Consider the following 115343-nt stretch of genomic DNA (forward strand, 5'->3'; position numbering starts at 1 on the left):
TACGTCGTCGATGATGACGAGGCCGTACGCGACTCGCTGCAATGGCTGCTCGAAGGCAAGGACTACCGGGTCAAGTGCTTCGACTCCGCCGAATCCTTCCTCAGCCGCTATGACCCCCGCGAAGTCGCCTGCCTGATCGCCGACATCCGCATGGAAGGCATGAGCGGCCTGGAGCTGCAAGACCGCCTGATCGAGCGCCACAGCCCCCTGCCCGTGGTCTTCATCACCGGCCACGGCGATGTGCCGATGGCGGTGCAGACCATGAAGAAGGGCGCGATGGACTTCATCGAAAAGCCCTTCAAGGAAGAAGAACTGGTGGCCCTGGTCGAGCGCATGCTGGACCAGGCCCGCAACGCCTTCTCCACCCACCAGGAAGCCGCCAGCCGCGACGCCCTGCTCTCGCGCCTGACCACGCGTGAATCCCAGGTGCTGGAGCGCATCGTTGCCGGCCGCCTGAACAAGCAGATCGCCGACGACCTGGGCATCAGCATCAAGACGGTGGAAGCGCACCGCGCCAACATCATGGAAAAGCTGAACGCCAACACGGTGGCCGATCTGCTCAAGATCGCCCTGGGCGCACCGGCCAAGGCCTGAGCCCCATCTGACCCGACCGAGGCCGCTGCGTGATCAGCGGCCTTTTGCATTTTCAAACCAGATGGCTGGATAGAAGTGAACAGGTGAATTGGTGAACAAGTGAACACGTGGGCACGAGACGGGCGGCCGTCCCTTAACCTGTTCACCCGTTCACTTGTTCACCTCAGATTCACCTCCAGCCGCACCCATCACGAGACGCACACCATGACCGCCCAATTGATCGACGGCAACGCCCTGTCCCAACAAGTCCGCGCCGAAGTGGCGCAACGCGCTGCGGCGCTGACGGCCAAGGGCCTGAAACCGGGCCTGGCCGTGGTGCTGGTGGGCGACAACCCGGCCTCCCAGGTCTATGTGCGCAACAAGGTCAAGGCCTGCGCCGACGCCGGCCTGCACTCGGTGCTGGAAAAGTACGAAGCGACCATGAGCGAAGCCGAACTGCTGGCCCGCGTCGAGGCCCTGAACAAGGACCCCGCCATCCACGGCATCCTGGTGCAGCTGCCCCTGCCCAAGCACATAGCCTCCCACAAGGTCATCGAGGCCATCTCGCCGGCCAAGGACGTGGACGGCTTCGCAATCGAGAGCGCCGGCGCGCTGATGGTCGGCGAGACTGGCTTCAAGGCCTGCACGCCCTACGGCTGCATGAAGATGCTGGAAAGCATCGGCATGAAGGACCTGCGCGGCAAGCATGCCGTGGTGATCGGCCGCTCCAACATCGTCGGCAAGCCCATGGCCATGATGCTGCTGCAGGCCAATGCCACCGTGACGGTCTGCCACAGCGGCACCGCCGATCTGGCCCAGCACACCCGCCAGGCCGACATCGTCGTGGCCGCCGTGGGCAAGCGCGATGTGCTGACCGCCGACATGGTCAAACCGGGCGCCGTGGTCATCGATGTGGGCATGAATCGCAACGATGAAGGCAAGCTCTGCGGCGACGTTGATTTCGCGGGCGTCAAGGACGTGGCCGGCTGGATCACCCCGGTGCCCGGCGGCGTCGGCCCCATGACCATCACCATGCTGCTGGTCAACACGATGGAGTCGGCCGAACGCGCCGCCGCGGCCGCCCAAGCCGAAGGCGCCGTATGAGCAATCCGCTTTTGTCCACCGCCGCCCTGCCGGCCTTCGCCAGCATCCGCCCCGAGCACATCGCCCCGGCGGTCGAGCAGTTGCTGAAAGAGGCCGATGCCGCCCTGGCCCTGGCCACCTCGGAGGCCACGCCGGCCGATTACGAGGCCTTGTCCGCCAGCCTCGGCGTGGCCACCGAGCGCCTGGGTGCGTCCTGGGGCGCGGTCGGCCACCTCAATGCCGTGGCCAACACGCCCGAGCTGCGCGAGGCCTACAACGCCGCCCTGCCCGCCGTCACCGAGTTCTTCACCCGCCAAGGTTCGGACGAGCGGCTCTACGCCAAGTACAAGGCCATCGCCGCCAGCCCGGCCGCGGCCACGCTGAACCCGGCACGCCAGCAGGCACTCAAGCTCTGGCTGCGTGATTTCGTGCTCTCCGGCGCCGAGCTGCAGGGCGAGGCCAAGGCCCGCTTCGCCGCCATCCAGGAACGCAGCGCCGAGCTGGCCCAGACCTTCTCCGAGCATGTGCTGGACGCCACCGACGGTTATGCCTACTACGCCAGCGCGGACGAAATGGCCGGCGTGCCCGCCGACGCGGTGCAGGCTGCGCGCGCCGCCGCCGAGGCCGAGGGCAAGGAAGGCCACAAGCTCACCCTGCATTTCCCCAGTTACTTGCCCGTCATGCAGTACGGCAGCCACCGTGGCCTGCGCCAGCGGCTCTACACCGCCTATGTGACCCGCGCCAGCGAGCTGGGCGACAAGCCCGAGCAGGACAACAGCGCCGTCATGCAAGAGCTCTTGCAACTGCGCCAGGAAGAAGCCGCCCTGCTGGGCTTCGCCAATTTCGCGGAAGCTTCGCTGGCCGCCAAGATGGCCGATTCGCCGCAGCAGGTGCTCGACTTCCTGCGTGACCTGGCCCGCCGCGCCCGCCCCTTTGCCGAGAAGGACCTGGCCGAGCTGCGCGAGTTCGCGGCCCGCGAGCTGGGCCTGGCCGAGCTTCAGGCCTGGGACACGGCCTACGCCTCCGAGAAGCTCAAGGAAGCCCGCTACGCCTTCAGCGACGAAGCCGTGCGCCAGTATTTCCCGGTACCGCGCGTGCTGGCCGGCCTGTTCAGCATCATCGAGCGCCTGTTCCAGGTGACGATCAGCGAGCAGTCCGCCGAGGTCTGGCACGAGTCCGTCAAGTTCTACCGTTTGGAGCGAGATGGCGCCCTGGTCGGGCAGTTCTACCTCGACCTCTACGCCCGCCCCGGCAAGCGCCCCGGCGCCTGGATGGACGAGGTGCGCAGCCGCTGGGCCCGGCCCGAGGGCACGCAGCAGACGCCGGTGGCCCAGCTGGTCTGCAACTTCACGCAGCCTGCGGGTGATCGGCCGGCACTGCTGACGCACGACGACGTCACCACCCTGTTCCACGAATTCGGCCACGGCCTGCACCACCTGCTGACCCAGGTGGACGAGCTGGGCGTCTCCGGCATCTCAGGCGTCGAGTGGGATGCCGTCGAACTGCCCAGTCAGTTCATGGAGAACTTCTGCTGGGAATGGGAGGTGCTGCAGCAGCTGACCGCCCAGGTCGACAGCGGCGAGCCCCTGCCGCGCGAGCTCTTCGACAAGATGCTGGCGGCCAAGAACTTCCAGAGCGGCATGCAGACGCTGCGCCAGATCGAGTTCGCCCTGTTCGACATGCGCCTGCATGGCGAGACGGCCTCCGCCGAGCAAATCCAGACCGTCTTGAACGAGGTGCGCCACGAGGTGGCGGTGATGAAGTCCCCCGACTTCAACCGCAGCCAGCACAGCTTCTCGCACATCTTTGCGGGCGGCTACTCGGCCGGCTACTACAGCTACAAATGGGCGGAACTGCTCAGCGCCGATGCCTGGAGCGCCTTCGAGGTGGAAGGGGTGTTCAACGCCGACACCGGCCGCCGCTACCTGCAGAACATCCTGGAAGTCGGCGGCTCCCGCCCGGCCATGGACAGCTTCAAGGCCTTCCGCGGCCGTGAGCCACAGATCGACGCCTTGTTGCGGCATCAAGGCATGAGCTGATCTTCTGGGGGGCGCAATGCCCCCCAGCCTAGGCCGTCTGGCCTGGTATGTGGATTCAAGTGGGCAGCCATGTGCCTTTCACGCGGAGCGCCGCTCGGCTGAGGGCCGCCCCCCGATTCAGCAGCCCGGGGGTGCCAGTCGCCGGAGCAAAGCCCGCAAACGCGCCACCAACACGCGCTTTTCGAAAGGCTTGGCCAGAGCGTCATCGGCACCTAGCTGCAAGACCGCCATTCTGTCGAAGGCATCGCCCCGCGCGGTCAGCATCAGGATGGCCAAGTCCGGATAAGCCGCCCGCCAGCGCCGGCACAAGTCCGCGCCACGGGCATCGGGCAGCATCACATCCAACAGCACAACCGCAGGCAGGGCCGCCGCAAGGGCCTGCTCGGCCTGCTCAGCATTGAGTGCCGCACGCACCGCCCACCCCTCAGCCTGCAAGAGGCGCAGCAGCATGGCGGAGAGCTCAGCATCGCTGTCGACAAGCAGCAAGGAGGACTTGGGCATCAAACCCGCCTTGGAAAGTTCTGGAAGGCATCGGCCGCGCGCCGAGGTGAACAAGGCCATCGATCGTAAGACGCTGGGCCGCAGTCCCTACATGACTTTCCTGCAGTCGATGCGACATCGCTGTCATGAATCGTCGCGTTATGTCGCACACACCGAGCACGAATCTTCGGAAACTGCGGTGCGCTGTACTGATGCCTGGGTGGCCAGACACAAGCCCTGATTTGGGCGAGCTCTCGGGGCATGACAGCGACCGCATTCCTCCAACGATACAGAGCCCACAGGGAACACCCATGAACACCAGCACCGCCACGGCCAAGCGCCCCACAGTTCGCCGACCCACCAATTCGCTGTCGCGCGCGCCTCGTCCGTCCACGCTGTGCCTGGCCATCGCCACCGCGCTGAGCCTGGGCATCGTCGACACGGCAGAGGCCGCCGTGTGGACCTGGACCGGTGCGACCACCATCCCCGGCGGCCCCACCGCTTTGTGGAGCACGGCCGGCAACTGGAGCGGCGCTTCGGTCGGCGTGCCCAAGGACGGCGACTCCCTGGTCTACAACGGCAACAAGGCGCCGCTGCAGATCGTTGACATTTCCGGCGCTACGGCTCAGGTCCTGCTGCTGAAGGACATTTCCTTCACCGCCGATGCCACCGACTTCATCCTGACACCCAAAGCCTCTTCGCCGACCACCTTGAAGCTGAGCGGCAACGTCAGCAACCTGGGCCAGAAGCAGACCTTCAACGTGGCCGTGGAGGCGATCGGCGGCAGCGCCGAGCAGATTTGGAACGGCGGCAGCAACGGCATGCTGCTCAGCAATGCCTGGCTGTCCGGTAGCAACACCAAGCTGACCTTGAACAACAACGTGGCGATTCAGAAGGGCGGAACGATGGCCTTGGGCAATCTGGCCAATGAGTCACTGAACTTGAACATCAAGGCCGGCAGCAGCGCGACGCTGGACATCTTGGACATCGCGCGGGGCAAGCTCAGCCAAGGGACGCTCTTGGTGGACGGAAACTCGTCCAAACTGAGCACAAGAGACATCAACATCGGCCACAGCGGCACCGGCGTTTTGACGGTTCAAAACAGCGCCCAGGTCAACATCAGCAACGGCGCCAAGCTTGGCACTGCGCCGGACAGCAAGGGCACTCTCCTGGTCAGCGGTCTCGGCTCGCAATTCAACAGCGCAGGTTCGCTCTTCCTGGTTGGCGAGCAGGGCTCTGGCAGCTTGACCATTGAGAACGGTGGTGTGGCCAGCAACGTCAGTTCGGTGATTGCAGACAGGCTCGGCAGTACCGGCAACGTGGTGGTGACCGGCCAAGGATCGCAATGGGTCAATACCGCGAGCCTCTTCGTCGGCCAAAGCGGCCAAGCTTCACTGAGCATTCTGGATTCAGGCAAAGTGACGGCGCAAAACTTGGCGATTGGCGCGCGGGGCGTGCTCACGCTCGATGGCGGCAACTTGCAGATCGCCAACGCCTCCGTGGCCAGCGGTGGCTCCTTCAACTGGATCAAGGGCGTGCTGACTTACACCGACAAGGCCAGCCTGGGCTCGGCCCTGCTGCCCTCCTTCAGCACCCTGTCCAGCGGCAAGACCTTGAGCGTGGCCAATGCGCTGACGATCGGCGGCGCCAGCACCCTGAACCTGAGCGGCGGCAACGCCAGCGCGGGCAGCCTGGTCCTGCAAGGGCAAGCCGAGGTAGGCAGCTTCAGCGAGCTCAGCGTCGGCACGGGCGGGATGAACAGCAGCGGTGTCTTGCAGTTGAGCGGCGGCACGTTCCGAACCGCCGGTGCGGCCGTGAGCTCGGGCATCGTGAATGGCTACGGCGTGATCACCGGCAGCGGCGGTTTCAACAACGCCGGCCTGCTGCGCCAGGGCGAAGGCACGCTGGTCTTGAGCAGCACCGGCCTCAATGAGAACTCGGGCACCTGGGACATGCAGGCCGGCCGTACGCTCAGCCTGCAAGGTGCAGCCCTGAACAACCGCGGCAGCCTGAACCTGAACGGCGGCTTCATTTCGGGCACAGCTTCCGTCGTGAACGCGGCCCAAGGCAGCATCAGCGGCAGCGGTCGCATCAGCGCGGGCTTCAGCAACAACGGCAGCCTGATCGTCGACGCCGGCCGCACCCAGATCGATGCCAACTTCGTCAACCGGGGTCAGGTCTTGCTGAGCAGCAATGCAGCCAACCTGGCGGGTGGCCAGATCGACAACCGCGGCCTGATCCAGGGCTTCGGCAAGATCAACAACAACGTCGCGCAGGCCGACAGCAGCGGCAGCATCGAGGCCCAAGGCGGCACGCTGGCCGTGGCCGGCCAGATCGTCGGTTCCAATCGCGGCATCCTGGCCGCGGGCGACGGCGGCAAGCTGCTGATCAGCCAGGGTCTGGCCAGCAACGCCGGCCAGATCCAGCTGAGCGGCGGCACCTTGGACAACAACGGCCGGGCACTGGTCAACGAAGTCGGTGGCAGCATCAACGGCTTCGGCACCCTGCGCTCGGGCACGCTGAGCAACAAGGGCCAGATCCTGCTGAGCGGCGGCACTTCGGCCGTGCGCGCCGATATCGTGGCCCAGGCCGGCAGCGAGATCGTGCTCTCGGGTCAGAGCAACACCAGCTTCTACGGCAGCGTCGAGGTGATGAGTGATGCGGAGCTGCGTGTCTCAGAAGGTTCGGTCGCCACCTTCGCCGGCCTGGTGAAACAACGCACCGGATCCAATATCAACGGTGACGGCAAGATGTTCTTCGAAGGCGGCCTGAACATCGGCAACTCGCCGGGCTACGGCTACATCCAAGGCTCGGTGGTCTTCGCTTCCAGCAACTTCTACGAAGCGGAAATCGGTGGCACCGCCGCCTGCACGGCACAAAGCTGCGCCTTGGGTTCGCCCCTCTTGGACAGCAGCTTCGACAAGCTGGTGATCGGCGGCAACCTGAGGATGGGCGGCACCTTGACCTTGAAATCCTGGAACGGCTTTGTGGCGCAAGCCGGCCAGAGCTTTGACCTGCTCGACTGGGGCAGCAGCAGCGGCACCTTCAAGACCATCAACGCCTCAGGTTTGAGCCTGGCCGCCGGCACCAAGCTGGACTACAGCCAGCTCTACACCAACGGCACGATCACGGTGACCGCGGTGCCGGAACCAGAGAGCTATGCACTGATGCTGGCCGGGCTGGGCGCCATCGGCTTCATCGCGCGCCGCCGGCGCGCCAAAGCCGGGGCCTGAGCCCGGCGGCCCGGCTGGGCGCCTTGACATCGGCTTGACATCGGCTTCACAAGGGGATTTCTAGACTGCGGCTCACACCCACCGTCTGGAACCCCAACATGAAGCATTTGCTCCGTCACCGCCTCGTCACCGCCCTGCTCGCTGCTGCCAGCTGGAGCTTCAGCATCTCGCCCAGCTCGGCGGCCACGGCTTCCACAGCAAGCCCGGCCAGAGTCCTGATCGTCGTCAGCGGCGAAGGCCGCGAGCAGGGCAAGACCCGCCCCGGCTTTGAGATGGACGAGTTCGCCCAGGCCTGGCTGCTGCTGCGTGCCAACGGCCTCAGCGTCGAGGTCGCCAGCCCCAAGGGCGGCGCCGTCGAGGCCGACCGCTACGACCCGGCAGACGATTACAACAGCCGCCTGGCTGCCGACCCACAGGCCCTGGCCGCCCTGAAGCAAACCCGCAGCACCGCCGAACTGAAGGCCAGCGACTACCGCGCCGTGATGGTCATGGGCGGCAAGGGCGCCATGTTCGACCTGCCCAAAGACCCCGGCCTGCAGACGCTGCTGCGCGAGATGGACGCCCAGGGCGGCGTGATCGCCGCGGTCTGCCATGGCCCGGCCGCTCTGGCCGAGGTGCGGCGCGCCGATGGCCAGCCCCTGGTCGCCGGCCGCCGCCTGACCGGTTTCAGCAACGAGGAAGAAGCGGCCTTCGGGAAGAAGTGGGCAGCTCAGTTCCCCTGGCTGCTGGAAGACAAGCTCAAGGCCCAGGGCGCGCGCTGGGACGAAGCCTCGATGATGATGCCCAAGGTGGTGGTGGACGGCCGACTGATCACCGGCCAGAACCCCTTCTCCACCACCGCCATGACCGAGGCCGTGCTGCGCGCGCTGGGTCAGGAGCCCAAGGCTCGCCTGCCCTTCCGCGATGAAGCCACCATGAGCCTGGCACAGCGCTGGCTGGAGGGCGAACAGGCCGCCGTGCAAGCGCAGCTGGCCGCCGATGCCAAGGCCTACAAAATGGAGCTGATCGCCATGCTGGGCGTCTACCAGTTCAAGAATGCCGGCGATGATGCGAGCCGCCGCCAAGCGCTTTCGCTGATGCGCCTGGCCGAGCCGCACTTCAAGCACGAGCGTCTGAGCCTGACCATCCAGGAAGCGAAACAATCGCTGGCCACCGTCAATCACCACCAACCCTGATCGAGCAGCAAGGCCCCATGACGACGACGCCCAGCCCACCCCTGCGCATCCTCGTGGTCGAAGACCACGCGCCGCTGCGCGCCCAGATCGTCGAGGTGCTACAGGCCGCCGGCTGGCGCGTCGAGGAAGCCAGCGACGGCCGCCTGGGCCTGCAGCTGGCCCTGGAGCAGCCGCCCGACGTGCTGCTGCTGGACCTGGGCCTGCCAGGCCTCGACGGGCTGCAGGTCTGCCAGCGCCTGCGCCAGCAAGCCGATCGCCACATCCCAGTGCTGATGCTGACCGCACGCGACAGCCTGGCCGACAAAGGCCAGGGCTTCGCCGCTGGCGCCGACGACTACCTGCTCAAGCCCTTTGCCGGCGAAGAACTGCTCTGGCGCTGCCAGGCCCTGTCCCGGCGTGGCGAGCTGGGCCGCAGCCCCCTGCTGGAACGCGGCCCGCTGCAGATCGACCGGCGCAGCGCCGAAGTGCGCATCGAGGGTCAGGTCTTGCCGCCCCTGCCACGCCAGGCCTACCGCCTGCTACTGGCCCTGGCCGAGGCGTACCCACGCACGCTCAGCCGCAGCGAGCTGCAGCACACCCTCTGGACCGACGAGCCGCCCGAGTCCGACGCCTTGCGCAGCCATCTCTACACCTTGCGCCAGGCCCTGGGGCCGGCGCAAACCTTGATCAAGACCGTGCACAGCGTGGGTCTGCGCCTGGACCTTCCCGCATGAACCTGAGCATCAACACCAGCGGCTACCGTGCGCGCCTGCGGCAGCGCCTGATGCTGGCCTTCACCGGCTACACCGTGCTGGTCAGCGCCTTGTTCGGCCTCTTTGCCATGGCTTTTGTCTACACCGTCGAAGACCAGTTCTTCGACAGCGCCCTGCGCCAGGAAGCTCAAGCCCAAGACATCAGCCTGCGTGCCGGCAAGGGCTGGCGCGAGCCGGCGCAGGACTTCATCCGCCTGTACCGGCCTGGCCAGGCCCTGCCCGAGGACCTGGCGCAGGCGCGCCTGCGCGAGCCCCGGTCCCGCGAACTGAGCGGCGAGCAAGGCCGCCACTACCACCTCTGGCCCCTGTCCGAAGACCGCGGCCTGCTGGTGGCCGAGGTCAGCGGCCAGCTGATCGTGCGGCCCATGCGCCGGCAGCTGCTGGTCTGGCTGGGTGCCTGGGGCGGCGGCCTGGCCCTGCTGGCCCTGGGCCTGGGCTGGTGGCTGGCGCGCCGCACCAGCGCGCCTCTGGCCCGGCTGGCGCAAGCGGTCGCGCAGAGTCGACCGGAACAATTGCCCACCGATCTGGCGGCGCGTTATGGCGACGATGAGGTGGGCCTGCTGGCAGCCCACCTCGCCCAGCAAAACCAGCGGACGCGGGAGTTCATCGCCCGCGAACAAGCCTTCACCCGCGATGCCAGCCACGAGCTGCGCACACCACTGGCGGTGCTGAGCCTGGCCTGCGAGCGCCTGCAGCGCACGGCCCTACCCGAGCAGCGCGCCAGCCTGGACTCCATGGCCGCAGCGCTGTGGCAACTGCAGCAGACGGTCGAGCTGCTGCTGGCGCTGGCCCGCGAATCCAGCCCGAGCCCGATCTTGGGTCAGGCCCAGCCGCTGGCCCTGCTGCCCCAGATCGAACAGCTGGTGCTGGCCCACGCCCCCTTGCTGGATCAGCAAGGCATCGAGCTGGATCTGCAAGTGCCAGCCGCCCTCACCCGCCCCTGGCCGCCCGCACTGACCCAGCTGCTGCTGGCCAATCTGCTCGGCAACGCCCTGGCGCACCGGCAATCGCCGCTGATCCGCATCAACGCCGATGCGCAGTGCCTGAGCATTGCCAATGCCAGCGTCGCACCTCCCGAGGCCCTGCTCGGCGCCGACGCGGCCGGCCGCCAGCCCGGCGTCAAAGGTGAAGGCAGCGCCGGCCTGGGCCTGGGCTTGTCCATCGTGCGCCGCCTGGCGGAGCGCCATGGCCTGCGGCTGGAGCTGCAGCACGCCTCGGGCTGGACCACGGTCAGCCTGATGGACGCGCCGCCACCCGCGGATGGGGCCGAGACGGGCGCCACTTTCTGAGCCCGCGCCGCTTGACCGCGCCCTGCCCACCATGATCTTTCTCCCGCTTGCCGCCCTGGCCCTGGCCTGCCTGCTGACCCCCAGCTGGCTGCTGCGCCGCGGCCTGCACCCGCTGGCGGCTTGGTTGTTGGCTGCCGGCATGTGGCCGACCAGCGTCCTGGCCCTGGAGCTGCTGCCACGCGCTCCGGGCGGCGGGGACTCGATGCTGATCGTGGCCCTGATCACCGGCAGCTTGCTGGGCCTGGCCCTGGCGGGGCTGGGCACCCTGCTGGCGCTGTGGCGGCGGCGCGGGCACTGAACCCACCCTGCGCCATGTCGCCGAGCGGGGGCACGCTGGCATCAGCGCCGCCCACCGCCGAGTTCACAGATGCTTCACACGCGGCCCCTTAGCCTTGCCGTCCCGGCCCACAGGGGCCATGGCAGCTCACCGCTCATGAAGACACCCATCTGGAAGAAGAAAACTCGCACCAAGATCATGGTTTCCATCCTCGGCCTCATCGCCGCCACGGCCGCGCTGTGGTGGGGCATCTTTGCACTCAAGCCCTATCAAATCTCGCCCGATCAGATGCAGGCGCGCTACCGCTACAGCGCTCCGGCCGCCTTCACGCCGACGCTGAAAGACCTGGGCCGGCACGGCTACGAGGTCCGCTTCAACAGCTTCGACGGCGCCGCCGTCAACGGCCGCCTCCAGTACCCCAGCGACCCGGCTCAGGCCAAGGCGCCGTTCCCGCTGCTGATCGCCATGCATGGGCTGGGGCGCAGCCATATGCGCTGGTGGCAGTCGTCGTACAAGGGCGGCGAAACCTTGGAGCACACCCACCTCGTCACCGAGCAAGCCTTGAAGCAAGGCTATGCCGTGCTGGCCCTGGACGCGCGCCGCCACGGCGAGCGCAAGAACCTCGAGTACAGCGTGCTCGATCTGATGCGCGATATGGACCTGTGGGGCCAGCGCGAACCCTATGAGCAGATGATCATCGACAGCATCAAGGACTACCGCCTGCTGCTGGACTGGCTGCTGCCGCAGCCGCAGATCGACGCCCGCCGCGTGCAGACCACCGGCTACAGCATGGGCGGGCAGATGGCGCTGATCCTGGGCAGCCTGGAGCCGCGCATCACGGCGGTGGCCGCCATCGTGCCGCCGCATTTGGACGACAAAGTGGCCGCCGTGTCGCCGCAGCGCTTCTTTGCCGGCCTCGCGGGCAAGGACAAGCTCTGGCTGCTCAGCGCCGACGACGACGAGTACGCCTCGGCCCAGCAAAACCAAGCCTTGTTTGAGGCCCTGCCAGGCACGGCGAACCGGCATCTGCGTTTCCCCGGCGGCCACCTCTTGCCGGCCAGCTACGCCGAGCAACTGCAGCCCTGGCTGGCACCGATGCCCTGAGCGCCTGGCATACACTGCCCGCCATGGGCATCTTCTGGCGCATCACCTTGGCATGGCTGCTGGCCGTGGCCATGCCGATTCAAGGCATGGCCGCTGTGACCATGCGCTTGTGCATGGCGCTGCCCCAGCCCAGCACGGCGTGCCATGAGCAGGCCTTGGAGCAAGCCGCCGAGCCCACCGCCCCGGCTGCTTTTGAGGAAGCCGCACCAGACCACGCCGGCAGCTGCAGCGCCTGCGCCGCCTGCTGCCATGCGGTCGCGCCGCCGAGCGTGTTGCCCCTGCTGGATCCGGTCGCCGGCGAACTGCCCCAGGCCAGCGCCCTGATCGCCAGCCACGCCCGCGTGCTGCCGGGCGGGCTCGAACGTCCACCGCGAAACCCGCCCCGCTGATCGGCCGGGCCGGCACCGCATGTGCCGGACTCTCAGCCCACTGACCCAGCCCGGCTCCGGGGCGCCCGACGCTTGCGTCGATGCCCGGAGCCTCCCTCCGGTCCTTGCTGATTCACGCGAGAACACCATGAAATTTCCTGCACCGGGCATGGCGCTCCCACGCCACTTGCTGTGCGCCTTGCTGTGCGCGCCATTGGCCTTTGCTCTGGCCCCCACAGCCTCGGCCCAAACGCCACGATCGACCAGCCCCAGCCCAAACACCAGCCTGAGTGCTGACCCGCTGGACCCCAACGTGCCCCTGCCACCACTGCGCTACCGCTCCGCTCTGCAGAGCTACCGCGCCGATCCGGGCACCGAGCTGGGCACCGAGTTGGGCGATTGGAAGGCCAGCAACGAGCGCGTCCAGCGCATCGGCGGCTGGCGGGCCTATGCACGCGAAGCGAACGCAAGCCCGCTGGACGCCAGCCCTGCAAACGCAGCGGCGAGCGTGCCCGCGAGCCAAGCCAAACCCGAACCCGCCCCCAAGGCCGGCGGCCACAGCCACCACCACTGAGCCGTGCCCATGAATCCCTGCCAAACACAAACACACCATCATCTCGGCCGGCGCCGCATCGGCAGCCTGCTGACCCTGGCCGCTGCCATGGCCCTGGCCGGCTGTGCCAGCCTCCAGCCTGAGGCCGCCCTGGCGCCGGTCCAGGAGGCCGCGCGCAAGCATCTCGGCGCCAGCGTCCAGCCCAGCCACAGCGACGAGGACTTGCGCGCCGTGGCCGAACGCGTCGGCGAGCTGCTGGCCGCACCCTTGAGCGCCGACACCGCTGTGCAGATCGCCCTGCTCAACAACCGCGGCTTGCAAGCCAGCTTGGCGGAGCTGGGCATGGCCGAAGCCGAGCGCGTGCAAGCCAGCCGCCTGCCCAACCCCGGCTTCAGCCTGGGCCGGATGCGGCGTGGCGACGAACGCGAGATCGAGCGCGGCGCCTCCTTCGACCTGGGCCATCTGATCGGCCTGCCCTGGGCGCGCGAACTTGAGAACCGGCGCCTGACGGCCCGCCAGCAGCAGCTGACGCTGGAAGTGCTGAACCTGGCCGCTGACACGCGCCGGGCCTATCTCCTCGCCGTGGCGGCCCAGCAAAGCGCGGCCTATGCGCGCGAAGTCCAGGCGGCCGCCGAGGCCGGCGCCGAGCTCGGCCGGCGCATGGCCCAGGCCGGCAATTGGAATGCCTTGCAGCAAGCGCGCGAACATGGCTTCTATGCCGAGGCCGCCTTGCAAACCGCCCGCGCCGAAGCGGCGGGGCTGGCGACTCGCGAACGACTGATTCGCCTGCTCGGCCTCTGGGGTGCGCAGACCGCGCGACTCACCCTGCCCGCGCGCCTGCCCGAGCTGCCGGCCGCCGCCCTCGAGCAGCCCGAGATCGAACAGGCCGGCCTGGCCAGCCGGCTGGATGTGCAGGCGGCCCGCAGCCAGGTCGAGGCCAGCGCGCGCAGCCTGGGGCTGAGCCGGGTCCGCGGTTTCATCAACTTGCTGGAGCTGGGCGCGCAGCGCAACAGTTCCAACGAAGCGCCCGTGCAAACCGGCTACGACATCCGCTTCGAGCTGCCCCTGTTCGACTGGGGCGATGCGCGGGTGGCAAAGGCCGAGGCCGTCTATATGCAGAGCGTGCACCGCGCCGCCCAGACCGCCATCGCCGCCCGTTCGGAGCTGCGCGAAGCCTATCTGGGTTACCGCTCGGCCTACGACATCGCCCGCCACCACCGCGACGAGCTGTTGCCAGCCGCCAAACGCATTTCCGAGCAAAACCTGCTGCGCTACAACGGCATGTTCATCAGCGTGTTCGAGCTGCTGGCGGACACGCGCGCCCAGATCGGCGTCGTGCGCGCCTCCATCGATGCCTTGCGTGATTTCTGGCTGGCCCAGGCCGAGCTCGAGATGGCACGCCTGGGCAAGCCCGCACTTGACAGCGCGGCCGCCGTCAGCAGCGGCGCAGCGCCCACTGGCGCCGCCGCTGCAGCCCACTGATTTCAGGAGTTATCGATCATGCTTTCCCGACGCAATTTCTTCCAGGGCGCCGGCGCCTTGACCGCCGCCGTCTCGGCCAGCGCCGTCAGCCGCGTGGCCATGGCCGGCCTGCCCGAGCCCGTGCTGCAAGGCGCGGCCGACAGCGCGCCGCCCTTGCAACCGAGCACCGGCCGCCCCTACCGGCCGGTGCTGACCCTGAACGGCTGGACCCTGCCCTGGCGCATGAACCAGGGCGTCAAGGAGTTCCACCTGGTGGCCGAGCCGGTGCTGCGCGAACTGGCGCCCGGCATGAAGGCCCACCTCTGGGGCTACAACGGCCAGTCACCGGGGCCGACGATCGAGGTCGTCGAGGGCGACCGGGTGCGCATCTTCGTCACCAACAAACTGCCCGAGCACACCAGCATCCACTGGCATGGCCAGCGCCTGCCCAATGGCATGGACGGCGTGTCCGGCCTGACGCAGAAGTCGATTCAGCCAGGCAAGACCTTTGTCTATGAGTTCGTCGCGCGCCGGCCCGGCAGCTTCATGTACCACCCCCATGCCGACGAAATGACGCAGATGGCCATGGGCATGATGGGCCTCTGGGTCACCCACCCGGCGCCGGCGGCCAAGAAGCAGCAAGGCTTGATCGAACCGGTGGACCGCGACTTCTGTTTCCTGCTCAATGCCTTCGACATCGAGCCCGGCGCGGCCACGCCCAAGATCATGACCATGCTGGACTTCAACCTCTGGTGCTGGAACAGCCGGGTCTTCCCCGGCATCGACACGCTCAATGTGCGCAAGGGCGACCGGGTGCGCATCCGCGTCGGCAACCTGACCATGACCAACCACCCCATCCACCTGCATGGCCATGAGTTCACGGTCACCGGCACCGATGGCGGCCCGGTGCCGAAGACGGCGCGCTGGCCCGAGGTGACCACCGATGTGGCGGTGGGCCAGATGCGCCAGATCGAGTTCATCGCCGACGAGGAAGGCGACTGGGCCTTCCACTGCCACAAGAGCCACCACACCATGAACGCCATGGGCCACGGCCTGCCCACCATGATCGGCGTCGACCACAGCCAGCTGGCCCGCCAGATCACCCGCCTGGTGCCCGACTACATGGTCATGGGCGAGCGCGGCATGGCCGATATGGCCGAAATGACCATGCCCCTGCCCGACAACACCCTGCCCATGATGAGCGGCGACGGCCCCTTCGGCGGCGTCGAGATGGGCGGCATGTTCTCGGTGCTGAAGGTGCGCAAAGACCAGAAAGCTGGCGACTACAGCGACCCGGGCTGGTACCGCCACCCGCCCGGCGAAGTCGCCTTCGAGTGGACCGGCGCCCTGCCCGAGCCGGCCCGCTTCGCGGCCGAAACGGCGCTGCCCCAAAAACAGGCGCAGCAACAGCCCGCCGCCGGCCCGGCCGTCGAGCTGCGGGCGCGCAAGCCCAGCGGCCATTCAGGGCATTGATGCGCAGCCGACGAGCTCCAACCCTTTTCACCCTCTCAATTCGACTCAGCAAGGACATCTCATGAACACATCAACCCGAGCAGGCGGCCAGGCCGCCACCCTCTCGGCCGCACTGCTAGCCGCCGCCGCGCTCCTCTGCATCAGCCTGCCGGCCGCAGCGCAAACGCCGGCCGCCAGCGCGCCTGCACATGGCGCTCACAGCACGCATGCCGCCGGCATGATGGAAGGCCAGGGCGAAGGCGAGGTCCGCAAAATCGACCGCGCCGGCAAGAAGCTGACCCTCAAGCATGGCGAGATCAGCGGCATGGACATGCCGCCCATGACCATGGTGTTCGCGGTCAAGGAGGCGGCAATGCTCGATCGATTCAAGGTCAGTGACCGGGTCCGCTTCAAGGTCCAGCAGTCAGGCTCGACCCTGCTGATCACCGAGCTGGACGCGGCCCGGCCCTGAGGCCGGGCCGACCGGCACGATCAGAAATCGCCGGCGGTCGAGATCACAAAGGTCTCGCGCTTGATGTGGCGGGCCCAGGCGGCATTGACCTGCTCCAGTGTGACGGCGCGGATCTGCGCCTCGCGCTGAGCCACGGCCGGCCAGCCTTCGCCGCGCTCGGCCAAGTGGCTGAGCGTGGCCGTCAGCTGGCCGTCGTCGGCGCGGCCTTGCAGACGCCCTTCCAACACGTCTTTCTTGGCCCGAGCCAGCTCGGCCTCGCTGACGCCGACCGTGGCCATCTTGAGCAGTTCCTCGTCGATCAAGGCCAGCACCTTGTCGCGGTTCTGCGGCGCAAAGCTGCCGCCGATCGACAAAGTGGCGTCATTGCCCCAGCGCGGCACGCCGAGCGATGCGCCGACGCCATAGCTCAGGCCTTCCTGCTGGCGCACGCGGCTGGCCAGGCGGCTTTCCATGCCGCCGGCGCCGAAGATCTGGCTGGCCAGGACCAGGGGAAAGTAGTCGGGGTCCAGCTCATTGAGCGGGAACTCCAGGCGCATGCGGAGGATGGCATTGGCCTTGTCCTTGGCCGGCACATCAAAGCGCGCCGGAGGAATGCTGATGTGCTTCGCTTCATAGCGCACAAAGCGCGGCGCCGCCGGCTTCTTCCAGGCACCGAACAGGGCCTCAACGCGCTCGGCCAGGCCGGCGGGCAGCGGGCCCACGGCACTGACACGTGCTTCATTGGCCGACCAGTAGTCGGCATGGAAGCTGCGCAAATCATCAAGCCGGATGGCCCGCAGCTCGGCCAGGCGCTGCGCGATGCTGAGCTGGTAATCGGGATGGCCCTGGACCACGCCGAGGGCGAAGTTGTAGTGCTCGCGCACCGCCTCCTGGCGCAGGGTCTCGAGCTCCGAGCGCGCGCCCTCGAGGCGAGCGATGCCCCGCTTGACGATGCGATCAAAAGCATCGGCCGGCAGCAGCGGCTGCTGCAGCAGGCTGGCAACGATGTCCAGGGTCTCCAGCAGGCTGTCGGACTCGGCCGTGATGTTGACCACGGCGCCCTGGTCCGCGCCCGAGATCGACAGCCCGGCCTTGAGCCGGATCAGCCGGTCCTGCAGCGCCTGCTTGTCCAGGCTGCGGCTGCCTTCCAGCATCAGCTCGCTGATCAGGCCGGTGCCGCGGCGGGCAAAGGTGGCCTCGCGTTCGCCCCAGCGCAGCTGCAGCTGCAGATGCACGCTGTTGCCGCGCGTGCGCTTGCTCAAGGTGTGCAGCTCGATGCCGCTGGGCAGGGTCTGGCTGCGCGTGCGCTCGGCCAGATGCTCGGGCGTCGGGTCGAAGCGCTCGCCTTCCTCGACCTTGGGCGGACCCTTGAGCTCGGCCAGGCGCTGATCGAGCGGCGGTGCGGCAGGGATCTCCACCCGTGCCACCTCCTTGGCCGGCACATAGCGGCCCAGGGTGCGGTTGGCCGGCTGCAAATAAGCCTTGCGCACCCGCTCGACATCGGCCAGGGTCACGCGCGGCAGGTCTTCCATCAGTTGGAACAAGAGGCGCCAGTCGCCGGCGCCAAGCAAGCCCGAGATCTGCTGGATCAAGGCCTCGGGGTTCTTCATCTGCTGGCGGTAGGAGTTCAGCGCCACCTCGCGCACGCGCTGCAGCTCGCTGTCCTCGAACGGCTTGGCGCTGCGGCCCTCGACCAGGTCGAGCAGCAGTTTTTCAACCTTGTCGAAGTCTTCCTGTTTGGCCGGGATCGCCAGGGCCGAAATGCCGCCCGGCGCCGCATTGCCGAGGCCGAACAGGCCAGCGTTGATGGCCAGCTTGCTCTCGACCAGCTCCTTGTAGAGCTGACCGCTGGGCGGCATGGACATCAAGAGGCTCAGCACCAGCAGCGGCGCCGAGTCGGCATGGGCGATGGCCGGCACATGGTAGTAGGCCAGCAGGGTCGGTTGGCCGCCGACGCGGCGCACCGTCACCGTGCGCTCGCCGTCCTGGGCCGGCTCCTCGGTGTAAAGCACGGGCAAGGCCTGCGTTGGTCGGGCCAGGGGGCCGAACTGAGTGGCGATGCGCTGCAGCACGGCCGCCTTGTCGAAACGCCCGGCCACCAGCACGGTGGCGTTGTCGGGGCGGTAGAAGCGCTTGTAGAAGGCTTGCAGGCGCTCGATCGGCACGTTCTCGATATCGCTCTTGGGGCCGATGGTCGAGTTGCCATAGGGGTGCCAGTCGTAGGCCACCGCCTGCACGCGTTTGAACAGCACCTGCATGGGCTCGGTCTCGCCGCGCTCGAACTCGTTGCGCACCACGCTCATCTCCTTGTCCAGGTCGGACTTGGCGATGAAGCTGTTGACCATGCGGTCGGCCTCCAGGCCCAGCACATAGGCCAGGGTGTCCTCGCTGGCATTGAAGGAGGCGAAGTAGTTGGTGCGATCGGCCGTCGTCGTGCCGTTGAAGCGCACGCCGCGCTCGGCGAAGGCGCCGGGAATGTCGCGGTGCGTGGGCGTGCCCTTGAAGACCAGGTGCTCCAGCAGATGGGCCATGCCGAACTCGCCCTGGCTCTCGTGGCGGCTGCCGACGCGGTAGGTGATGTTGACCGTGGTCGTGCTCTGCGCCTCGTCGGGGAAGAGCAGGATCTGCAGGCCATTGGGCAAGCGGTACTCCTCGATGCCGCCGAGCTCGCGCACGAACTCGGCTTTGGCTGCCACCACAGGAGCTGTCAGCGGCTGGCTCGACTTGGGCTTGGGTGCGGTCTTCGCCGGCCGCGCGCTAGTCGGCGCGGTGGCGGCTTGCACCGGCGCCAGGGCCAAGCTGCAGGCCAGCAGCACGAGGGAGAGTCGAAAGGGAGCGGGCAGAAACATGGTGGGGCGACCGATCAGCCAGGGGCACAAACACACGGAAACACAAAAGACCCGCCGCCAGCGGCGGCGAACTCCGGCATTCTGCGGCAGAGCTCGGCCGAGGCTGGGACAATCGGCCCATGAAAACACCCAAGCGCCTGCAAATCCTGCTCGAAGAAGGCCTGATCGACGGCGTCGCTCGCCAGCTGATGAGCGGCAAAGAGGCGCAGGTCTTCGTCGTACGCTGCGGCGAGGAAACCCGCTGCGCCAAGGTCTACAAGGAAGCGACCCAGCGCAGCTTCCGCCAAGCCGTGGACTACACCGAGAACCGCAAGGTCAAGAACAGCCGCTCGGCCCGGGCCATGGCCAAGGGCAGCCGCTTTGGCCGCGAGCAGCAGGAAGCCGCCTGGCAAAGCGCCGAGGTGGACGCGCTCTACCGCCTGGCCGCCGCCGGCGTGCGCGTGCCCAAGCCCTACAACTTCTTCGAGGGCGTGCTGCTGATGGAGCTGGTGGCTGATGCCAACGGCGACGCGGCCCCGCGCCTCAACGATGTGCAGTTCACGCCGGAAGCGGCGCGGCGCCACCATGCCACCCTGGTGCGCGAGGTGGTGCGCATGCTCTGCGCCGGCATCGTCCACGGCGACCTGTCCGAGTTCAACATCCTGCTGGCCGAGGACGGCCCGGTGATCATCGACCTGCCGCAAGCCGTCGATGCCGCCGGCAACAACCACGCCAAACGCATGCTGCTGCGTGACGTCGAGAATCTGCGTAACTTCTTCGGCCGCTTTGCCCCCGAATTGCTGGCCAGCGACTTCGGCAACGAACTCTGGGCCTTGTTCGAGCGCGGCAATCTGACGCCCGACAGCCCGCTCAGCGGCCGCTTCCAGCAGCAGCACCGGCCGGTCGACCTGCGCGGCGTGCTGCGCGAGATCGACGATGCGCGCGACGAAGACGCCGCTCGGCGCCTGCGCATGCAGCAAGCGCCCTGAAGGCCTATCGAAGCAGGCCCACTGAGCGCGTTTCGCTGCACTTGCTTTTGAAATTTTTGATTCCGGGCGCGTTTTAAGAGACCTCAGCGACACTGCGGCCCTCCCACCCGAACGGCCCCTCGCCCCATGAAGAAGCTCCGCGCCTTGCACTCCGCCCGCCTGCAGCAGCGCTGGCTCGCATTGCCCATGACGGCCCTGCTGGCCCTCACGGGCTGCGTCACCGCGCCGACCCGCATGGCCGCGCCCGGCGATCTGGCCAGCACGGCCGAGGTGCTGGAGGTCAGCGCCCGCGCCAAGGGCACCGGGCTGTTCGCGGCCGAGGACTTCCAGCTTGGGCCCTACCAGGTCAGCCATGTCAAGCGCGGCTGGAGCAGCAGCGAGAGCATGACCCTGGGCCTCTTCAGCAGCAAGACCCACAAACAGGGCTTCCAGTACCGATTCAAGGGTCAGCGCGATTGGGACGGTAGCTGCGAGTACCGCGCCAAGGAGCGGGATTTGAAGATCGGCGTCCTGCTGGAGAGCCGCAAGGCCACGCTGTCCTGCAGCTGCCAGCACGGCGACCAGGATGCGCGCCTGGAGCTCAAGGACGAATGGAAGCCGCTGGAAGGCCGCATGCAGGTCGGCGGCGCCGAGTACCGCATGAGCCAGATCGCCGAGCGCCGCAGCCAGAACGGCATGGTGGTGGAGCAAAGCCTGCGGTCCCCGGCCCTGGGCTACCGGGTCGACAGCCTGCGCGGCGGCAGCCTGGCCGCGGTCGAGGTGCTGCACCCGGGCCGGATCTGGCAGCACCGCCAGCTGCCGGCCGAGCAGCGCGAGCCCATGGCCTGCTTGCTGGCCGGCCTCATGCTCTACGGTCCGCAAGACGGGCACTGACTTCGCCGTCAAACCAGCTGGCAGGCGTTAGCATTTGAGCGTGCAGTGACTCAACTCTGAAGGGGATGCCATGAGCGCGAGCAAACTCAGATCCATGGTGGTGCATGTCAATGACCAGCCTCACTCGGCCCAAGTGATCGCCCTGGCGCAGCGCTTTGCCGCGAACCTGGGCGCCGAACTCTCAGCCGTCCATGCGGTGGCGCCGAGCAACACCGGGGCCTTTATCTCGCCGGAAGGCGCCAGCCTGGCGCTGGACCTGCACGAGGGCAGCGACCACCGCCGTGCGCAGCGCGCGCGAGCGCTGGTCCAGGCGGCCGGTGGCGACATCGGCTTCAGCAGCGAAATGGCGGACTCCGTCGAAGCCATGGTGCAGCGTGCCCGCAATTGCGATCTCGTGGTGATGAGCCAGCAAGACCCGCAAGTGCCCGACGGCTCGGCCGATGGCCTGATCGGCCGCCTGCTGGTGTCGGCCGCCTGCCCCATCCTGTTTGTGCCCTATGTGAACGACACGCCCTTGGAGCGTTGCGGCGAGCGCGTGCTGGTGGCCTGGTGCGACAAGCGCGAGAGCGCACGCGCCTTGCGCGATGCCCTGCCCTTTCTACAGCGCGCCCGCCATGTCGAGCTGGTTCGTTTTGCCGAAAAGGCCGAGCTCGGCCCCGAACCGCTGCTGCGTCCGCAGGCCTATCTGCGCCTGCACGGCATCGAGTGCACGCTGAAGGTGCTGCACCAGCGCGACCCGTCCATGGGCGAGCGCCTGATGTCTTCCTTCATCCCCGATGCTTCCGTGGCCGAAGCCGTGCTGTCGCACGCCGCCGACAGCGACAGCGATCTGATCGTCATGGGCGGCTACGGCCAGACCCGGCTCTGGGAATTGGTCCTGGGCGGCGTCACCCGCTCGATGCTGCAGTCGATGACAGTGCCGGTGCTGATGTCGCACTGAAGCCGGTGACGCTCAGGCTGCGCCGTCTTGATGGCGAGTCAGGCGTGCGGCGGGCCACTGTGCCAGCAGCAGCAAACCCGCCATCAGCCACATCGGCGCGGCCGCCACGCTGGCCGCCGCCAGCAAGCCAAAGCCCACCGGCATGGCCACGGTCGCGCCATTGGTGGCCAGCATGCGCAGGCCCAGGGCCTGGCCGTGGCGCTCATGCGGCGTGACCTGGTGCAGCATGGACAACACCATGGGCTGCACCGAACCCAAGGCCAGGCCCAGCAGGGCCGAGCCCACCATCAGGCCGGCCGTGCCCGGCAGCCAGTAGTAACCGGCCAGCACCACGGTGGCCAGCAGCATGGCGCTGCGCAAGGCCTTGAGCTCATCGAGATGCTGCGAGAAGCGCACGATGGCCAGGCGCACCACGGTGGCCGCCACCGCAAAGCTGCCCAACACCACGCCGATGCTGGAGGCACTCAGGCCGCGCGCATGGCCGACCACGGGCACGACGAAGCTGTGCGCGTCCCAGCAGGCGGCCAGCACCACATTGAGCAGCAGCAGCTGGCGCAAAGCCGGCTGGCGCAGCAGGTCCCAGGCCGGGCGGGCACGTTGGGCCGCGCTCTGCGGTTTGGGCGGGTGGCGCGGCACGCGCCGGGCCATGAGCCAGCACAGCAGGGGCAGCAAGGCCGCCAGGGCAAAGGCCGCGCGGAAGCTGACATGGTCGATCAGCAGGCCCGCCACCACGGGGGCCAGGGCGTTGGACAGCGCCGGGCCCAGAGCCACCCAGCTGAACACGCGCTTGAGCTGCGAGGGGTCGTCGGCCATCAGCCCGGCCTCGCGCTGAATGGCCACGGCCGCCACGCTGAGCGCGCCGCCGCTGAGCAGGCAGCTGAAGGCAATCGTCCAGACGCCCTGCCAGGCCAGGGCCACGCAGGCGCCGAACAAGGCCATGCTGACGCCGATGCCCACCGGGCGGTGGAAACCATAGCGGTCGGCCTGACGCCCGGCCCACAAGGCCAGGGCCATGGGCGCCACGGCGAAGAGGCTGAGCAAGAGGCCCACGGTCCACTCGCCGTAACCTTGATCCAGCACCCAGAGGCTGGCCGCCACACGGGTGCTGGCCATGCAGGCATGCAGGGTGATCAGGGTGGCGATCAGCCAGGGAAAGGCGCGGCGCAGAGCGGCCGCGCTGGCGCGGTGGGCCTGGGTGTCTGGATCGGTGGGGTCAGGTTCGTGGGTCAAAGGAACATGCTTTCGAAGAGTCCCGCCTTCAAACAGCTGAAGGCGGTCGTTCTCCTCCTCCGCGCGGTGCCTCATCGGCACCGTCCCCGCCGCCATGGAGCGGCTCCTCGTCCCCCGGCAGGCTCAGGCGCAGCAACTGCTGGGCGGCATCGTCCGGCAGCGCTTCCACGCTCTTGAGCTTGCGTGTCATCACTCGCGTGCGAGTCTCGGCCGCATCGATGGTCTGGCTGGCTTCATCCAGCTTTTTCTTGGTCTTGGCCAGCACCTCGCCAAACTTGCCGAATTCGGTCTTGACGGCGCCCAGCACCTCCCAGACCTCGGCCGAGCGCTTCTCCAGCGCCAAGGTGCGAAAGCCCATCTGCAGGCTGTTCAGCGTGGCCAGCAGCGTGGTCGGGCCGGCCAGCATGACCTTGTGTTCGCGCTGCAGCGCCTCCATCAGGCCGGGCCGGCGCAAGGCCTCGGCGTAGAGGCCTTCGGTGGGCAGGAACAGGATGCCGAAATCGGTGGTGTGCGGCGGGGCGATGTACTTCTCGCGGATGCTGCGCGCCTCGGCGCGCAGGCGCTGCTCGATGGCCTTGGCGGCGGCCTCGGCGGCGGGCGCGTCGGCGCGGTCCTGGGCATCGAGCAGGCGCTCGTAATCCTCGCGCGGGAATTTGGCGTCGATGGGCAGCCAAAGCGGCTGGCCGTCCTGGCGCTGGCCCGGCAGGCGAATCGCAAACTCCACCCGCTCGGCGCTGCCCGGCAGCGTGGCCACATTGGCCGCGTACTGCTCGGGCGTGAACACCTGCTCCAGCAGGCCGGCCAGCTGCACCTCGCCAAAGATGCCGCGCGTCTTGACATTGCCCAGCACCCGGCTCAGCGAGCCGACATCGCGCGCCAGGCCCTGCATCTCGCCCAGGCCCTGGTGCACCTGCTCCAGGCGCTCGGCCACCTGCTTGAAGCTCTCGCCCAGGCGCTGCTCCAGCGTGGCGTGCAGCTTCTCGTCCACAGTGGCGCGCATTTGTTCGAGCTTTTTCTCGTTGTCCTGCTGGATCAGGCCCAGGCGCTGGTCCACGGTCTGGGCCAGGGCGCGCAGCTGCTGGCCCAGCTGCTCGGCCAGGCGCTGGCCGGCGGCGTCCTGCGCCTCACGGGCCGCAATCGCCTGCAGGCCCAGGGACTGGTTGCTCTGCTGCAAGCCCTGGCTCAGCGCCTGCTGGAAGCGGCCCAGGCTTTGCTGCAGCTCCTGGCGCGTGGCGGCGCTGCTGCGGCTGAGCTCGTCACGCAACTCGCGCTCCAGGCGCTCATTGCCCTGGCTGAGCTGCTGCTGCAGGCGCAGCAGGGTCGGGTCTTGCTCGCCCACCTGGTTGGCCTGCCCCTGACGCCAGAGCAGGAACAGCGCCAGCAGCACCAAGACCAACAAGGACAGCAGCAAGAACTCAACAAGACTCATGGCCGCATTGTCTCAGCCATGGCGGCGGCAGCTGGCGCTACGGGCGGTGGCCGCACATGCGCTCGGGGCCTGTTCACCCGACGGATACCTGATGCGTTGCCTCACAAGTCGCCGTGAACAAGGCGCAAAACGAAGCCGGGGTCAGGTCCCGGCGAGGCTTTGCAACAACGTGCACGGTGACTTGTGAGGCAACCCTTCGGGAGAGGGGCAGAAAAGGCCCCATTCGTCGTTGAACTCCTCGCCCAGGCAGCCAGCCTGGGCTTCGTCGTCCGCCTAGCCTGGGGTCTTTTCTGCCCCTCTCGCACAGGTATCCGTCGGGTGAGCAGGCCCCCGGGTTCTCCGCCCTGGCATGCCGTGGGAGCGGGCAGTTAAGCTGCGCGATCTGATGGAGCCCAGGAGTGCTGGCATGAGCCTTGAATCCCGATCTGAGCGAGCCGGTCGTGCCCGCCGCATGAAGCAGCATCTGCTGGGCCTGCTCCTGCTCGGCAGCAGCGCCTGGGCCGCCGCAGCCGGCGCCCTGAGCCCGCAAGAGCTGCCCCCAGGCCTGCGCGATTGGCTGCCCTGGGCCATGCAAGGCCAGGAGAGCCAGCTCTGCCCGCTGCAGCCGGGCCGCCCCGGCGACGCCGAGCTGCGTAACTGCCTCTGGCCGGCACGGCTGGAGCTGCGCGCAGGGCCCGGCGGCGCCAGCTTCCGGCTGGAGGTGCAGGTCTACGGCGCGGCCAGCCTGCTGCCCCTGCCCGGCGAAGCGGCCGACGATGCGCCAGGCTCGGGCAACAGCAAGCCCAGCCTCTGGCCCCAGGACGTGAAAAGCGCCGGCAAGCCCCTGGCCGTGGTGCTGGCCCAGGGCCGGCCCAGCGTGCGCCTAGAGCCGGGCCGCCATGTCATCGAAGGCCAGATCCCTTGGACCAGCACGCCGCAAGGTCTGCTGCTGCCGCCTAATCTGGGCTTGCTCAATTTCTGGCTCGAGGGCCAGGCGCAAAAGCGCACGCCCGATGCCCAGGGCCGTCTCTGGCTGAAGGCCAGCCGCGAAGACAGCGCCAGCAGCGAAGCCTTGAGCGTGCGCACCGCGCGCCTCATCGACGACCAGGTGCCCATGCGCATCAACACCCACATCGAGCTGGCCGTCTCGGGCCGCGCCCGCGAGCTGGTGCTGCCCCAAGCCCTGCTGCCGGGCCTGGTGGCCGAGGCGCTGAGCAGCGCCCTGCCGGCCCGGCTGCGCGAAGACGGCGCCCTGCTGGTGCAGGCCCGCCCGGGCCGCTGGACCGTGGAGCTGCTGGCCCGCGGCATGGCGCCCACGCAAGCGCTGACCCTTCCCGCCGCCACTGCCAAGCCCGGCGAGAGCCCGCTGGGCGAGGAGGTCTGGGCCTTCTCGGCGCACAACGAGCTGCGCGTCGTCAGCATTGAAGGCGCGCCCGCCGTGGACCCCAAGCAGACCGTCATGCCCGAGGGCTGGCAGAGCTTTCCGTCCTACCGCATGGCGCCGGGCGCCACCTTGCAAATCAAGCAAAGCCGGCGCGGCAACCCCGAGCCGGCGCCCGATCAGCTGCGCCTGGTGCGCCAGCTCTGGCTCGATTTCGACGGTCAGGGCTACACCGCGCAAGACCGCATCGAGGGCGAGCTGAGCCGCTCCACCCGCTTGGAGCTGGCCGCGCCGGGCGCCCTGGGCCGAGCCGAGCTCGATGGCCAGGACCAGCTGATCACGCGGCGGGGGCCGAGCGCCGCTTCGGCACCGTCCCAGCCCGACGGCATCGAGGTGCGCCAAGGCACGGCCAACATCACCGCAGAAAGCCGCTGGGCGACCGGCTCGACGCTGCCGGCCAGCGGCTGGAGCGGTGATTTCCAATCGGCCCGCACGGCCCTGCACCTGCCGCCCGGCTGGCGCCTGCTGCACGCCAGCGGGCCCGACCGGGTGGCCGGCTCCTGGCTGGGCGCCTGGTCGCTCTGGGACTTTTTCTTCGTGCTGCTCAGCGCCCTGGCCGCAGGCCGGCTGCTGGGCTGGCCGCGCGGCCTGCTGCTGGGCGTGGCCCTGGTGTGCAGCTGGCATCTGCGCGATGCGCCGCAGTTCCTGTGGCTGTTCTGGCTGGGCCTGATGGCCATCAATCTCAACCTGGGCGCCATGGCCGAGAAATTCACCCGCCTGGCCCTGCTGCTGCGCCGCGCCGAGCAGGTTTGCATGGTGGCCATCGCCTTGTTGCTGCTGCCCTTTGGCGTGGACCAGCTGCGTTATGCCATGTATCCGGCCTTGGACCAGCCGGCCGTTCAACATGGCCTGCCCCAGGCTGAAACGGCCGTGCCTGCGGCGGCCCCGCCCTTCATCCCGCCCGCTGAAATGGTCGTACCACCGCCCGAGGGCTCCAGCTACAGCCGACTCAAGAATGCCGTCAGCGATGCCGCCCCCGAGCCGCTGAAACAGGCACGACGTTTGGACCAAGCCGATCCCAGCGCCCGTGTGCAGACCGGCCCCGGCCTGCCCAGCTGGCATTGGCAGCAACATGCCCTGATCTGGCAAGGCCCGGTGCAGGCCGATCAAGCGCTGCAGCTCTACCTGCTGCCGCCGACCGGCACGGCGTTGCTGCGCGTGGCCAGCCTGCTCTTGATGCTGGCGGCCCTGCTGGCCCTGGCCAGCGGCCGCACCGGTCAGCCCTGGTGGCCACGACGCGCCAAGGCCGGCGCTGGCACCAGCGCAGCACTGGCCTTGACGCTCGCCCTTGGACTGAGCCTGCCTGCCGATCCGGCCCATGCCGAGAACGAACCGGCCAAGCCCGCGCCTGCGGAGAAAGCCCAGAAGTCCAGCGGCCTGCAGCCGCCGTCCGAGGCCTTGCTGGCCGAGATGCGCCAGCGCCTGCGCCCCGCCCCCGATTGCCTGCCCCGCTGCGCCGAGCTGGCGCGCCTGAACCTGCAAGCCGAAGGCTCGCGCGTGCTCTTGCGCCTGGAAGCCCATGCGCAGGCCGATGTGGCCCTGCCCCTGCCCGGCCAGGCCGGCGCCTGGCAACCGAGCCAGGTGCTGCTGGACGGCCAGCCCGCGCCGCTGCGCCGCGATGCCCAGGGCCAGCTCTGGATCGCCCTGAAAGCCGGCATCAGCCAGATCAGCATGGAAGCCGATCTGGGCGCCACGCCGGTGCAGGAGCTGGACATCAGCCTGCCCCTGCCGGTGCGCGAGCTGAAAAGCCAGCTGCGCGGCTGGCGCCTGCAAGGCCTCAATGCCCAGGGCCTGCCCGGCGCGGCGCTGAGCCTGCTGCGCGAGCAGAGTGCGGGCGAGGACAAGGCCGGCGCCGGCGGGGCCGACGCGCAGAACAACCCGCGCGATGCCCTGCCCGCTTTTGTGCGCATCCAGCGCCAGCTGGAGCTGGGCCTGCGCTGGACCGTGCACACCCGCATTGAGCGCATCGCGCCCAGCCGCGCGCCGCTGCGCGTGCAATGGCAGCTGCTGCCTGGTGAGGCGGTGCAAGACAACAGCGTGCAGATCAGCGAGGGCCTGGCCAGCGTGCAACTGGGCGCGGCCGAGGTGCTGGAGTTCGACAGCGAGCTGCGCCCGCAGGCGAAACTGACGTTGAAGAGCCACCCGGCCACCCAGCAGATCGAGCAGTGGACGCTGGATGCTTCGACGCTCTGGCATGTGGAACACCAGGGCCTGGCCCCGGTGGTGCACCAGCAAGGCGGCCGCTGGCAGCCGCTGTGGCGCCCCTGGCCTAGCGAGCAGCTGACGCTGAATTTGAGCAGACCGGCCGGCGTGGCCGGCCCCACCCTGACTTGGGACCAGGTGCTGACCGAGGTGACGCCCGGCGCGCGCAGCAGCGACTTCAAGCTCAGCGCCACCCTGCGCTCCAGCCTGGGCGGCCAGCAAACCCTGCAGCTGCCCGCCGGCGCGGCCCTGCAAGGCCTGAGCCTGAACGGCGCCGAGCTGCCCCTGCAAGCCAAGAACGGCGCCCTGCAGCTGCCCATCACCCCGGGCGAGCACCGGCTGGAGCTGCGCTGGCGCGCCGACGATGGCGGCATGGGCTGGTGGTTCCGCAGCCCCAGCGTGCAGCTGGGCGCGGCCGGCGTGAATGGCAGCCTGCAGATCCACGTGCCGGGCGACCGCATCGTGCTGGCCCTGGGCGGGCCGCTACTCGGCCCGGCCGTGCTGTTCTGGGGCGCGCTGCTGGCGGTGGCGATTCTGGCCCTGGGCTTGAGCCGCGTGCCGGGCCTGCCGCTCCAGCTCTCGGCCTGGCTGCTGCTGGGCCTGGGCCTGGCGCCGGTGAGCCTGGCCGGCCTGGCCTGGGTGGTGGCGGGCTTTCTGCTGCTCTTGCTGCGCAAGCGCCATGGCCCCGGCCTGGCGCGAGGCCCCTTCATCGGTCTGCAAGTGCTGCTGGGCTTCTGGGCCTTGGGCTTTGTGGCGGTGCTGCTGCAGGCGCTGCAGGTCGGCTTGCTGGGCCTGCCGGATCTGATGATCACCGGCCATGACTCGCACGCCAGCCTGCTCAGCTGGTACGCCGACCGTTTCAGCGCTGGCGCCGGCACCGCGCAAGCCTGGGTGATCAGCGCGCCGCTGTGGCTGTACCGCCTGGCCATGCTGCTCTGGGCCCTGTGGCTGGCCGCCTCCCTGCTGCGCTGGCTGAAATGGGGCTGGGACTGCTTCAGCGAAGGCGGGCTGTGGCGAGAGGCGCCGCCCAAGCCACGCTCGCCGCCGCCTGTGAACTCGCCAGACACTTCAGGAACACCGCAATGATGAAACGTTCCGCAACACTCAGCCTGCAAGTGGCCGCCTTCATCGCCGTCGCAGGCGCGCTGATCCATGGGGCGGCCATCGCCGGCGGGCCGGCCTGGTTCGAGTTCTTCGGCGCGCCGCCGGCGGTGCTGGCCTGGTACCGGCCGAAGCTGATCAACAGCTTTGAGCTGGTGGCGTCAGCGGTCTGGGGGGCTGCCGGGCTGGGTTTTGCGCTGGGCTGGCTGGAGCTGGGCAAGCGGCGCCGTATTGCGCCCCGCTGAGTGCAAAGTACCCGCGCCTTGCTGCGACACTCCGGGCCCATGAGCCCCCGCCAACGCCGCGTCCTTCAAGCCCTTTTGTACGAAGCCATTGCCGTGGCCATGGTGGGGCCGACCGTGGCCTGGATGTTCGCCACCTCCCTGCAGTCCTCGGCCCTGCTGGCCCTGGCCATGTCCAGCATCGCCCTGGCCTGGAACTATGTCTTCAACGCCTTGTTCGAGCGCTGGGAGGCGCGTCAAGCGGTCAAGGGCCGGTCCTTGGGCCGGCGCCTGCTGCACGGCATCGGCTTCGAAGGCGGGCTGGTGCTGTTCCTCGTGCCGCTGATGGCCTGGTGGCTGGACATCAGCCTGCTCGAAGCCCTGATCGCCGACCTCGCCATCCTGGCGTTTTTCTTCGTCTACGCCATCGCATTCACCTGGGCGTTTGACCGGGTGTTTGGTTTGCCGGATTCGGCGCGGACCTGAAGGGGCTAGCCATGGAAGACAAGCTTGCACAACGCCTTGTCCAGTACTGCAAGATTACCGGCGATGCTACCGACATGGAGGATCTCACCGTCGCATGGTGCATCAACCACGGCGACGTCGATATCGTCCTCGTAGACGTCCAACCCGACGAACAAGATGCTAAGTTTTCTTAGGGGTCGATTCCTCCCAAACTCTCAACGCCCATGCATTTCGTCTGCAGGCGGCACTGGTGTAGCTCTACAGACCTTGTGCCTGCAACCTACGGCATCGCAAGAGTCGGGCCGCCCGGCGTCACAAAGCCATCTTTTCTAGACAGCACAAACAAACCCATGGATATTCTCCAGCGCTTTACTCAACGGGTGTGTACCGATTGGCTAACCACATACTGCTCGGACCGCAAGCGCAACTACGACGCAGCGGGCTTCAACAAGGCCTCGATCAGGGTCGCTGAGGCGGACGCCAAAGATTGCATGCTGGCCATCGACTATGGAGTCGTCTGCGACACCCATGGAGGCCGATACCGCGCAAACATGAGCACAGCTCAGGAAGTTCTATTCTGGGAGGGTCACAAGACCAAGTCGCCCAGACCGATCACCCTGTGGCTTGAACCTGTAATCACCTTCGCAGCACTGGCCCGCCTACACCTTGTGCACGGGTGGCCAAAGGAGCAGTTGGGCATGCAGCCCAAAGGTTGGGCTTTTGATTTGGCTGCCCACGAAGCAACCGGCGATAGCCCCCCCCGAATCCTTGGCGAGGTGAAGAAGTCCGGAGAGGAGCTGAGGCGCCTCAGGGCCGACCTACTGAAACTATCCACTGGTGAGCCGGCAGAGACAGTCTCGATCAATTCAGCAAAAAAGTGGAAGGCGCTGCTGGCGACGAAACCGGCCATAGTTTGGCTGTTGGCTCCCAATGAGGAGTCATATGTCTACGCGCCGTCATACTCTAGCGACGGCTGTGAGCTGCGAGAAGTCGAGTACTCGGCGCTTGCCCACAGTGCGGCCTAGCCCGTTTCTCAACTGGACTCCCTACGGCAATCGCCGCAAGCCGAGACTGAGGCACATGGTGCATCACCACAGCCCAAGCTTACGGCGCCTTCCTGCTAGAGCCGGTGAACTGGTACGTTGAGATGGCTTCTCTCTGTCAAGAGGCAAGGCCACTTCGACCAACATGCGCCGAGCCGCGCTGTTACCGGCCTTGGTGATGGCTCCTTGCCGGCATTTGGGGCCGGAGGAATACTCGGTCGGCACCAAGCCCAGATAGGCCATCAGTTGGCGCGGGGACTCAAAGCGCAGAAAGTCCTGCAGCTCGGCCACCAGGGTCATCGCGGCGATCAACTGCACGCCCCGCATCGCCTGCAGGGCCTGCATGGTGGGCATCAAACCCAAATCCGGGAAGGCATCGCGCAGGGCCTGCTCCAGACGGGCAATACGAGCGCCGGCCTCGGTGATGGAATGCAGGTATTCCTAGAAGGCGATCTGCTGGGCCGCGTAGGCCAGCTTGACCTTGGCCAGCCAGCTCAATTGAGCGGCCGTCCAAGAGGACTTGCCGGTGTACGGAATGCCATTGCGCAGCGGCAAGGCCTTCAGGCGGTGGCGGCGGCCGTTGCGCTGCTCGCGCACAGCGTCCTCGCGGGTGCGCACCAGGTCGCGTATAGCCTCGTCCACCCCGTCGGGCACACGCACGACCGAGAGGTCACCCGAGCGGGCCAACTTGGCCAGCAGCATCGCGTCGCGGCGGTCGGTCTTGATGCGGTCACCGCTGGGGCACGCAATCAACGAAGGGGCAACCACCTCGCAGTGCAGTCCTTGGGCTGTGAGGTGGCGCCAGATGACAAAGCCGCAAGGGCCGGCCTCGTAGACGATGTGCAGGGGCTGGCCGCGGTTGACGAGTTTGCGCTGCGCCTTGTCCGGCGCGGAGAGGTCGCCGCCAATGCTGCCGATGTGGCGGTTCTCGCCGTCGCGCGGCGCATCCGCCACGGCGATGTCGATACTGTCCTTGTGGACGTCCAATCCGACGAACAAGATGCTAGATTTGCTCATGGCCCGACTCCTCACTAACTTGCAACGCCCCGGCAGCCCGTCCGCCGGGTGCATTGGTGTAGCTCTACAGGCCTTGTGCCTGCAACCTACGGCATCGCAGGAGTCGGGCCGCCCGAGTTCGCGAAGCCATCTTGTCCAGGCGTCACAAATGAACCTCCCGCATACTGCTCACCATGCCGATTGAGTTCTATGTATCGGGCGATCAAACGAGGGTGCGCCAATCATTCCCGTCGCCAACGGTCTACCTTGACCACTGGGCGATACGGCTCTTCTCCGATGAGCGCCAACTTCAGGACAGGTTGGTAGCCGCATTGCTTAGGCAGGGCGGCACGCTGCTACTCTCGAACTTCACCTTCGCAGAGTTCGCGCGGAACGACGATCGCCGCCACACGGTAGCAGCAGAAGAGTTCATCGAACGGCTCCTGCCAAACATCTTCCTGACAGACTTCGCGTTCGACAAGCTGCAAGAACAAGAACAGCTGGAACAGGATAACGCTCGGCGCTTCTGGCCGCCGGCTGACTTGCCACAGTTGAAGTTGTTCGCAGAGCGAGCCCAAGACGAACCGCATGGATTCACGATGCGAGGCTTCATTGCCATGGCTCGCGACAACTATTCGCTGCTGGAGATCGTCACGCGAGAAACGCTTGATCTCATTCGCACCGGGTTTGAAGTACAACGAGCCGACGCCGAGTACGTTCGAGCGCTCCGCAACATGCGGCCAACCACCAAGCGCACGCGCATGACCGTCATCATGTCGGAACTGATGCGAGAGTTCATTCTTGACCCGACTTTGCCGCTCGTTGACAACGACGTCATGGACATGATTCACGCGGCGGTACCGGTGAACTGCTGCGACTTCGTTCTACTTGATGGAGCCTGGTCAGACCGAGTCGCCAAGATGAAGCAGCGCATCAAGAACGCAGGAACAAGGATGCCTGTCGCACGCTGCTACTCCCGTCGAAGCAATGGGATTCAGCAGTTCTTGGAAGCGCTCGACAGCTTCCCAGTGAGCGCCGAGCAGTGAGGCATAACCTTTATATCGATGGAACCTTCACTGGCCTGGCGCTTGGGCCGTGAGGCTTCCCTGACTATCGTCCGACTCGCGGCCCAAGCGCCCGGCCGGCAGCGTCAGCTCAGCTCAGCTCCAACGTCGTACCTCAGAACCTCGATCAAACACCATGCACCAAAAGTTTTCACTGCTTCTCTGCGCCTCAACGATTGCGCTCTCAGCGTGCACTACAACGAGCGAGATCATGAACCAACGCTTAGCAGCCATCCCAGAGCCCGAGCGTGCGTACGTCATTGGCACCTACGCTGTCGATTGCACGCCGCGTGAATCCAAGTGCTCCCACGCTTTCAACTCGATCTCTACGTACTACAGGAACATTGCCGACAAGGAAGTTCGCGGTCGCTTGAACTGGACCACCGGATCGATGTTTGGCACAGACACTGCGCACGACTACATCTGGCCCGACCGACAGGAGAAGGGGCTTCACTTTTGCATTGCTCTGCCCGCAGGACGGTATGAGGTTTACACCTACGACTTCTACAACTTTGCCGGTGGAGGTAGCGGCTATTCCATTCGCGAAGAAGGGCAGTTCAAACTGCCATTCACGCTTGCAGCGGGAGAGGTCGTCAACATCGGCAAGCTGCACATCACCACGAGCACCGGCAGGAACTTCTTTGGCATGACACTACCCGCTCCCGGAGTGCTCTTGCTTTCCAAGAGCACGCCTGAGGCGTCTGCGGAGGCACTAGGCAAGTGCCCACCAAGCACTCGGTCGCGTGCAGTCCGGGATGCATCTTTGGGTTCGACTGACTTCACACCGACTCCGTTTGTGCGAGTGCCAGCGGGTCGTCCGCAGTCGCCGTGAGTTCTAACTCCAAGGTGGAACAGCTTGAGTTCGCTTGCTCTCCGCGACCACCTCTTCTCGACGCTACATCTCGCTGTGCTGAAGCCGAGCGGCTACAAGAAGAAGGGACATTGGAAAATTTAGGCCCACGGAGGCTTGGTTCATGCGTTCAGTTTGCAAGCCAGCCAGCCAGCCAGCTGCTGCAGCTGCGCCGCCACCAGAGCGCCCGCCTGCAAGTTCAGCGCGGCCAGCTCTGGCTGACCCAGGATGGCCGGCTCGAAGACCGGCACCTGCAGGGCGGCGAAAACACCCTGCTGTAAGGCCCGGGCCGCTTTCACTTGGGCGCACCGGGGGCCGGAGGGCTGCCGCATCCGGTTGCAGCGCAGCTCGCGCTGAGGCGGGATGCGTCAGCTGCCAAAGCCATGGCTCTGGCGCGCAAGGCAGATCAATGTCTCGGAGGGGCTGACGCTACAGGGGCTGCGCCAGCCGTGGAGGCGATCCGGCTTCAATGACCGGCTCTACCAAAAGAAGCCCGTCGGTCTTTGATCGTCAGGGGCAGCAATGCCCTTGCCGGACATTCCTGTAGCGTCAAGCGGCACGGGCCAGCACCACAGAGGCAGGGTCACAAGCTCTCAACGCCCCCAAGACTTGGTGTGCGCCATCAGCAGATGAGGCGAAAAGTGCTTTTTTGGGCCCGCTAACTGAGCGATTCCTGCTCAAGAGGCCTTCTTAAGATTGTGAGCGAATCCGCCTCCTGCACCGTGCAGCCCGACGCCCACCACTGTGCAGGCATCAGGGCAGACCCGGTGCCAGGCAACCGCCCTCAGCTGCCGTCCTCTGCCATGACTCCACGTATCGCTTCCTCTGCCGCCAAACTCGTCACGAACGCGCACGCGTCTCACGCGGCTTTTGCCAATCGCCCCTTGCGTCGGCTGATGCTGGCGCGAGGCTGGGGCATTCTGTGCCTGTGCGCACCGACTGCAGCCTGGCCACAGGCGGTCACTACCGGCCCCAGCTACCACTTCGCCGATGCGCGCAGTGGCGCCAATGGCACCGCGGGCAAGGATGCGGTCGGCGGTGGCTCTTGCGTCAGTGGCCCCGTGCCGGGTACGGCGGGTGGTGTCGGGCCCTCGATTGACGAGACAGTCAATTTGAGCCTGATGTCCTTGGTTTACCCGGGCACGCTCATCGGCGTGAGCAGCAGCGGCGGCTATGGCGGTAAAGGCGGCAATGGGGACCCTTCCGGCCAATGCGGCAAGGGTGACTTTAACGGTCAGCCTGGTGGTGCAGGCGGCTCTGTGACCGTGTTCGTGAAGCCCGGTGCCAACCCGGCAGAAGCCATCTACAGCGTCGCAAGCACCGGCGTGGTGGCGGTCAGCCATGGTGGATCGGGCGGCAATGGTGGCGACAACACCCGCGGCAAAGACGACTACAAGGGCGGCGATGGCGGGGCAGGCGGTGCTGGCGGCAATGTCCGGCTGGAGAACGCGCTGTCCATGCAGGTCAGCGGTGGGCTCGGTGCGCTGGGGCTGGTGGCACAAAGCGGTGGCGGCGCCGGTGGCACCGGCGGTGATGCCGCCAACAAAGCCAACGCGGGCAGTGGCAAGAGTGGTGGGGCCGGTGGAAGCGTGGTGCTGCGCAACACCGGCAAGATCCTGACCGACGGCGGTAACGCGATGTCTGCACAGAGCATTGGCGGCTTTGGCGGTGACGGTGGTGAGAACACCAAAAGCCACAGCGGCAGTGGCGGCACGGGCGGCAATGGCGGCACCCTGGCCGTGGACAACACGGGGGCGCTGCAGGTCGGATCGGGGTCCCGCGTGGGTTGCAACGACAGTGTCACCACGAACTGCAATCCCGCGGGCGGATTCGGCCTCGCAGCGCAGTCGGTCGGCGGCGGCGGCGGCCATGCCGGCGCCAGTGCAGGGCTTCACATCCTGGGTGCCGATGGTGGGGCAGCCGGGCATGCGGGCGCCGTGGTGGTGAACAACACCGGATCGGTTTCTGTGTTCAGTCCCGCGAGCACCGCCTTGTTCGCCCAGGCCATTGGCGGTGGCGGCGGCTCGGGCGGCATGGCCATTTCCAGCGGCAGCAAGACCACGGCCGTCGGCGGCGCCGGCGGCGCGGGCGGTGACGGTGGCGCCGTGACCGTCATCAACTGGAACAGCCTGTGCACCGGCGTCGCCTGCAACGGCCAGGACCGCTGGGCGGCCGATGACTCGACCGCAGGTGGTGCGATCGCGCTGGTGGCCCAGAGCATCGGCGGCGGTGGCGGCGTGGGCGGCTTTGCCAAAGCCAAAGGCAAGGCCACGACCATTTTCGGCAACGCCTCGGCCATGGCCGTTGGCGGAACCGGCGGCAGTGGCGGCGTTGGCGCGCAGGTGCTGGTGACCCACGTCGGTCACCTCGGAACCGCCGAGATCAGTTCCCCGGCCTTGCTGGCCCAGAGCATTGGCGGCGGCGGGGGCAGTGCTGGCGGGGCCCTTGCGTATGCGACGGCCCTGGCCGGCGACAGTGCCGCCGTGTCTCATGGGGGTGCCGGCGGAGGCGGTGGCAACGGCGGCAACGTGCTGGTGAACTGCAACAGTTACAGCGCCCTCTCCTCCAGCTTCAGCCCCTGCGCCGGAACCCCTGTACTGACCGCGGTCCGAACGGACTTCCGCATCACCACCACCGGCCTCGCCTCGCCTGGCATCGTGGCCCAGAGCATTGGCGGCGGCGGGGGCGCTGGCGGCTACGCCATGTCGCTGTCCGGCAGCCTGATCGGCTCGCAGTCGCTTGGGTTTGGCGGCAGCGGCGGCGCGGCAGGCACCGGGGGTCAGGTCTTTGCCAGCAGCAACGGACAGAGCATCAGCACCTCCGGGGCGCAATCACCTGGGCTGCTGGCGCAGAGCATCGGCGGCGGTGGCGGCTCCGGCGGCAGCACCATGGACATGAGCCTGGCCTACACCGGCAGCTCCGCCTCTTTGGGTGTGGGCGGCAAAGCGGGCAGTGGTCAATCTGCCGGTGCTGTGGCGGTCCACAACCCCGGTGGCCTGATCAACACCAGCGGCGAAGGATCACAAGGTCTGGTAGCACAGAGCATTGGTGGCGGCGGCGGCAATGGGGGATCGGCCATCACATTGGCGGTCTCCGGACGCTATGCCGGCTCCCTGGCGGTCGGCGGCAATGGTGCCACCGGTGGAACCGGCGGCAACGTGACCCTCGTCAATGAGGACAGCAGCAGCAATCCGACTTACGGACGCGGCGCGATCACCACCCAGGGCAGCGGTGCGAGCGCCCTGGTGGCCCAGAGCATTGGCGGCGGTGGCGGCCATGGCGGCTACTCGGTGGCACTGTCCGGCGCGGAGTTCGTGGCCGGCGCGGTCAGCGTGGGCGGCAGCGGCGGCTCGGGCAACCATGCAGGAACGGTCAACGTCACCAACAAGGGGGCGCTGACCACCCAGGGCGGAGGTGCCCCGGTGCTGCTGGCCCAGAGCATTGGCGGCGGCGGCGGCTCGGGTGGCCATGCCATCGCCGGCACCGTGGCGGGTATGGGCAGCATCAGCATCGGCGCGGGGGGCAGCGGCGGCTCGGGGGCGGCGGCCTCCTCGGTGCAGGTGAACAGCACCGGTGCGATCGCGGCTCAATCCAGCCAGGTCGGGCATGCCCCGGGCATCCTGGCGCAGAGCATCGGCGGCGGCGGTGGCCAAGGCGGCTTCAGCGCCGCAGGTGCGCTGTCCTTTCAAGGCAGTGTCGCGCTGGCCGTGGGCGGTGGCGGTGGCAATGCCGGCAGCGCCGGCACGGTCAGCATCGACCATGGCGCGAGCCTGCTCACCCGCGGTGCCTTTTCTCCTGGCATTCAAGGCCAGAGCCTCGGCGGCAATGGCGGCAATGGGGGGCACACCCTGGCCGGTGCCTTGGCCGGCGGGCTGAGCCTGGCCGCCAACCTGGGTGGCGGCGGTGGCAAGGGTGGCACCGGTGGGGATGTCTGGCTGCATGTCCATGGCCCCGAGCAGCGGCTGGTCACCGAGGGCGACCAATCGCCTGGCGTGCTGGGGCAAAGCCTGGGCGGTTCGGGCGGAACAGGCGGCTGGGCCGCCAGTGCTTCGGTCAGCATGGCGGCAGCGCCCTCCGTCTCCCTGGGTGGCGCGGGTGGCGCCGGTGGCAGGGCCGGTCTGGTGGCCATGACGGCCCGCCTACCCGTGCAAACCAGCGGACACATGGCCCCAGGCCTGGCGGCTCAAAGCATCGGTGGCAACGGTGGCAGCGGCGGCTTCAGCGCCGCAGGTTCGGCCACCACCATCGTGGCGATGGCAACCAGCATCGGCGGCACGGGCGGCACGGGCGGACAAGGGGGTACGGTCAACATCAAGGCCGATGCGCCGGTGCTCACCAGCGGCCAGCAGTCATTCGGCCTGCTGGCGCAGAGCATTGGGGGGAACGGCGGCAATGGCGGCTCGGCCCTGTCGGCCAGCGCATCGACGGGCAACCCGTCCATGGCGGTTTCCGTCGGTGCGGCGGGGGCGGCAGGTGCCACGGGAGGCAGTGGCCAGAACGCCGGCAACGTCGCCGTGGTGGGGCGCAGCACCGTCATCACCCAGGGTCAAGGGGCGGTGGGCGTGGTGGCTCAGAGCATCGGCGGTGGTGGCGGCCAGGGTGGAGCCACCGCCGCGATCGCGGCCTCAGCCTCTGGGGGCGACCCCAACAACAAGAGCATGGCCGCCGCTGTGACGGTGGGCGGCAAGGGAGCTGCCGGAGGCGCCGGAGCCGAGGCCGCAGTGCGCTTGCTGGATGCCGTGCAAACGGGCGTGCCCAGCCGCAACAGCGCTTCGGGCGCGGCCGGCCAAGGCGACCGTGCAGCGGGTGTGCTGGTGCAGAGCATCGGCGGCAGCGGCGGCCAGGGGGGCGCGGCCAGCTCGCACGCCATCGCCGGCTCCGCAGCAGCGGCTGTGGCGATTGGCGGTGGCGGCGGCAGCGGCAGCAACGCGGGCAATGCGCTGCTGAACTTCGATGCACAAACCTATCTGGCCAGCAACGCCGACCTGCTCAAGGCTTACGGCAACAACCCAGCGGCTGCACTCAAGCACTACATCGACTGGGGCTTCGGCGAGGGCCGTCCCACGCAGAGCTTCAATGCGGCGCAGTACATGGCGAACTACAGCGACCTGCAAGCCTCGTTCAACGGCGACCTGGCGGCAGCCACCAATCATTACGTGAGCACCGGCGTCAGCGAGGGCCGCAGCGCGAGCGCGCCCGCCGGCAGCACCCCGGTCGCACTCGCGCTGACCGACAGCGCGAATGCCTTCGTGGACCCGCTGATCTACATCGCGTCCCACCCCGACTTGATCCGTGCCCTGGGCAACGATCCGCTCGCCGGGCTGCGGCATTACCGGGACTGGGGGTATGGGGAAGGTCGCGTGACCAGCAGCTTCAATCCGGCCCAGTACCTGGCCAACTATGCCGACCTGCGGGCCAGCTTTGGTGACGACACCCGCGCCGCCACGGTGCATTGGATCACCACCGGTCAGGCCGAGGGGCGCTCTGCCAGCGCAGCGGCGGGCAGCACCCCGGTCAACAAAGTGACCTTGCCCAGCGTCAGCACCTTCGGTCAGCAGGCCCCCGCCATGGTGGCTCAAAGCATCGGCGGCGGCGGCGGTCAGGGCGGTGCCGCTTCTGCCAGCGCCGTCAGCAACCAGCACGCGGCCTCGGTGGCCGTCGGCGGCTTTGGCGCCGGCGGCGGCGATGCCGGCATGGTGGTGGTGACCCCCACTGGCGCCCTCAACACAACGGGCGCGCAGTCGCCTGGGGTGCTGGCACAGAGCATTGGCGGCGGCGGTGGTCATGGCGGCTCGGCATCGGCCTCCGCAGACGGCTCACAGGGCGCGGTGGAGGCGGCCGGTGTCGCGGCGTACACCGGGCTGGTGGGCTCGACCGTGGGCAATGCCACGGTGGCCGTGGCGCAGAAGTTCAGCCAAGACAACGGCGCCCCGAGCAGCTCGAGCGCCAAGAACGACAACGGCGTGGGGGCCTCCCTCAGCATCGGCGGCGCCGGTGGCCTGGGCGGCAAAGGCAGCGCCGTGGCGGTGGACAGCAGCGCGCTGGTGAGCACCTTGGGCGATCTGTCGGCCGGTCTGTATGCGCAGAGCGTGGGCGGCGGTGGCGGTCACGGCGGCAGCAGCACCAGCAATGCCAAGGGCGGCAACAGTGCAGTCGCCGTCAGCCTCGGAGGCAGCGGCGGCACCGGCGGCGACGCGGGCTCGGTGCAGGTGCGCAACAGCGGCCGCATCGGCACGGCCGGAACCCAGTCCCTGGGCGTCTTTGCTCAAAGCGTGGGCGGCGGCGGCGGTGACGGCGGCTCGGTCAGCGCCACCTCACAGGCCGGCGGCAAGGCCGCCGCCTCCTTGGGTCTGGGCGGCAGCGGCGGCGGCGGTGGCAGTGGCAGCAGCGTCAATTTGATCAACACCGGCAGCGTCAGCACCTGGCAGGGTAACGCCGGTGGGCTGTTCGCCCAGAGCGTGGGCGGGGGCGGTGGCAATGGGGGGGCGGCCAGCACGGCCGCCAGCGTGACACCGGCCGCAGACGATGGCAAAACCAGTGCCAGCACCGGCACGGCCAGTTCATCGCCCAACAACCAGAGCAACTCGGCCAGCGCGGGCAGCGTGTCCGGCAGCACCCCCACCAAGGGAGGCGCCGCAGGGGCCAGCACCGGCTACGCAGCCAGCCTCGCCCTCGGGGGAGCGGGTGGCAAGGCAGGTCATGGTGGCTCGGTAGTGGTGCAGCACAGCGGCAGCGTGAGCACAGGCCTCGCGGTGGAAGACGGTGTGGTTCACAGCATCGCCCACGCCCCGGCCCTGCTGGCCCAGAGTGTGGGCGGCGGCGGTGGCCAAGGGGGAAGCAGCAGCAGCAATGCCGATGCGGCCAAGAGCAGCGTGGCCATCTCGCTGGGTGGCTTGGGCGCTGGCGGTGGAGACGGCGGCACGGTGGTGGTGCATGCCAGCGCCGGCAACCTCAGCACGCGGGGCGCCTTGTCGTCCGGGCTGATCGCGCAAAGCCTGGGCGGCGGTGGCGGCAACGGGGGCTCGTCCACCTCCACGGCCAGCCAAGGCAGTTCGGCCTCGGTGGCCATGGGGCTGGGGGGCACCGCGGGTGGCGGCGGCCACGGCGGAGCGGTGACGGTATGTGGCACACGCCAGTCCGATGGGAGCTGCGGCACTGCGCTGGGCAGCAGCATCAGCACCCGGGGGGTGCAGTCGCATGGCGTGTTCGCCCAGAGTGTGGGCGGCGGCGGTGGCAGCGGCGGAGCCGTCAGCGCGGCAGCCACGGCGGGTGACGCCAGTGGCAGTGACAACAGCGCCAGCACGGGCAATGGCAGCAGTTCGGCTTCTGCCTCCAGCGGTGTGGCGGTGGCAGCCGCATTGGGCGGCAGCGGTGGCAGCGGCGGCTACGGGGGTGATGTCCGACTCTCCATCGCTGCATCGATCAGCACCCTCGGGCCGCGCTCGTCCGCTTTGTTCGCACAAAGTGTCGGCGGGGGTGGCGGTGAGGCCGGCAGCAGCAGCACCAACGCCAGCAGCGGCGCCCATGCGGTGAGCCTGGCGCTGGGCGCCAGCGGTGGCAGCGGCGGTCGGGGCGGCAATGTATCGGTGGACCTGGCCAGCAGCGCCCAGCTGCAAACCAGTGGCCTGATGTCTCAGGGCTTGATGGCTCAGAGCGTGGGCGGCGGCGGCGGCGTGGCAGGTAGCACCAGCGCCACCAGCGCCGATGCCGGCAACAGCAACACCAGCCTGGCCTTGGGCGGCAAGGCGGGGAGCGGCCAAGATGGCGGCATCGTCAAGGTCAACAGCGGTGGCAGCATCAGCACCAGCGGTTGGGGCGCGGATGGCCTGGTGGCGCAAAGCGTTGGGGGTGGCGGTGGTACCGGAGGCGCTGCGTCGAGCAGCGCATCGACAGGAACAGCCTCGGCATCCCTCGCCCTGGGTGGCCAGGGCGGCGCATCCGGCAAAGGTGGCGATGTCGCGGTCGCGCTGTTCTCTGGCAGCGTGAAGACCGAGGCCGAAGCAGCCCGCGCCCTCTTGGTGCAAAGCATTGGCGGCGGCGGTGGCAGCGGCGGCAGCGCCAGCAGCAGCACGAGTGGCGACAGCACGAAGTTCGTCAGCCTCGCGCTGGGTGGCCAAAGCGGCAGCAGTGGCGGCGGCCAGGGCGGCACGGTCAGCGTCAGCGCCACCGGCACCGGCACGACGACACTGGCCACCCGGGGGCATTTCGCCACCGCGGTGATGGCCCAGAGCATCGGCGGCGGCGGCGGCGTTGGCGGCAGCAGCCAAAGCAGCAACACCACCAACGGCAGCAGCTACAGCCTGGGGCTCAACCTGGGGGGCGCTGGCGGCACCGGCGGCAACGGTGGTGCGCTGACGCTGGATATGCGTCAGATCAATTCCAGCGTCAGCACGCAGGGCTTGGCCGCCTTCGGGGTCATGGCACAGAGCATTGGTGGCGGCGGCGGTGTCGGGGGGGCGGCCGCCTGGCAACAGTCCGGCAGCTTGGGCAGCGTCTCGATCAGCAGCCAGCTGGGCGGCAGCGGCGGTGACGGGGGCGATGGCGGCAGCACCTGGCTGATGTCAGACCAGACAGTGAGCACCGCAGGACACCTTGCCGTGGGCCTGCTGGCCCAGAGCGTGGGCGGCGGCGGCGGCGTGGGTGCAGCGGCCACCTCGTCCAGCGAGGGCAGCGCCTTCAGCGGCAGCGTGAACCTGGGCGGCAGCGGCGGCAAAGGCGGCGCGGGCGGCACGGTGGAGCTGGTGCTGGGTCAGCGCGTCAGCACCTCCGGCAACCTGGCGCATGCGGCGGTGGCGCAGAGCATCGGCGGCGGTGGCGGTCTCAACCTCAGCCGGGCCAGCGGCACCGTCCTGGGGAACAGTCAGGCCAAGGCGGGCGCTCGCGTGCTGCTGTCCAGCAGCGCTGCGGTGGAGACCGGCGGCACGGGGGCCGCGGGCCTGGTGGCCCAGAGCATCGGCGGCGGCGGCGGCATGTCGACCTCCTTCGGGTCGGCCACCCTGGGTGGCGCGCCGGGCTTTGCCAACGGCGGCGTGGTGCGGCTGTGCAATGGGCTGGACAGCACCGGCCAGTGCAGCGGCGATGTGGCGCTCTTGGGCAGCATCCGCACCCGTGGCGCACTCGGCCACGGCCTGGTGGCCCAGAGCATTGGCGGAGGCGGCGGGCTGGTGCTCAGCCCGGAGAACCCGCTGCAGACCACCTTGCGCGGCAGCGGTGCCATCGGCAGCGACGTGACCGTCTGGACCGCCCAGGCCATCAGCACACAAGGCCATGGGGCCGCCGGCCTGGTGGCACAGAGCATCGGGGCGGGCGGCGGCCTGGTCGGGGACCACTACTGGGTCACCGGCAGCGTCACCCACAAGCTGACCGCGGCCAGCAGCACGAACCTGTCCACCGGTGCGGCCGTCAGCGTGGATGCATCCAAAGGCTCGCAGGCCTGGAGCACCAGCGGCATGAACGCGCCCGTACTCGTGGCGCAAAGCATTGGCGGTGGGGGCGGCTACTTTGCCCACACCAACCTGACTCAGGCCAGCCGGGTGGACCTGAGCTTCCAGCTCGGCGGCACCGATGGCAGCAGTGACGGCGGCACCGCCCGGGTGAATCTGGGCTCGCGAGCCATCAGCACCGGCGACGCAGGCAGCCTGGGTGTGCTGGCGCAAAGCGTGGCGGGCGGCGGCGGTGTGTTTTCCTGGGTGGCGCCGACCGTGGCGGCGCCCGGCAGTGCGGCCAGCACCAACGCCACCCTGAGCGGCCAACTGGGACAGACCGGCAGTGGCAGCCGCGCCTTCGATGCCAGCGTCAGCGGCAGCCCGTCGATCAGCACCAGCGGCCTGCACTCGGCCGGGCTGGTGGTGCAAAGCGTCTCCAATGGCGGCGGCGTGGCCCTGGCGGCGGGACGTTTGGGCCAGGGCTTCAGCGGCACCATGAACCTGGGCTCGACGGCCACTGGCAAGAACGATTGGAAGTTCAGCGGCCTCGTGACGGCCCAACTGGACGGCGGCAGCATCAGCACCCGGGGCGATATGGCGCCGGCCCTGGTGGCCCAGACGGTCAGCGGCGGTGGCGGTTTGAGCCTGGCGCTGGCCAGCGACGCCAAGCTGGGCGGCCGGCCCGGCAGCCCCGCCTACCCGGGCGAGGATCAGCGGTCCAAGCCGGCCGTGCTCGTGAACAACCGCGCAGCCATCAGCACCACAGGGGCCGGCTCGATCGGCATCGTCGCGCAGAGCGTGGGCAATGGCGGCGGCCTGGCCTATGCCTACAACAGCGCCACACTCGGCGCGGGCGGCAGCGGCGGCCATGGCGGCACGGTGGAGGTCAACAGCTACGCCCCCATCCGCACCTCGGGTGTGAACGCCTACGGCATCCTGGCCCAGAGCGTGGGAGGCGGTGGCGGCGCCGTGATCGGCGTGGGCAATGCCCTGAACGTGACCTACAACAAGGGCAGTGGAGACGCCGGGGCCGTGACCGTCAATGTGTTTGCGGACATCAGCACCAGCGGAAATGGCGCTCACGCCATCGTGGCGCAGTCGATCGCCGGCGGCGGCGGCATCGTCGCCAGCGGAACTCAGACCACCACCTACAAAGGCGGTTCCGGCAAGAGCGGCGATGTGAAGGTGAACTACGCCGCCGGTGTGAAGGTGACGGCCTCAGGCCGAGACGCACACGCCTTATGGGGCTCATCCTCGACCGACCCGGTTGTCGAGGTCGGCGAGGGTGCAAGCTTGGTGGGTGGCAGCGGAGTCGCCGCCATGTACTTCGAAGGCCCCATCAACGAGCTGCACAACCGGGGGCACGTGGGCAGCGCCGACGGGCACGCCGGTCGCGCAGTGCAGACCACCGGAGGCGACATCGCCATCCACAACCATGGTGAGCTGCTGGGTGACCTGCACCTGACCGAGGGCGCGCGCAACGAGGTGCACAACCACAGCGGCGGCAAGATGCTGCACGGTGGCACGCTCAACCTCGGTGGCAGTGGCACGCTGCACAACCAGGGCACGATCATGCACGGCGGCGAGACCGGTGCTGCCACGCGCATCGACGGTCATCTGATTCAAGGGGAAGGCGGCACGCTGGCGCTGCGCATGGACCATGCCAGCGGGGTGGCCGATCAGTTGCACGTCACAGGCAACGCCACCCTCAAGGGCCGCCTGCAACCGGTCCTGCAGACCGCTCACGTGATCACGCCGGGCACGCACTCGCTGGGCACCATCTTCAGCGCGGGCGGGGGCCTGGACGCCAGTGCCTTGTCCGTGGCCGACACGGCCATTCTGGACTTCCGCCTGCACCCCCAGGATGGCAAGCTGGGGTTCAGCGTGCATGCCGACTTCAGCCCCGAGGGCATGAACGAGGACGTGCAGCGCCTGGGCGACCTGCTGGCCTCCGCCCAGTCGGAGTCACGCGACAACTACCGCGAGCTGACCGCCCGCCTGGTGACCCTCTCAAGCCCTGAGGCGCTGCACCAGGTGTACTGGGACCTCAGCGGCGCCGGTGCCACCACGGTGGCGACGGTAGGCACTCGGCTGAGCACCCTGTTCGGGCGCCTGCTGACGGACCGCCTGGGCGCCCTGCCCGCCGCACCTTCATCGAGTCAGCTGACACGGCATGCCTGGGTCCAGGCCCTGGGTGAACGCCACAGCGCCAGCTACGACGGCGCAGGCAGCTCGGATGTCAAGGCCCAGTTGGGCGGTCTGGCCTTCGGGCTTGAAACTTCGCTCGACGCCAACACGATGGTGGGCGCCGCGCTCTCGAGCAACCGCTCCAGCCTGGAGATGTCCCACGGCTACCAAGCGCGCGGGCCTGGCGTTCAGCTGGGCGCCTATGCGGTGCGCCAGGCGGACAGCCGCTGGGGCCAGGTGTACCTGACGGGCTCGCTGACGCATTCACGCCAAACGCTGGATACCGAGCGTCGCTTTGAACTGACAAGCGCCTACCACCAGGCCCAGATGCGCACCGAGGCCTGGGGTGCGCGGATCGAGACGGGCCTGCGCATCAACCCGCCAGGATGGCGCATCGCCCCCTTTGCAGCCTTGCAACTGCAGCACTTCACGATCCAGGCGCATGACGAGGAGGCCTCGGCCCAGCCCCACCTGGCACTGAGCTACCAACGCAGCGCATTCACCCAAGTGCGCAGTGAGCTGGGCGCCGCGGTAGAGGGGCGCATGATGCTGCGAAGCGGCGCCTCGCTCCAGCTGAAGGGACGCCTGGGTTGGGCCCACGAGGCCTGGAGCGAGCACCGCATGGTTGCCGCATTCAAGACCCTCAACGGACGCCCTTTCAGCGTCAGTGGCTTGATGCCCACACCCGATCTGGCCATCCTGTCCGGCCAGGCCGAACTGCGCTTGAGCCCCTCACTGGCTGTGGAGTTCAACCTGCAAGCGGAGTACGGTCGAGACACCCGCACGCAGGCGGGCGGTGTCGCGCTGCGCTACAGCTGGTAAGGAAAAGCCCCTGCGTGCCAAGGCCGCGCAGGGGCCCGCAGCAGGGGCTGGGCGGCCTGAATCGGGCAGGCCGCGTCAAAGCGCCACGCCCTGAGGGCGGCGCCGACTCAGGCTTGGATGCCGAGCAAGGCGCCCGATGCACTCACTGGGGTCCGCAACATACGGAGATTCGCCGCAAAGGGTTTCGCCCCCTGCCCGCGCTCAACCAGGTCTTGGAGTTCGGTATTGCTCGGGACAGCCAGCTGACGCAGTTGGATCTTCACGCCCCCGGTTTCAAGGGTCTGACTTTCAACCTGGTAGCGTCGGAAATCACCAGCCCCCTGATTGGCCGTGTTTCTAGCTGCAGCGCGCAGCCTTTCATAAGCGACAGAGATGCCGGACAAGGCGGTGGACCGGCTGATACCCGTTCTCGGCCTAACGCCAGCATCAAGTGACAGCTCCGAGCACATTGGAGCCGGTCATTCTTGGCACCCGGATGACCGAAGCCACCGAAACCGGTAGGCCGCTCAGCACCACGAAGTCCAATGCATGCAAGCGATCCAACTCAAGGGCGGCACATGGGATGCCAAGGTGCTGGCCTGCCTGGACTCGACGTACGAAAGGAAGGCCGTCTGCACCGGCTGTCGGCACGCGCCAAAGGCGCTCATGAGAGGACACCAAGCACGGCGCGCAACTTGCGAAGCTCAACACGCTTTGATGCCCTAGGGCATGGGCGGCCGGGTGCGAGTGCTAGCCCGGATATTTCACGGGGGACGCGGGAATTGCGTGCGTCCAGGCCGCGGCCAGTGGCGCCGAGACGGCCGCAGCCGATGCCCAGTGGCATCGGCGAGGAGTTGAGGCGTCAGGGGCAAGGTCTGGGCCGCGCAAGCCCGCGTAGGCCCAGTGTCCAAAATGGATCGAAGGTCGAAGCGAGAGACCATCGTGCTCATCGGTTCTGCGGACCGGCCTGGGCCGACCTCGTGAAACATCCGGGCTAGGGGTTGGTCGAATGCTCTGAGCACCCGATGATGGCCCAGCACTGCGAGACCGGCCTGGGCCAGCTCTGCAGCCCACTGCCCCCCATCACCCGGAGCCCCACCGCCATGACACTTGCCATCACCGCTGAACACCTGGCCCAGATCGCTGGACGCAAGACGGCCCTGATGCCGGCCCTGGCCGAGTGGATGAATACCTTGTGCCCGCAGTACCAGATCGACACGGCCCAGGAGTTCGCGCATTTCCTGGCCCAGGCCTGCCACGAGACGGATCACTTCAAGACTCTGCGCGAGTACGCCTCGGGCAAGGCCTACGAGGGCCGCGCCGACCTGGGCAACACGCAGGCCGGCGACGGCGAGCGCTTCCGCGGCCGCGGCATCTTCCAGACCACGGGCCGGGCCAACTACCTGCAGCTCGGCATCAAAAAAGGCTCGCGCGACCTGTTCATCAACAAGCCCGAGCTTCTGGAAGAGCCCGAGATGGCAGTTTGGAGCGCCTGCGAATACTGGCTGACCCGCAACCTCAACGACGCCGCCAACCACCCCGACAGCGACCGCCTGAAAAAGAAGTACCGCGGTAGCGTGCTGGATTTGTCACCCGTCGAGTTCATCAGTTACACGGTCAACGGCGGCAACCGCGGCTTGGAGGACCGCAAGGCGTTTTATGCCAAAGCCTTGGGCATCCTGGGCCAGGCCGAGCTCGCCAGCCTTGGCCGCGCCATGCCGGCCGCTGCGCTGGCACCGAAGAAGAAAGACAAGAAGGCCAGCGTGGCCAAGCCTGCCAAGCCCGCGAAAGCCCCCAAAGCTGCCAAGCCCAGCAAAGAAGCCAAGCCCGCCAAAGCCGAAAAGAAGCCCGCGGCCAAACCCAAGGCTGCTGTACGGACAGCGAAGCGCAAGCACTGAATCAGGAGCCCGCCCCATGAGCAACATGAGCAACATGAACCGCGTCACCGGCATCGGTGGCATCTTCATCAAGTCCGCCCAGCCCGAACTCATGCGCGCCTGGTACCAGCGCCACTTGGGCATCCCCATCGAAGCCTGGGGCGGCAGCGCTTTTCGCTGGCGCGGCGAGCACAACCCCGAAGGCCAGGGCAGCACGGTCTGGAGCATCTTCGAAGCCAGCAGCCGCTACTTCGACCCCAGCACGGCCCCCTTCATGGTGAACTACCGCGTGGCCGATCTGCACGCCCTGCTGGCTCTACTGCGCGCCGAGGGCTGCCAGGTCGACGACAAGGTGGACGAATCCGAGTACGGCAAATTCGGCTGGGTCATGGACCCCGACGGCAACCGCATCGAACTCTGGCAGCCGCCCGCGGGGCAGTGAGCGCAAGCGCCCGGGCCGGGCGCCGCGTTCAGTGCTTCTTCAAGGCTTCGTCGGTGCGGCCGGCGCTTCGAGCTTGCGCGCCGGGCTGACGGTGACGTCGCCGGTCACGGCGCGCTCCGACGAGCGCTGCACGACATTGCTCAGGGCTTGGGACAGGAAGCCCGAATCGAACATGCGACCGATGTTGATCGCGGTCGAGTTCGGGTCGTGGTAGCGCACGCTGTCGCGACGCACCTCGCGCTTCTTCACCGTCAGGGTGCGCGCATCCAGTGTCACCGTCTGGAAGTACATGAAGACCGCGACAAACATCGAGCTGGAGCCCTTTTCGCCGGTCTTCGGGTCGATGGTCTGGTAGTCCCCATCGGCTTGGCCCTCGGCCTGCAGATTCAAATCACCATTGCCCGAGGACTCCAGGCCGGTGTAGCGCTCGCGTGCCAGAGGCTGGATATAGATGCCGATGCCCGCCAGGCGTTCCCCCATGCCTTTGACGCTGGACATATGCCATTTTGGCAAGACGGCCACGATCTCATCCCACTGGCTGCGCTCGGGCGCGGCGCGCAGGTGCTCGATCAGCAGTGACTCCAAGCGCTCCTCGCGCTGGACGTAACGCTTCTCATCGACGTAGGCCATGGCCTGGTCAGGCGGCAGCCAGTCCAGCAGCACACGGCGGGTTTGCGGCTCGCTCTGTTTGAAACCCTCGTCAATGCCCTCCAGCACCAGCCGGTTCAGCACCACGGGGTCCAGGCGCACTTCCTTGCGCGTGTAGGGCGCCAGGTGGGTGCCTGTCTGTTCGCGCTGTCGCACGATGGTGATGCGGTCGCCAATGGCCGCGATCACGGCCACGGTACGCGGCGCCGGGCTCACGCCCTCGGCCGTTTCGGCCCTGGCCGCGCCGCCCAGGCAAGACAACAGAATCCAGGCGGCAGACCAAGCCGGCCAGGCTGAGCCCGCCCTGTTTTCTGCACGGGCAAGCCGGGCGATTCGATCGGTTTTTTTGTTTTTCCGAAGCATATGACCCTCCTCTTTTTTGTGTCACCGCACATCACTGCATGCGGCCGGGGGGCGATTCTGCCTTGATTTCAAGCGAAGTTTGGCTCACTTTCAGACACGCGGGCGCGCCGCGCAGCAGGCGGGTTAGGGATTGAGCAGTGTCGGCATCGGAGACCCGCTGAAAGCCGCGCGCAAATTGGCTTCTGCAAGTTCGCACATCGCACGACGCGTCGGCAGCGAAGCACTGGCAATGTGCGGCGTGAGCACGACCTTGCTGCAGGCCAGCAGTTCCGGGTGCACCTGCGGCTCGCCCTCGAAGACATCGAGGCCGGCCGCCGCCAGGCGCCCTTGCTGCAGGGCGCGTGCCAAGGCCACATCGTCCACCACGCCACCGCGCGCGATATTGGTCAGCGTGGCGCTGGGCTTCATCAGGGCCAGGTCTTGCTCTGCCACCAGATGGTGGGAGGCCGGCGTGTAGGGCACGACAATGACGAGGTGGTCCGCCTCGCGCAGCAGCGCCTCCTTGCTGACCCAGCGCGCGCCGATCGGCGCCTCCTGCTCGGGCGCGAGCCGGCTGCGCTTGTGATAAATCACCTTCATGCCGAAGCCCAGGGCGCCGCGCCGGGCGATGGCCTGGCCGATGCGGCCCATGCCCAAGATGGCCAAGGTGCTGCCGTGGATGTCAGCGCCGGCAAACAAGTCCACGCGCCACTGCTTCCAGTCGCCGCGGCGCAGGTAATGCTCGCTCTCGCTGATGCGCCGGGCGGCGGCCATCATCAGAGCGAAGCCGAAATCGGCCGTGGTTTCGGTCAGCACATCGGGCGCATTGCTGACGCGCACGCCGCGCGCGCTGCAGGCGGCCAGGTCCACATTGTTGTAGCCCACCGTCATCAGGCTGATGACGCGCAACTCGGGGCAGGCATCGAGCAGTTCGGCGGTGATCTGTTCGGTGCCCGAGGCAAACAGGCCGGCCTTGCCTTGCAGGCGCTGGCGCAGCGCCTCGGGACTCAGAGGCTGGTCGTCGTCGGCATAGTCGAGCTCAAAAGCCTCGGCCATGCGCGCGGCAATGTCCGGAAAAATCCGCCGGGCCAGCAGCACGCGCGGTTTCGAAGTCATGGGGGTCGGCATGCGGCGCGCTCCTCAGAACCAGATCAGGCTCATCACGACAAACAAGGGGATCAAGACCGCGCCCGACCAGGCCATATAGCCAAAGAAGCTGGGCATGGCAATGCCGCGCTCCTCAGCGATGGCCTTGACCATGAAGTTGGGCGCATTGCCGATGTAGCTGTTGGCACCCATGAAAACCGAGCCGGCCGAGATGGCCACCAGCGTGGGGGCCAATTGGGTCATCAGCTGCGCCGCATCGCCGCCGGCCAGATTGAAGAACACCAGATAGGTCGGCGCGTTGTCCAGGAAGGAAGACAGAATGCCGCTGAACCAAAAATAGGCCCAGGGCATGGGCTGGCCATCGGGCGCGGTGACGGCGAGGGTGACGGCGGCAAACGCCCCTTGCTCCCCGGCCTTGAGCATGGCCAGCACCGGCGCCATGGTCACGAAGATGGCGGCAAAGAGCTTGGCCACCTCCAGCATGGGCGCCCAGCTGAACTGGTTGCGCGCGCGCACATCACGGGGCGTCAGCACGACCGAGGCCAAGGTCACCAGGACCAGGGCGCCATCGCGCAGCAGGGCCGGCATGCTCAGGCTCACGCCGGCGAGCTGCCAGCCTGGGTGCGCCGGCTTCCACAGCCCGCTCATCAGCACCAGGCCCACCACCACGCCGAGCAAGGCAAAGTTCAGGCTGCCCTCGATGCCGAAGCGGTGGTCGTCCGGCGTGGGATCGCGCGGCAGCACGCCTTCGCGGCGGTAGAAATGGCGGTCCAGCAGGTAGAAGATGGCCAGCAGGCTGCCCACCATGAACAGCGTGTGCGGTGCCAGATGCTGCAGGGTCCAGAAAAAGCTCACGCCTTGCAGAAAGCCCAGGAACAGCGGCGGGTCGCCCAGCGGCGTCAGCGCGCCACCGGCATTGCTGACGATGAAGATGAAGAACACCAGCACATGGACGTTGTGACGGCGGTTGTCGTTGGCGCGGATCAGCGGCCGCACCATCAGCATGGACGCCCCCGTCGTGCCCATCACGCTGGCCAGGGCCGCGCCGACCGCCAGCAAGCCGACATTGAGCCCCGGGCTGCCGTGCAGATTGCCGCGAATGAAGATGCCGCCCGCGGTGGTGAACAGCGCTGTCAGCAGGATCACGAAAGGCAGGTACTCGGCCACGGCGGTGTGCAGCAGCACGCCGCCTGTCGTACCGGCGCCTTCGCGAACCAACAAGGGCAACAGCAGGGCCAGGGCCCAGCCCGCGCTGATCTTGCCGAAATGACGGTGCCAGATCGCTGGCGCCAGCAAGGGCATCAAGGCGATGGACAGCAGCAGACCCGCAAACGGCAGGCCCCAGAGCGCGCCGAAACGGCTGCCGTCCAGATCGGCCGCCAGGGCCGGGCCTGCGGCGCCCGCCAACAACAGCGCCGTGACCCGGCTGACCCAGGTGCGCAAGACCTGGCCCCTCATGCGCCCGCCGCACTCAATCACGGTAGAAGCGGGCGAATTCGGCAACTGGCGCGCGCTCGGTCAGCAGGCTGTTTTCCACCGCGGCGGGGTCGGCGTGACCCAAGGCCATGCCGCAGACCACCATCTGGCCGGGGGCCAGCTGCAGTTCCTCGGAAATCAGGTGGTGGAACTGGGTGAAGGCTGCCTGCGGGCAGGTGTGCAGACCGCGGCCGCGCGCCGCGATCATCACGTTCTCCAGGAACATGCCGTAGTCCAGCCAGCTGCCTTGCTGCATCAAGCGATCGATGGTGAAGATCAGGCCCACGGGCGCATCGAAGAACTGGAAGTTGCGCGCATGTTGGGCCTGCATGCGGGCCTTGTCGGTCTTGGCGATGTCGAGCAGGCCGTACAGATCCCAACCGACCTTGCGGCGGCGGTCGATGTAGGGCGAGACCCACTCAGTCGGGTAGTAGGCGTACTCCTCCGTGTGCTTCGCCAGCTCGACCGGGTCAAGGTAGGCCGCCTGGATGCGGTCCACCAGGCGCTGCCGCGCCGCACCGGTCAGCACATGGACCTGCCAGGGCTGGGTGTTGGTGCCCGAAGGCGCCCGGGACGCCACGTTCAGGATCTCCTCGATCTGGCTCTCCGGCACCTCGGTGGGCAAGAACGCGCGCATGGAACGGCGGGTCACGATGGCGGTGTCTACGGCCGCGGTGTCGGCGGGCGTGACAGGCTGGAACAGATTCGGTGTCGTCATGGCGGGGGCAAAGCGTCCTGGTAGGCGATGCCGAGCTGGGCATCATTGGGGAAATTCAACCACAAAGCGGCGGCCTGCCCGGGAACGCGTGGTCAGCGCCGGCATCGCGATCTGGAGGCAAACCGTCCAAGCCAAGCTGGCGTCACACAAAAGCCCGCGAGCCAGGCATGCGCCACCCCGCCCAGGCCCTGACCGCCTCGTTGAGGGTGTTCACCTGCACCGCGACCGTGCTGGCGATGTCGTGGCCGTAGCCGCCGGCCATGCTCAGGGCGACGGGAATGCCACGCTCGCGCAGCGCCGCGAGCACACGGCGGTCGCGCTCCGCCAGGCCGGCGCTCGTCAGCTTGAGCCGACCCAACCGGTCGCCCTCGTGCGGGTCGGCGCCAGCCAGATAGAAGGCCAGGCCGGGCTGGGTTCGGGCGGCCGTGTGGCGGGCCCAGATCTCCTCCAACGCGCGGTCCAGCGCCTCCAGATAGGGCGCGTCGCTGCAGCCGTCGGGCAGTTCCACATCGAGGTCGCTGCGCTCCTTGCGGGCCGGGAAATTCTTGGCACCGTGCATGGAGAAGGTGAACACGCTGTCGTCGCCTTCAAAGATGGCGGCCGTGCCATTGCCTTGGTGCACATCGAGGTCGATGACGAGCACGGGCAGCGTTTCTGTATGACCCAGCTGCTGCCACTCCCGCTGCATCAGGCGGGCGGCCACCGCCACATCGTTGAACACGCAATAGCCCGAGCCACGGTCGGCAAACGCGTGGTGGGTGCCGCCGGCCATATTGGCGGCCACGCCCTCGGCCAGGGCGGCGCGGGCGGCGGCGATGCTGGCGCCGACCGAGTGCAGCGAGCGCGTCGCCATCGAGGGCGACCAGGGGAAACCGATCTCGCGCTGCTGGGTCGGGCTGAGTTCGCCGCGCATCACCGCGTCGATATAGCCCGGCGTGTGCACCAAGGCCAACTCGGCCGCGCTCGCAGCCGGCGCGGCGGCCATCTGCAGCAAGCCAGGGTCGGCCTCGAAATGCTCGCGCAGCAGGCGGTACTTGCTGGCCGGAAAACTATGGCCCGGCGGCAGGGCCAGGCTGTGGGCGTCGGAATGGAAGGCCTGCATGGGGCGAGAGGGTAGCCGCTGCGGCTTTCCCGCTGCTGTCATGGGGCTGTCACCGCCAGGCGCCAAGCTCGGGCTGAAGGCAGGAATTTTGGGCGGCACCCCTAGTTTGTTGCACTGCAGCAAATAACGCTTGCAATGCCGCTCGACATCCCTATACTTCGTTTTGTTGCAGTGCAACATTAAACGCTGTCGAACGATTTCATCCATCGAATCAACGGGGGTCACCCCCCACAAGGAGTGCTCCATGCTGACTACAGAACAAATCATCGCCGCCCACAAAGCCAATGTCGAAACCCTGTTCGGTCTGACCAACAAGGCTTTCGAAGGCGTGGAAAAGCTGGTCGAGCTGAACATGCAAGTGGCCAAGACCGCCCTGGGCGAAGTGGTGGAATCCACCCAAGCCGCCCTGTCGGTGAAGGACGCTCAAGAACTGCTGGCCCTGCAAAGCGCCCTGCTGCAGCCGAGCGCCGAGAAAGCCGCTTCCTACAGCCGTCACCTGTACGACATCGCCACCAGCACCAATGCCGAAGTGGCCAAGGTCGCTGAAGCCCAGATGGCCGACATCCAGTCGAAGTTCTCGGCCGTGGTCGAGAACGCTGCCAAGAACGCACCGGCCGGCACCGAGAACGCCGTCGCTCTGGTGAAGAGCGCTGTGGCCGCCGCAAACAACGCTTTTGAGACCGTGCAAAAGGCTGCCAAGCAAGCCACCGAAGTGGCCGAAGCCAACTTCGAAGCCGCCACCAACAGCGCCGTCAAGGCCAGCCAGACCGCCACCCGCGCTTCCAAGCGCGCTGCTGCCTGAGCGACATCAGTTGTCTCCTCGGCACCGCTGAGGACGGCTGCGGTCGTCTTCAAACGTGCCCTTCAAGCCCAGCATCCGCTGGGCTTTTTTTCGTCTGGCTGCAGAGTTAGGGGCCGGCACAAAGCAGCCTTCTTGTTCTTCCTCGTGAGGCCCTGCAGTTCAGGCCGCCGCCGGGCTCATGGTTCCGGGGTCGGCCCTGGCGGGCCGACTGCCTTGCGCTGCTCGCGCCTCGGGGCTGGCGCATAACTCTCTTCACTCACTGCGTTCGTTTCGTTCAGACAGACGCGCCAAGTCAGAGCTTGAAGCGCGCGGGTACGCGCGCGCCCCAAGGCGCTGCGCTGCTCAGCCCTTCACAAATCGCCCAGCGGCGCCCCGAACTGCAGGGCGCTTGCATCGCGATCGATCTGCCCCTCGACGGTGGAACACGCCACATTCGGAGGTGGCTCGGACTGACGACGGGCGATTTGTGCGCGGCCGAGAGCGCAGCGGAGCGGCTCAGGCGCGCGCCGAAGCTTGCTTCAAGCGCGCTTCAAGCACTGACTCGGCGCCACTGTTTGACCACAGTGAGCGCAGCGAACGGAGGGAGTTTGGCGCCGCTGAGCCGCGCAGTGAGCACCGAGGGGAGTCGGCTCGCAGAGCCGACCCGGGCACCATGAGCACGGCGGCGGGCCGAGCCACCGCAGCGAGGCAAACCAGGCCATCAAACTTCCGCTCTGTGCCGAGTCCGGTCAAAAAACAATGGCTGTCCTAGCCGAATCCTCAGCCCTGCCCCGCCAACACCCCCGGTTGGTCGAGTTGATCGGCCACCAGTTCCAGGCGCAGCAGCGGGTTGTCCAGCTGCATCAGGCGCTGGCGTTCCTCGGGAGGCAGGGGCAGCAGCTCGCACCAGCGGTTGGCCAGCCAGCCGCTGTCGTCCCAGCGATAGGGCGGCTGCACCGGCACATCCACAGCCGCAGCCCCCTGCTCCAGGCTGTGCAGCAGGCTTTGCAACAAGGCGGCCGTGGGCTTGAGGTCGGGCGGCACGGCCACGGCGGCATCGTCGGCCAAGGTCTCGATCTGACCGACCCAGAGCCCGCCGGGCAAGCAGTCGCTGCTGAGCAGACGAAAGCGCTGAGTGCCGCGGCAGCGGATGCGCAGGAGCCCAGCCTGCGCGGTCTCGCAATGCTCGATCTGCGCCAAGGTGCCCACGCTCTGGAAACGTTCTTGCACAAAGGCTTCACCGCGCGCCGGGTCGCGCCGCCGCACCTCACCACCTTCCAGCAAGCTCAGCACACCAAAAGGCCGGCCTTCGCGCCAGCAGCGCTGCACCATGTCGAGGTAGCGCGGCTCGAAGATCTGCAGCTGCAAATAGCCCTCGGGGAAGAGCACGGACTGCAGCGGAAACAAAGGCGTGGCAGATTCGTTGATCACGGGCAGTGCACCTTGGGCCAGGACGCGGCGCCGCCGGCAGCCGCGCCGGTGGCAAGGCCCCAAGCCTAGCCCAGACCGGCAGCAAATCCGGCCGCAGAGGCCTAACGCGATTTTTCAGCGATGCGTGCGCGCAACTGCGGCAGCGCCGCCTGAGCGGCCTCGCGACCCGCCTGGATGGAGCGACGGCGCGCGCTGAAATCGGCACTGCCGACGCCGTCCAGCTTGGGGCGAATCAGCACATCGGCCTCACGCAGCTCAAAGTTGTTGATGCTGCGGCCCATGATGGAGAAGGTCTGCATCAGCATGGGAATGGCGCCCGTGCCCGGCTTTTCCTCCGGCGGCGAGGAGATGTCGACCGCAATCACCAGTTCGGCGCCCATCTGGCGCGCATAGCGCACCGGCACCGGCGCGACCAAGCCGCCATCCACATAGTCGCGGCTGCCAATGCGCACCGGCTGGAACACCGCCGGAACCGAGCTGGACGCGCGCACCGCCACCCCGGTGTCACCACGGCGGAACAAAGAGCCCGAGCCGTCGGACAGGTCGGTGGCGACCACGCCCAGCGGCATGCGCATCTGCTCGATGTTCTTGCCGCCGGTTTTCTCACGCACATATTTGGCCAAGGCCTCGCCGCGAATCAGGCCGCGGGTCGGAAAGGCCCAATCGGTGATGGCGCCCTCGTCCATGTTCTCGGCCAGCGTAGCCAACTCGCGCCCGCCCATGCCCGAGGCATACAAGGCCGCCACCAAGCTGCCGGCCGAGGTGCCGGCCACCAGGTCGACCTTGATGCCCTGCTCTTCCAGCACCTGGATCACGCCGATATGGGCAAAGCCACGCGCCGCCCCGCCGCCCAGGGCCAGACCGACCTTGGGCAGCACCGGCGGGGCCTTGACGACCGGCACGGGCGGTGGCGCCACCGGGTCGGCCGGGGCAGGCGAACTGGGTGAGCTCGGAGGTACAGCGGGGCCGCTGCCGATCAGCGGCAGCTGGGAACAGGCGGCCAGGGCCAAGGCCAGGACGCCCATGGTCAGTCGTGGGAGGTAGGACTTCGCTGCCGAAGCAAGCGGGGCGGAAAACTGGAGCGCGGTCAGAGGCATGGCGCGGATTCTAGGGATACCCTGCAAAACCCCGAATCGGACAGCGCCAGCGGCCGGCCACAATCGCGGCGCCCTCACCGTTTGGCCTCTGCACGGTCATCTGCCATGTCCCTTCCGACCTCCGCCCCGCGCACCTGGCGCCTGATCGTTCGCCGCAGCCTGATCGGCCTGCTCCTGCTGGCCCTGCTCCTGGCCATGACGCTCTGGGCCTTGTTGCGCGCCAGCCTGCCGCAGCTGGACGGCCGCATCGAGCTGCCGGGCTTGAGCGCCCCTCTGAGCCTGGCTCGCGACAGCCTGGGAACGGCCGTGCTGCAGGGCGAGAACCGCCTCGATCTGGCGCGCGGTCTCGGCTTTGTCCATGCGCAGGAACGTTTTTTCGAGATGGACCTGAGCCGCCGTTCGGCCGCCGGTGAGCTGGCTGCCTTGTTCGGGCCGCAGGCCGTGGAACGCGACCAGGAGCGCCGCCTGCATCGCCTGCGCGCGCGCTTGAGTGAACGCCTGGCCGGCATGAGCGACGCCGACCGCGCGCTGCTGCAAGCCTATGCCGGCGGCGTCAACGCCGGCCTGGCGGCCCTGCGTGTGCGACCCTGGCAGTACCTGCTGCTGCGCGCCCAGCCCCAGGACTGGCAGCCAGTGGATTCGCTGCTGGTGATCGGCGAAATGTTCACCATGCTGCAAAGCGGCGGCATCCAAGGCGGCTTCGAGCGCGCCCTGCTGCGAGAGAAAGCAGGAGACACCTTGTTCGACTGGCTGACGCCGCGCGGTGGCGCCTGGGATGCGGCCCTGGACGGCAGCCAGCTGGCGCCGCTGGCCCTGCCCGGCCCGGAGCTGCTCAATCTACAGAAAGCCGCCCATCAGCCCGAAGCCGTGGCGGGCCTGCGACCCCGTGCACCGGAGGACGAGGCCGTGCTGGGCAGCAACAACTGGGCCGTGGCCGGCAGCCGCACCGCCGACGGCCGCGCCATCCTGGCCGACGATATGCACTTGGGCCTGGGCGTGCCCAGCATCTGGTACCGCGCCCAATTGCAGATCGGCCGGGGCGACGGCGCCCTGCGCGCCGCGGGTCTGAGCCTGCCCGGCGCGCCCAGCCTGGTCGTGGGCAGCAACGGCCATGTCGCCTGGGGCTTCACCAATGCCTATGGCCAGTGGTTCGACTGGATCCGGCTGCCGGCCGAGCTGCCTGAAGGGCGGCTGCGCGTCTTCGAGGAAAGCATCGCCGTCAAGGGCGGCGCGGCGCGAACGCTGCGCGTGCAGGAAGTGGACGGCGCGCCCATCATGAAAACCGTTCAGGGCCAACGTTATGCCCTGCGCTGGGTGGCGCACCAGGGCGAGGCCTACAACCTCGGCGTCGACGCCTTCATCCAGGCACGATCACTGGATCAACTGCTGAGCCAGGCGCGCACGGCCGGCTTGCCGCAGCAGAACATGCTGATGGCTGACAGCAAAGGCCAGATCGCCTGGACGGTGGCCGGCCGCCTCTGGAGCGAGTCCGGGCTGGGCAGTCGCTATGCACGTTTCCAAAGCTTGGACACGCCGGCGCGCGGCTGGCTGGCACCGGCCGACTACCCCCTGATCCAGAACCCCAAAGACGGCCAGCTCTGGACCGCCAACAACCGCCAGAGCGCCGGCGCCTGGGGCGAGCTGATCGGTGACGGCGGCTTTGACCTCGGCGCGCGTGCGCGCCAGGTGCGCGAACGCCTGAGCGAGCGGCCGCAGCATGACGAGGCCAGCCTGGGCGCCATCCATCTGGACCACGAGGCGCGCTTCATCAAGACCTGGGCCCGGCGCATCGAGGCCGGCGCTGCCGGCCATGCACCCCATGCCGAGGTGCTGCGCCTGCTGCAGCAATGGAACGGCCAGGCCGCCGCCGACCAGGTCGGCTACCGCCTGGCCCGCAGCGTGCGCCTGCACACGCTGGACGCGCTCTGGCTGGCCTGGACCCGGCCGCTGCTGGGGGCGGAGATGCAGGGCGACGAGAAGACCCGCATGTCCTGGAAGAAGAACTTCGAATACAGCGCGGTGCAGGCCCTGGAGCTCAAGCCCGCCCATCTGCTGCCGCCCGGCTTCAGCAGCTGGCAGGCTTTCGAGCGCAGCCAGGTCGATGCAGCCGTGGCCGAGCTGAGCGAAGGCGGCAAGCTGCCGCTGGCCCAAGCCACCTGGGGCCGGGCCAACCCGAGCCGCATCCAGCATGTGCTGTCGCGCGCGATTCCGGCTCTGGGGCCCTGGCTGGACATGCCGCAAGAGCCCATGGACGGCGACGCCAATTTGCCCCAGGTCATGCAGCAGCGCCACGGCCAGTCGCAGCGTCTGGTCGTATCGCCCGGCCATGAAGACCAGGGCCTTTTGAGCATGCCCGGCGGCCAGAGCGGCCACCCGCTCTCGCCCTATTACGGTGCCGGGCACGCCGACTTCATGCGCGCACGTCCGACGCCCTTGCTGGCCGGCCCAGCGCAGCACCAGCTGGAGGCACGGCCCGCCGCTCGACCCTGAAGGGGGCAAGAACAGGCAAGGCGGTCTCAGCCGCTCTCCGGCCCAAGCTCGCTGTGCGCGTATGGCAGGTGCAGGCCGGCAGCCACAAAAGCGGCAAAGGCTTCGGCCGAAAGCGGCCGGCTGAACAGATAGCCCTGCACCTCGGTGCAGCCCTGGCTGCGCAGGAACTGAAGCTGGTCCAGGGTTTCAACGCCCTCGGCAATCGTGCGCATGCCGAGGCTGTGGGCCATGCTGATGATGGCGCTGACGATGGCGCGGTCCTCGGGGTCGTCGCCGAGGTCGCGCACAAAGCTCTGGTCGACCTTGAGCTTGTAGACCCGGAACTTCTTCAGATAGCTGAGCGAAGAGTAGCCGGTGCCGAAATCGTCGATGGACAGGCGGATGCCACGTTGGTGCAGCTCGCTCATCACCGCAATGGCGCCCAGCGGGTCGCGCATGGCCACGCCCTCGGTCAGCTCCAGCTCGAGCAGCTCGGGCGGCAATTGGACCTGCTCCAGGATGCGCCCGGTCAGCTCCGGCAAGTCGTTATGCCTGAACTGCACCGAGGAGATGTTGACCGACATCACCAGCGGCTCCATGCCGGCATCCAGCCATCGTTTGAGCTGGGCCAGAGCGGTGCGCAGCACCCATTCACCGATGGGGACGATCAAGCCGCTGGCTTCCGCCACTGGAATGAACTCGGCCGGTGAGACCGAACCGAGCTCCGGGTGCTGCCAGCGCAGCAAAGCCTCGGCGCCGATGACCCGGCCGGTCAGCAGCGAGACCTGAGGCTGGTAGACCAGACTCAGCTGTTCGCGCTCCAGGGCTCGGCGCAGCGAATTCTCCAGCTGCAGCACACGCAGCGATTCGGCCTGCATCTGGGCGGTGAAAAAGCGGTAGCTGTTGCGGCCGTCCTGCTTGGCGCGGTACATGGCGATGTCCGCGCATTTGCACAAGGCATCGAAGCTGTCGCCATCGGCCGGGTATATGGCAATGCCGATCGAGGGCGTGACATTGAGCTCGTTCTGCTCAATCTGGAAGGGCTCACCGGCCAGCTCCATGACCTTCTCGGCGACATGGCCGGCCCCGGCCGCATCGGTGCCTGGCAGCACCAGCACGAACTCGTCGCCGCCCAGTCGCGAGACCGTGTCTTGCTCGCGCACAGCGGTCTTGAGGCGGCGCGCCAAGATCTTCAACAGCTCATCGCCAAAGCGGTGGCCCAGGGAATCGTTGACGTTCTTGAAATGGTCCAGGTCGAGAAACACCAGGGCCAGGCTCTCGCCGTGGCGGCGGGCGATCTCGAGCGCCTGGTGGCAGCGTTCGGCCAGCATCACGCGGTTGGGCAGGCCGGTCAGCGCGTCGAAATGGGCCAGGCGCTGGATGTGCGCTTCTGCGCGCTGCTGCTCCAGCACCTTCTGCTCCATGGCCAGCACGGTCTGCTGCAGCTGGCGGGTGCGCTTCTTGATCAGATGCTCGAGTTCGTCCTTGGCCTGGACCAGGGCGCTTTCGGCGTTCTTGCGAGCGCTGATGTCCATGGTGATCCAGATCGAGCCGCGCGAGAGGTCCGTGACATCGATGGCCTTGCTGCGCACCTCGCAGTGCACCGGCGTGCCGTCCTTCTTGCGTAGCAGCAGTTCGCCTTCGAAGGCAAGGCCCTGCTTGAAGGGTTCGTAACAACGCTGGCCGGCGGCCTCCCAGTCGGCATCGGTGAGGTACCACTGGCGCGAGGAGCTGCCGTCCAGCTCGCCATGGGCGTAGCCGAACAGTTGCTCGAAGCTGCGGTTGCAGCGCGTCACGCGGCGCTCGCGCAGGAAGACGATGCCGACCATGGAATGGTCGAGGATCAGGTGCTGCTCGGCAGTGACGGCGGCCAGGGCGTCCTGGGCCAACTTCTGCTCGGTGATGTCGTCGACGATCCAGATCGAGCCCTGGCTGGGGTCCTCCGGCTCGATCAGGCGCCCGGTCATGCTGCTCCAAAACAGCTCGCCGCTGCGCCGCCGCATCTGCCGCTCGGTCTTGTAGCGCTGGCCGCTGGCCAGCACCGGGTAGGCTTCCGCGCCCAACTGCTTGAAGGCGGCCTCGTCAGGGTAGATCTCTATGCTGCTGCGACCGATCGGCACCTGCGAATCGGCATAGCCGAAGATCTCGGCGTAGCGGGCGTTGCAGCGCATGATGACGCGCTGCTTGACGAAGACGATGCCCACGCCGGCATGGGCCAGGATGATGTCGCGCTCGCGCAGTGCCAGCTCGAGCTGGGTGTCGACGTCGGCAATCGGCGCTGGGACTGAGGGCAGGTCTTCGTTCATCGTGGGGCTGTGCGAGCAGGGCGATCCTGGATCAGCGCTCGACTCGCGGGTCGGGAACTGTCCCCTGCGGCTGCCGACTCCGGCCACATCGGGACAGCTGCCAATGTACATGGCCGGCGCGCCATCACGCCGCTTTGTAGGTCTGCAAATGGATGCTTGTTTCGGTGGCACCGATGCCCTTGATCAGGCGCACCCGCTCCAGCACATCGGCCAGCTCGGCCAGAGTGGCCGCGCGCAACTCGGCCAGCAGATCCCAGCGGCCGTTGGTGTCGAACAGGCCCGACACGCCCGGCTCGCCCAGCAAGATGCTGATCACCTCGCGGGTCTTGTTGCCTTCCACAGCGATGCTCATCCAGGCGCAGATCTCATTGGGTGTGACATCGGGCCGCAGGCGCACCGTGTAGCCGACGATGACACCGGCGTCTTCTAGCTTGGCGATGCGGTTGGTGACGGTGCCGCGCGAGACCTTGAGCTTGGCCGCCAGGGTGGCCACGGTGGCACGAGCGTCCAGGCGCAGCAGGGCCATCAGTTGTTGGTCGAGGGTGTCCATGGGGGGGAGGTGAATCGTGAATCGTGAATCGTGAATCGTGAATTGTGGGTCGTGGGTCGTGGGTCGTGAATGGTCGATTCGGAAGCACTCAGCCGGTTTTCACCATTCACGATTCGCCATTCACGATTCACTCCTTCGATCTCATCAAACTGCCATTTCGCCAATCGACTCTACCAAAATGGCAAATCCCCATCACTAATTGATCATTTCTTGCTCTTCTCGCTAGCAGCGAGCTTGGGAAGAATCCATGGCAACAGAACAACGGAGACTTCCCATGACCACTTTGCTGAACACGCAAGACGTCGCCCGAATGGCCCAGACCCTCGGCATGGCCGAGTTTTTCAAGCGCATGGTCGGCTATCTCGAAGCGGACTACCTGCGCTGGAACGAGTTCGACAAATGCGCCCGCGTGGCCAGCCATTCCGAGGACGGCGTGATCGAGCTGATGCCCATCGCCGACGCCAGCCTCTACAGCTTCAAGTACGTCAACGGCCACCCCAAGAACACCCGCGCCGGCCTGCCCACCGTCATGGCCGTGGGTCTGCTGGCGGAGGTGGCCACCGGCCGGCCCGAGCTGCTCAGCGAATTGACGCTGACCACCGCCATCCGCACCGCCGCCACCTCGGTGATGGCGGCCAAGCAACTGGCGCGCAAGAACGCCCGCAGCATGGCCTTGATCGGCAATGGCGCGCAAAGCGAGTTCCAGGCCCTGGCCTTCCACCACCTGCTGGGCATCAGCGAGATCCGCCTCTACGACATCGACCCGGCCGCCACCGCCAAGCTGCAGCGCCACCTGAGCGCCCTGACCGGCCTGCGCCTGATCGCGTGCAAGAGCACGGCCGAGGCCGTGCGCGGCGCCGACATCGTCACCACCGTGACCGCCGACAAGACCAACGCCACCATCCTGACGCCCGAGATGATCGAGCCGGGCATGCACATCAACGGCGTCGGCGGTGACTGCCCCGGCAAGACCGAAATGCACCGCGGCGTGCTGGAAGCCTCCAAGGTCTTCGTCGAGTTCGAGCCGCAATCGCGCATCGAAGGCGATCTGCAGCAGATGCCGGCCGAGTTCCCGGTGACCGAGTTCTGGCGCGTGCTCAAGGGCCTGAGCGCCGGCCGCGACAGCGAAGCGCAGATCACCTTCTTCGACTCCGTCGGCTTTGCCCTGGAGGACTTCTCGGCCCTGCGCCTGCTGCGCGATCTGGCCCGCGAGCTGGGCCTGGGCCAAGACGTCAGCCTGATCCCGCAGATGGCCGACCCCAAGGACTTGTTTGGCCAGTTGGGTCTCGCGACGGCGGCGGCTCCGGTGGCGGTGCAAGCGGCCGCTTGACCCCGCGTTTCAGGGCAGGCCGAGCTTGAACCAGGCCTCGCTGTCCGGCAAGTGCAGCCGGGCGCCGGCTTCCGGCTCGCTGCGCAGGCGCTGAATCTCCGCCTCCAGACGCTGGCGATCGGCCGCTGCCAGGGCCGCCAAAATCATGGGCGCCAAACCCTGAGTTTGGGTCGCGGCTTCCAGGCTGGCCTGCTGGCGCGCCAGCTGCCGGGCGCGGAGCTGCCGCCCAGCCTGCTCCGCCGCCTGGGCCTGGCCCAGGCCACGGCAGACCCGCTCGAGCATCCGGTAAGCCGGCAAGGCGACGACATCGCGCACGCGCAGATTCGCCGGCTCGAACAAGGCGTTCAGCAGCTGCAAAGCCTGATCCAGATCACCGCGGGCCTCGGCCATCAAAGCCAACTCCAGCTGCACTGGCCGGCGCACGGCATGCCAGCCCTGAGCGCCGCCTTCGGCCACGCAGTCTTCAAACATGGCCTGGGCCTCAGCCAAGCGCTGGCTGCGGCGCCAGCAGCGTGCTTGATTGGCCTGCCACATGCAGACCATATAGCGCCCCGGCACCTGCGGCAGCCACTGCTCGGCCCGCGCCGGCAGTCCACGCGCGCGTGCCAAGACCGCATCGGCCAGCTCACTCAAGCCCATGTCCTGGTAGGCGTCATGCAGCGTGCACAGCAGATGCATGGCATTGGACGTGCGGCGCAGCTGCTCGAGCGGCGGGCTGCTTTCGTCGCTGTGATCCAGGGCTTCGAACATGAAACGCTCGGCGGCGACGCCGTCACCCATGCTCAGGTAGGCCATGGCCACCCGTTCCAGGGCCTGCGCCGCCGTCATGCGCTGGCCCAGGGCCAGGGCGTCCTGCACTGCCACATGGGCGGCGCGCAAGGCCTGCTCGGGCATGGCCAGATTGGCGTGAGCGAAGGACATCTTGATCATCAGCTCGGCACGCTCGGCCGAGGCTTGGTCCACCGACAGCAGATCGAGCATGGCAGCGCTGTCCTGCAGCAGCTCGCTGAAACGGTCCAGCCGGGTCAGGCAGTCACCGCGCAGCTGGTAGATGCGGCGCGCCAACGGCCGCAAGCTGGCCGAGCCAGCGGCTTCGAGCACATCCAGCAAGCCGCGCGTGCGGCTGAGCACAGCCTCATAGGCTTCGGCCGCCAACAAGGCCTCGGCCTCATTCAAACTCGCTTCGATCGCCGCAGGCGATCCCAACTCTGATCTCAATGCCATGGCAGGCCCCAAATCTCGTGGTCCTACACCCTGCCCTGCTTCTTATGGCTGGGCAGTTTAGGTGCCACAGCGGCTACTGGACATGGGGGCAAACCGGGGCTGACAGCGGCGACTCAGTCCGGCAGGGCGCGCAAGGCAGCCAGCACCGCGCCGTCCAGCGCCGGTAAGGCCTGCGCCAGCGCGGCCAGCTGGGCTGCGTCGGCCTGTCGCTGGGCGGCCGCCCAGATCGGCGCCGGGAAATGGCTGTCCCAGTCGAAACGAGCGATCACATGCCAGTGAAGATGCGGCACCACATTGCCCAGCGTGGCCAGGTTGACCTTGCGCGGCTGCAGCTGCTCGCGCAAGGCACGCTCGACCGCGATGACAGCGTCCATACAGGCCGTGCGCTCAGCGGCTTCAAGATCACTGAACTCGGCCACATGCGCCTGCCAGATCACGCGGTAAAAGGCCGGAAAGGCCTCATCCAAAACCCGCACCACGCGGTAGCGCGAGCGCTGCAGCAGCAGCTGAACGCCCGCTTCGGGCGGCGCATGAACAGGGTCACGGCACAAAGGGCAATCACTGAGACAAAGCGACATAAGAGCGAGCCCGGGCTGACTAAGATGCGCCGACTGTAGCAATGCCTGCGAGGAGCACGCCCGATGACACCACACCTACAAAATTCGTTGCCGGCTCGGCGGAACTGGCTGCGGCGCCTGGGCCTGCTCGGTCTGCTGAGCCTGGCCGCTAGTGCCCAGGCAGAGAACGGCAACGCGGCGACCTGGCCGAGCCGCTCAATCAAGTGGATCGTGGCCTACCCGGCCGGCGGTGGCTCCGATTTTCTGGCCCGGCAACTGGCGCCGCAGCTGAGCAAGCAGCTCGGCCAGCAGATCCTGATCGACAACCGCCCCGGTGCCGGCGGTGGCATCGGCACCGACGCCGCCGCCAAATCAGCCCCCGATGGCTACACCTGGCTCAGCGGCGACAACGGCGCCATGGTGTTCAACAGCGCCATGTACAAAAAGCTGCCCTATGCCACCAGCGACTTCCAAGCCGTGGGTCTGATGGCTCGCTTCCCCTTGCTGCTGGTGGTGAACCCGCAGGCTGGCTTCAGCAGCGTCGGCCAATGGCTGTCGGATGTGAAGAAAAACCCTGGCAAGTTCAGCTATGCCTCACCCGGTGTGGGCAGCCCGCACCACCTGGCCATGGAATTGTTGAAGGAACGCAGCGGCAGCTTCATCGTCCACGTGCCCTACCGCGGCACCGTCAACGCAGTGCAAGACCTGCTGGCCGGTGTCGTGCCCATGGCCATCCTCGACACCGCCGCCAGCCTGCCGCAGATCCGCGCCGGCAAGCTGCGCGCCCTGGCCGTGCTGAGCAGCAAACGCGTGGCCCAGCTGCCCGATGTGCCGACTTTCGAGGAGCTGGGGCTCAAGGGTGTCGATGTGTCGGCGTGGCAAGGCATGTTCCTGCCCCGGGGCACGCCCGAGGCAGTGAACCAGAAGCTCAGCGCCGAATTGCAAAAGGCCTTGTTGCTGCCCGAGCTGAAGGCCAGGTTGGAAGAGTTTGGCCTGGAAGTCACGCCCGGAGACGCCGCCGGCCTGAGCCGCTTTGTGCAGCAAGAAACCGAGACCTGGCACCGGCTGATCCGCGAGCGCAAGCTGGCGGCGGAGTGAGGTGAGGTAAGCCAGTGAACAAGTGAACAGGTGAGCGGCGCTGCGCGCCTGGTGAACCATTCACCATTCACCATTCACCCATTCACCTGCTCCACCCTCAAACCAACACGCGCTCAATCCCGCCGTTATTGGCCTTGGCCACATATTCCGGCAACCAGTTCTCGCCCAGGATCTGACGCGCCATCTCGACGACGATGTAGTCGGCCTCCAGCAAGCCGTTCTGCAGGTCGCCACCGTAGCGCGACAGCCCTTGCAGGCAGCTCGGGCAGCTGGTCAGGATTTTGAGGTTCTCGGCCGCCGCGACCTTGCCGCTCTCGCGCAGCTGGATCTCGGTCTTGCGCAGCTCTTCTTCCTTGCGGAAGCGGATCTGGGTCGAGATGTCCGGCCGGGTCACGCCCAGGGTGCCGCTCTCGCCGCAGCAGCGCTTGCTCTCCACCACGTTGTCACCGACCAGGGCCTTGACCGTCTTCATCGGCTCCTGCAGCTTCATGGGTGTGTGGCAGGGGTCGTGGTAGAGATAACTCTTGTCGCTGCCGAGCGTGATGCCTTTTTCCAGCAGGTACTCGTGGATGTCGATGATGCGGCAGCCGGGGAAGATCTCCTCGAACTTGTAGCCCTGCAGCTGGTCATAGCAGGTGCCGCAGCTGACCACCACGGTCTTGATGTCCAGGTAGTTCAGGGTGTTGGCGACGCGGTGGAAGAGCACCCGGTTGTCGGTGATCATCTTCTCGGCCTTGTCGAACTGGCCCGAGCCGCGCTGCGGATAACCGCAGCACAGATAACCCGGAGGCAGCACGGTCTGCACGCCGGCATGCCAGAGCATGGCCTGCGTGGCCAGGCCGACCTGGCTGAACAGACGCTCGGAGCCGCAGCCGGGGAAATAGAACACGGCTTCCGTCTCGGCCGTGGTGACGGCCGAGTTGCGGATGATGGGCACGTAGTCCTTGTCCTCGATGTCCAGGAGCGCCCGCGCCGTCTTCTTGGGCAGGCCACCGGGCAGCTTTTTGTTGATGAAGTGGATGACCTGTTCCTTGATCGGCGCCGGGCCCAAGGTGGCGCGCGGCGCTGCGGTCTGCTTCTTGGCAAAGGTCTTCAGCACATCGTGCGCCAGACGCTGGGCCTTGAAGCCCACGCCCACCATGGCGGCCCGGGCCATCTTGATGGTCTCGGGGTTGGTGGCATTGAGCATGAACATGGCCGCGGCATTGCCGGGGCGGAAGCTCTTCTGACCCATCTTGCGCAAGAGGTTGCGCATATTCATGGTCACATCGCCGAAGTCGATCTTGACCGGGCAGGGGTTGGCGCATTTGTGGCAGACCGTGCAGTGGTCGGCCACATCCTCGAACTCTTCCCAATGCTTGATCGAGATGCCGCGGCGGGTCTGCTCTTCGTACAGAAAAGCCTCGACCAGCAGCGAGGTGGCCAGGATCTTGTTGCGCGGCGAATAGAGCAGATTGGCGCGCGGCACATGGGTGGCGCAGACCGGCTTGCATTTGCCGCAGCGCAGGCAGTCCTTGATCGAGTCGCTGATGGCGCCGATATCGCTCTGCTGCATGATCAGCGACTCATGCCCCATCAGGCCGAAGCTGGGGGTGTAGGCATTGGTCAGGTCGGCAAAGGTGCCATGGGTGGAGGCATTCGGACGCAGCAGCTTGCCCTTGTTGAAGCGGCCTTCCGGGTCGACGCGCAGCTTGTAGTCGGCGAAATCGGCCAGTTCCTCATCGCTGAGGAACTCCAGCTTGGTGATGCCGATGCCGTGCTCGCCCGAGATCACGCCGTCCAGACTGCGCGCCAGCTTCATGATGCGGCCCACCGCCTCATGCGCCGTCTGCAGCATCTCGTAGTTGTCGGAGTTGACGGGGATGTTGGTGTGCACATTGCCGTCGCCGGCATGCATGTGCAGAGCCACCCAGACCCGCCCGCGCAGCACCTCCTGGTGGATGCGCTTGCACTCCTCCAGAATCTGCGCGAAAGCCGCGCCGCTGAAAATGGTTTGCAGGGGCTTGAAGATCTGCGTCTTCCAGGACGCACGCAGGCTGTGGTCTTGCAGCTGGTCAAAGTAACTGCCTGCCTCCTCGGGCCTCGCAAGATCCAGCTCATCCTTCCACAGCTGCCACTGCGCGCCCACCTCGGCTAGCAGGGACAGGGCCTGCTGAACGCGGTCGCCGAGCAGCTCGGCGCTGGGGATTTCGCCGGCATCATCGCTCTTGCCCAGGGGCAGCTTGCTGCTACTGAACAGCTGCTGCAGCGCGCCGACCAGGGCCAGCTTGTTGCGCAGCGAGAGCTCGATATTGATGCGCTCGATGCCCAGGGTGTACTCACCCATGCGCGGCAGCGGGATCACCACGTCCTCGTTCACCTTGAAGGCATTGGTGTGCTTGGAGATGGCGGCCGTGCGCTTGCGGTCCAGCCAGAATTTCTTGCGCGCATCGGCGCTGATGGCGACAAAGCCCTCGCCGTTGCGGCTGTTGGCCAGGCGCACGACTTCCGAGGTGGCGCGGGCCACGGCGTCGGCATCCTCGCCGACGATGTCGCCGACCAGCACCATCTTGGGCAAGCCGTTGGACGAGGCTCCGGCCGCGTGGGCGCGCTTGCTCTTGGTCGAGTAGCCAACGGCCTTGAGGTAGCGGTCGTCCAGATGCTCCAGGCCGGCGAGGATGGCGCCACCCGGGCGGGCCGCCTCGGCGAACATGAAGTCGCGGATCTCGACGATGGAGGGCACGCAGTCCTTGGGGTTGCCGAAGAACTCCAGGCAGACCGTACGCACATGGGCCGGCATCTTGTGCACCACCCAGCGGGCGCTGGTGATCAGGCCGTCGCAGCCCTCTTTCTGGATGCCGGGCAGGCCGGCCAGGAATTTGTCGGTGACGTCCTTGCCCAGGCCTTCTTTGCGGAAGGTGCGGCCCGGGATGTCGAGCCGCTCGGTGCGCTCCAGCTTCTTGCCGGTCGCGTCGAAGTAGCGCAGCTCGAAACTGGCCGTCTCCACATCATGGATCTTGCCCATATTGTGGTTGAGGCGGCTCACCTCCAGCCACTTGGCTTCGGGCGTGACCATGCGCCAGCTGGCCAGATTGTCGAGCGCCGTACCCCAGAGCACGGCCTTCTTGCCGCCGGCATTCATGGCCACATTGCCGCCGACGCAGGAAGCCTCGGCGCTGGTCGGGTCCACGGCGAAGACAAAGCCATGCTGCTCGGCCAGGTCGGCGACGCGCTGCGTCACCACGCCGGCCTCGCTCCAGATGGTGGCCACCTCGCGGTCCATGCCGGGCAAGGTCATCATCTCGACGCCGCGCAGGCCTTCGAGCTTTTCGGTGTTGATGACCGCGCTGTTCCAGACCAGGGGCACGGCGCCGCCGGTGTAGCCGGTACCGCCGCCGCGCGGAATGATGGTCAGGCCCAGCTCCACACAACCCTTGACCAGCTGGGCCATCTCGGCCTCGCTGTCCGGGGTCAGCACAACGAAGGGGTACTCGACACGCCAGTCGGTCGCGTCGGTGACATGGGAGACGCGCGACAGGCCGTCGAACTTGATGTTGTCGCGCGCCGTGGTCTTGCCCAGCAGCCGGGTCGTGCGGCGGCGCAACTCGGCCACCACCTCGAACTGGCCGGCGAACTGCCGCACCGCCGCCTGGGCCGCGGCCAGCAGCTGGCCGACATCGGCATCGCGCTGCGGGTCGGTTCCGGGGTCGCGGCGGCGCTCCACTTCACCCAGGCGGTGCTGCAAGGCCTCGATCAACTGGCCGCGTCGTTTCGGGTTGTCCAGCAGGTCGTCTTGCAGATAGGGGTTGCGCTGCACCACCCAGATGTCGCCGAGCACCTCGTAAAGCATGCGGGCCGAGCGGCCGGTGCGGCGCTCCTCGCGCAGCTTGTCCAGCAAGGCCCAGGCCGGCTCGCCGAGCAGGCGGATGACGATTTCCCGGTCGGAGAAAGAGGTGTAGTTGTAGGGGATCTCGCGCAGGCGGGGAGATGCTGCATGCGCTGTCTCAGCAGCGGCAGCATTCAAGGCGGGATCTTGGAGCATCAGCGGATGCGGTGCATTCATGGCGGCCAGGTGCGGGCAACACACCCATGGTTGGCTGCGGCCTGGCCCCTCGGGCTCTGGCGCCCGAAAAGCCCAGCCGCAAGGCTGGGAAATTGGCTGGAACGAACGGACCCAGGGCAGCAACGGGCTTGTGGCCCAGGCCTGTCATGGCCGGCCCTGCGCCACACCGGCAACCGCCGGCGGATCGCGCGGCCGGGCCTTGCGCGCTCGGGCCGTGATCGTACCGCAGCGCAGCATTTGCCCTGGCCTCTGGCGCCGATTGGCCTTGCATCTGGAGCGCCCTCTCCAGGGCTAATATGGCGCCGCCCTAGACCGACGCTGCAGCCATGAACACTTCGTCCAATACACCCTGGCCCCTGCCTTTCTGGATCGCCCACCGCGGCGCCGGCAAGCTGGCGCCCGAGAACACCCTGGCCGCCTTCCGCCTCGGCGCCGCCCATGGCTACCGGGCCTTTGAATGCGATGTGAAGCTGAGCCAGGACGGCGTTCCCTTCCTGCTGCACGACAGCAGCCTGCGCCGCACCAGCACGGGCTCCGGCCTGGCCAGCGCGCAGAGCTGGTCGGACCTGAGCCGCCTGGACGCCGGCAGCTGGCACAGCCGCGCTTACGCGGGCGAGCCTCTGGCCAGCCTGGAGGCCGTGGCCCGTTTCGTCCAGGCCAACCGCTTCGGCCTCAATCTGGAACTCAAACCGACGCCGGGTCAGGAGCGCCTGACCGGCCAGGTCGTCGGCCGCGAAGTGCTGCGGCTTTGGCACGGTGTGGAGGCGCACTTGCCCCTGTTCAGCTCTTTCGAGCCCGTCGCCCTGGAAGGCGCTCGCGAGACGGCCCCCGGCGTGCCGCGCGGCCTCTTGCTCGACAGCCCGCGCGAAAGCTGGCTTGCCGAGGCACAAAGCCTGGGCTGCGTGGCCGTCATCACGAACTATCGCTTGATGGACGCGACCCGCGTGCAAGCCATCCACGCGGCCGGCATGAAAGCCCTGATCTACACCGCCAACGATGAATCGGTCGTGGCCTGGCTGCGGGCCAATGGCGTGGACGGCATCATCACCGACGCGGTCGACCGCTTCGCGCCCGGCGACTGAGCAAGCCAAGGCGCCTCAGTCGGGCTTCCAGCGCCGAAATCCCCGCTGCACGGCAGGCCTCACACGCAGGAATCCCAGGTAAGCCCATTCCATCAGGCGCGCCACACCGGGCAGGCGCCCCAGCCAGGCCAGCCAGCGCCAGCCGGGCAACTTCGCCCACAGAGCCAAGAAGGCCTCGGCGCCGCTGAGCAAGCGCCCGTCGGGCAGCTGGACATGGAAGCGCGCCAGCAACTCGGCCTGGGTGCGCCCCGCCGGCAAGGCCAGGCTCGGGTCACTGACATCGGCAAAGCAGACCGGCTGGCCCTCGGCCTGGCCGCGGTAGAGCGCGATCTCGCGCCGGCACAGCGGGCAAGCACCGTCGAAGAGCACGGTCAGCGATTCGCTGGGCTGTTCACAGGGTTGCGGTTTCATCGCGGCAGCCTCGATAACAAATCGTCGGCCTTGGCCAGGCCGCGCGTGCTGCGCGTCCACCAGGCAGAGAAGGAAGCGCAGCCCGGCGACACCTCGGGGAACAGGGTCGGCTCGGGCAGGCACTCGGCCCAGCGTGACAGCCAGGCTTGCAGATGCGGCTCGGCGCGGCAGCGCACCCGATGCGCGCCGGCCAAGGCTTGGCCCACGGCCGCCGCATCGCCCCACCACATCACCGCACCGAGCTCGGCCATGCGCGCCGCGACAAAGCGCCAGCGCCGCTCGCTCCAGGGCCAGGCTTGGTGGAAGTCCTGCAGCCAGAGGCCGATCACCAAGGTGTCCGGCGGCAGATCGGCCGGCAGCTCGCCCAGGCTCCAGGGATGGACCAACCAGACCTCGCGGTTTTGCACCACGCTCGCATCGGGCGCACTCACCTGCACGCCCAGTGGCGGCGCCGCGAGCAGGGCCGGAGCCTCGGTCGCATCGGGCCTCGCTGCAGACACCGGATGCGGGGCCGGCTGCGGCTGCCGCGCCAGCTGATCCAGGGCCTCGTAGCTGACATCGATCACCGTGCCCGGGCTGTACCAGGCCGGCGGGGCATAACGCGCCACATTGTCGGCGTTGAACAGATAGGGCTTGCGGCTGCCGGTGCCGGCAACCCATTGCCAGCTCAGGTGGTTGCTCGCCAGATCGCCGTCGAGCAGATGGCCGTAGAGCCAGTCGGCGGCGGGGCGCCAGTGGATCTTGCGCACATGGACCAGATAGCTGGCCAGCCACATGCGCGCATGGTTGTGCAGCATGCCTGACTGATACAGCGTGCGCACGGCCTGGTCGATCACCGGCACGCCCGTGCAAGCCTGGCGCACATCGTCCGGCAGCTCGCGGGCATAGGCCGCATCGGGCAGCGGGCCTTCGTGCAGGGAGTCAAAAATGGCTTCGCCGCGGTGCTGCCAGACATGGCGGAAATAGGCGCGCCAGCCCAGCTCGAACACCAGCTTGTGCTGCACCTCGAGCGCATGGCGCTGCTGCACGCCCGCCAAGACCTCAGTCAAGCTGACAAAGCCATGGGTGATGTAAGGCGACAAGCCCGTGACCGCGCCGTCGAGAGCATTGCGGCTGCGCGCATAGGCTGCCGGATCAACCGCCGCGATGCGCGCCTGCGCGGCTGCCAGGCTGGGCTCGAAAGCTTGCGCTGCGGCCGGCTCGCCCCCGTAAGCCTGGGAAGGCCGGTGCCAGCTATTGCCTATCGTGTACTCGCTCATGCCCGTCCTTGCCGCTGTCGCCTGTGTCCTTGCTGATGATCAATACAACAGCGTCGCAGCATAGGGTCGGGCACGGAGCACCGCTTGGACAGGGCTATTGCGAATCGAATGCTCGGGTGTACTGCATGCCCGGTCGGCCCGGCAGCCGTGGCGTGAAGCCGCCCTTTTCGTAAAAGCCCTGCTTGCCCTCCGCACAGAAGAGCTGGATGTCGCGGACGCCCTGTTGCAGGCAATGCTGAACCAAGCGATCGAGCAGCTGCGCACCCAAGCCACGCCCCTGCCAGACAGGCAGCACGATCATCTCGGTGATAAAGGCATGCAAGACACCATCGGAAATCACCCGACCGAAGCCCACCAGCTCCTCACCGGCGTATGCCGCGCATTGTGCCCAGGAAGCCGCCAAGGCGCGCGCATAGAACTCGGGCTCACGCTGCACGCCACCGGCCCAGCCGGTGCTGTCGTAGAGGCGCTGAAATTCTGTGGCATCCGGTGCCTCCTGAGTGAATCGAATCTGCATCAGGCTCTCCCTAAAATCCCTCATAAACAAAACGCTTTCCCTGCCCACGCCTCGCACCGACCGGTCCGAGAATTCCAACGCTGTGCAATCCGCCGCGCTCTGCGCGCATGACCCTCAATGAAAACGAAAGCACCCCTGTATCGCAAGGTCAACACCACCGCGCGCGGCGTGCATCATCGTTTCGGCAGCGACTTTCGCCACTCACGACTACAAGTCAACAAGGGCGACCTTGCAACAGAGGCCGTGCCGATGACGCAAGGCGTTCGCAGGGGCCTGGACTACACGCCTTTGTTTCGCTTTCTGCTCTCACGCGTCGGGCAAGCGTGGGACACCGTATTCAGCGAGGCTGTCGCCAGGCTGGATCGCAAAGAGCCGATTTTCTGGATGGTGTCCCTTCGTCGCTCTGACGCTCAAGACTGCATACGAACCGGAGAGGCCAGCTACTTCAGCGGCCTTTGGGTGGACGACGCAGGCGTGCTTCAGTTGGTCAACCCTTCCATGAATGCCAGCAGCCTTGCTCCCTTTTGCGCTTGCTGCACCCACACCTTCAACGGTCACCCGTTTACCCAGCGCTTCGATCTGGAGCAGCGGCCTGATCGATCCTTGACTCGGCAACTTTGAAGCAGAAGCGGCTTGAGCTGCGCGAGCTGTGAATACCCTGAATCCGAGGGGTAGTGGCTATTCGGCCCAACTACGGAATCCTCGCATACACACAGGTATTCCTCGGCTCCCCCTGCGGCGACAGGCTGTCGCAGCGCAAGATGCCTTCGAGCTCGAAGCCGCAGCGTTCGGCCACGGCGCGGCTGGCGCGGTTGGTCTCGTCCATGCGGATCTCCAGGCGGCGGGCGCGCAGTTGCTCGAAAGCCATGCGGCTCAGGGCCGCCACGGCCTCACTCATGAAGCCCTGGCCCTGAGCGCTGGCGCGCAGCCAGTAGCCGATCTCGAAGCGCCGCACGGTCCAGTCCATGCGGTGCAGGCCGGTGCCGCCGAGCAGGCGGCGGCCTTCGGGCGCGCGGTCGTAGATCTGGTAGCAGAGGTCACGGCGAGCGATGAAGTCGGCCTGCTGGCGGCGTGCCACCGCTTCGGATTCTTCAAAGCTGGGCACCTGCTGAGCCCAGGGCATCCAGGGGCTGAGCAGGCCGATGGACTCGGCCACGGCCACGCTCAGCGCCGGGCCGATGCCGGGCCGCGGCGCGGCCAGCAGCAGCCGCTCGGTGATGATCGTCTCGGGCACCTCGATCAGGATGGGGTCGGGCACGCTGGGGTCAGGTCTTGCTTCGCTCATTTATTGGGCCCCAAATCCAACGCTAGGCCGCTGGCACCGGCCACGCCTTGCGGGTTCGCGTCCTCCAGGTCCGCAACCTTGGGCAACTCACGCACCTCGCGGATGGTGGGGTGGCGCCATGCAATCAGGCTCAGGCAGAGCGCGCCAACGCCTGCGAACAGCAGCGAGGAGCGCAGGCCCACATGCTCACCGAGCCAGCCGCCCAACAAGGCGCCGGGGCCAGCCGGGATCAGGATCAACCAGCGCATGGTGCTGGTCATGCGGCCCAACATGGGCGCCGGTGTGACGGCCTGACGCAGGGACAGGAAGTTGATGAAGATCAGCACCGCGCCGACGCCGAACATGAAGAGCATGAAGGCAAAGGCCGCCACGCCCCAGGCATTGGCCGGCATCAGACCCAGCAGCAACCAGCCCAGGCCCGAGCTGGCAATGCCCAGCACCAGACAGGGGCCCGGACCGACCCGCGCGCTGATGCGATGGCCGAACACACTGGCCAGCACCGTGCCAGCGCCCAGGGCCACGTAGCTCAGGCCCACCTCTTGCGCGCTCAGGCCCAGGCTGCGGGTGGCAAACAAGATCTGCACCACCTGGGCGGCGTTGTAGCAAAGCTGCCAGCTGCCCACGGTGCAGGCCAGGCTGACCAGCAAGGCCCGCTCGCGCACGAACTGCACGCCGGCCTTGAGGTCGCGCCAGAAGTCGGCTTCGCCGGCCGGGGCCAACTGTTCCTGCACCTTGATGCCACGCAGAATAAGGGCCGAGAACAGTACCAGCACGGCATCCACCGCCAAGGCCATGGGCGCACCCAGCAGCTTGATCAGCACACCGGCCACACCAGGCCCGGCCACTTCGGCGCCGCTGGAGGCGAGCGCGTTCTTGGCATGGGCCTCGACCAGGCGGTCGCGGCTGACCACCTGGGTCAGCACAATTTGTGCCGCACTGCCGGCGATGGTGTAGACCGTGCCGAGCACAAAGCCCACCACATACAGCCAGTTCATGGTCAGCCAGCCCATCCAGGCCGCCAGCGGCACGGTGGCCACGGCCAGCCCCAGAAAAGCCTCGCCCACGATGTAGACCGGCAGCTTGCGCACGCGGTCCAGCCAGACGCCGCCGGGCAGGGAGAACAGCACAAAGGGCGCGATCTCCATCGCGGTCAGCAAGCCCATCTGTGTGGGGCTGGCATCGAGCAGCACGGCCGCCGTCAGCGGCAGGGCCAGCATCGTGATCTGCCCGCCCAGGGAGCTGATCAGGATGGAGGTCCAGAGCCGGCGGTAGATCGCGTCACGCAGCAGGTCGCCGGGTGGCAGGGTCAGCAGCCGGCGCATTCGCTCGAACAACAAGCCCGGCCAGAGGCCCGGGCGCGACAAGGACGCAAAAAAGCGGGAAGCCATGAGAACAACACTCCGAAACGGTTCCCGGTGTGCTGGCTCCCGCGCGCAGGGCGGGGTCAGGGGCAACACCAGGGCACTCCGCCAAGGTGGCGAAACGCGGGAAACAAACGAGAGAAGACGGAACAGGGTGAGCTTGAAGCGAAGAAGCAGGCCGGCAGATCAAAGGCACGGCGGCTCACCGAGAGGGAGGAGAAAACCGAGGCAGCGCCGCGTCAATGCGGGCAGTCGGCGGCAGCCTGGGGCCAGGCTGCGACTCTCACGCAGGCGAGCGCCGCACGGGATGTGCGTCGTCGGGTGCGGTCAAGGAGCTTGGTCATGGTCTGATCTGAATCAAGAGCGGCCATGCTAACAGCGGCCCACGACGCGGGGCAAGTGCGAGTGGTCACGCCCCCGCACATCGGGGGCGCTGCGCGAGCTTCTACCCCTAGGTCGACGGCAGGTCGCGGGCCGGACGTCACAGCGCACCCAAAGCCCACAGCCCATGCGCAAGATCGGAGTCAAGCGGTGCTTCGGGAGAGATCAGGGCAGTGCCTCACGCGAACCAGAGCTTGCCGGGCAAGCTCAGCAGCAGCAGGCAAGACCTGACACGGGCCTCAGAAACCGACCGCGGCGCCGTCGCGACGCGGGTCACTGGCGGCCACGTACCCTTCCACCGCCGGGTCGCCCAGGCGCCAGATGAACTGGCCAGCGCCGAAGTCTTGGTAGCTGTCGTGGATGTCACCAATCTCATGGCCCAGCTCGCGCAGGCCGGCCACCGTGGCCGGCGGCATGTGCGGCTCGACATTGAGCGACAGGCCTTCGTTGAAGCGCCAGCGCGGCGCGTCGCAGGCGGTCTGCGGCTGCTGGCCGTAGTCCAGCATGCGCACCAGAGTCTGCATATGGCCTTGCGGCTGCATATTGCCGCCCATCACGCCGTAGCTCATGACGGGCCGACCATTCTTAGTCAGGAAGGCGGGAATGATGGTGTGGAAGGGGCGCTTGCCCGGGGCCACGACGTTCGGATGACCCGCTTCCAGCGTGAAGCAGTGGCCCCGGTTCTGCAAGGAAACACCGTAACCGGGCAGCACGAGGCCGGAGCCAAAGCCCATGTAATTGCTCTGGATGAAGCTGACCATCATGCCGCTCTCGTCGGCCGCGGTCAGGTAGATGGTGCCACCCTTGACCGGGTTGCCGCACTGGAAATCCTGGGCCCGGCTCGGGTCGATCAAGGCCGCGCGGCCGGCCAGGTACTGCTCGTCCAGCAGCTCGGCCGTGCTCACATCCATGCTGCGCGGGTCAGCGACATAACGGTACACATCGGCGAAGGCCAGCTTCATCGCCTCGATCTGCAGATGCTGGCCGGCCACGCTGTCGACCGCATGGCGGCGCAGATCGCGGTGCTTGAGGATGCCCAAGGCGATCAGGGCCGCGATGCCCTGGCCATTGGGCGGGATCTCGTGCAGCTCGTGGCCGGCATAGCTTTGCGAAATCGGCGTGACCCACTCGGGCTGGTAGGCCGCAAAGTCAGCCGCGGTGATGGCACCGCCGGTGCTGCGCGCAAAGGCCTCGACGGCCGCCGCCACCTCGCCGCGATAAAAAGCCTCGCCCTTGCTCTCGGCAATCAGGCGCAGGGTGCGCGCTGCGGCCGGGAACTTGAACAGCTCGCCCACCTGGGGCGCGCGGCCGCGCGGCAAGAAAGCTTCGGCGAAGCCGGGCTGGCTGGTCAGATCGGCCAACTCCGCGGCCATGGCCCATTTGCTCTGGACGACCACCGGCACGGCATAGCCACGTTCGGCGATCTCAATGGCCGGTGCCATCAGATCAGCAAAAGGCAGCTTGCCAAAGCGCTCGCTCAAAGCCACCCAGCCGGCCACCGCGCCCGGCACGGTCACGCCGCCCCAGCCGCGCTTGGGCGGGGTCTTGGCATCCGCGCCATAGGTCTTGAAGAAATGTTCAGGCGTCCAGGCCTGGGGCGCCGTGCCCGAGGCATTGAGGCCGTGCAGCTGCTGGCCGTCCCAGAGGATGCAAAACGCGTCCGAGCCCAGGCCGTTGCTGCAGGGCTCGACCAGGGTCATGCAGGCGGCCGTGGCAATCGCCGCATCGACGGCATTGCCGCCCTGGGCCAAGATGCGCAAGCCCGCTTGCGCAGCCAGCGGGTGCGAGGTGGACACGATATTGCGCGCGAACAGCGGGCTGCGTGTGCTCGGGTAAGGGTTCTGCCAGTCGAATGCCTGCATCGCGAAGTCTCCTGTGTGGGCCGGATTGTGGCCCGCCCAGGCGACTCAAAGCATGGGGACTTCCACACTCAGGCCGATGAAGTCCACTGCCTGATTGGGCTTGCGGATGTCGGCATTGCTGACGTGGCGGTAGTCCAAGCTCAAGCGCCAGCGCGCATCGGCGCTGCGCAGACCCAGGCCCATGACGTCGAAGAACTGGAAGTTCGTGCTCTTCTGGCGTTCGCCGATGCGGCTGTGGCTGATGAAGCCGGCGCCGATGCCCAGTTCCAGATCGAGGCGCAAGCCCGCCGCCGGCGAGCCCAGGTTCCAGCGCAGGGCCGGGATGAAGGCCGCATCGACCAGGCGCCGCGGCTCGCCCTGGAGGGCCTGCCAGGCGCCCAGCTGCAGGCGCGGCGCCAGCTGCAGGGCCAGGGCCTGCGAGCGCCAGGCCGTGCATTCGCCCAGGCGCCAGCCCAGGCTGGCGGCGCGCAGCTCGCGGTCCTTGGAGGCTTCGAAACGCAGGCCGCTCGGGCCCTGATTCGTGCACAAGGCCGAATCGATAGTCGCGCCTTGCCAGGCCAGCCAGGCCCAGCTCATCAGGCTGCCGCCCACGGCCATGGACTTGAGTGCGGCTTTCTCTTCGGCCTGGGCCAAGCCGTGGGCGCTACTGAGCAGCAGGGCCATGCTGGCTACCAGGCATTTCGAAACTCGTGTCATACCGCTTTCTTCTTCAAACTCTGAATCCAGGCCCGGGGCCCAGGCGCACGCACGCGCCGCAGGCCGCCCAGCAGCCAAAGCTGGCGGATCAGCAAAGCCGAGCCCCAGACCAGCAGGCCGGCGAACAGCACATCGCTGAGGAAATGGCCGCCTTGCAAGATGCGCCCGAGACCTATCAAAAGCCCCAGGCCCAGGGCCGCCCGGCCCCACCAGCGCCGCCGTGCCGGCGCCGCGAACAAGGCCGGCGCCAGCAGGGCAAAGCCCGAGGCGGCATGGCCGCTGACGAAGGAATAGCGCTTGCGTTCGGGGTTCAGGCCGGCCGGCGCCAAGGGCGGGCTGTAGGCCTCGCTGCCGCCGAACTCCAGCACTTGCACCGGCCGGGGCCGCGACCAGAACTGCTTGACCGGCCCATGCACCAGGGCGCCCACCACCAGCACCAGCAGCAGCAGGCTGACCCACAAGCGCCGCCACACCGGCCGCGACAAGCGCCAGCGCCCAGCCAGCAAGCGCAGCAAAAGGTAGAGCGCCAAGCCACGTGTCAGCCAGGGCACGGCTTCGTACAAGGCCCGCACCCAGGCTCTGTCCGCATGGATGAACTGGCCGGCGTACAGGGCGCGGCTGAGGTTCAGGTCCAGCGTGGGCCAGGCCGCGAACAGCGCCAGGCACAGAGCCAGACACAGGGCAAACGCCCGCATCTCACGATGACGCGCCCGGGGGCTGTTCCAGACATGCTTCATGGTCGCTCGCCTTTGTCCATCCACTGCAGCAACACATAGCCCGGGCCAGGGCGCAGGATCTCGTAGGCCGCGCTCGGCGGCGCACTCTTGAGCTCATCGGCGCGGGTGAACACCCAGTCCCCAGCCCGCGGCTCGGGCAGGCCCGGCGTGGGCTGCTGGCGGTAAAAGCCAAAGCTCGGTGTCTGGCTGCGCCAGAGCCAAACATGGCCGGGCAATGAAGGATCTCGCTGCGCCGCCTGCAGGGCGGCTGCCCGCACCGGTCCCTGCAAGACCTGACCCCACCAGGGCACCACCACCGTCACCAGCAGGCCACCCGAGAGCAGCGCCGTGCCGAGGGCCGCCTGCGGCAAGCTCAGGCGCGGCCACAGCCAAATCAAGATCAGCATCGCCAGCAGCAGCCCCAGCAGCCCCGATGCGTAGCTGGGCAAAGCCGGCGCGGCGCTGATCAACTCGGCGTACAAGCCCGTCTTCCCCGCCGTCAGCCGCCCCGAGGCCGCGGCCGCCATCAGCCCGCCGAGCAGTACGGCCAAAACTGCAGCCGATAGGGCCAAGGCCCAGCGCCAGGCGCGGCTCAGCGGCGAACTCAGGGACATCGCCCCAAGCAGCAGCCAGGGTGTCAGGCCGTACAAAACATAGTGCGGCAGCTTGGTGCCCGAAAGCGAAAAGAACACCAGCACAAAGCCGGCCCAGCAGATCAAAAAGCTCGGCAAGGGCTGCTGCCAATGCCGGCGGATCTGCAGCAAGACCGCAGCCAGCAGCGGCGTCCAGGGCAGGCTCAGCAAGGGCAGCATCAGCAGGTAGTACAGCGGCCCGCCGCCATGGCCCTCCAGCGGCGAGCTGAAGCGCTGCAGGTTGTGCTGCAACAAAAAGCCATCGATGAAGGCCCAGCCGTGGCGCTGCAAGGCATAGGCATACCAGGGCGCCCAGGCGAGAAAGAACAGCGCCAGCGCGCCGGGCTCGGCCAGGGTCCGCCAAGCCGCGCGCGGCAGCGCACGCAGGCCCTGCTGGCGCCACAGCCAGAGCAGCAAGGTTGCAAAAGGAATCAGCACCGCCACCGGCCCCTTGGTCAGCACACCGAGCCCCGCCCACAAGGCGGCACGTCGCAAGGCCCAGGGCCGGCCGGCCGAGGACTCCAGATGCCGCCAGAGGTCCAGCAAGGTCAGCACCAGCAGCAGATTGAGCAAGGCATCGGCCGTGGCCGCGCGGCCGATCAAGAGCACGCCCAAGCTGCTGCCCAGGGCCGTGGCCGCGAACATCGCCGTCGCGTCGCCAAAGCGCGGCCGGGCAAATCCCGCCAGGGCCAGCACCCAGCCCAGGCCGCACAGGGCCGATGGCAAGCGCGCCGCGAATTCATTGACGCCGAACAAGGCCAGGCTGCTGGCTTGCAGCCAGTAGACGCCGATCGGTTTGTCAAAACGATCGCGGCCGTTGAGCGTGGTGTGCAGCCAATCGCCGCTGACCAGCATCTCGCGCGAGGCCTCGGCAAACGCGCCCTCGTCCACATCGAACAGCGGCGCCGCGCCCAGACGCAGCAGAAACAGCGCCGCCATGGCCAAGGCCCAGAGACCCCAGGCCAGCGGGCTGAAGCGCTGTGGAGCGAGTGCCGTCATGGCGCGGCCTGGCTCCAGCCGCGTTCGGGCGTGGGGTCGGCGTCCGCCGTGTGCAAGGCGCGTTGGTAGGGGCGCACCTGGCGGCCCTCGAAATACACCCGCATCAAGAGCTCGGCCAGCACGCCGGTGGTCAGGAATTGCAGGCCGCCCAGGATCGAGAAAAAGCCCAGCAGCAAGAGCGGTCGGCCGCCGATCGACTCACCCAGCAGCTTGAGCACGCCCAGATAACTGAGCAGGGCCATGCCCACCATCATCACGCCCAGGCCCAGCACGCCGAAGAAATGCCCGGGCCGGGTACCGAATCGCAGAAAGAAGAACACGGCCAGCAGATCAACCACCACACGCAGCGAGCGCGAGATGCCGTATTTGGACTGGCCACGCAGGCGCGCATGGTGTTGCACCGGCTCCTCGGCCATGCGCTCGGGCGCGGTCACCGTGGCCAGCCAGGCCGGGATGAAGCGGTGCATCTCGCCGTACAGGCGCACCTGCTTGAGCACCGGCGCGCGGAAGGCCTTGAGGCTGCAGCCCAGATCCTGGAACTGCAGGCCGGTGATCTTGCGGATCAGGCGGTTGGCCAGCAGCGAGGGAATCTTGCGCAGCCACAGGCCGTCTTGACGCTGCTGGCGCCAGCCGGCCACCAGGTCCAGCTCTTCGCGCAGCAGGCGCTCGACCAGGCGAGGGATATCGCGCGGGTCGTTTTGCAAGTCACCGTCCATGGTGACGATGACATCGCCACGCGCCGCATCGATGCCGGCCTGCATGGCCGCGGTCTGGCGGAAATTGCGCGCCAGGCGGATGACGCGGATGTGCGGGCCCACGCGGCGGGCATGCTGGCTCAGCAGGGCTGCCGTGCCATCGCGGCTGCCATCGTCCACCACCAGCAGCTCCCAAGGCTGGCCATAGTCCGCCAGTGCGGCCTGCACCGCGTCGATCAAGGGCGCGGCGTTCTCGCGCTCGTTGTACATGGGCACGACCACGCTGAGCCGATGCGCCGGCAGTGGCTCAAGAGCCAGGACCGGCTTGCTGAGCGCAGCCGCCAACGCGGGCTCGACGGCCGGCGCTGCGCCCAGCGGCGGATCAAGAACCAGGGAAGAAGGTGGATTCATCGTCATGCGACTCGCAAAGTGGCGGCCGACGCGGGCGCCGGCAGTCCGTAGAAAAGCAGGACCAGCAGGCCGGCGGCCGTGCTGAGCAAGAGAGCCAAGCCGTGGACCGCCAGGGCGGCGGCCAGGATCAGCGGCAAGGCCAACTCGGAGCCCAGCCAGGCAGCGACGCCGGCCACGCCCGCCTCATAACTGCCCAGACCGGCGGTGGCCTGAATCGGCCACATACCGCCCATCTCACCGCCAATCGCGGCCATCAGCCCCTGCAGCGCCGAGCTGTCCAGCAAGGCCATCAGCAGGCCGCCCAGCGCCGCCAGCTTGAGCCACCAGTTGGCCAGGCTGAGCAGGGCTATCGGCCGCTGGGCGCCCTGCGACGGTGCCTGGGCCAGCGCGCCCCGCAGGCGCTGCCAGCGGCCGGAGGGCGCAGCGCCGGGCCGAAGTGCCAGGCGCCCGAGCATTGCGCGCAACAGCACGGTGCCCGCCAGAAAGATCAAGGCACTGATCAACAAGGCCAGGGCCGCGCCCTGCCCCAGCCACCAGGCCAGCAGCGCGGCCAGGCTCAAGCTGGCCAGCACCAACAGATCCTGCAGGCGCAGCCAGACCAGGCTGGCCAGGGCCTCGCCGGCCGAGGCGCCGTACTGACGCTGGGCCAGCCAGAGGTAACCCAACTCACCGCTGCGCAGCGGCGCCCAGTTCAAGGCCAGGGTGTGCAGCAGCAGCAGGCGCAGGCTGGCGCCGTAGCTCAAGGATGCCGTGGGCAAGCCACTCTGCGCGCGCCGCGCGCGCCATTCCAGCTGGACCCGCCAGCCGCGCAGGCCCAGGCTGAGCAAGAGGGCCAGTGCGGCCAACAACCAATCGGCGGCCGAAACGCGGGCCAGGGTGGCGCGCCATTGCTGCAGATCGACCTGCGGCGCCGCCCAGGCCAGCAGCAGCAAAAGCAGCACCAGGCCCAGCAGCATGCGCAGCAAGGCTGCGGGACGCGCCAGCTGGCCATGACGCCAAAGCTGCCAGCCGGCGGCGGCGATCAGGCACAAGCCCATCAGCCATTGCCCGGCTTCGGCCAGAGGGTAGCCCCAGGGCGTCAGCGCCAGCACACAGCCGCTCAGCAAGCCCACAGCTGCACGCCCGCGCACGCCCCGCGCGCCTTGCATCCAACGCGGCTCACGCGGCACGACATGCAGCGCCAGCAGGCCCACCACCAAGCCCAGCGCCCACCCGGCCAGCACATCGCTGGGCCAATGCGCGCCGACGCCGACGCGCGCCAGGCCGACCGACACTGCAGCCCAGATCAGCAAGACCTGGCCCCAGCGCGGCGGGCGGGCCAGCGCCCAAATCAGCAAGACCAAGGTCGCCGCAGTGGCCGAGTGGCCCGAAGGCATGGCGTTGAAGTAGAGCGGATCTCCGGTGACCCACAACTCGCCTGCGTCCAAGACCGAGGGCGGGCGCGGCGCATTGATCCATTTCTTCAGGACCTGGGCCAGCACGCCACCGAGCAGCAGGGCGAACAAGCTGGCAGGCCAGAGGCGCTCGGCCAGGGCCGGCTTCTGCACCGACACCAAACCCAGGGCCGCCCAGCCGAGGCCGGCGACGCTGAGCAAGGACCAGAGCGTGGGCGAGAACTGCGCCAGCGTGGGCTGCAGCTGGGCCAGCCACAAGGGCTCGCGGCCGGAGCCGCGCACAGCCAGGGCCAGCACCAGCAGCAAGGTGGCCAGGCACAGGAAGCCCAGCTGCGTCGCTCGCGAGAGGGGCGCATCAGGCGGGCGGCTCTCGCAGGCGATGGGAATGGCAGGGCTCATGAGCTGGCCATGCTAGGCAGCCCATATGACGCGCTCTTGTCAGTGATTCGACGGAATCAAGACAATCAGGCGACCGCAGCCCCGCCTGTTCAACGGTTCAAAAGCCGCAAACGCGGCCGCCCCGCCCCATCAAGGCAGCAACAACTCCGGCCGCACCGTCATGCGGCGCAGCGGCTGGCTGGAGCCGTCCATCTTGAAGGGCGCGCCGCCGCAGCGGGCGGCGCAAGCGGGTTGGGCCAGGGCCTCGTCAAACACCTCGCGGGCGCAGTCCAGGCAGCTGCCGCAAGCGGCGGCCACCCGGGTTTCGTCCTGCAACACGTCGAAGTTGCGCACGCCATCGGCCACCTGGCGGCGGATGTCGCGGTCGGAAACACGGTGGCAGAGGCAGACGATCATGGCGCGTGGCGTTGGCCTGGGTCGAGCAGGCCGGGCGTTCAGGGACACCACCACTCTATCGCAAATGCGAACACTTCTCAATCGTCATCGCAAGCACCCCCAGATTTCAGGGGCTTGCTTCACGCTGGCTTTGAAACGGCCGCCCCTCCCGGGGCAGCCGGCCTCCAGTTGGCGGGAACTCAGGACAGTTGCGACTGCAGCCAGTTTTGTTCGCCGAGTTGCGCGACCAGACCGATCTGGGTTTCCAGATGGTCGATGTGCTCTTCGGTGTCTTCGAGGATGCTGACCAGCACCTCGCGCGAGACGTAGTCGCGGATGCTTTCGCAATACGCAATCGCCTCCTTCAGCAGCGGGTGCGAGCCGACCTCGATCTTCAGGTCGCAGTGCAGCACCTCGACCGCGTTCTCGCCGATGTAGAGCTTGCCCAGGTCTTGCAGATTGGGCAGACCTTCCAGCATCAGGATGCGGTCAATCAGCTTGTCGGCGTGCTTCATCTCTTCGATGGACTCGTCATGCTCATGCTTGGCCAGGCGCTCCAGGCCCCAGTTCTTGAGCATGCGGTAGTGCAGGAAATACTGGTTGATGGCGGTCAGCTCGTTCTTGAGCTGGGCGTTCAGGTAGTCGATGACCTTGGCATCACCCTTCATGGTGGCTTCCTTTCAAGCTGGTGGATGGAGCGCGTGTGCGGCGAACGCAAACGAGCCATTGTGATGGTGGCCGGGCCGCGCCGAAGCAAAGCCGCGCGCGCCCGGTCGAAACGGCTTGCATTCTCATCTTCAACCCTCGCACTTCGCCCTTTGCCCTTCGCGACCCAGCGGCGTCCTGGCCGAAATTGATTGCAATTACGAATCGTTCTCATTTAAGATGGCAAGCATGTCATCCTCTTCCATCCGTCCCGCCAGCTTGCTGGCAGCCAGCCTGACGCTGGAGGCCGACGCCTCAGCCGTCTCGGCGACCGCCCGCCTCGCGACAGGAGCTGCCTCGCCCGCGCCACCGCGCCCGGGGCACGCGCCGCGCCGCCTCAGCAGCGAGACCTTGCTGGCCGACCGCCGCGAGGTCGAAATTGAACACGCCGGCCAGGTCTACCGCCTGCGCCTGACCTCGCTGGGCAAGTTGATCTTGACCAAATAGGGCCAGCCAGCCCCACCCCACGCCTTCACCGCCCTCCTCACCGTTTCCTCTTTTTCGCACCAGCCAGCCTCGCCCCGCGCCAGCCCGTGCCAGTCCCTTCTCATGACAAGGACTCACGACCATGCTGCGCACGCACGCTGCCGCTTTTTCGCGCCCAATCTTTTCTGACGCTCACGTAATTCATTACCCGAGCATCTTGCACCTGCGCCCCGTCGCACTCGCAGCGGCCCTGATCGCCGCACCAGCGTTCGCGAGCGCGCAAGTCACCGGCAAGGCGGCGGAGGCCGCCGCGGTGACGGCCTTGCCCGAGATCACCATCAGCGCCACCCGCACCGAGCGGGCCAGTGACAAGGTGCCCAACACCGTCACCGTGATCGACCGCGCCGCCTTGCTCAAGCGTGAGGCGCGCAATCTCAAGGATCTGCTCGATGGCGAAGTCGATCTGGCCGTGCGCAGCGCCGCCACCCGCTTCAGCGCCGCTGGCAGCTCGCTCGGCCGCGCCGGCAACGAGGGCCTGAACATCCGCGGCTTGGAGGGCAACCAGGTGCTGATGATGGTGGACGGTATCCGCCTGCCCCAGGCCTTCAGCTTCGGCGCCTTCGCCAGCGGCCGCGCCGACCAGGTGGACCTCGATGCCCTGAGCCGCGCCGAGGTGCTGCGCGGCCCGGCCTCGGCCCAGTTCGGCAGCGACGGCCTGGCCGGCGCCCTGAGCCTGAGCAGCCTCTCGCCCGAAGACCTGCTCAAGGACGGCAAGACCCAGGCCGGCCTGCTGCGCAGCAGTCTGGCCACGGTGGACCGTTCACAGCGCCTCAGCGGCGCCTATGCATTCCAACAAGGCGAATGGCAGCACCTGCTGCAGCTGAGCCTGGCGCGCGGCCATGAAACCCAGAACCGCGGCGAGCGCAAGGATCTCAACAGCCAACGCACCGCGGCCAACCCGGCCGAGTTCCACAGCGAGAACCTGCTGGCCAAGACCGCCCTGCGCCTGAGCCCCAGCCAGCGCCTGCAAGCGACGCTGGAGCTGCGCCAACGCAAGCAAGATACCGAAGTGCTGTCGGGCCGCGCCCCCGTGGTCAACGACAAGACGCCCACGGCCGTGATCGACCTCGACGCCCAGGACCGCCTGAACCGCCGCCGCGTCTCGCTGGAACACCGCTACGAAGACCTGAACGGCGAGTGGCTGCAGGCCTTGAACAGCCAGATTTATGTGCAGCACAGCGAGACTCGCCAGCGCAGCGTGGAAGACCGCCACCAGTCGCCCGACCGCATCCGCGAAGGTTTCTACCGCGAGGAACTGATCGGTTTCAGCAGCCAGGCGCAGACCCAGCTCAGCGGCCAACGGCTGAGCTACGGCATCGACCTCAGCCGCAACCGCATCAGCGGCCTGCGCGACGGCACCGTGCCGCCGGCCGGAGAGAGCTTCCCGAGCAAGCCCTTCCCCGACACCGACGCCAGCCAGGTCGGCGCCTTTGTGCAAAGCGAGATCGAGACCGGCAGCCTGAGCCTGATTCCCGGTCTGCGCTACGAGCGCTACCGCCTCAGCCCCAAGAGCAGCGGCTACAGCGGCACCGTGGTCAGCCTCAGCGACCAGGCACTGACACCGCGCCTGGGCGTGGTCTGGCGCGCCAGCGAGACGGTCCAGCCTTATGCGCAGTGGGCGCTGGGCTTTCGCGCACCCACGGCTGATCAGGTCAACAACGGCTTTGCCAACCCCGTACATGGCTACATCAGCATCGGCAACCCCGACTTGAAGGCGGAGCGCGCGCAAAGCCTGGAGCTGGGCCTGCGCGGGCGTGTGGCCGAACAGCTGCGCTGGCAGCTGAGCGCCTACCGCAACCGCTACCGCGATTTCATCAGCCAGCAGATGGTGCGCGGCAGTGGCAAGCCGAACGATCCCCTGGTCTACCAATCGATCAACCTGAACCAGGCGCGCATCCACGGCGTCGAAACGCGCTTGTTCTGGCAGGCCCAGCCGGGTCTGGAGCTGAGCGCCGCCCTGGCGCACAGCCGCGGCCACAGCGAGCTCAAGGGTGAGCGCAGCCCGCTCGACACCGTGCAGCCCGACCGCGCCCAGCTGGGCGCGCGCTGGGAGCGCGGCGACTGGAGCTGGAGCGCCAACTGGCAGCTGGCCGCCGCCAAGCGCGCCCAGGACAGCAGCGTCGCCAGCCAGTTCCTCACGCCCCGCTACCAGGTCCTGGACCTGGGCCTGGGCTGGCGTGTCCAGCCCGGCTGGCGCCTGCAGGCCCAGCTGAACAACGTGGGCAACAGCCGCTACTGGCGCTGGGCCGATGTGCGCGGCCTGGCCGCCAACAACACCGAGCTGGACGCCTACACCGCGCCCGGCCGCCAGCTGCAGGTCTCGCTGGCCGCCGAGTTCTGAGCCCGCGCCCTTTTCCACACCCAACACCCGGAGAGTTTCACCATGCAAGCCAGCTTCAGCCGCCTGCGCCAGGCCTTTGGCCACGCCCGCCTCAGCCCCTCCGCCGGCCAGCCTGCCCGCCACCGCGACATCGCCCACAAGCTGCAGATCAGCGAAGGCGAGCTGGTCGCCGCCCATCTCGGTGCCTTCACCGCCGAGGAGTCCCCGCTGCGAGCCCAGCGCTTGCAGCCGCTCTGGCCCGAGCTGATCGAAGCCTGCGAGGCCCTGGGCGAGCTGATGGCGCTGACCCGCAACGAGTCCTGCGTGCACGAGAAAACCGGGCCCTACCGCAGCGCCAGCGCGCAAGGCGGCGTTGGCCTGGTGCTGGGCGGGGCCGTCGATCTGCGCCTGTTCTACCGCGCCTGGGCCCATGGTTTTGCGCTCAGCGAGCGCCTGGCCGATGGCGCCGAGCAGCGCAGCCTGCAGTTCTTCGACGCCAGCGGGCAGGCCATCCACAAAATCTTCTTGCGCCCGGAGAGCAATCAAGCGGCCTACCAGGCCCTGCTGCAGCGCTTCGCGCACGAAGACCAGGCGCCCGGCATCCAGGTCGAAGCCGCATTTGCCGAGCCCGAAGAGAAGCCCGATGCAGAAGTCGACCTGGCCGGCTTCCACGCCGCCTGGGCTTCGCTGCGCGACACCCATGACTTCTTCGCCCTGCTGCGCCGCTTCGGCCTCAGCCGCACCCAAGCCCTGCGCCTGGCCGAGCCGCAATTTGCCCAAGCCCTGCCCCTGGCCGCGGCCCAGGAGCTGCTGAGCCGGGCGGCGCAAGAGGCCGTGCCGCTCATGGTGTTCACCGGCAATGCCGGCGCCATCCAGATCCACAGCGGCCCCATCCAGCGCGTGGCTGTGATGGGGCCCTGGCTCAATGTGCTGGACCCCGGCTTCAATCTGCACCTGCGCGAGGACCACATCGCCCAGGCCTGGCTGGTGCGCAAGCCGACGGTGGACGGCCTGGTCTGCTCGCTCGAGCTGTTCGACGCCCAGGGCCGCAACATCGCCATGATGTTTGGCGAGCGCAAGCCCGGCCAGGCCGAGCGTTGCGACTGGCGCACCCTGCTGGAAAGCCTGGCCGACCGCCAGACCGCCTCGCTGGAGGCCTGCCCGTGAAGCGCCGCCAGTTCAGCGCCGGGGCAGGCCTGGGCCTGGGCCTGCTGATGGCCGCCGGCGCCTCGCCATTGCAGGCAGCCACCAGCGCAGCGCCCAGCCCGCAGCGCCTGATCAGCATCGGCGGCGCGCTGACCGAGCTGGTCTATGCCCTGGGCGCGGAAGCCAGCCTGGTCGGCGTGGACAGCACCTCGCTCCACCCGCCGCAAGCCCAGCGCCTGCCCAATGTCGGCTACGCCCGCACGCTGGCCACCGAGGGCCTGCTGGCCCTGCAGGCCCAGCTGATCATCGCCACCGAAGACGCCGGCCCGCCGGCCGTGCTGCGCCAGCTGGAAGCGGCCGGCGTGCCGCTGCAGGTGCTGCGCGCCGAGCACCGCTTCGAAGGCCTGATCAACCGCACCCGCCGCCTCGGCGAGCTGCTGAACCGCCGCGCCGAAGCCACCGCCCTGTGCGAACGCCTGGAGCGCGACTGGCAGGCCAGCTTGCAGCAGGTTGCTCTGCGTAGCGCAGCGCCGCGCGGCGGCCGGCTTGCGCCGCGCGTGCTCTTCATCCTCTCGCATGGCATGGGCCAGGTGCGCATCGCCGGCCAGGACACGGCTGCCGATGCCATGCTCCGTTATGCCGGCGCACGCAATGCCTTGCAGGGCGTGAGCGGCTACAAGCCCCTGACGCCTGAAGCGGTGATCGCCGCCGCCCCTGAGCACATCCTCCTGACCGAGCAAGGCCTGGCTGCGGCCGGCGGCCTGGAATCTCTGCTCAAACTGCCCGGCTTGGCGCAAACCCCGGCCGGCCAGCATCGCCGCGTGCTCGCGCTGGATGCCCTGGAACTGCTGGGCTTTGGCCCGCGCCTGCCCCAGGCCCTGACACGACTGGCGCAAGGCCTGTACCCCGAGCCCGGCCGCGCTGGAGCCGGCGCATGAATCCCTCGCTGAGCACGCCCGCCCAGCAAGGGCCGCAGCGGCCACAGCTCTCGGCCACCGGGCTGCTAGGCCTGGCCCTGCTGCTGGGCAGCGCCCTGGCTCTGCATCTGGGCGCGGTGCAGATCGCGCCGGGCGACTGGCTGCTCTGGCCCGCTGGCGAAGCGCCGCTGAGCGGCGGCGCCCATGTGCTGTGGCATCTGCGCCTGCCGCGTGTGGGTTTGAGCCTCGCGGTCGGCGCGGCCCTGGGCCTGGCCGGCTGCCTGAGCCAGGCTTTGTTTCGCAACCCCATGGCCGACCCCGGCCTGCTGGGCATCAGCGCCGGTGCAGCCGCCGCGGTGGCCCTGTGCCTGACCCTGTTTGCCGGCCTGCAGTTCCAGCTGCCCCCGGCCTGGCGGATCTGGCTGCTGCCGGTGGCCGGCTTTGCCGGAGCGCTGGGCGTGTGCTGGGCGCTGGAGCGCCTGGCGCGCTGGCTGGCGCCGGGCTCGGTGTCGGCCCTGCTGCTCTGCGGCCTGGCGGTGCAGGCCCTGGCCTTCGCCCTGGTGGGCTTGTGCAGCCATCTGGCCACCGATGAGCAGCTGCGCGCCCTGAGCTTCTGGAGCCTGGGCTCGCTGGCCGGCGCCAACGGCTGGCTGCTGCTGATGATGAGCGCGGCCCTGCTGGCCGTGGCGCTGCAGGCCCGGCGCTGGGCCCAGCCCTTGAATGCCCTGGCCCTGGGGCGTGAGCAGGCCGCCCATGTCGGCGTCGATGTGCAGGGCCTGCGGCGGCGCAGCGTGCTGGGCATTGCCCTGCTCTCGGCCCTGGCCGTTTCGGCCTGCGGCAGCATCGGCTTCATCGGCCTGATGGCGCCGCATCTGGCGCGCCAGTTGGTCGGGCCCGATCTGCGCCGCCTCATGCCCTGCGCCATATTGAGCGGCGCCCTCTTGCTGCTGCTGGCCGACACCCTGGCGCGCACCCTGGCCGTGCCGGCCGAGATCCCGGTCGGCATCTTCAGTGCCCTGCTCGGTGCGCCCTGCTTCCTCTGGCTGCTGCGCCAGTCCCTGCGTCACGGAGCTGTCGCATGAGCCGCCTGCTGCAAATGGACCAGCTGGGCCTGCGCCTGGGCTCAGGGCCGGGTGCGCCCGAACTGGGCCCCTTCAACCTGACCCTGCAGGCGGGCGAGCGCGTGGCCATCCTCGGCCCCAGCGGCGCTGGCAAATCCAGCCTGCTGCGCCTGATGGCCGGCGAGCTGCGCCCGCAGCGCGGCCAGTTGCGCCTGGACGGCCGGCCACTGCAGGACTGGCCGGCTGCGGAGCTGGCCCTGCGGCGCGCGGTGCTGCCGCAGCAACACGCTGTGGCCTTTGGCCTGCCGGTGGAGCTGGTGGTGTCGCTGGGCCGGGTGGCGCAAGCCACGCGCGACGGCGACCCGCAGCAAGCGCAGATCGTCGCCGCTGCGCTGCAGCAGGCCCAGGCCGGGCACCTGGCCGGCCGGCGCTTCGACAGCCTCTCGGGCGGCGAGCAGGCGCGGGTGCAGATGGCACGCGTGTTCGCCCAGGCCTGGGATTGCGAGGCTGGCCTGCTGCTGGTGGACGAGCCCCTGGCCGCCCTGGACCCGGGCCTGGCCCTGGAGCTGATGGAACGCTGGCGCCGCTTTGCCGCCGCACGCGGCCATGCCTTGGTGGCGGTGCTGCACGACCTGAACCTGGCGATGCAGAACTTCGAGCGCCTCTGGCTGCTGCAAGCCGGGCGCCTGCTGGCCGACTGCGGCGCCGTGCCCGCCGCCCTGCCCTTGCTGGAGCAGCTCTACGGCGTGCGCCTGCGCCTGCTGCACGATGGCGAGGGCTCGGCCCTGGTGGCCAGCCTGGCGCCGGTGGCTGCGCCGCGGCGCGTGGCCTGAACCTTCAACGGCCAGCGCCTGGAGCTCAACTCGATGAACAAGCCGCCCGCCCTCGCCACACCGCGCCGCCCGGCTGTTCTGGGCCTGGTGCTGACGGCCCATCTGAGCGGTGTGCTGGGCCTGGCCTGGGCCTTGCACGGGCGGCCGGCCAGCCCGCCTGCAGCGCAGCCGATGACGGTCACCGTGTCGCTGCTGCCGCAGAGGATTCCGCATGGGCAGGATTCGGGTTCGGCTCCCCGTCCTGAGCGGGCCCCAAGGCCTTCCCTGGCTGCCGCCCCGAGCTTGCCCGTGTTGCAGGCGATGCCTCAGGCCCCCTCTCTCGTCAGTGCCCCTGTGACGCTCGAAGCCGAAGCCAGCAAGGCCCGTGCAGACCTGCCTCTGCTGGCCGCAACGGCCCTGCCACCAGCGGCCGGCGCTGTCAGCGCCCAGCAGATGACCACACACCCGGCCGACACCAGCCGCCACGCGCAGCTGCCGGCCGAGCATGGCGATTGCGCCGCGCGCCAGGCGGCCCGGCTCTACCCGGCGGCGCTGCGCGAGCGTGGCATTGAAGGCCAGGTGCTGCTGCGCGTACAGGTGGCCGAAGACGGCCGGGCCGCCGAGGTGCGCGTGCAACGCGGCAGCGGCTGGCGCTTGCTGGACCAGGCCGCCCAAGCCCTGGCCCTGGCCTGCCGCTATGTGCCGGCCCAGGCGCGCACCCAGGAGCAGTTGCAGGCGCTGAGCAGTTGGGTGGAAGTGCCGGTGCGTTTTGCCTTGCAGCGCGGCAGCTCTGCGACACCCGAATCGCCGCATTGAGCCCAGTCTCAGCTCAGCACGGTCGTTTCACAGCCACTTCTTTCTTCGTTTTTCCATCGCCCCCTCGACTTGCCCCTCGCCCACAAGGAGACCCGCATGTGTGACAGCCCCAATGTCTTCACCGCCCTGATCGACGGCGAAGCCCCAACCCGTGCGCCCGGCCAGCCCTTGCTCGGCGGCCTGGGGCCCAAGCCCGCCCTGGATCCAGAGGCCGAGGCAGGCGCCCGCCTGGGTTCGCGCCGGCGCCGGCTCTGGGAGCTGCCCAGCCAGGCATTGTGCCCGGTGATCGGCGTCTGCCTGCCCATGCCCTTGCTGCGGCGCCGCCTGGGTCGCATGTCCGGCATCAACCCGCGGGCGAACGACTACGAGCTGCACTGCCTGGCCATCGACGCCTGCGGCCAGCGCAGCGAGGCGGCCGAGCTGCTGCAGCGCGAGCTGGACCAGCGCTTCATCCGCACCTTACGCCTGGCTGCGGCCTGCAAGACCACCCTGGCCCTGGCCGACTGGTGGGCCGCGGCCGCCCAGGGCCAGCCCCTGCGCGAGGGCGAGCCTCCGCTCGACGTGGCCGCCTGCTTCTGGGCCACCCTGACCCACGCGCGCTGCGAGCACAGCCTGCAGGAACAGGTGCTGCGCGACATCCACATGCTGCAGCACCAAGTGGGCGCCGCCAACCGCGCCGATCTGGGCCGGCTGGAAGCCCTGGCCGACGAGAATGCCGTGCTGACCGGCGAACTGGCGCGCGTGCAGCAGCGCAGCCAGCGGGTGCTGCAGGAGCGCGCTGCGGCGCAGGAGCGCCAGGCGGCCGAGCTGGTGCAGCTGCGCGCGCAGCTGCTGGGCCGCGACACCTTGCTGGCCAGCCTGCGCGAGGACATGCAAGCCCTGGAAGCCGCCGCCCCGGGTCTGCGCCACCGCCAGGAACAGGCCGAGCAGATCCGCCATCAACTCAGCCGCATTCAGGACCTGGAACGCGCCCTGCTGCGCGCCCGCCAGGACGCCGCCCTGGCCGAGCAGCGCCAGCGCGAAAGCCAGGCAGAGCTGCAGCGCCTGCAGACGATCGCACCGGCCGAGCCGGTGGCCAGCGCTGGGCCCGAGGCCGCGCCTGACCTGGCCGAGCGCGCCGTGCTCTGCGTCGGCGGCCGGCCCAGCGTGGTGCCCATCTATCGTCAGCTGATCGAGGGCACGGGCGGCCGCTTTCTGCACCATGACGGCGGCGAAGAAGACGCCGTCGCCATGCTCGACGCCAGCCTGGCTGCCGCTGACTTGGTGATCTGCCAGACCGGCTGCATCAGCCATGACGCCTACTGGCGGGTCAAAGATCACTGCAAACGCCACGGCAAACGCTGCGTGTTCGTGGACAAGCCGAGCGCCAGCAGCTTGCGCCGGGCCTTGGGCTCCCTCGACGGAGAAACGAGCGCCCCGTAATGGCGAGCCCGCGGAGGGCAGCGAGGCCCGCGCCGCATCAAGTGCGGGCGATCCGTGCAAAGCGCACAAACCAATGAGATACCACTTGAGTAAGGGGATACCCGCAGGCCGGTGCGCTACCTAGAATTTATTCAAGCTGAAAAGGGAGTTCATTCAGCTGCACCCCGCACACACGACAAGGGATTCAAGTGAAGCAAACGACGACGATCAAGCTCAAGACTGGCATCCAACTGGTTTCGGCAGCCCTGGCGCTGCTGGGTGCCGGCGCAGCGCAGGCCGTGCCCACCATCGATTTCGGTGCCGCCAAGGGCTTCAGCGCCTTTATCCTCGGCAATGTCGACCAGGCCAATGACATCGAGGGCCGCATGGCCGTCGGCGGCAATTTGAAGGCCTCCGGCCTGTCGATCAACTACCGCACACCGTCCACGGTCAGCGGCCCGGCCCTGGTGGTCGGCGGCGATGTGAAACTCACCGGCGGTCGCATCTACAGCAATGCTCCGGCCGGCGTCGACTCGACCAAGGGCTCGCATCTGCCTTACTGGGACCAAAGCCTGAGCCAGTACGGCAATGGCTACGGCGTCTTCGGTGGCAAAAAGACCGGCTCGGCCGCCGACCTGGATCTGCGCAAGCAGAGCGGCGTGATCGACTTCAATGCCGCGGGCAGCACCCTGCGCAACACGGCCAGCCAGTTGGGCAGCCTCAGCGCCACCGGTCAGACCCGGATCAGCAGCTACAGCCAAGGCGGCAAACAGGTCGTCAGCGGCATCAGCTTCATCGGCACCGGCGCCGAATTCGAGGTCTTCAACGTCAACACCGCCACTTTCCGAAACCTGAGCCTGAGCGGCGTGAAGGCCGGCGCCACCGTGCTGATCAACTACACCGGCAGCGACGCCGTGCTGTTCGCTGGCGGCCAGCTGACACAGAACGTGGCCATCGGAGGCCGCGATCCCTGGGGCAACCCGGCCACCCAACTGGACGCACTGAACGCCAACGTGCTGTTCAACTTCAGCCAAGCCACCGACCTGACTGTGGGCAGCTTCGTGGGCGGCAGCATTCTGGCGCCCAATGCCCTCGTTTACGGCGGCGAGCAACGCACCGGTGGCGGCCATCTGGAAGGTCAGCTGATCGCGCTGGGCCTGAAGAGCAATTTGGAAATCGGCTACTCGCCGCTGGTGTCGGCCGTGCCGGAGCCCGGCAGCTATGCCATGCTGCTGGCCGGCCTCGGCGTGATCGGTTTTATCGCCCGGCGCCGCAAGGCCGCTTGATCCTCAAGCCCGGCCTGCGATGCAAACGACAAGAGCTCCTTCGGGAGCTCTTTTTTTGTGCTGTGCGCCGCATGCTTGGTCATGGGCTGAGTCGCTGCCGGAGCCCGAGTGACCCATGGTTTTCAGATCACAAGAGCCCAGAACCTAGGCGGATCGACAATCCGGGCCGAGATGGTTCGGTTCCAGGACACAGGCGACGGGTCCAGACGAAAAAAAGCCGGTCTACAGACCGGCCTTGATGCTGCGAAGCGCTGGAAGCGCTGCAACTTGGGCTCAGCGCTGGCGACGCCGCGCCACGAAACCCACCACGCCAAGACCGGCCATCAAAAGGGCCAGGCTGCCTGGCTCAGGAACGGCGGACACGGTCAGCAAGTCCTGGTAGGTGCCATTGCTGAGCTTGGTGATGGTGTACAGGTCCGGGCCCGCATAGCCCAGGGCAGCTTGCAGATAGCCATTGACGCTGGCCACGAAGTCGCTGTTGTCGGCACCGGTGCCGTTGCTCAGGGCCTTGACGAAAAAGGCACCTTGGCCGTTCGCCACATTGAGCGCGTTGCCAGCGCTTTCATGGGTGATTTCCCAAACGGCGGTCTGGAAGGCGGCTTGCTGCGAGCTGCTCAAAGAGCTGCTGAAGCTGGTCGCAAACAATCCTTGCAGCAGCTTGGTTTCGGCGCTGCTGAAGCTGCCTTCGGTGTAGGTCTGAAAACCACGGCGGCTGCTGGCGTGATCCTGAGCCAGCTCCACGCAGTAGGCGTAGAAGCTGGCGCCTGCCGCGTTCTCGAAGCGCAGGGCACCAGTGCCATAGTCATTGGAACCACGCTGCACGCCGAGGCTGTCGATGTACGAAGTGCTCAGGGCGAGATCGCCATTGTTGCCGACGAACTTGACGCTCTGTGTTGCTGCGGTCGCGCCACCGACCACCAGGGTCAGGGCGAGGGCGCTGAGGACTTTGTTGAAAGCGAACATGATGGTCTGTCTTTCTCGTTCAATTCATTCAAGATCGTTGCCGGGTAACAGGGCTCAAGCCTTCTGACGGCGGCGCTTCAAGCCGGCCATGGCGGCTAGCGCGACCAGGCTCAAGGCCAGGGTCTGCGGCTCGGGCACGCTGTTGCCGGTCTGCAAACGGCCGGAATAGGCCGCGCCATGCTTGCCGCCGAGCACATCGCCGCTGACGCGCAATTCCCAGGTGCCGGCACTCAGCAAGACCGGAGCCAGGCTCCATTGCTCTGCGCCGTAGTCGGCTTGGGACCAGTCCACAGCCAGCTGCTCCGTGAAGCTGCGGCGGGTGCTCATATCGGCCTGGCCTTTTGCATCGAGCTTGACCAGGAACACATCGGCCACATCCACGGCCATGGTCGCCTGGGTCAGCAGATTGCCGCTGACCAGACGGTCCGAGCTCAGTGTCAGGGTGCGGAATGCGTCGGAAAAAGCCTCACCGCCCTGCGTGCGGATGGCAGCGTTGGCGAACTCGCCACCCGCACCCAGGCTCAACTGGGTCACCGGCCCGGCGTGCACCTGGGACGCCAGGCTCAACAAACCAGCGGCCAGGGAAACCAACGCTACAGCTGCTTTTTTTGTACGCATCACATTCACCCTCGATTCGAAACTTTTTTGCCTTGCAGAACCGGCTGAGCCAGTCCAATCAAGAACCACTTCAATCTAGGGCTAGATGCTAGGGGATAGGTCCGCAGGAGTCGCCCCCCCGACTCGGGGCCGCCGATGCGGGCTCGTGTGAAAAGCACGGGAAAAGCGGGGTTTTAGAAGTCTCGCTCTAGGCGGAGCCAGACCAAGCCCACGCAAGCGAAAAAAAACGCCCTGCGAGCAGGGCGTTTTTTGCAGAAGCAGATCGGCTCACACGGCGCCGGATTCAGCTCAACTTGCCGTGGCAAGACTTGAACTTCTTGCCGCTTCCGCAAGGGCATGGATCGTTGCGGCCAACATGGCCATACTTGGACACATCGAAGCCATCAGCCGGATCTTGCGACACCGAACCATCCTCGTTGGGATGGGTGTAGGTGACGTTGCTGACTTGTTCGGCGCGCGCCTCCAGAGCCTGGGCAGCCCGGTCGGCCTCTTCCTGGGATTGGATGCGCACATTGAGCAAGGTGCGCGTGACTTCCATCTTCACCACATCGAGCAACTGGGAGAACAGCTCGAAGGCTTCGCGCTTGTACTCCTGCTTGGGGTTCTTCTGGGCATAACCGCGCAGATGGATGCCCTGGCGCAGATAGTCCAAGGAAGCCAGATGCTCACGCCAGTGTTGGTCAATGCTTTGCAGCAGGACCATGCGCATGAAGGGCGTCAGCTGGTCGATGCCGACACGCTCGATCTTTTCGTTGAAGGACACATCGCCGGCCTTGACCACAGCTTCGACGATTTCCTCGTCGGTGATGGCGTCGCTCTTCTCGACCAGGGTCTTGAGGGCCATGTCGAGCTGCCATTCGTCGCGCAGGACGCGCTCCAGACCGGCCAGATCCCATTGCTCTTCCAGGCTTTCGGCCGGGACGAAGGTGCGCACCACATCGGTCAGGCTGCTGGCGCGCAAATTGGCGATCTGGGCGACCAGGCTTTCGGCTTCGAGGATGTCGTTGCGCTGCTGGTAGATGACCTTGCGCTGGTCGTTCGAGACATCGTCGTACTCGAGCAATTGCTTGCGGATGTCGAAGTTACGGCCTTCGACCTTGCGCTGGGCGCTTTCGATCGAACGGGTGACGATACCGGCCTCGATCGCCTCGCCCTCGGGCATCTTCAGGCGGTCCATGATGGCGCGCACGCGGTCGCCCGCGAAGATGCGCATCAGCTGGTCGTCCAGCGAGAGGTAGAAGCGCGAACTGCCCGGGTCACCCTGGCGGCCCGAACGGCCACGCAGCTGGTTGTCGATGCGGCGGCTCTCGTGACGCTCGGTGGCGATGATGCGCAGGCCACCCTGTGCCTTGACGGCCTCGTGCAGGCCGGCCCACTCGCTCTTGAGCTTTTCGATGCGCTCGGCCTTGACCGAATCCGGCAATGCAGCGTCGGCCTCGATCACCTTGACCTGGTTCTCGACGTTGCCGCCCAACACGATGTCGGTACCACGCCCCGCCATATTGGTGGCGATGGTGATCACGCCGGGGCGGCCGGCCTGGGCCACGATCTCGGCTTCCTTGGCGTGCTGCTTGGCGTTCAGCACCTGATGCGGCAGCTTTTCCTTGTTCAGCAGGGCCGAGATCAGCTCGGAGTTCTCGATCGAGGTGGTGCCCACCAGCACCGGCTGGCCGCGCTCGTGGCAGTCGCGGATGTCGCGCACCACGGCTTCGAATTTTTCCTTGTTGGTCTTGTAGACCAGGTCCAGCTCGTCACGGCGTTGCGTCGGGCGGTTGGGCGGGATCACCACGGTTTCCAGGCCGTAGATTTCCTGGAATTCGTAGGCTTCGGTGTCGGCCGTGCCGGTCATGCCGCCCAGCTTGCCGTACATGCGGAAGTAGTTCTGGAAGGTGATCGAGGCCAGAGTCTGGTTCTCGCTCTGGACGGCCACGCCTTCCTTGGCTTCCACGGCCTGGTGCAGGCCATCGCTCCAGCGGCGGCCAGTCATCAGGCGGCCGGTGAATTCGTCAACGATGGTGACTTCACCGTTCTGCACCACATAGTGCTGGTCACGGTGATAGATGTGATGGGCCCGCAGGGCCGCATACATATGGTGCATCAGCGAGATGTTGGCCGCGTCGTACAGGCTGGCGCCTTCCGGCAGAAGGCCAGTCTCGGCCAGCAGCCGCTCGGCGTTGTCATGGCCGTCTTCGGTCAGGTAGATCTGGTGCGACTTTTCGTCCACGGTGAAGTCACCGGGCTCGATCACGCCCTCACCCGTGCGCGGGTCGAGTTCACCGATCTGTTTCTTCAGCTGCGGGGCCACCTTGTTGATGGCCAGATACACGTCGGTCTGGTCATCGGCCTGACCGGAAATGATCAAAGGCGTGCGCGCCTCGTCGATCAGGATCGAGTCCACTTCGTCGACGATGGCGAAGGCCAGCGGGCGTTGCACGCGGTCAGCCACATCGTGGACCATGTTGTCGCGCAGATAGTCGAAGCCGTACTCGTTATTGGTACCGTAGGTCACATCCGCGGCATAGGCGGCCTGCTTCTGCTCACGCTGCATATTCGGCAGATTGATGCCGACCGTCAGGCCCAGGAAGTTATAGAGCTGCGCCATCCATTCGGCATCGCGCTTGGCCAGGTAATCATTGACCGTCACCAGGTGCACGCCCTTGCCGGTCAAGGCATTCAGGTAGACAGGCAGCGTGCCCATCAAGGTCTTGCCTTCGCCGGTGCGCATTTCAGCGACCTTGCCGGCGTGCAGCACCATGCCGCCGATCAGCTGCACGTCAAAGTGACGCATCTTCAGGGCACGCTTGCTGCCCTCACGAACCACGGCAAAAGCCTCCGGCAGCAGTGCATCCAGGGACTCGCCCTTCGCCACACGCGCCTTGAACTCGCTGGTCTTGGCTCGCAAGGCCTCGTCATCGAGGGCTTCGAACTGGGGCTCCAGCGCATTGATCTGCTGGACAACGCGGCGGTAGCCCTTGAGCAAGCGCTCATTGCGGCTACCGAAAATCTGGGTGAGAAGCTTGGGCAACATGCAGCGTGATGGTTTGTTCGTTGAACGGGAGCTCGCCAGGGCGGGCTCCTCGGAGCGGCTGTCGCTGCCGGCGTGCATCGTGAAATTCGCGCCGCGAGACTGTGCCAGATTTGGTCTTCTTGCTGTTCGTTTAGAGCAATGCCCGGTCCATATGGGGCGCGGCGGCGGGCTTGCAAGCACGCCAACGCGCAAATCCCCTGAAAGTCCAGGCACAAAAGCTCTTCAGTTTAGCATTCGCCACCCCGGCTTCTGATTCGAGGTACCCCGGGGCAAGCCCGCGACAACGGGGCCGCCACTACACTGGCCCCATGCGCCCGCTCTATCGTCCTCGCCCAGCCAGTCACTACCGCAGCAGCGGCAGTGGCAGCAGCACTTGTCAGGTACCCGAACCTCAGTCGATCGCCCGTGCGCTGGCTGGACACGAAGGCCTGGCGCGGCTGGGGCGCCTGCTGCATGAGTCGAACCGGCGCATGGCGGTGGTCCTACCCGCCCTGCCCGGCACCCTGAGTCGCTTTGTCCGGGCCGGCCCAGTGGACGAGGACGGCTGGAGCTTGTTGGCCGCCAACGCAGCGGTAGCGGCCAAACTCCGCCATCTTCAACCGCACTTGGAAGCGATGCTGGCTGAACAAGGCATCCACCCACACCAGGTGCGCATCAAAGTGCAGCAGCAAGGCTGACGGCCGGGCCGAAAACGGCGATGGCAAGCAGCCCGAATTGACTGAGAGAGAACGGCAGGCGAAAAAAAACGAGCCAGCTTGCGCTGACTCGTTTTCGTATTTTCCTGGTGCCGGCTATCGGATTCGAACTGATGACCTACCGCTTACAAGGCGGTTGCTCTACCAACTGAGCTAAGCCGGCACTAGCCCGCCAGTATAGCCAACTTTCCTAGTGATCGACCAAATTTTTACTTGATTCGCGTCAAGGTAGGCCGACCGCTGGGCCCCGGACCTTCCGGCTCATCATCGCCACCCTCGCCGTCGGCCACACCGGAGTCCGAAGTAGCGGGAGCCGGAACCGACGCAAGTGCCGGCACGGTGGGCGCCTCAACCGGCTGCGCCGGTTCGGCGGGGGCCGAAGCTGCAGCCTCAGCGCCAGGCACGGCTGCCAAGCGCAAACCGCGTGGCGGTTTGGCAGCAGCGGCGCCAGCATTGGGCTCAGGCGTCGAGACCGCTGCGGGCGTGGCCACTTCGGGAGCCGGGAAAGCCATGCCCTGACCGTTCTCACGGGCATAAATGGCCACCACATGATCGACCGGCACGATGATCTCGCGCGCCGTCCCGCCGAATCGAGCCTTGAACTGGATGGTCTCGTTGCCGAGGTCCAGGCTGCTGGTCGCATCAAAGCCAACGTTCAGCACGATCTCGTTGTTGCTGACGTACTCCATCGGCACCTGCACCATGCGGTCGACGTGAACCGCGATGTAAGGCGTGAAGCCGTTGTCGGTGCACCAGTCGTGCAGGGCGCGAATCAGGTAGGGACGGGTCGAGCTGCTGCCCGGGCCACCCTTGTCGGTGCTTTGATCCATGTCGAACTCTTGTGCTCGCTTCGCTGCGTTCAGCGCTTACTTGCGCATCACCTTTTCAGACGGCGTCAGCGCTTCGATGTAAGCCGGGCGCGAGAAGATGCGCTCGGCGTACTTCAGCAGCGGCAAGGCATTCTTCGACATGTCAATGCCGTAGTAGTCGAGGCGCCAGAGCAGGGGCGCGATGGCCACGTCGAGCATGGAGAAGTCATCGCCCAACATGTACTTGTTCTTCAGGAAGATAGGCGCCAGCTGAGTCAGGCGATCACGGATTTGCGCCCGGGCCTTTTCCAGCTGCTTGTCCGTGGCCTTGACGGCTTGGCTGCGACCTTCCAGCACATTCACATGAGCGAACAGCTCCTTCTCGAAATTCAGCAGGAACAGGCGCACGCGGGCACGGGCAACCGGGTCACCGGGCATCAGCTGCGGGTGCGGGAAGCGCTCGTCGATGTACTCGTTGATGATGTGCGATTCGTACAGGATCAGGTCGCGCTCGACCAAGATGGGCACTTCGTTGTACGGGTTCATCAGCGCGATGTCTTCGGGCTTGGCGAACAAGTCCACATCACGGATCTCGAAGTCCATGCCCTTCTCGAACAGCACGAAGCGGCAGCGATGCGAGTAGGGGCAGGTGGTTCCAGAATAAAGCACCATCATGGCGGCAGGCTCCGAGAGGTCAGGTGAAAAGGCTGCGGATCACATCGAGTCTTGCAGTGAGCCGCACAAAAGACAAACGCAGCGGGCGCTCCGGACGAGCCACCCACTGCGTGTTGGACCCGGCCGCCACTCGCGCAGCCGCCAGGACCGGGACGAAAAACGTTACTTCACGTCTTTCCAGTACGAGGCATTCAGGCGCCAGGCGAACACTGTGAATACCGACAGGAACAAGAGCACCAGCACACCCAGACGGAAGCGCTGGGCTTGTGCCGGCTCGCCCATCCATTGCAGGTAGGCGACCAGATCGCCGACGGCGCTGTCATAGGCACGTGCATCCAACGTTCCGGGGGTCAGTTGCTCGAAACCCTTGAAGACGTGAACGGTCTTGCTGGCGTCATGCGGGTCGGCTTCTTCAGCGAACTTGGCGCCGCGCTGGCCTTGCAGTTCCCACAGCGCATGCGGCATGGCCACGCTCGGGAAGGCCAGATTGTTCCAACCCGTGGCCTTGCTTTCGTCGCGATAGTAGGTGCGCAGATAGGTGTACAGATAGTCGGCACCCGAACCCTTGGCACCGTCAGCGCGCGAACGCGCGATCACGGTCAAGTCGGGCGGCGTGGCACCAAACCAATCCTTGGCCTGCTTGGCATCCATCGAGACCTTCATGGTCTCGCCCACCTTCTCGCCAGCGAAGAGCAAATTGCTCTTGATCTGGGCTTCTGTCAGGCCGAGATCGCGCAGGCGGTTGTAGCGATTGAAAGCTGCCGAATGGCAGTTCAAGCAGTAGTTGACGAACAACTTGGCGCCGTTTTGCAACGAGGCCATATCGGTCATCTTTTCCTTGGGGAACTTGTCCCACTCGATGCCGCCTGCGGCCGCATGAGCGCCGGAGACCAGACCCATGCCCAGAGACAGGGTGGTCAGCAGCGTAGCGATGAGCTTCTTCATTCTCTTGACTCCGATGCTTGTGTTCAGTGGGCGTGGAAGGTCACGCGGTCAGGCACGGGCTTGGGCGTACCGAGCTTGCTCCACCAGGGCATCAGCAAGAAGAAGCCGAAGTAGAAGATGGTGCCAATCTGAGCGATCAGGGTGCCGATGTCGGTCGGCGGCTGGATACCCAAATAACCCAGCACCAGGAAGAACACCACGAACGCGGCGTACACATGCTTGTGCCAGTCCGGGCGATAGCGGATCGACTTGACCGGGCTGTGATCCAGCCAGGGCAAGAAGAACAGAATCACCACCGCGCCACCCATCACCACCACGCCCCAGAACTTGGCGTCGAAGATCTTGAGCAGGAAACAGGCCGCAGCAGCGATCACCAGCACGGCCAACTTGGCCTTGCTGCTGAAGCTGCCCTTGATCACGGCCAGCAAGGCGCTCAGACCAATGATGCCCACCAGCACGTTGACCATGGTGTCGGTCGTGGCGCGCAGCATCGAATAGAAGGGCGTGAAATACCAGACCGGGGCAATGTGCGCAGGCGTCTTCAGCGGATCGGCCGGGATGAAGTTGTTGTACTCCAGGAAGTAGCCACCCAACTCTGGCGCGAAGAAGATGATGCTGGTGAAGACCATCAAGAACAGGCTCAGCGCATAGATGTCATGCACCGTGTAGTACGGGTGGAAGGGCACGCCATCCAGCGGGTGACCCTTGGCATCCTTCGGCGCCTTGGGGCCCTTGATTTCGACGCCATCAGGGTTGTTGGAACCCACTTCATGCAGCGCAATGATGTGCGCCACAACCAGACCCAACAACACCAGCGGCACGGCAATGACGTGGAAGCTGAAGAAGCGGTTCAGCGTGGCGTCGCCCACCACGAAGTCGCCACGGATCAGCAGCGCCAGGTCCTCACCCACGAAAGGCACGGCCGCGAACAGGTTCACGATCACCTGCGCGCCCCAGTAGGACATCTGGCCCCAGGGCAGCAGATAGCCCATGAAAGCCTCGGCCATCAGGCAGAGGAAGATGCCGCAACCGAAGATCCAGACCAGTTCGCGCGGCTTGCGATACGAACCGTAGATCAAGCCACGGAACATGTGCAGGTAGACCACGACGAAGAAGGCGGATGCGCCCGTCGAGTGCATGTAGCGGATCAGCCAACCCCAGGGCACATCACGCATGATGTACTCGACCGAGGCGAAGGCCAGGGCGGCATCGGGCTTGTAGTGCATCACCAGGAAAATGCCGGTGACGATCTGGATCACCAGCACCACCAGTGCCAGCGAACCGAAGATGTACCACCAGTTGAAGTTCTTCGGAGCGTAGTACTCCGAGAGATGCTCTTTGTAGAGCTTGCTCGCGGGGAAACGGTTGTCCACCCACGTCAGCAGTTTTTCGCCGGCGCCAGCGCCAGCGGGAGCTTCTTTGAATTCAGCAGCCATGTTGACCTCTGTCCTTTAGCCTTGTGCGACCTGATGCCGGAGCATCAGGCCTTCTTGTCTTCGCCAATCAAGATCTTGGCGTCGGACAGGTACATGTGAGGGGGCACTTCGAGGTTGTCGGGCGCCGGCTTGTTCTTGAACACGCGGCCAGCCAGGTCGAAGGTCGAGCCGTGGCAGGGGCAGAGGAAACCGCCATGCCAGTCGTCCGGCAGCGAGGGCTGCGGGCCGGCCTGGAACTTGTCGCTGGGCGAGCAGCCCAGGTGCGAGCAGATGCCCACACCGACGAAGAACTCGGGTTTGATCGAACGGTGGCCGTTCTTTGCGTAATCCGGTGTCGGATACGCCTTGCGATCCGAATTCGGGTCGGCCAACTGGCCTTCGGTGCCGTTCAGCGCAGCCAATTGCTCGGGCGTGCGACGGACGATCCACACGGGCTTGCCGCGCCATTCGACGGTCATTTTTTCACCCGGCTTCAAGCCGCTGATATCGGCTTCCACGGCCGCACCGGCGGCCTTGGCGCGCTCGGACGGAGTGAAAGTACTGACGAAAGGTACGGCGGTGGCAACGCCGCCAACGGCGCCGGCGCAACTTGTGGCGATGAGCCAGGTGCGCTTGCCGTGGTCCACTTGCTGGTCACTCATGAGGATCCTCAAACGAGACTTCTGATCGGGGGCAACCCGGGATTCTAACGGACGCTATCAGCTCTCACTATCGGCAAGCGCGCCCGAAACTGTTTTCCGCGCCACAGTATCAGCGTTTTACCGGTTTTCGTCCGCGGCTGAGTCGACAATCATGGCCGTTGCGCGCCGATCTGGCGTTCAGTTTGTTTTTTGTCAACACAGCAAGCGGCCCGGTGCCGCTGAAGGAGAGATATCGATGAGTTTTTTCTCAGAGTTCAGGGAATTCGCGGTCAAAGGCAATGTGGTTGATCTGGCCGTGGGCGTCATCATCGGCGGCGCATTTGGCAAGATCGTTGACTCCGTGGTCAAGGACTTGATCATGCCCATCGTCGGCAAGGTGATCGGCGGCCTGGACTTCTCCAACTATTTCGTGATCCTGGGCAGTGTGCCGGCCGATTTCAAGGGCGCGCAAACTTATGAGGCGCTGACCAAGGCCGGCGTGCCTCTGTTCGCCTACGGCAGCTTCCTGACCGTGTTGCTGAATTTCGTCATCCTGGCCTTCATCATTTTCCTGATGATCAAGCAGATCAATCGCCTGAAGCGCGCCGATGCGCCAGCAGCTGCCCCGGCCGAAGCACCCGTCACGCCCGAAGACATCGTGCTCTTGCGCGAAATCCGGGACTCACTCAAGCGCTGAGCCCGTGCACCCCTGAGGCCTGGCCTCAGCCCCTGACGCCCGGACCGCCTGTAAGCAAAAGTTTCACAGGCACCGGGCGTTAGCTATTTGGCAGCCACGGACTCAGGTCGGCGCCCAACTACACGGCGATTGGCCGCTTATGGCGCGATACTGAGTTCATTCTTTGTGGCACGCTGGCGTCACCCTCCTCCACTCCACCTTCATGAATTCGCCCGATCTCGGACTCAACCCTCATTTGGAGGCTGCACTCCAGCGCATACGGACCGCCGCCGAACAGGCTTCGGAACGCTGCGCGGAGGGTCTGGGCCTGGCGGCGCTGTCGGCCGGTCAGGCCAAGCGGCGCGATCTCTTGTTGGCCACCCAGTTCCTGTTCCGCAAACAGCAGGCCATGTTCAGCCAACGCTTCACTCAGGACTTGCGTCAGCAGCTGAATCAGGAGCAAGCACCCAAGGCCGAAGTGGCGGGCGCCGGCAAAAAGGACTGGACTGAGTTGGCCCTGCTGGACGACGACGCCGTGGACGCTATGGTGGTCGGCGATCGCATTGGCCTGGCGATCGGCCATCAGAGTGAATGGGAGCTGCGCGAGGTCGAGTCCTATGTCGCCAGCCTGCGCGCCGGTGACCGCAACCCGCTGCGGCCTGAGTTGGTGGCCCGTGCGTTGCTCAGCGCCGTGCAAGCGGTCTGCGAGGAGCCCGACAGCCGCCAGATTCTGATCGACGAGATGACCCGCTCAATGACGCAGGAAATGCGCGCCTGCTACGCCGATATCGCCGAGCTGTTCCGCAGCCGCGGCCTGCGACCCCAGGACTTGCGCGTTCGCGGCAGCGAAGCGGCAGGCAGCCACAGCACCCGCAACCAGGCGCTGTCGGGGCATTCGGTCCACGGCGAGCTGGATTCCGGCTCGGGCGGCCCTCGCTCGCAGTCGGGGGTCGCCTACGCAGGCCATCATGGCGCTGGCGGCAGCACCAGCGGCTGGCAGCAGCCGCAAGGACAGGCGCCGGGCGGCCGCGGCATGTCGGGCGGTGGCGGCGGCATGGGCGCGGTCGATGGCCAGCTCATGGATTTGCTGCGCCGCCTGGCACAAGCGCCAGTTGCGGCCGGCTCGATGGGCCCCATGGGCCCGGGCGGCTCTACCTTTGCCGCTGGCGCAAGCAGTTCTGGCTTTGGTGGCAGCGGTATCAGCGCCGCCGGCGGCTCAAGCTGGAGCGAAGACTTCGGCAGCTCCGCCTGGCAGGGCGTGCAAGCACCCAATCTGATCCAGATTCACCGCGACGAATTGCGCCAGGCGGCCACCGGGCGCCTGGACCACATGGTCATCGACGTGGTCAGCAGCCTGTTCGACCAAGTGCTGTCCGACCCCAAAGTGCCGCCGCAGATGGCGCGCCTGCTGGCCCGGCTGCAATTGCCGGTCCTGCGCGCGGCCCTCGGGGACTCGACCTTCTTTTCCTCGCGCCGCCACCCCGTGCGCCGCTTCGTCAATCGCATGGCCTCGCTGGCCTGCGCCTTCGACGACTTCAGCGAAGCGCCGGGCAGCGACTTCCTGACCCATGTCCGGGAGTTGGTGCAGGAAGTGGCCAGCGGTGATTTCGACCGCATGGATGTCTATGAGAGCAAGCTCGACACCCTCGAACGCTTCATCCAGGAACAGGTCACCGGCAGCCTGAAGGCGCAAGGAGACGCCGGCCAAGTCGGCGATCTGGCCGATCTGCTGGACCGCAAGGAAGTCGATCTGCGTCTGCAGCAGCGCTACACCCAGCAGTTGCAGACAGCCTTGGCGGCCGTACCCATGCAGGACTTCCTGCGTGACTTCCTGGCCCAGGTCTGGAGCCAGGCCATCGTGTTGGCCGCACGCGACCCGCGCGGCGCGGCGGACCGCAATCAGCGCTTCCGCCAGCTCGGCCGCGATCTGGTGATGAGCGTGCAGCCCAAGGGCGGCACCGCGCAGCGGCAGGCTTTTCTGGGTCAGCTGCCGACGCTGATGCGCACCCTCGGTGAAGGCCTGGACCTGATCGCCTGGCCGGAAGCGGCGCGCAAGGATTTCTTCGGCGCCTTGCTGCCCGCGCACGCCGAGTCCTTGAAAGGCGTGCCGGCCACCGCCCTTGAAACCAATTTGCTACTCAAGCAACTGGACAGCGTGTTTGGCTGCGCCCCGCCGGAAGAACAAGACTTGCCGGCCTCGCAAGCCCCAGTCACCGTGCCACAAGACCTGGACATGGGCAGCCGTCTGAGCGCGCAAGAGGCCAAGAGCCTGGGCCTGGTCAGCGAAAGCGGGGTCGACTGGGACGGCACGGTGGACATCGTGCTGGGCGAAGAAGCCGAAGCCCCCTTGCAGGCCGTGGACATCAGCATTGACGGCCTGCCGGCCGCCACCGAGGCACCCGAACCCAGCCAGGGAGAGCTGCTGATCGACCATCTGCAACTCGGTTTCGCCTACCAAATGCACAGCGGCGACAGCTGGCACAAGGTGCGCCTAGCCCATATCAGCGCCGGCCGCAGCTTTTTCATCTTCACCCAAGGCGCCAAGCATCAGGAGACGGTCACCATGACCGCCCGCATGCTCAAGCGCCTGTGCGAAGCCAAACGCCTGCGCGCTTACGAGCACGCCTACCTGATGGAACGAGCTATCTCGCGCGCCCGCAAGCAGCTCGCCGCCATCGGCAGCAAGAGCTAGGCGCGACCGATCAGCCGGCGCGCCATGCGAATGGCCGCGGCCATGCTGGCGGGGTCGGCCCGTCCCGTGCCAGCGAGGTCAAAGGCCGTGCCGTGATCGGGGCTGGTGCGCACAAAGGGCAGGCCCAAGGTGACGTTGACGCCCTGCTCCACACCCAAGTACTTGACCGGGATCAGGCCATGGTCGTGGGTCATGGCCACCACCACATCGAATTCGCCTGCATGCTCTGGCGCTTGGCGAGCCCGCATGAAGACGGTGTCCGGCGCATGGGGGCCGCTGACCTCCATGCCCTCGCCGCGCGCCTGGGCAATGGCCGGCGCAATGTGCAAGATTTCTTCGTCGCCGAACAAGCCACCCTCACCGGCGTGCGGATTCAGACCCGCCACGGCAATGCGCGGCCGGGCAATCCCGACACGCTGCAAGGCCGCTTGCGTGATACGCAAAGTCTCCAGCACGCGAACGGTGTTGATCTGTTCGATCGCTTGGCGCAGCGAACAATGGATGGTCACCAGCACCGTGCGCAGCTCCTCATTGGCCAGCATCATGCGCACCGGCGGCAGGGGCGCGCCAGGCGGCACCGAGCGCGCCTGCAAAAGCTCGGTGTGGCCAGGAAAGTCGACCCCGGCCGCATGCAAAGCCTCTTTGTGAATCGGCGCCGTCACCAGACCCGAAGCTTGTTTCGCCTGGATCTCGAGCACGGAGGCCTCGATGCACAAGGCCGCGGCCGCGCCCGCCCGGGCTGATATTCGGCCCAGGGGCTCTGCGGCCAAATCAACGGGCAGGCCCGCAGGCTGCCAGACCGGCAAGGCATTCGGCGGCCGCTGCACAAACTCCTGCAAGCTGCCGAGCACTGCCACCGGCAGCGACAAGCCCATGAAAACCAAAGCCCGCCTCAGCACGGACACATCGCCGACCAGGCACAAGTCGCTGAATCCAGACTCAGACAGATCCGCTGCCCAGGCGGCCACCGCGACCTCGGGGCCGATGCCGCAGACGTCACCCATGCTCAGCAGCAGCGGCAAGCCGACTTGAGGATGGGCGCCGAAGTTTTGGGCCGTATTCATGCGGGATTCGGCAGATCAATGAACTGCTGACTCACACCAAACTGATCCACCAGATGCCGCCCCAGGGCCTGGACGCCATAACGTTCTGTCGCATGGTGCCCAGCGGCGATGAAGGCCACACCGGTCTCGGCGGCCAGATGAGCCTGCGGCTCGGAAATCTCGCCGGTCACAAAGACATCGACACCGGCTGCGATGGCGGCTTCGAAATAGCCTTGAGCTCCGCCGGTGCACCAGGCCACGCGCCGCAGCTCGCGGCCATCGCCGGGCGCCAAGACTGGAGTGCGCCCCAGCCCCTGCTCGATCGTGAAGCCCAATTGCTGCAAGGACTGAGGCTGCGGGAGCTGGCCGACAAAACCCAGGTCTTGCTCACCAAAACGGCCGTCTGCCTGCCATCCCAGCACGCGACCGAGCTGCGCGTTGTTGCCATGCTCGGCATGCGCATCGAGCGGCAAGTGATACGCCAACAGGCTGACATCGGCGGCCAGCAGGCGTGCCAGACGCTGCTTCATCCAGCCGGTGATGCGGCCGTCCTGGCCTCGCCAGAACAGACCATGATGCACCAAGATGGCATCGGCGCCGGCTTCAATCGCCGCCTCGATCAAGGCCAGGCTGGCGGTCACGCCGCAGACCAGGTGGCGAACCTCGGCGCGGCCCTCGACCTGCAAACCGTTCGGCCCATAATCCTTGAAACGATCGACATTCAGCTCCATATGCAGATGTCGTTCGAGGCTGTGTCTTGATGTCATCGGTGGGCCGCCTGGGTCAGAGGAGTTGTTTACGTGCGCAGACTTTGGTTGATTTTCGCTCAGGCCACCACGGTGGTGCTGGCCCTGCTGTTTGTCGTCAGCACGCTGAAACCGCAGTGGCTGGCCGGCCCAACTGGCAGCAGCCGTAACAGCGGCAATAGCTCCAGCCTGCCGCTGTTCAACATCGCCGAACCTCGCCCTCCCGCCAGCGCAGCCAGCGGCGCCGCGCTGGGCACAGCACGCAGCGGCTATGCCCTGGCCGCGCGCCGTGCCGCACCGGCCGTGGTCAGCATCACCGCCAGCAAAGCACCCAGCCGAGCCAATGAGAACGCTGACCCCTGGTTCCGTTTTCACTTCGGCCCGCGTGGCCGCGGTCAACCGGGCCAACAGTCTGAGCGGCCTCAGACCGGACTGGGCTCGGGCGTGATCGTCTCTGCCGACGGCTACTTGCTGACCAACAACCATGTGATCGACGGCGCCTCGGACATCGAAGTCATGCTCAGCGATGGCCGCCAAGCCCGCGCGACCCTGGTCGGCAGCGACCCGGAAAGTGATGTGGCCGTGCTCAAGATCGCACTCGAGCGCCTGCCTGTGATTCAGCTCGGCAATGCCGAAGACCTGCAGGTCGGCGATGTGGTGCTGGCCATTGGCAACCCCTTCAATGTCGGCCAGACGGTCACGTCCGGCATCGTCAGCGCCCTGGGGCGCAATCAGCTGGGCATCAATACCTTCGAGAATTTCATCCAGACCGATGCCGCCATCAACCCTGGCAATTCGGGTGGTGCCCTGGTGGACGCCGAAGGCAATCTGGTCGGCATCAACACCGCCATCTTCTCGCGCAGCGGCGGCAGTCTGGGCATTGGCTTTGCCATTCCGGTCAGCACGGCGCGCCAGGTGATGGAATCATTGATACGCGACGGCCAGGTGGCACGCGGCTGGATCGGCGTGCAGACCCGTGAACTGACGCCTGAGTTCGCCGAAGCCTTCAAAGTCACGGTCAAGCAAGGGGTGCTGATCAGCGGCGTGGTGGCTGATGCTCCCGCGGCCAAGGCCGGTCTCAAGCCGGGCGATGTACTGACCCGCGTCGGCGACACGCCTGTGACCTCCCCCGCCCAGTTGCTCACTGCCGTCTCGGCGCTCAAGCCCAAGACTGGCACCCAAGTCACCGTGCATCGCGCGGGTCAGCAACTGGACATCGCCATCACCGTGGCACAACGCCCGAAGCCACAGGCAGAGCGCGAGTAAGGAAGCAAAGAGACTTAGGCTGCTCACGGCACGTAGCTGCCTTCTTGTTCTCCCTCGTGAGGCCCTGCAGTTCGGGCCGCCGCCGGGCTCATGGTTCCGGGGTCGGCCCTGTTGGGCCGACTGCCTTGCGCTGCTCGCGCCTCGGGGCTGGCGCATAACTCACTTCACTCACTACGCTCGTTCCGTTCAGACAGACGCGCCAAGTCAGAGCTTGAGGCGCGCGAGTACGCGCGCGCCCCAAGCCGCTGCGCTGCTCAGCCCTTCACAAATCGCCCGACGGCGGCCCGACCTGCAGGGCGCTTGCATCGCGATCGATGTGCCCCTCGACAGTGGGCAACGTCGCACTCGGAGGTGGCTCGGACCGACGACGGGCGATTTGTGCGCGGCCGAGAGCGCAGCGGAGCGGATCAGGCGCGCGCCGAAGCTTGCTTCAAGCGCGCTTCAAGCACTGACTCGGCGCCACTGTTTGACCACAGTGAGCGCAGCGAACGGAGGGAGTTTGGCGCCGCTGAGCCGCGCAGTGAGCAGCGAGGGCAGTCGGCTCGCAGAGCCGACCCGGGCACCATGAGCACGGCGGCGGGCCGAGCCACCGCAGCGCGGCAAACCCGGCCATCAAACCTCCGCTATGTGCCGATCGCAGCCGCCACCCCTGTTCCGAGCCAGCAAAAAAAAGGCGCCCCAACCGGGCGCCTGATCTGGCCAGAACTGCAAGCACTCACTCTGGGCTGTCCGGTGCTTTGGAGTAGCGGATGAAATAGCCGGCCGCAAACAGGCCCACCTCGTAGAGGATGCACATGGGAATCGCCAGCGCCAGCTGCGACACCACATCGGGCGGCGTGATGACCGCTGCAATGACAAAGGCCAGGACGATGAAGTACTGGCGGAAATCACGCAGCTTCTGCACCGACACCAGGCCCATGCGCGCCAACACCACCACCACCACCGGCACCTCAAAGGCCGCGCCGAAGGCGATGAACATGGACATCACAAAGCTCAGATACGCCTCGATATCGGGCGAGGCCGTGATGCTCTTGGGTGCGAAGCTCTGGATGAACTTGAACACCTGGCCAAATACAAAGAAATAGCAAAACGCCACGCCGATCAGGAAGAGCAAGGTGCTCGAGAACACCAAAGGCAGGACCAAGCGCTTCTCGTGCGAATACAGGCCCGGCGCGACGAAGGCCCAAACCTGATAGAGCACCACAGGCAGCGCCACCAGGAAAGCCGCCAGCAAAGTGATCTTCAACGGCACCAGAAAAGGCGAGATCACATTGGTCGCGATCAAGGTCGTGCCCACGGGCAATTGCGCGACCAGCGGCGCGGCCAGCCAATCGTAGAGCGCCGCCGGGCCTGGGTAGAAGGCCAGCACACCAAACACCAGCAGCACGGCCAAGCTGGCGCGCACCAGGCGGTCACGCAGCTCGATCAGGTGGGAGACAAAGGGCTGCTCGGTGCCCGCGAGTTCGTCCTCGGGCTTGTGGGAATCGGTCATGGAAATCGGCGTGCAGAGCTGGGGCGGAAGCGCGCCACGCGGGCGGCACCGGATTGGGCATGACGACGCACACCTTGGCGCTGCTTGTACCACTGCGGCGTGGCGCCACGCTTGACCCGCCAGTTCTTCTTGGGATGGCTGTAGCTGGGCGGCTCGACAGGGTCGGAGCTCAGACTCTGGCTGCGACCGCTGACATCGGCCCAAGTCTGGTCAAAGGCCTGAGTGGCGGAATGGATCTCCTGCTGCACGCTGTCTTGGACATCGCGGGCAGCCGTCTCCATCTCCGTCTTCATCTTCTTGAGCTCTTCCAGCTCCATGGAGCGGCTGACTTCCGCCTTGACATCGGACACATAGCGTTGTGCCTTGCCCAGCAGATGGCCGATGGTGCGAGCCACACGCGGCAGACGCTCAGGGCCGATGACGATCAGGGCCACGCCACCGATCAAAGCCAGCTTGTCAAATCCGAAATCGATCATGCGAAGGTCAGGCGCTCAGCCGGCCGGCGAAGAGACAACAAGGCGCGGGCGCTCAAGAACGGGTCTTGGCTTCGACGTCGACGGTGTTGGCATCCTGCGCCTTGGCGCTGTTGCTGACCTGCTGGGCCGGCGTGGCTGCGGTATCGCTGCTGGAACCGTCCTTCATGCCGTCCTTGAAACCCTTGACGGCCGAGCCGAGGTCAGAGCCGACGTTCTTCAGCTTCTTGGTGCCGAAAACCACGATGACGATCAACAGCACGATCAGCCAGTGCCAAATACTGAAGGAACCCATTATTTCTCTCCTGCGATGGAAGCGACCATTCTAGTTGGCGCGCATGACAGTTCTGCGAGCGCGGACTTGAGCGACCTCAACCCTTGGCCCAGGGACGGGGCCCGCCCATGACATGCATATGCAGGTGGTAGACCTCTTGCCCGCCATCAGGGCCGGTATTGATGACAGTTCGGAAGCCATTTGTGACACCCAACTCGCGCATCAATTTCGGCGCCAAAACTGTCATACGGCCCAACACCTCGGCATGAGCCTCGGTGGCCTCGGCCAGAGAGGACAGATGCAGTTTCGGGATCAGCAGGATGTGCACCGGCGCCCAAGGGTTGATGTCATGAAAGGCCAGGATGTGCTCATCCTCATAGACCTTGCGGCTGGGAATCTGGCCCGCGGCGATCTTGCAGAACAGGCAATTGGGATCGTGTGACATGAGCGTAAGGATATTCAAGAAGCGAGCAAAACGGGTTCGATCAGGCCATGGCCCGGCCGGCATTCATGGCC

The 115343-nt window shown here is 67.0% G+C and carries 94 protein-coding genes, 1 tRNA gene and 1 pseudogene (2 of these 96 running past the window's edge); 47 read left to right on the top strand and 49 right to left on the bottom strand.

Annotated elements, in window-relative coordinates; all coding sequences use genetic code 11:
- The 3 genes from ACQY39_RS21770 to ACQY39_RS21780 all read left to right on the top strand — a co-directional run.
- Positions 1-594 carry the 3' portion of a response regulator transcription factor gene (locus tag ACQY39_RS21770; protein ID WP_263518486.1) on the top strand. The gene continues 30 nt to the left of window position 1, outside the view, so only the last 594 of its 624 coding nucleotides appear in the window; the start codon falls outside the window, past its left edge; the stop codon is at positions 592-594.
- A 204-nt stretch (positions 595-798) separates the two neighbouring features.
- Positions 799-1677, top strand: coding sequence for a bifunctional methylenetetrahydrofolate dehydrogenase/methenyltetrahydrofolate cyclohydrolase FolD (gene folD, locus ACQY39_RS21775; RefSeq protein ID WP_428509819.1), 879 nt, complete (start codon positions 799-801; stop codon positions 1675-1677).
- Positions 1674-3695, top strand: coding sequence for a M3 family metallopeptidase (locus ACQY39_RS21780; protein ID WP_428509821.1), 2022 nt, complete (start codon positions 1674-1676; stop codon positions 3693-3695). Before folD ends, ACQY39_RS21780 begins: the two co-directional genes overlap by 4 nt.
- Before the next feature lie 117 nt (positions 3696-3812).
- Here ACQY39_RS21780 and ACQY39_RS21785 read toward each other — a convergent pair whose 3' ends face one another.
- Entirely contained in the window at positions 3813-4196 is a 384-nt protein-coding gene (locus tag ACQY39_RS21785) for a response regulator (RefSeq protein ID WP_428509823.1), read from the bottom strand.
- A 290-nt stretch (positions 4197-4486) separates the two neighbouring features.
- Here ACQY39_RS21785 and ACQY39_RS21790 point away from each other — a divergent pair, with 290 nt between their 5' ends.
- The 11 genes from ACQY39_RS21790 to ACQY39_RS21840 all read left to right on the top strand — a co-directional run bounded on the left by ACQY39_RS21790 (position 4487) and on the right by ACQY39_RS21840 (position 16311).
- A complete protein-coding gene (locus ACQY39_RS21790; RefSeq protein WP_428509825.1) occupies positions 4487-7408 on the top strand; it encodes a PEP-CTERM sorting domain-containing protein in 2922 nt (973 codons plus the stop codon).
- A gap of 98 nt (positions 7409-7506) precedes the next feature.
- Positions 7507-8583 carry a type 1 glutamine amidotransferase domain-containing protein gene (locus tag ACQY39_RS21795; RefSeq protein ID WP_428509827.1) on the top strand — a complete coding sequence of 359 codons (1077 nt, stop codon included), beginning with the start codon at positions 7507-7509 and terminating at the stop codon, positions 8581-8583.
- A gap of 17 nt (positions 8584-8600) precedes the next feature.
- Complete coding sequence (locus ACQY39_RS21800; RefSeq protein WP_428509829.1) at positions 8601-9296, top strand: response regulator transcription factor; 696 nt, start codon at positions 8601-8603, stop codon at positions 9294-9296.
- Positions 9293-10624, top strand: a complete 1332-nt coding sequence (locus tag ACQY39_RS21805) for a sensor histidine kinase (protein WP_428509831.1) — start codon at positions 9293-9295, stop codon at positions 10622-10624. Before ACQY39_RS21800 ends, ACQY39_RS21805 begins: the two co-directional genes overlap by 4 nt.
- Before the next feature lie 31 nt (positions 10625-10655).
- Complete coding sequence (locus tag ACQY39_RS21810) at positions 10656-10922, top strand: hypothetical protein (protein ID WP_428509833.1); 267 nt, start codon at positions 10656-10658, stop codon at positions 10920-10922.
- A gap of 135 nt (positions 10923-11057) precedes the next feature.
- The gene (locus ACQY39_RS21815; RefSeq protein ID WP_428509835.1) at positions 11058-12005 is read left to right on the top strand and encodes a dienelactone hydrolase family protein; all 948 of its coding nucleotides are present in this window, start codon (positions 11058-11060) and stop codon (positions 12003-12005) included.
- A 23-nt stretch (positions 12006-12028) separates the two neighbouring features.
- Positions 12029-12394, top strand: a complete 366-nt coding sequence (locus tag ACQY39_RS21820; protein ID WP_428509837.1) for a hypothetical protein — start codon at positions 12029-12031, stop codon at positions 12392-12394.
- A gap of 127 nt (positions 12395-12521) precedes the next feature.
- Positions 12522-12947, top strand: coding sequence for a hypothetical protein (locus ACQY39_RS21825; RefSeq protein WP_428509839.1), 426 nt, complete (start codon positions 12522-12524; stop codon positions 12945-12947).
- Positions 12948-12956: 9 nt separating this feature from the next.
- Entirely contained in the window at positions 12957-14408 is a 1452-nt protein-coding gene (locus ACQY39_RS21830) for a TolC family protein (RefSeq protein ID WP_428509841.1), read from the top strand.
- Positions 14409-14426: 18 nt separating this feature from the next.
- Positions 14427-15860 carry a multicopper oxidase domain-containing protein gene (locus tag ACQY39_RS21835; RefSeq protein ID WP_428509843.1) on the top strand — a complete coding sequence of 478 codons (1434 nt, stop codon included), beginning with the start codon at positions 14427-14429 and terminating at the stop codon, positions 15858-15860.
- A gap of 61 nt (positions 15861-15921) precedes the next feature.
- The gene (locus tag ACQY39_RS21840) at positions 15922-16311 is read left to right on the top strand and encodes a copper-binding protein (RefSeq protein WP_428509845.1); all 390 of its coding nucleotides are present in this window, start codon (positions 15922-15924) and stop codon (positions 16309-16311) included.
- Between the two features lie 20 nt (positions 16312-16331).
- Here ACQY39_RS21840 and ACQY39_RS21845 read toward each other — a convergent pair whose 3' ends face one another.
- Positions 16332-19139, bottom strand: coding sequence for a M16 family metallopeptidase (locus ACQY39_RS21845; RefSeq protein WP_428509847.1), 2808 nt, complete (start codon positions 19137-19139; stop codon positions 16332-16334).
- 119 nt (positions 19140-19258) lie between these two features.
- Between ACQY39_RS21845 and ACQY39_RS21850 the strand changes: the two genes are divergently transcribed.
- From ACQY39_RS21850 to ACQY39_RS21860, 3 genes are all read left to right on the top strand, one after another.
- Positions 19259-20107: a PA4780 family RIO1-like protein kinase gene (locus ACQY39_RS21850; RefSeq protein WP_263518530.1), complete on the top strand. Its 849-nt coding sequence runs from the start codon at positions 19259-19261 to the stop codon at positions 20105-20107.
- Positions 20108-20233: 126 nt separating this feature from the next.
- Entirely contained in the window at positions 20234-20980 is a 747-nt protein-coding gene (locus ACQY39_RS21855) for a hypothetical protein (RefSeq protein ID WP_428509850.1), read from the top strand.
- 70 nt (positions 20981-21050) lie between these two features.
- Positions 21051-21920 carry a universal stress protein gene (locus tag ACQY39_RS21860; RefSeq protein ID WP_428509852.1) on the top strand — a complete coding sequence of 290 codons (870 nt, stop codon included), beginning with the start codon at positions 21051-21053 and terminating at the stop codon, positions 21918-21920.
- A 12-nt stretch (positions 21921-21932) separates the two neighbouring features.
- Here the strand turns inward: ACQY39_RS21860 and ACQY39_RS21865 are convergent, their stop codons facing one another.
- Together ACQY39_RS21865 and ACQY39_RS21870 are read right to left on the bottom strand one after the other, a co-directional pair.
- Complete coding sequence (locus ACQY39_RS21865; RefSeq protein ID WP_428509854.1) at positions 21933-23150, bottom strand: MFS transporter; 1218 nt, start codon at positions 23148-23150, stop codon at positions 21933-21935.
- Positions 23151-23178: 28 nt separating this feature from the next.
- Positions 23179-24579: a DNA recombination protein RmuC gene (locus ACQY39_RS21870; protein ID WP_428509856.1), complete on the bottom strand. Its 1401-nt coding sequence runs from the start codon at positions 24577-24579 to the stop codon at positions 23179-23181.
- Between the two features lie 406 nt (positions 24580-24985).
- Between ACQY39_RS21870 and ACQY39_RS21875 the strand changes: the two genes are divergently transcribed.
- The 5 genes from ACQY39_RS21875 to ACQY39_RS21895 all read left to right on the top strand — a co-directional run bounded on the left by ACQY39_RS21875 (position 24986) and on the right by ACQY39_RS21895 (position 31013).
- Entirely contained in the window at positions 24986-29287 is a 4302-nt protein-coding gene (locus tag ACQY39_RS21875; protein ID WP_428509858.1) for a hypothetical protein, read from the top strand.
- Positions 29284-29547 carry a hypothetical protein gene (locus tag ACQY39_RS21880; RefSeq protein ID WP_428509860.1) on the top strand — a complete coding sequence of 88 codons (264 nt, stop codon included), beginning with the start codon at positions 29284-29286 and terminating at the stop codon, positions 29545-29547. The genes ACQY39_RS21875 and ACQY39_RS21880 overlap by 4 nt, the downstream gene beginning before the upstream one ends.
- A 39-nt stretch (positions 29548-29586) precedes the next feature.
- Positions 29587-30009, top strand: coding sequence for a PACE efflux transporter (locus ACQY39_RS21885; protein ID WP_428509862.1), 423 nt, complete (start codon positions 29587-29589; stop codon positions 30007-30009).
- 11 nt (positions 30010-30020) lie between these two features.
- A complete protein-coding gene (locus ACQY39_RS21890; RefSeq protein WP_428509864.1) occupies positions 30021-30182 on the top strand; it encodes a hypothetical protein in 162 nt (53 codons plus the stop codon).
- 156 nt (positions 30183-30338) lie between these two features.
- Positions 30339-31013: a hypothetical protein gene (locus ACQY39_RS21895; protein WP_428509866.1), complete on the top strand. Its 675-nt coding sequence runs from the start codon at positions 30339-30341 to the stop codon at positions 31011-31013.
- A 63-nt stretch (positions 31014-31076) separates the two neighbouring features.
- On the opposite strand, the gene ACQY39_RS21900 is transcribed toward ACQY39_RS21895, so the two are convergent.
- Both ACQY39_RS21900 and ACQY39_RS21905 read right to left on the bottom strand, forming a co-directional pair.
- Positions 31077-31385, bottom strand: coding sequence for a transposase (locus ACQY39_RS21900; RefSeq protein WP_428509868.1), 309 nt, complete (start codon positions 31383-31385; stop codon positions 31077-31079).
- Positions 31386-31472: 87 nt separating this feature from the next.
- Positions 31473-32048 carry an IS110 family transposase gene (locus tag ACQY39_RS21905; RefSeq protein WP_428509870.1) on the bottom strand — a complete coding sequence of 192 codons (576 nt, stop codon included), beginning with the start codon at positions 32046-32048 and terminating at the stop codon, positions 31473-31475.
- Between the two features lie 173 nt (positions 32049-32221).
- Between ACQY39_RS21905 and ACQY39_RS21910 the strand changes: the two genes are divergently transcribed.
- From ACQY39_RS21910 to ACQY39_RS21925, 4 genes are all read left to right on the top strand, one after another.
- Entirely contained in the window at positions 32222-33073 is an 852-nt protein-coding gene (locus ACQY39_RS21910) for a hypothetical protein (RefSeq protein WP_428509872.1), read from the top strand.
- Positions 33074-33302: 229 nt separating this feature from the next.
- Positions 33303-33923 carry a hypothetical protein gene (locus ACQY39_RS21915; RefSeq protein ID WP_428509874.1) on the top strand — a complete coding sequence of 207 codons (621 nt, stop codon included), beginning with the start codon at positions 33303-33305 and terminating at the stop codon, positions 33921-33923.
- A gap of 14 nt (positions 33924-33937) precedes the next feature.
- A complete protein-coding gene (locus ACQY39_RS21920) occupies positions 33938-34222 on the top strand; it encodes a DUF2917 domain-containing protein (RefSeq protein ID WP_428510905.1) in 285 nt (94 codons plus the stop codon).
- A gap of 522 nt (positions 34223-34744) precedes the next feature.
- Positions 34745-46375: a hypothetical protein gene (locus ACQY39_RS21925; protein WP_428509876.1), complete on the top strand. Its 11631-nt coding sequence runs from the start codon at positions 34745-34747 to the stop codon at positions 46373-46375.
- A gap of 107 nt (positions 46376-46482) precedes the next feature.
- On the opposite strand, the gene ACQY39_RS21930 is transcribed toward ACQY39_RS21925, so the two are convergent.
- Entirely contained in the window at positions 46483-46758 is a 276-nt protein-coding gene (locus tag ACQY39_RS21930) for a hypothetical protein (RefSeq protein WP_428509878.1), read from the bottom strand.
- Positions 46759-47457: 699 nt separating this feature from the next.
- Between ACQY39_RS21930 and ACQY39_RS21935 the strand changes: the two genes are divergently transcribed.
- Positions 47458-48252, top strand: a complete 795-nt coding sequence (locus ACQY39_RS21935) for a glycoside hydrolase family 19 protein (protein WP_428509880.1) — start codon at positions 47458-47460, stop codon at positions 48250-48252.
- A gap of 16 nt (positions 48253-48268) precedes the next feature.
- On the top strand, positions 48269-48673 hold the full coding sequence (locus ACQY39_RS21940) for a VOC family protein (RefSeq protein ID WP_428509882.1): 405 nt from the start codon (positions 48269-48271) through the stop codon (positions 48671-48673).
- A 39-nt stretch (positions 48674-48712) separates the two neighbouring features.
- On the opposite strand, the gene ACQY39_RS21945 is transcribed toward ACQY39_RS21940, so the two are convergent.
- The 5 genes from ACQY39_RS21945 to ACQY39_RS21965 all read right to left on the bottom strand — a co-directional run bounded on the left by ACQY39_RS21945 (position 48713) and on the right by ACQY39_RS21965 (position 54066).
- The gene (locus ACQY39_RS21945; protein WP_428509884.1) at positions 48713-49582 is read right to left on the bottom strand and encodes a hypothetical protein; all 870 of its coding nucleotides are present in this window, start codon (positions 49580-49582) and stop codon (positions 48713-48715) included.
- 225 nt (positions 49583-49807) lie between these two features.
- Positions 49808-50779 (bottom strand): 2-hydroxyacid dehydrogenase, encoded by a 972-nt coding sequence (locus ACQY39_RS21950; RefSeq protein WP_428509886.1) that lies wholly within the window; start codon positions 50777-50779, stop codon positions 49808-49810.
- 24 nt (positions 50780-50803) lie between these two features.
- Positions 50804-52228 (bottom strand): sodium:proton antiporter, encoded by a 1425-nt coding sequence (locus ACQY39_RS21955; protein WP_428509888.1) that lies wholly within the window; start codon positions 52226-52228, stop codon positions 50804-50806.
- A gap of 13 nt (positions 52229-52241) precedes the next feature.
- Positions 52242-52964, bottom strand: coding sequence for a nitroreductase (locus ACQY39_RS21960; RefSeq protein WP_428509890.1), 723 nt, complete (start codon positions 52962-52964; stop codon positions 52242-52244).
- Positions 52965-53106: 142 nt separating this feature from the next.
- Positions 53107-54066, bottom strand: coding sequence for a histone deacetylase family protein (locus ACQY39_RS21965; protein WP_428509892.1), 960 nt, complete (start codon positions 54064-54066; stop codon positions 53107-53109).
- Between the two features lie 244 nt (positions 54067-54310).
- Between ACQY39_RS21965 and phaP the strand changes: the two genes are divergently transcribed.
- A complete protein-coding gene (gene phaP / locus ACQY39_RS21970) occupies positions 54311-54868 on the top strand; it encodes a TIGR01841 family phasin (RefSeq protein WP_428509894.1) in 558 nt (185 codons plus the stop codon).
- A 759-nt stretch (positions 54869-55627) separates the two neighbouring features.
- On the opposite strand, the gene ACQY39_RS21975 is transcribed toward phaP, so the two are convergent.
- Both ACQY39_RS21975 and ACQY39_RS21980 read right to left on the bottom strand, forming a co-directional pair.
- Positions 55628-56278: an LON peptidase substrate-binding domain-containing protein gene (locus tag ACQY39_RS21975; protein ID WP_428509896.1), complete on the bottom strand. Its 651-nt coding sequence runs from the start codon at positions 56276-56278 to the stop codon at positions 55628-55630.
- 101 nt (positions 56279-56379) lie between these two features.
- Positions 56380-57303 (bottom strand): patatin-like phospholipase family protein, encoded by a 924-nt coding sequence (locus tag ACQY39_RS21980; RefSeq protein WP_428510907.1) that lies wholly within the window; start codon positions 57301-57303, stop codon positions 56380-56382.
- Between the two features lie 177 nt (positions 57304-57480).
- On the opposite strand from ACQY39_RS21980, the gene ACQY39_RS21985 reads away from it, so the two are divergent.
- The gene (locus ACQY39_RS21985; RefSeq protein WP_428509898.1) at positions 57481-59865 is read left to right on the top strand and encodes a penicillin acylase family protein; all 2385 of its coding nucleotides are present in this window, start codon (positions 57481-57483) and stop codon (positions 59863-59865) included.
- Between the two features lie 26 nt (positions 59866-59891).
- On the opposite strand, the gene ACQY39_RS21990 is transcribed toward ACQY39_RS21985, so the two are convergent.
- Positions 59892-62150 carry an EAL domain-containing protein gene (locus tag ACQY39_RS21990; protein WP_428509900.1) on the bottom strand — a complete coding sequence of 753 codons (2259 nt, stop codon included), beginning with the start codon at positions 62148-62150 and terminating at the stop codon, positions 59892-59894.
- Positions 62151-62274: 124 nt separating this feature from the next.
- Positions 62275-62700 carry an Lrp/AsnC family transcriptional regulator gene (locus ACQY39_RS21995; RefSeq protein ID WP_263518580.1) on the bottom strand — a complete coding sequence of 142 codons (426 nt, stop codon included), beginning with the start codon at positions 62698-62700 and terminating at the stop codon, positions 62275-62277.
- A gap of 274 nt (positions 62701-62974) precedes the next feature.
- Between ACQY39_RS21995 and ACQY39_RS22000 the strand changes: the two genes are divergently transcribed.
- The gene (locus ACQY39_RS22000; RefSeq protein ID WP_428509903.1) at positions 62975-64030 is read left to right on the top strand and encodes an ornithine cyclodeaminase; all 1056 of its coding nucleotides are present in this window, start codon (positions 62975-62977) and stop codon (positions 64028-64030) included.
- Between the two features lie 9 nt (positions 64031-64039).
- Here the strand turns inward: ACQY39_RS22000 and ACQY39_RS22005 are convergent, their stop codons facing one another.
- Together ACQY39_RS22005 and ACQY39_RS22010 are read right to left on the bottom strand one after the other, a co-directional pair.
- Complete coding sequence (locus tag ACQY39_RS22005) at positions 64040-65254, bottom strand: hypothetical protein (protein ID WP_428509905.1); 1215 nt, start codon at positions 65252-65254, stop codon at positions 64040-64042.
- Positions 65255-65367: 113 nt separating this feature from the next.
- Positions 65368-65832 (bottom strand): HIT family protein, encoded by a 465-nt coding sequence (locus ACQY39_RS22010; RefSeq protein WP_428509907.1) that lies wholly within the window; start codon positions 65830-65832, stop codon positions 65368-65370.
- 63 nt (positions 65833-65895) lie between these two features.
- Between ACQY39_RS22010 and ACQY39_RS22015 the strand changes: the two genes are divergently transcribed.
- Positions 65896-66909 carry a Bug family tripartite tricarboxylate transporter substrate binding protein gene (locus ACQY39_RS22015; RefSeq protein WP_428509909.1) on the top strand — a complete coding sequence of 338 codons (1014 nt, stop codon included), beginning with the start codon at positions 65896-65898 and terminating at the stop codon, positions 66907-66909.
- Between the two features lie 97 nt (positions 66910-67006).
- On the opposite strand, the gene ACQY39_RS22020 is transcribed toward ACQY39_RS22015, so the two are convergent.
- On the bottom strand, positions 67007-70951 hold the full coding sequence (locus tag ACQY39_RS22020) for a DUF3683 domain-containing protein (RefSeq protein WP_428509911.1): 3945 nt from the start codon (positions 70949-70951) through the stop codon (positions 67007-67009).
- Between the two features lie 326 nt (positions 70952-71277).
- Here ACQY39_RS22020 and ugpQ point away from each other — a divergent pair, with 326 nt between their 5' ends.
- Positions 71278-72033, top strand: a complete 756-nt coding sequence (gene ugpQ / locus ACQY39_RS22025; protein WP_428509913.1) for a glycerophosphodiester phosphodiesterase — start codon at positions 71278-71280, stop codon at positions 72031-72033.
- 15 nt (positions 72034-72048) lie between these two features.
- Here the strand turns inward: ugpQ and ACQY39_RS22030 are convergent, their stop codons facing one another.
- From ACQY39_RS22030 to ACQY39_RS22040, 3 genes are all read right to left on the bottom strand, one after another.
- Positions 72049-72444, bottom strand: a complete 396-nt coding sequence (locus ACQY39_RS22030; RefSeq protein WP_428509915.1) for a thiol-disulfide oxidoreductase DCC family protein — start codon at positions 72442-72444, stop codon at positions 72049-72051.
- A complete protein-coding gene (locus tag ACQY39_RS22035; RefSeq protein WP_428509917.1) occupies positions 72441-73703 on the bottom strand; it encodes an FAD-binding domain-containing protein in 1263 nt (420 codons plus the stop codon). Before ACQY39_RS22035 ends, ACQY39_RS22030 begins: the two co-directional genes overlap by 4 nt.
- A 94-nt stretch (positions 73704-73797) precedes the next feature.
- Positions 73798-74220 carry a GNAT family N-acetyltransferase gene (locus ACQY39_RS22040; RefSeq protein WP_428509919.1) on the bottom strand — a complete coding sequence of 141 codons (423 nt, stop codon included), beginning with the start codon at positions 74218-74220 and terminating at the stop codon, positions 73798-73800.
- A gap of 117 nt (positions 74221-74337) precedes the next feature.
- On the opposite strand from ACQY39_RS22040, the gene ACQY39_RS22045 reads away from it, so the two are divergent.
- Positions 74338-74841 carry a hypothetical protein gene (locus tag ACQY39_RS22045; protein ID WP_428509921.1) on the top strand — a complete coding sequence of 168 codons (504 nt, stop codon included), beginning with the start codon at positions 74338-74340 and terminating at the stop codon, positions 74839-74841.
- A 70-nt stretch (positions 74842-74911) separates the two neighbouring features.
- Here the strand turns inward: ACQY39_RS22045 and ACQY39_RS22050 are convergent, their stop codons facing one another.
- The 10 genes from ACQY39_RS22050 to bfr form a co-directional block, all read right to left on the bottom strand.
- Positions 74912-75505 carry a GNAT family N-acetyltransferase gene (locus ACQY39_RS22050; protein ID WP_428509923.1) on the bottom strand — a complete coding sequence of 198 codons (594 nt, stop codon included), beginning with the start codon at positions 75503-75505 and terminating at the stop codon, positions 74912-74914.
- On the bottom strand, positions 75502-76893 hold the full coding sequence (locus ACQY39_RS22055) for an MFS transporter (protein WP_428509925.1): 1392 nt from the start codon (positions 76891-76893) through the stop codon (positions 75502-75504). The genes ACQY39_RS22050 and ACQY39_RS22055 overlap by 4 nt, the downstream gene beginning before the upstream one ends.
- A gap of 593 nt (positions 76894-77486) precedes the next feature.
- Positions 77487-79109 carry a gamma-glutamyltransferase family protein gene (locus ACQY39_RS22060; RefSeq protein ID WP_428509927.1) on the bottom strand — a complete coding sequence of 541 codons (1623 nt, stop codon included), beginning with the start codon at positions 79107-79109 and terminating at the stop codon, positions 77487-77489.
- Between the two features lie 45 nt (positions 79110-79154).
- A complete protein-coding gene (locus tag ACQY39_RS22065; protein ID WP_428509929.1) occupies positions 79155-79805 on the bottom strand; it encodes an acyloxyacyl hydrolase in 651 nt (216 codons plus the stop codon).
- Positions 79802-80542, bottom strand: coding sequence for a phosphatase PAP2 family protein (locus ACQY39_RS22070; RefSeq protein WP_428509931.1), 741 nt, complete (start codon positions 80540-80542; stop codon positions 79802-79804). Before ACQY39_RS22070 ends, ACQY39_RS22065 begins: the two co-directional genes overlap by 4 nt.
- On the bottom strand, positions 80539-82152 hold the full coding sequence (locus tag ACQY39_RS22075) for an ArnT family glycosyltransferase (RefSeq protein ID WP_428509933.1): 1614 nt from the start codon (positions 82150-82152) through the stop codon (positions 80539-80541). The genes ACQY39_RS22070 and ACQY39_RS22075 overlap by 4 nt, the downstream gene beginning before the upstream one ends.
- Complete coding sequence (locus tag ACQY39_RS22080) at positions 82149-83258, bottom strand: glycosyltransferase family 2 protein (protein WP_428509935.1); 1110 nt, start codon at positions 83256-83258, stop codon at positions 82149-82151. The genes ACQY39_RS22075 and ACQY39_RS22080 overlap by 4 nt, the downstream gene beginning before the upstream one ends.
- Before the next feature lie 2 nt (positions 83259-83260).
- The gene (locus ACQY39_RS22085) at positions 83261-85051 is read right to left on the bottom strand and encodes a phosphatase PAP2 family protein (protein WP_428509937.1); all 1791 of its coding nucleotides are present in this window, start codon (positions 85049-85051) and stop codon (positions 83261-83263) included.
- A 129-nt stretch (positions 85052-85180) separates the two neighbouring features.
- Positions 85181-85447, bottom strand: coding sequence for a (2Fe-2S)-binding protein (locus tag ACQY39_RS22090; RefSeq protein ID WP_263518614.1), 267 nt, complete (start codon positions 85445-85447; stop codon positions 85181-85183).
- A gap of 179 nt (positions 85448-85626) precedes the next feature.
- On the bottom strand, positions 85627-86094 hold the full coding sequence (gene bfr / locus ACQY39_RS22095; protein WP_428509939.1) for a bacterioferritin: 468 nt from the start codon (positions 86092-86094) through the stop codon (positions 85627-85629).
- A 226-nt stretch (positions 86095-86320) separates the two neighbouring features.
- Between bfr and hemP the strand changes: the two genes are divergently transcribed.
- From hemP to ACQY39_RS22140, 9 genes are all read left to right on the top strand, one after another.
- Entirely contained in the window at positions 86321-86578 is a 258-nt protein-coding gene (gene hemP / locus ACQY39_RS22100) for a hemin uptake protein HemP (RefSeq protein WP_428509941.1), read from the top strand.
- Between the two features lie 196 nt (positions 86579-86774).
- Positions 86775-88958 carry a TonB-dependent hemoglobin/transferrin/lactoferrin family receptor gene (locus tag ACQY39_RS22105; protein ID WP_428509943.1) on the top strand — a complete coding sequence of 728 codons (2184 nt, stop codon included), beginning with the start codon at positions 86775-86777 and terminating at the stop codon, positions 88956-88958.
- A 42-nt stretch (positions 88959-89000) separates the two neighbouring features.
- On the top strand, positions 89001-90104 hold the full coding sequence (locus ACQY39_RS22110; protein WP_428509945.1) for a hemin-degrading factor: 1104 nt from the start codon (positions 89001-89003) through the stop codon (positions 90102-90104).
- Between the two features lie 47 nt (positions 90105-90151).
- Entirely contained in the window at positions 90152-91021 is an 870-nt protein-coding gene (locus ACQY39_RS22115; protein WP_428510909.1) for a heme/hemin ABC transporter substrate-binding protein, read from the top strand.
- Complete coding sequence (locus ACQY39_RS22120; RefSeq protein ID WP_428509947.1) at positions 91018-92082, top strand: FecCD family ABC transporter permease; 1065 nt, start codon at positions 91018-91020, stop codon at positions 92080-92082. Before ACQY39_RS22115 ends, ACQY39_RS22120 begins: the two co-directional genes overlap by 4 nt.
- The gene (locus ACQY39_RS22125) at positions 92079-92894 is read left to right on the top strand and encodes an ATP-binding cassette domain-containing protein (RefSeq protein WP_428509949.1); all 816 of its coding nucleotides are present in this window, start codon (positions 92079-92081) and stop codon (positions 92892-92894) included. The genes ACQY39_RS22120 and ACQY39_RS22125 overlap by 4 nt, the downstream gene beginning before the upstream one ends.
- Before the next feature lie 33 nt (positions 92895-92927).
- On the top strand, positions 92928-93689 hold the full coding sequence (locus ACQY39_RS22130) for a TonB family protein (RefSeq protein ID WP_428509951.1): 762 nt from the start codon (positions 92928-92930) through the stop codon (positions 93687-93689).
- A 96-nt stretch (positions 93690-93785) separates the two neighbouring features.
- On the top strand, positions 93786-95111 hold the full coding sequence (locus ACQY39_RS22135) for a DUF2325 domain-containing protein (protein ID WP_428509953.1): 1326 nt from the start codon (positions 93786-93788) through the stop codon (positions 95109-95111).
- Positions 95112-95299: 188 nt separating this feature from the next.
- A complete protein-coding gene (locus ACQY39_RS22140) occupies positions 95300-96376 on the top strand; it encodes a collagen-binding domain-containing protein (protein WP_428509955.1) in 1077 nt (358 codons plus the stop codon).
- A 273-nt stretch (positions 96377-96649) separates the two neighbouring features.
- Here ACQY39_RS22140 and ACQY39_RS22145 read toward each other — a convergent pair whose 3' ends face one another.
- From ACQY39_RS22145 to secA, 4 genes and pseudogenes are all read right to left on the bottom strand, one after another.
- The gene (locus ACQY39_RS22145; RefSeq protein ID WP_428509957.1) at positions 96650-97339 is read right to left on the bottom strand and encodes a PEP-CTERM sorting domain-containing protein; all 690 of its coding nucleotides are present in this window, start codon (positions 97337-97339) and stop codon (positions 96650-96652) included.
- 54 nt (positions 97340-97393) lie between these two features.
- Entirely contained in the window at positions 97394-97957 is a 564-nt protein-coding gene (locus tag ACQY39_RS22150; RefSeq protein ID WP_428509959.1) for an FxDxF family PEP-CTERM protein, read from the bottom strand.
- Between the two features lie 283 nt (positions 97958-98240).
- Positions 98241-98360 carry an SEC-C metal-binding domain-containing protein gene (locus ACQY39_RS22155; protein ID WP_411910557.1) on the bottom strand — a complete coding sequence of 40 codons (120 nt, stop codon included), beginning with the start codon at positions 98358-98360 and terminating at the stop codon, positions 98241-98243.
- A gap of 3 nt (positions 98361-98363) precedes the next feature.
- Positions 98364-100985: pseudogene (gene secA / locus ACQY39_RS22160) on the bottom strand (preprotein translocase subunit SecA); the annotation flags it as partial.
- Positions 100986-101293: 308 nt separating this feature from the next.
- Here secA and ACQY39_RS22165 point away from each other — a divergent pair.
- Positions 101294-101662, top strand: a complete 369-nt coding sequence (locus ACQY39_RS22165) for a hypothetical protein (protein WP_428509961.1) — start codon at positions 101294-101296, stop codon at positions 101660-101662.
- A gap of 105 nt (positions 101663-101767) precedes the next feature.
- On the opposite strand, the gene ACQY39_RS22170 is transcribed toward ACQY39_RS22165, so the two are convergent.
- The 6 genes from ACQY39_RS22170 to petA all read right to left on the bottom strand — a co-directional run bounded on the left by ACQY39_RS22170 (position 101768) and on the right by petA (position 106186).
- Positions 101768-101843 (bottom strand) — tRNA-Thr (locus tag ACQY39_RS22170).
- A 46-nt stretch (positions 101844-101889) separates the two neighbouring features.
- On the bottom strand, positions 101890-102510 hold the full coding sequence (locus ACQY39_RS22175; protein ID WP_428509963.1) for a ClpXP protease specificity-enhancing factor: 621 nt from the start codon (positions 102508-102510) through the stop codon (positions 101890-101892).
- Positions 102511-102546: 36 nt separating this feature from the next.
- Complete coding sequence (locus ACQY39_RS22180) at positions 102547-103164, bottom strand: glutathione S-transferase N-terminal domain-containing protein (RefSeq protein WP_137941068.1); 618 nt, start codon at positions 103162-103164, stop codon at positions 102547-102549.
- Between the two features lie 162 nt (positions 103165-103326).
- Positions 103327-104109, bottom strand: a complete 783-nt coding sequence (locus ACQY39_RS22185) for a cytochrome c1 (RefSeq protein ID WP_428509965.1) — start codon at positions 104107-104109, stop codon at positions 103327-103329.
- A gap of 23 nt (positions 104110-104132) precedes the next feature.
- On the bottom strand, positions 104133-105545 hold the full coding sequence (locus ACQY39_RS22190) for a cytochrome b (protein ID WP_428509967.1): 1413 nt from the start codon (positions 105543-105545) through the stop codon (positions 104133-104135).
- A gap of 44 nt (positions 105546-105589) precedes the next feature.
- Positions 105590-106186 (bottom strand): ubiquinol-cytochrome c reductase iron-sulfur subunit, encoded by a 597-nt coding sequence (gene petA, locus ACQY39_RS22195; protein ID WP_263518649.1) that lies wholly within the window; start codon positions 106184-106186, stop codon positions 105590-105592.
- A 235-nt stretch (positions 106187-106421) separates the two neighbouring features.
- On the opposite strand from petA, the gene mscL reads away from it, so the two are divergent.
- Positions 106422-106862, top strand: a complete 441-nt coding sequence (mscL, locus tag ACQY39_RS22200; protein ID WP_428509969.1) for a large conductance mechanosensitive channel protein MscL — start codon at positions 106422-106424, stop codon at positions 106860-106862.
- A gap of 202 nt (positions 106863-107064) precedes the next feature.
- Positions 107065-109533, top strand: a complete 2469-nt coding sequence (locus ACQY39_RS22205) for a DUF1631 family protein (protein WP_428509971.1) — start codon at positions 107065-107067, stop codon at positions 109531-109533.
- On the opposite strand, the gene pdxA is transcribed toward ACQY39_RS22205, so the two are convergent.
- Positions 109530-110597: a 4-hydroxythreonine-4-phosphate dehydrogenase PdxA gene (gene pdxA / locus ACQY39_RS22210; protein WP_428509973.1), complete on the bottom strand. Its 1068-nt coding sequence runs from the start codon at positions 110595-110597 to the stop codon at positions 109530-109532. The genes ACQY39_RS22205 and pdxA overlap by 4 nt on opposite strands.
- Positions 110594-111343, bottom strand: coding sequence for a Nif3-like dinuclear metal center hexameric protein (locus ACQY39_RS22215; RefSeq protein ID WP_428509975.1), 750 nt, complete (start codon positions 111341-111343; stop codon positions 110594-110596). Before ACQY39_RS22215 ends, pdxA begins: the two co-directional genes overlap by 4 nt.
- A gap of 33 nt (positions 111344-111376) precedes the next feature.
- On the opposite strand from ACQY39_RS22215, the gene ACQY39_RS22220 reads away from it, so the two are divergent.
- Positions 111377-112588 carry a Do family serine endopeptidase gene (locus ACQY39_RS22220; protein ID WP_428509977.1) on the top strand — a complete coding sequence of 404 codons (1212 nt, stop codon included), beginning with the start codon at positions 111377-111379 and terminating at the stop codon, positions 112586-112588.
- Between the two features lie 715 nt (positions 112589-113303).
- Here the strand turns inward: ACQY39_RS22220 and tatC are convergent.
- The 5 genes from tatC to ACQY39_RS22245 all read right to left on the bottom strand — a co-directional run.
- Positions 113304-114080, bottom strand: a complete 777-nt coding sequence (tatC, locus tag ACQY39_RS22225; protein ID WP_428509979.1) for a twin-arginine translocase subunit TatC — start codon at positions 114078-114080, stop codon at positions 113304-113306.
- A complete protein-coding gene (tatB, locus tag ACQY39_RS22230) occupies positions 114077-114556 on the bottom strand; it encodes a Sec-independent protein translocase protein TatB (protein WP_428509981.1) in 480 nt (159 codons plus the stop codon). The genes tatC and tatB overlap by 4 nt, the downstream gene beginning before the upstream one ends.
- Before the next feature lie 52 nt (positions 114557-114608).
- Positions 114609-114848 carry a Sec-independent protein translocase subunit TatA gene (gene tatA / locus ACQY39_RS22235; RefSeq protein ID WP_263518663.1) on the bottom strand — a complete coding sequence of 80 codons (240 nt, stop codon included), beginning with the start codon at positions 114846-114848 and terminating at the stop codon, positions 114609-114611.
- Between the two features lie 76 nt (positions 114849-114924).
- Positions 114925-115272: a histidine triad nucleotide-binding protein gene (locus ACQY39_RS22240; RefSeq protein WP_428509983.1), complete on the bottom strand. Its 348-nt coding sequence runs from the start codon at positions 115270-115272 to the stop codon at positions 114925-114927.
- Between the two features lie 40 nt (positions 115273-115312).
- A protein-coding gene (locus tag ACQY39_RS22245; RefSeq protein ID WP_428509985.1) for a DUF4870 family protein crosses the window boundary here: on the bottom strand, positions 115313-115343 show its 3' portion. The gene runs 356 nt beyond the window's last position; the window shows 31 of its 387 coding nt (coding positions 357-387); the start codon falls outside the window, past its right edge; its stop codon occupies positions 115313-115315.

It is taken from the genome of Roseateles sp., assembly GCF_965262435.1.
In the GTDB taxonomy this organism is placed as follows: domain Bacteria; phylum Pseudomonadota; class Gammaproteobacteria; order Burkholderiales; family Burkholderiaceae_C; genus Paucibacter_A.

Excerpts from the sequence above, each read along its gene's own strand:
- folD (WP_428509819.1), top strand. The coding sequence starts at position 799 with ATGACCGCCCAATTGATCGACGGCAACGCCCTGTCCCAACAAGTCCGC.
- ACQY39_RS21780 (WP_428509821.1), top strand. The coding sequence starts at position 1,674 with ATGAGCAATCCGCTTTTGTCCACCGCCGCCCTGCCGGCCTTCGCCAGC.
- ACQY39_RS21785 (WP_428509823.1), bottom strand. The coding sequence starts at position 4,196 with ATGCCCAAGTCCTCCTTGCTGCTTGTCGACAGCGATGCTGAGCTCTCC.
- ACQY39_RS21790 (WP_428509825.1), top strand. The coding sequence starts at position 4,487 with ATGAACACCAGCACCGCCACGGCCAAGCGCCCCACAGTTCGCCGACCC.
- ACQY39_RS21795 (WP_428509827.1), top strand. The coding sequence starts at position 7,507 with ATGAAGCATTTGCTCCGTCACCGCCTCGTCACCGCCCTGCTCGCTGCT.
- ACQY39_RS21800 (WP_428509829.1), top strand. The coding sequence starts at position 8,601 with ATGACGACGACGCCCAGCCCACCCCTGCGCATCCTCGTGGTCGAAGAC.
- ACQY39_RS21805 (WP_428509831.1), top strand. The coding sequence starts at position 9,293 with ATGAACCTGAGCATCAACACCAGCGGCTACCGTGCGCGCCTGCGGCAG.
- ACQY39_RS21810 (WP_428509833.1), top strand. The coding sequence starts at position 10,656 with ATGATCTTTCTCCCGCTTGCCGCCCTGGCCCTGGCCTGCCTGCTGACC.
- ACQY39_RS21815 (WP_428509835.1), top strand. The coding sequence starts at position 11,058 with ATGAAGACACCCATCTGGAAGAAGAAAACTCGCACCAAGATCATGGTT.
- ACQY39_RS21820 (WP_428509837.1), top strand. The coding sequence starts at position 12,029 with ATGGGCATCTTCTGGCGCATCACCTTGGCATGGCTGCTGGCCGTGGCC.
- ACQY39_RS21825 (WP_428509839.1), top strand. The coding sequence starts at position 12,522 with ATGAAATTTCCTGCACCGGGCATGGCGCTCCCACGCCACTTGCTGTGC.
- ACQY39_RS21830 (WP_428509841.1), top strand. The coding sequence starts at position 12,957 with ATGAATCCCTGCCAAACACAAACACACCATCATCTCGGCCGGCGCCGC.
- ACQY39_RS21835 (WP_428509843.1), top strand. The coding sequence starts at position 14,427 with ATGCTTTCCCGACGCAATTTCTTCCAGGGCGCCGGCGCCTTGACCGCC.
- ACQY39_RS21840 (WP_428509845.1), top strand. The coding sequence starts at position 15,922 with ATGAACACATCAACCCGAGCAGGCGGCCAGGCCGCCACCCTCTCGGCC.
- ACQY39_RS21845 (WP_428509847.1), bottom strand. The coding sequence starts at position 19,139 with ATGTTTCTGCCCGCTCCCTTTCGACTCTCCCTCGTGCTGCTGGCCTGC.
- ACQY39_RS21850 (WP_263518530.1), top strand. The coding sequence starts at position 19,259 with ATGAAAACACCCAAGCGCCTGCAAATCCTGCTCGAAGAAGGCCTGATC.
- ACQY39_RS21855 (WP_428509850.1), top strand. The coding sequence starts at position 20,234 with ATGAAGAAGCTCCGCGCCTTGCACTCCGCCCGCCTGCAGCAGCGCTGG.
- ACQY39_RS21860 (WP_428509852.1), top strand. The coding sequence starts at position 21,051 with ATGAGCGCGAGCAAACTCAGATCCATGGTGGTGCATGTCAATGACCAG.
- ACQY39_RS21870 (WP_428509856.1), bottom strand. The coding sequence starts at position 24,579 with ATGAGTCTTGTTGAGTTCTTGCTGCTGTCCTTGTTGGTCTTGGTGCTG.
- ACQY39_RS21875 (WP_428509858.1), top strand. The coding sequence starts at position 24,986 with ATGAGCCTTGAATCCCGATCTGAGCGAGCCGGTCGTGCCCGCCGCATG.
- ACQY39_RS21880 (WP_428509860.1), top strand. The coding sequence starts at position 29,284 with ATGATGAAACGTTCCGCAACACTCAGCCTGCAAGTGGCCGCCTTCATC.
- ACQY39_RS21885 (WP_428509862.1), top strand. The coding sequence starts at position 29,587 with ATGAGCCCCCGCCAACGCCGCGTCCTTCAAGCCCTTTTGTACGAAGCC.
- ACQY39_RS21890 (WP_428509864.1), top strand. The coding sequence starts at position 30,021 with ATGGAAGACAAGCTTGCACAACGCCTTGTCCAGTACTGCAAGATTACC.
- ACQY39_RS21895 (WP_428509866.1), top strand. The coding sequence starts at position 30,339 with ATGGATATTCTCCAGCGCTTTACTCAACGGGTGTGTACCGATTGGCTA.
- ACQY39_RS21900 (WP_428509868.1), bottom strand. The coding sequence starts at position 31,385 with ATGCCCACCATGCAGGCCCTGCAGGCGATGCGGGGCGTGCAGTTGATC.
- ACQY39_RS21905 (WP_428509870.1), bottom strand. The coding sequence starts at position 32,048 with ATGAGCAAATCTAGCATCTTGTTCGTCGGATTGGACGTCCACAAGGAC.
- ACQY39_RS21910 (WP_428509872.1), top strand. The coding sequence starts at position 32,222 with ATGCCGATTGAGTTCTATGTATCGGGCGATCAAACGAGGGTGCGCCAA.
- ACQY39_RS21915 (WP_428509874.1), top strand. The coding sequence starts at position 33,303 with ATGAACCAACGCTTAGCAGCCATCCCAGAGCCCGAGCGTGCGTACGTC.
- ACQY39_RS21925 (WP_428509876.1), top strand. The coding sequence starts at position 34,745 with ATGACTCCACGTATCGCTTCCTCTGCCGCCAAACTCGTCACGAACGCG.
- ACQY39_RS21935 (WP_428509880.1), top strand. The coding sequence starts at position 47,458 with ATGACACTTGCCATCACCGCTGAACACCTGGCCCAGATCGCTGGACGC.
- ACQY39_RS21940 (WP_428509882.1), top strand. The coding sequence starts at position 48,269 with ATGAGCAACATGAGCAACATGAACCGCGTCACCGGCATCGGTGGCATC.
- ACQY39_RS21950 (WP_428509886.1), bottom strand. The coding sequence starts at position 50,779 with ATGACTTCGAAACCGCGCGTGCTGCTGGCCCGGCGGATTTTTCCGGAC.
- ACQY39_RS21955 (WP_428509888.1), bottom strand. The coding sequence starts at position 52,228 with ATGAGGGGCCAGGTCTTGCGCACCTGGGTCAGCCGGGTCACGGCGCTG.
- ACQY39_RS21960 (WP_428509890.1), bottom strand. The coding sequence starts at position 52,964 with ATGACGACACCGAATCTGTTCCAGCCTGTCACGCCCGCCGACACCGCG.
- ACQY39_RS21965 (WP_428509892.1), bottom strand. The coding sequence starts at position 54,066 with ATGCAGGCCTTCCATTCCGACGCCCACAGCCTGGCCCTGCCGCCGGGC.
- phaP (WP_428509894.1), top strand. The coding sequence starts at position 54,311 with ATGCTGACTACAGAACAAATCATCGCCGCCCACAAAGCCAATGTCGAA.
- ACQY39_RS21980 (WP_428510907.1), bottom strand. The coding sequence starts at position 57,303 with ATGGGCGTCCTGGCCTTGGCCCTGGCCGCCTGTTCCCAGCTGCCGCTG.
- ACQY39_RS21985 (WP_428509898.1), top strand. The coding sequence starts at position 57,481 with ATGTCCCTTCCGACCTCCGCCCCGCGCACCTGGCGCCTGATCGTTCGC.
- ACQY39_RS21990 (WP_428509900.1), bottom strand. The coding sequence starts at position 62,150 with ATGAACGAAGACCTGCCCTCAGTCCCAGCGCCGATTGCCGACGTCGAC.
- ACQY39_RS21995 (WP_263518580.1), bottom strand. The coding sequence starts at position 62,700 with ATGGACACCCTCGACCAACAACTGATGGCCCTGCTGCGCCTGGACGCT.
- ACQY39_RS22000 (WP_428509903.1), top strand. The coding sequence starts at position 62,975 with ATGACCACTTTGCTGAACACGCAAGACGTCGCCCGAATGGCCCAGACC.
- ACQY39_RS22005 (WP_428509905.1), bottom strand. The coding sequence starts at position 65,254 with ATGGCATTGAGATCAGAGTTGGGATCGCCTGCGGCGATCGAAGCGAGT.
- ACQY39_RS22010 (WP_428509907.1), bottom strand. The coding sequence starts at position 65,832 with ATGTCGCTTTGTCTCAGTGATTGCCCTTTGTGCCGTGACCCTGTTCAT.
- ACQY39_RS22015 (WP_428509909.1), top strand. The coding sequence starts at position 65,896 with ATGACACCACACCTACAAAATTCGTTGCCGGCTCGGCGGAACTGGCTG.
- ACQY39_RS22020 (WP_428509911.1), bottom strand. The coding sequence starts at position 70,951 with ATGAATGCACCGCATCCGCTGATGCTCCAAGATCCCGCCTTGAATGCT.
- ugpQ (WP_428509913.1), top strand. The coding sequence starts at position 71,278 with ATGAACACTTCGTCCAATACACCCTGGCCCCTGCCTTTCTGGATCGCC.
- ACQY39_RS22030 (WP_428509915.1), bottom strand. The coding sequence starts at position 72,444 with ATGAAACCGCAACCCTGTGAACAGCCCAGCGAATCGCTGACCGTGCTC.
- ACQY39_RS22035 (WP_428509917.1), bottom strand. The coding sequence starts at position 73,703 with ATGAGCGAGTACACGATAGGCAATAGCTGGCACCGGCCTTCCCAGGCT.
- ACQY39_RS22040 (WP_428509919.1), bottom strand. The coding sequence starts at position 74,220 with ATGCAGATTCGATTCACTCAGGAGGCACCGGATGCCACAGAATTTCAG.
- ACQY39_RS22045 (WP_428509921.1), top strand. The coding sequence starts at position 74,338 with ATGAAAACGAAAGCACCCCTGTATCGCAAGGTCAACACCACCGCGCGC.
- ACQY39_RS22050 (WP_428509923.1), bottom strand. The coding sequence starts at position 75,505 with ATGAGCGAAGCAAGACCTGACCCCAGCGTGCCCGACCCCATCCTGATC.
- ACQY39_RS22055 (WP_428509925.1), bottom strand. The coding sequence starts at position 76,893 with ATGGCTTCCCGCTTTTTTGCGTCCTTGTCGCGCCCGGGCCTCTGGCCG.
- ACQY39_RS22060 (WP_428509927.1), bottom strand. The coding sequence starts at position 79,109 with ATGCAGGCATTCGACTGGCAGAACCCTTACCCGAGCACACGCAGCCCG.
- ACQY39_RS22065 (WP_428509929.1), bottom strand. The coding sequence starts at position 79,805 with ATGACACGAGTTTCGAAATGCCTGGTAGCCAGCATGGCCCTGCTGCTC.
- ACQY39_RS22070 (WP_428509931.1), bottom strand. The coding sequence starts at position 80,542 with ATGAAGCATGTCTGGAACAGCCCCCGGGCGCGTCATCGTGAGATGCGG.
- ACQY39_RS22075 (WP_428509933.1), bottom strand. The coding sequence starts at position 82,152 with ATGACGGCACTCGCTCCACAGCGCTTCAGCCCGCTGGCCTGGGGTCTC.
- ACQY39_RS22080 (WP_428509935.1), bottom strand. The coding sequence starts at position 83,258 with ATGAATCCACCTTCTTCCCTGGTTCTTGATCCGCCGCTGGGCGCAGCG.
- ACQY39_RS22085 (WP_428509937.1), bottom strand. The coding sequence starts at position 85,051 with ATGAGCCCTGCCATTCCCATCGCCTGCGAGAGCCGCCCGCCTGATGCG.
- ACQY39_RS22090 (WP_263518614.1), bottom strand. The coding sequence starts at position 85,447 with ATGATCGTCTGCCTCTGCCACCGTGTTTCCGACCGCGACATCCGCCGC.
- bfr (WP_428509939.1), bottom strand. The coding sequence starts at position 86,094 with ATGAAGGGTGATGCCAAGGTCATCGACTACCTGAACGCCCAGCTCAAG.
- hemP (WP_428509941.1), top strand. The coding sequence starts at position 86,321 with ATGTCATCCTCTTCCATCCGTCCCGCCAGCTTGCTGGCAGCCAGCCTG.
- ACQY39_RS22110 (WP_428509945.1), top strand. The coding sequence starts at position 89,001 with ATGCAAGCCAGCTTCAGCCGCCTGCGCCAGGCCTTTGGCCACGCCCGC.
- ACQY39_RS22115 (WP_428510909.1), top strand. The coding sequence starts at position 90,152 with ATGGCCGCCGGCGCCTCGCCATTGCAGGCAGCCACCAGCGCAGCGCCC.
- ACQY39_RS22120 (WP_428509947.1), top strand. The coding sequence starts at position 91,018 with ATGAATCCCTCGCTGAGCACGCCCGCCCAGCAAGGGCCGCAGCGGCCA.
- ACQY39_RS22125 (WP_428509949.1), top strand. The coding sequence starts at position 92,079 with ATGAGCCGCCTGCTGCAAATGGACCAGCTGGGCCTGCGCCTGGGCTCA.
- ACQY39_RS22130 (WP_428509951.1), top strand. The coding sequence starts at position 92,928 with ATGAACAAGCCGCCCGCCCTCGCCACACCGCGCCGCCCGGCTGTTCTG.
- ACQY39_RS22135 (WP_428509953.1), top strand. The coding sequence starts at position 93,786 with ATGTGTGACAGCCCCAATGTCTTCACCGCCCTGATCGACGGCGAAGCC.
- ACQY39_RS22145 (WP_428509957.1), bottom strand. The coding sequence starts at position 97,339 with ATGTTCGCTTTCAACAAAGTCCTCAGCGCCCTCGCCCTGACCCTGGTG.
- ACQY39_RS22150 (WP_428509959.1), bottom strand. The coding sequence starts at position 97,957 with ATGCGTACAAAAAAAGCAGCTGTAGCGTTGGTTTCCCTGGCCGCTGGT.
- ACQY39_RS22165 (WP_428509961.1), top strand. The coding sequence starts at position 101,294 with ATGCGCCCGCTCTATCGTCCTCGCCCAGCCAGTCACTACCGCAGCAGC.
- ACQY39_RS22175 (WP_428509963.1), bottom strand. The coding sequence starts at position 102,510 with ATGGATCAAAGCACCGACAAGGGTGGCCCGGGCAGCAGCTCGACCCGT.
- ACQY39_RS22180 (WP_137941068.1), bottom strand. The coding sequence starts at position 103,164 with ATGATGGTGCTTTATTCTGGAACCACCTGCCCCTACTCGCATCGCTGC.
- ACQY39_RS22185 (WP_428509965.1), bottom strand. The coding sequence starts at position 104,109 with ATGAAGAAGCTCATCGCTACGCTGCTGACCACCCTGTCTCTGGGCATG.
- ACQY39_RS22190 (WP_428509967.1), bottom strand. The coding sequence starts at position 105,545 with ATGGCTGCTGAATTCAAAGAAGCTCCCGCTGGCGCTGGCGCCGGCGAA.
- petA (WP_263518649.1), bottom strand. The coding sequence starts at position 106,186 with ATGAGTGACCAGCAAGTGGACCACGGCAAGCGCACCTGGCTCATCGCC.
- mscL (WP_428509969.1), top strand. The coding sequence starts at position 106,422 with ATGAGTTTTTTCTCAGAGTTCAGGGAATTCGCGGTCAAAGGCAATGTG.
- ACQY39_RS22205 (WP_428509971.1), top strand. The coding sequence starts at position 107,065 with ATGAATTCGCCCGATCTCGGACTCAACCCTCATTTGGAGGCTGCACTC.
- pdxA (WP_428509973.1), bottom strand. The coding sequence starts at position 110,597 with ATGAATACGGCCCAAAACTTCGGCGCCCATCCTCAAGTCGGCTTGCCG.
- ACQY39_RS22215 (WP_428509975.1), bottom strand. The coding sequence starts at position 111,343 with ATGACATCAAGACACAGCCTCGAACGACATCTGCATATGGAGCTGAAT.
- tatC (WP_428509979.1), bottom strand. The coding sequence starts at position 114,080 with ATGACCGATTCCCACAAGCCCGAGGACGAACTCGCGGGCACCGAGCAG.
- tatB (WP_428509981.1), bottom strand. The coding sequence starts at position 114,556 with ATGATCGATTTCGGATTTGACAAGCTGGCTTTGATCGGTGGCGTGGCC.
- tatA (WP_263518663.1), bottom strand. The coding sequence starts at position 114,848 with ATGGGTTCCTTCAGTATTTGGCACTGGCTGATCGTGCTGTTGATCGTC.
- ACQY39_RS22240 (WP_428509983.1), bottom strand. The coding sequence starts at position 115,272 with ATGTCACACGATCCCAATTGCCTGTTCTGCAAGATCGCCGCGGGCCAG.